Here is a 110,157-nt window from a genome sequence, read left to right on the forward strand (position 1 = left end):
GGCGGCGCGAGCGACAGCGTGGTGGTGCGGCTGGAGTGACTTGTTCTATCGCGCTGGTTGACTGACGGGATCAGTCGGTGGATTGAGAAAGCCTTTGATGCGGCTGCTGAAATTACTGAAATCGAAATTTACATTAAGACTTATAAGTACAATAACAACGATTGACGTCCATACAAAATTAGCGAGCAAATTCTGTCCCACACTCACCCCCCAGGATTCTTTGGTTCTTTCAGAGATATGAGACCTGATTTCCCCGTGCTTCGACGCCCTATCGCGATTTGTTGCCTCGATGAGGTCATGCAATGATTGGAACTGAGCCTTGTATATCTGATCATTTATTTCCTCTTTAGAGCCATCAAGGACGATTTTGGCAAAGCTTCCTATTTCCCCACGTGCTTGAGAAATAACGGAGTCGATTCTCAAATCTGTCCAGCCACTGACATAGCTGTCGATATCCTCCTGACGCGGACGTCTGCCAAGCTGCTGAGTTCTCTGGACGATCCAGTCGCGCTTCTCTTGCTTGTACAAACTGTAAGCGACGCAAGCGACAACGGGCGCAATCGGGTTTTCACCCGCCATGCGCCCCATGATACGCTCAAATACAGTATTGTATTCGTCAGAAATTATGCCTGGCAATGCCTCTTCAGCACCAGCAGAATTAGGGCTTTCCACCCGATTCTGATGGGATTTTCCGCTTTCCGGCATACTCATTTGCCTGGCTCTTCAATGCATCGTCAATATGCTTGTCTATATTGACCCGCACAATACCAATCCCAGGTAAACGCATTTCCTGAGCGTGAGAAGACGGCTTAGCAGGACGTGCAAACCATTTGACCGTCATACCGCTGTCTCCAACCCATGAGCTGTCATTGCCGAAAGACTGAGCCCCCAACGGAGCCATTCCGACGAGCGACCGCATCGTGTCCAAGGAGCGTCACCACCCTGTGAAAACCGAACCTCGAAGGCACCGCAATCGCATAAGCGGGCAAGTGTGGTTGACGATTGGTATATGTTCTGTGCCGGCTTCGGCAAGGGCGACAGAGCGCAGCCAAGCTCACTACGACAGGCTCTTGCCACCCATCGTAGCCACGACCGCTTCATGTCTGCCTTCCGCACTGGGAGGCGGATGATGCACAAGTGTCTCCGCGTGCGGCACCACACGTGACTCGCGTCCCCCACACGTTAGCTGAAGCCGGGCGAGGCCACGTCCTCCCCCGGTGTTGGTCTTCAACTCGGGTCCAAAACTCGGGTCGAAGTCCGGGACGGCCCGGCTCATGCGCCCCATGAGGTTGCCGTGGCCTGGATCGTTCTCGTCGTCGCCGGTTTGCTGGAGGTCGTCTGGGCCTTCGCGATGAAGCAGTCGGAGGGGTTTTCGCGCCTCTGGCCCAGCGTGGTCACCTTCGTCGCCATGGCGCTGAGCTTCGCCTGCCTCGCATGGTCGATGCGCAGCCTGCCGCTCGGCACCGCCTACACGATCTGGACCGGCATCGGCGCCGTCGGCGCCTTCGTCGTCGGCATCGCCTTTCTGGGCGAGGCGATGAACGCCACCCGCATCCTGGCGGCCGGGCTCATCGTCGGCGGCCTCGTGCTGATGAAGCTGTCGAGCCCGGCCTGACCGCCCTCACCCCTCCGCCCCGCCGCAGCCCGGAAACACCGCGAACACGTCCTCGCGCACCCGGTCGAGGATGCGGATCGAGCGCATGGGAAACCTTGCCGGATGGAGCCGGCCCGGCGGCCGGTGCAGTCCGAGACTCCTCCGGCGAGCTCCTTCCCGCCACGGGACGCTTCGCCCAGCTTCGGCCCGGCTCCGCACCGGGCGGAGCAAGCTTGTCCGGAAAGCGGCGCAGTCGGCGGCTCAGGGTGACGCTTCGTCCGGATCGGTGCGCGGGCGCGGCGCCGCGCCGGCTGTTCCCGGGCGCGCGAGCCGCCTACATCGGCCCCATGTCCCGCTCCCAAGCCTCCGCCACCCGCATCGTCTGCATCCGCCACGGCGAATCGACCTTCAACGCGCATCACGAGGCCACGGGGCGCGATCCCGGCCATATCGATGCCCGCCTGTCGGAGCGCGGCCACGCGCAGGTCGCCACGGCACGCAAGGCGTTGCGCGACATTCCCTTCGAACTCGTCGTCACCTCGCCGCTGACCCGGGCGCTCCAGACCACCGCCGGGATCTTTTCCGACCATCCGGCCCGGCCGGACGTGCTCGTCGAAGTGCTCCATCGCGAATGCCAGGAGAGCAGTTGCGACATCGGCCGCGCCGCCTCGGTGCTGGCGCGGGAATTTCCGGCCTTCCGCGTCGATCACCTGCCCGAGACGTGGTGGTACGCGGACGGCGAGGCCGGGCCGGAGGGCTGGCACGTCGAACCGCGGGACCTGTTCGACCGGCGCGTCGCGGGCTTCCGCGACTGGCTGCGGGCGCGGCCGGAGCGGACCATCGCGGTGGTCGGCCACTGCACCTTCTTCCATCACCTGACCGGGCGCTGGCTCGCCAACTGCGAGGCGCTCGACATCGACCTCGCCGACGTGCCGCGCCCGCACGCCTAGAGCATCGTCCCGAAAGGTGGCCGCCGGCTTGTCTGAGAGCCTGTTTGACCGGCCACCGTGTCTTCGTCAGGCAACGGCAAGGCGAGAGGAAGATCCTACTCCCATCCTGAACCCTCATCCTGAGGTGCCGGAGCGCAGCGGAGGCCTCGAAGGGTGTTCCAGGGATCGCAGCGGGATCTGGAGCACCCTTCGAGGCCGCTCATGCGGCACCTCAGGATGAGGGGCGAGATGGGATCACTGCAGTCAAACAGGCTCTGAAAAGACGATGCGAAATCAAAAACCTGGAGCATCGTTCCTGGATCCGATATCCAGGAACGATGCTCTAAGGCTGAGCCCGCGCCGCCTCCAGACGGTCGCGGGCGGAGACGAGATCGATCTCCGGCGCCTGCCGGCCGATGCGGAGCGCCCCGTCGAGGATACCGAGCGCGATCCCCCACGTCCCCTCCGCGAAGGGGGCGGCGCCCTCCGCCATCTCGGCGGCGCAGCGCGGATCGGCGAAGGCGCGGATCGCCGCCGTGGCGGTGCGGGCGATCGCCGAGGCGCGGGCGCCCGCGAGCCAGGCGCGGCGGCCGGCGGCGGCGTGGGAGCGCGCGCCGCCCTGCATCTCCGCGGCGCGCAGAGTCGCGAGGGCGCCGTGCGGATCGGGGGCCGTCTCGCAGCGGGCGGCGAGCGCGGGCAGGCCGGCGCCGTCGAGGAGCGGGGGCAGGATGCGGCGCACGCTCTCGAGCGCCAGGAAGCCGGTGCGGGCCGCCTCGACCGCGGGCGTGTCCGCCGAGCCGGAGAGCCGCAGCACGAAGGCCATCAGCCCCTGCCGCTCGGCCTCCGGCATGGCGTCGTTGAGGCCGAGCGCGTAGGCCGCGAGCGGGCGCGAGAAGCAGGGCGGGCAATCCTCGGTCGCGGTGATCGCCCGGTAGGGCAGCCCCGCCGCGACGATGGCCGCCTCGTTGATGCAGGTGCCGCCGTCCGGCCCCGGAAAGGCGTGCGAGCCCTTCAGGAGCCGCCAGTCGAGGATGGGCGCGAAGGCGTCGAGGGCGTGTTCGCTCAAGCAGGGCTTCTCCCGATCCGGGCGGGAAGCTTGCCACGGCTTCGCGGGGCTTGGCGAGGGGGCGTTTAGCCACCCGTGCCCATGGCCGAACCCGAGAGCATGGCGAGCCCCAGCACCAGCACGAAGGCCCCGGCCAGGAGTTCGAGGCCGCCGACCGCGAGGGTGCCGGCCTGCCCGCGTCCGCCTGCGAGGCGCAGGACCAGGGCCTTGGCGAAGACCGCGAGGCTCGCCAGCGCCCCCGTCGTCAGCGCGGTGCCCAGCGCCATGGCGAAGGTCGCGGCGATGCCGGCGGCGAGCATGCCTTGCGCGGCGCAGAACACGAGGATCAGCACCGCGCCGGCGCAGGGACGGGAGCCGGCGGCGAGCACCACGCCCGCCCGCTCGCGCCAGCCGCCGAGGCGGTCGATGGCCGTCGCGTCGGTGAGACCGGCGTGGCCGCAACCGGGGCCGCAGCCCTCGGCCGGGGCGTCGGTGACGAGACCCGCGAGCCGTCCGGCCTTGCGCCACGTCACGGCGCCGCCGAGCGCGGCGACGAGGGCGAAGCTGACGCTCTCGATCAGGGTGCCGGCCCGGGTCATGCCGCCGGCGGTGGCCCTGAGGACGAGGACGCCGACGAGGACGATGGCGATGGCCACGCAAGCCTGGAGCAGGGCCGCCGCGGCGCTCAAGGCGAAGCCGCGCCGGAGCGTGCGCTCGCCGGCGACGATGTAGCCGGCGATCACCGCCTTGCCGTGGCCGGGGCCGGCGGCATGGAACACGCCGTAGGCGAAGCCCATCACGACGAGCGGCATCCAGCCGCCGCCCGCCTTCAGCGCCGACACGGCGCTCCGGAGGTTGCTCGAAAAGCTGGACTGGACCGCGAGCAGCCAGCCGCCGAGCCCCGTCGCCGCGGGCGCGGCCTCGCGGAAGCCGATGCCGAAGGGCGAGCGCGGCGGCGGCGCCGCGAGGCCGGGGCCGAGCGCCCAGGCGATCCCGGAGAGGATTCCGGCCGCCGCCAGCACCGCGCCGGCGGCGAGCGCGAGCCGGAGCGGCAGCCGGCTTCCGGAAGAAGCCGCAAGGCGCGGCGCGGCGGTCAGGGACATGCGACGATCGCCCGGTTGGCGAACTGCTCGCCGTAATTCGAGGCGGCGGTGAGCGCCTCGAACATCGCCTCCGTCATCGATGGGCCGGCCTGGGCGACGGCGGGCTCGGTGTTCTTCGCCCGCGTCACCGTCATGGTGCAGCCGGGCACCGCTCCGGCCAGACGCACCGCGTCGGCTCCTTCGGCGAGGCTGAAGGCGATGAAGTAGGTCGGATCGTAGATCTCCAGCGCCGCGACGCCCTTGCCCTGCACGGCTGGCGTCTTCAGCGGCAGCAGGAAGCTCAAGGTCAGCCGGCCCCCGTCCAGGACCATGCGGGCATCGCGCGGCTCGGTGAAGGCCTGCTCGCGCCCCGCGACCTTCAGCTTCGTGAAATAGGCGAACTCGGCGAGGTTCCCGGCGTGCTCGCTCGCCGACCCCTGAAGCTCCTCCGGCGAGACCTTGCCGTCGCCGTTCGCGTCGAGCCCCTGCGTCAGGAAGGCCGAGTATTCGGGATCGAAGGTCCAGGCTTGGCGGATGCCGGCGACGCGGCCGGCCTCGTAGGCGAGTTCGGCCCTCGCCGTGATCCAGACGTGGGGGTGGGCCGCGGCGGGACCGACGAGGGCGAGCCCGAATCCGGCGGCAAGGGCGAGGCGTCCGAGAGAGGGGGCGATCGGCATGGCGCTGGGGTCGAGGCGTATCGGAGGAAACGGCGACGCGAGCGACCTTGCCCGGTCGATCGGGCGAAAGCAGGGCGCGAGTTCGGCCCGCGAGTCGGCCGATGAACCGGCCCATGAGGGAGGCCGAACTCGCGGAGCTCCTGCGCGACCGCCCACAACCCTGTTCCACATGGCGGAGGCCGGCGCTTGGCTGTGATGCAGCGTCAAATGATGCTGAACATCTAGGTGTCTCTCACAAAACTCCCGCTGCGCCGTCGCGCCCGGAGTGGGCGCGGACGGTGATCGGGAGTTTTGTGAGGCACTCTAAGTTGCTTTCGAATTTTCCGGCAAGCAATTCTGCTTATAAGAAACCGCGCTAGCCATGATTTGCTCAGACGGAAATGTCGGCAATATGCAGCTTCGATGAACCTCAGACATAATCTCGCTCAAACGCTTGCACAAGCAGGTGCAAATCAGCCGATGATGCAATTAATCTTCTGCGTGGTCTTTTTTAGATTTTTCGCCCTGTCCAGGCAAAACTTTTACCACCCAACTAATGTCAGTTACCCTCCCTGTTAGGGCAACAACTATAATAGCTGAGACCACAACCGAAGACATGAACAAGCCGATGCCGTGCCAAAAACCCGCATAGATCATTGTCACGGTCGAGCAGACAAGCACTGTACAAGCCACTATCCCAGCCACAATTGCGCCACCAAGAAATCTCTTCGTGTCGTGCTTGACGACGAAATTCGTGCTTTCTATCAATTTCTCGGCAATATGGGGGCTATGACTCGCCATGCGCTCTAAGGCGCCTAAGCTGGATTGGTTTATATTGACTTCTTCAGTTTCCAGATGAACAGTTTGAATAACTGTGCCACGTCCAGGCCCAGTTCGGCCAAACCGGGCTGACGGCTCAGCGGCCGGATGGTCCGGCAGCGCGATGCTCGGCGGTTCGCCTTCGTTGCCGTTCAACTTCTACCGCCTGCGCTATGGCACCATTCACATTGATAACCTTAGCAAGTGCTCGCTCGAAGTCATCCCCCTCTGGATGTTTGAGCGCAGCTCTCAGCGCGCGCACCAACCCTCGGAGCGTAAGCACGTCAATGACGCCTTCCCGCATGGGGTCAGGGCGTGAAATGTGAACAACGTACTCCTCTGAAGGCTCAGCATGCCTCTCCAGAGTCGGGTTCTCTGCCAGCACGGATCGTTCCCCACCAATCGACCACAGTGATCTGCGCATCCCGATGTGCGCTACCAGCATATTTGGCGCCGCATGCGGTTGACAAGACTCCCGCCTTGAGCGGCACCAAAAATCCCATTCAGGGACTGGATCAATTTATTCATTTTTGACAATAACTTAACATGTCAAGGCCTTCATTGCGGCGCACCGGCCAACTTATTACCCCATAGGTAGCTGTCCTCTACGGGCACGCGCAGCTCCGCAGCCCCCCATGGTGAGTCTCTCTACCTTGACGCTTTCAGCGAGGCCACCGCACAATACTGCAATCGCCGACGCCACAGGGCGCGGACACATTCCTGCCGGTCGCAGCCTCCCCCTACGCCGAATGGCGGAAGAAGCAGCCGCGCGGCGAGCGGGTGATGGAGCTGACGGTCCCCGACCTGGGCCGCTTCGTGCGGCGCGTCGTCGTGATGCGAGGAAGCGGCCGAGGTGGAGACGCTCTACGACCGTACCTACGGCCGCTTGAGCAGCGCCTCGACCTCCGCTTCCTCCGCTCGGGACAGCCCCTCCGCCTTCGGCGGCCGGCGCCGCGACAGGCGCCAGATGCCGAAGGCGCCGAAGCCCACCGCCAGCAGCGGGCTCAGCCAGAGCAGCAGCGTGTGCCAGCCGAAGACCGGGCGCAGCAGCACGAACTCGCCGTAGCGGGCGACCACGTAGTCGACGACCTGCCGGTCGCTGTCGCCCTCCTTCAGCCGCTCGCGCACCAGCACCCGGAGGTCCTTGGCCAGCGGCGCGTCGGAATCGTCGATCGACTGGTTCTGGCAGACGAGGCAGCGCAGCCCTTCCGAGATGTCCCGCGCCCGGGCTTCGAGGCCCGGATCCTGCAGCACCTCGTCCGGCTGCACGGCGAGCGCCGGAACCGCGGCGAGGCTCAGGGCGAGCGCCGCGAGCGCGAAGGGGAAGCGAGAGCGCCTCATTCCGCGGGCACCGCAGAGGGCGGCAGCTTGGCGCGCGCCTTGACGGGGGCGCCGACCCGCATGCGCCGGTCGGTCAGCGACAGGCCGCCGCCGGCCGCCATGACGAGCGCGCCGATCCAGATCAGCAGCACCAGCGGCTTGTGGTAGAGCCGCAGGCCGACCGAGCCGTCGGGCATCACCTCGCCGAGGCTGGCGTAGATCTGGCTCACGCCCACCGTCTTCAGGCCGGATTCCGTCACCGTCATGCGGCGGGAGGGATAGAAGCGCTTGCCGGTCTCGGCCGTCCCCACGGCGTCGCCCGCCCGCGTGCGAAGGGTGAGGAAGGCGGTGGTCTCCTCGTAGTTCTCGCCCTTGCGCGGGCCGACCCGGTCGAGGGTGGCGACGTAGGGGCCGGCGGCGACGCGGCCGCCGGGTTTGAGGGTCGCGAGCCCCTCGGTCGCCCAGCCCTGGCCGGCGATGCCGAGCACCACCACGCCGACGCCGGCATGGGCCAGGGCCGTGCCCCAGGCCGAGCGCGGCAGGCCGATCGCCCGGCGCCAGGTGGTGCCGAGGTCGCGGGTGCGATTCGGGCCGTAGCCGCGGGCGCGCGACCAGATCTCCAGCGCCGAGCCGACGATGAGGTAGGCGCCGAAGCCGAGGCCGACGGGGGCCATCACCGGTCCGCCCCAGAACAGGGCCGCCGCACCGAGCCCGACCACGAGCGCCACCGCGAAGGCCGCGAACAGACGCTGCGCGGCGGCCGCGGCGTCGCCCCGCTTCCAGGCCAGCGCCTGCCCGAACGGCACGATCACGAGGAGCGGGAGCGCCAGCGGCACGAAGGTCCAGTTGAAGAAGGGCGGTCCGACGGAGATCTTGTCGCCCGTCAGCATCTCGAGGAGCAGCGGATAGAGCGTGCCGACGAACACCGTGGCGCAGGCGGCCACGAGGAACAGGTTGTTCATCACCAGCGCGCCCTCGCGGGAGATCGGCGCGAACAGGCCGCCCTGGCGCAGGCTCGGTGCACGCCACGCGAACAGGGTCAGCGAACCGCCGATGAACAGGGCGAGAATGCCGAGGATGAAGACGCCGCGGCTCGGATCGGAGGCGAAGCTGTGCACCGAGGTCAGCAGCCCGGAGCGCACGATGAAGGTGCCGACGAGCGAGAGCGAGAAGGTGAGGATGGCGAGCAGCACCGTCCAGACCTTCAAGGCGTCGCGCTTCTCCATCACCACGGTGGAGTGCAGGAGCGCGGTGCCGGCGATCCACGGCATCAGCGAGGCGTTCTCGACCGGATCCCAGAACCACCAGCCGCCCCAGCCGAGTTCGTAATAGGCCCAGTACGAGCCCATGGCGATGCCGAGCGTCAGGAAGCTCCAGGCGATCAGCGTCCAGGGCCGCACCGCCCGCGCCCAGACGGCGTCGATGCGCCCCTCGATCAGCGCGGCGACGGCGAAGGCGAAGGTGATCGAGAAGCCGACATAGCCGAGATAGAGCAGCGGCGGATGGATCGCGAGGCCGGCATCCTGCAGCAGCGGGTTGAGGTCGTTGCCCTCCAGCGGCGCCGGCGCCACCCGGGCGAACGGGTTCGAGGTGGTGATGATGAACAGCACGAACACGAAGGTGACGCTCGCCTGCACCATCAGCGTGTTGGTGCGCAAGGTCGGCGGGATCGAGGTCGTGGCGGTGGCCACCCAGGCTCCGAACAGGGTGAGGATCAGGACCCACAGGAGCATCGAGCCCTCGTGGTTTCCCCAGACGCCCGAGATCTTGTAGATCAGGGGCTTGGCGGTATGCGAGTTCTCGACGACGTTCTGGACCGAGAAGTCCGAGGTCACGTGCGCGTAGGTCAGCGCGCAGAAGGCGAACAGGATGCAGGCGAAGGCGCCCAGCGCGGCGGGCGCCGCCACCTCGCGCAGGGCCGCGTCGCCGGAGCGCGCCGCCCAGGCGGGCATCACCGCCTGCACCAGGGACAGGGCCAGCGCCAGCGCCAGCGCGTAATGGCCGATCTCGACGATCACCGGCGGCTTCCTCGCGCGATCTCGATGCGGGTGGTGATGCGAACGGTCATGAAACGCCTCAACGCTCGCTGCGCCGGCCGAGGGTCGCGTCGGCCGCCTCCGGCTTCGGCGCGTCCTTCCTCGACGTGCCTTGCGCGCCGCCCTCCTGCCAGCGTCCCTGCGCCTTGAGGGCGTCGGCGACCTCGCGGGGCATGTAGTTCTCGTCGTGCTTGGCCAGCACCGTGTCGGCCCGGAACACGCCGCCGGCATCGAGGGTGCCCTCGGCGACGATGCCCTGGCCCTCGCGGAACAGGTCGGGCAGCAGGCCGCGATACCGCACGGGAACGGTGGCGTTGGTGTCGGTCACGGAGAACTCGACGTTCTGGTCGGGCCCGCGCTTGACCGAGCCGTCCTTGACGAGGCCGCCCAAGCGGAAGCGCGTGCCCGGCGCGACGACCTGCGCGGCCACCTCCGCGGGGGAGCGGAAGAACACGATCGAGCCGGTCATCGCCGACAGGATCAGCCCGAGCGCCAGCGCGAGCACGGCACCGCAGGCGGCGATGAGGATCAGGCGGCGGCTCTTGCGGGTCACGACGGTTCCGTCCCGGTTCGTCGGCTTCTTCTCGGCCCTCAGTCTGCGAGCGCTCCTGAAGGCGGCCTGACGTCTCGTCTCGTTCAGGCATCCGGTTTCGGCCCGCGCGCCCTCGGGGTCAAGGTTGCGCGGGCGGGACCGATTGTCAGGGGCCGTGGCCGCGTTACGGCTGGGGGGCCGGACCCAGGTCGAGTTCCCGCTCCAGACCGTCGAGGCGCTCCACCGCGGTCGGGTTGGCGGCGAGCGCCATCTTGGCCCGGTCGAGGGCCTGGGCCGCGGCGGCACGGTCGCCGAGCACGCCGTAGGAGCGCACGAGCCGCATCCACTCGTCGGCGCTGCCGCCCTTGGCCGCGAGCCGCCGGTCGAGACTCGCGACCATGCCGCGGATCGCCGCCTCGCGCTCGGCCGGCGGCATCGCCTCGATCGCAGTGGCCGCGGCGTCGGGCTCCGCCCGGCCCGGCCCGGCGCCCGGCTTGTCGCCCATCCCGGCCCGGGGGCGCGGTCCCGCGGCCTTCGCGAGGCCGAGTTCGTGGGCCTGCGCGTCGAGACGCGCCGTCGCCGGCCCATCCTCGGCCAGCGCCTTGCGCCCGCGTTCCAGGGCGTCGAGCGCCTTGTCGCGCTCGCCGAGCACGGCGTGGGAGCGCACGAGGCGCAGCCACTCGTCGGCGCTGCCGCCCTGCTTGGCCAGCCGCCGCTCCAGCCCCTCGACCATGCCGCGGATCGCGTCGATCCGCTCGGAGGGCGGCAGCGCCCGGATGCCGGCGCCCGGTCCGGCCACCGGGCCCTCCGGCTTGGGCGGTTCCTTCGCATCCCCCTCGACCGTCGGCGCGGCGATCGCCCCGCCCTTCAGCCGGGCGAGGTTCTCCCGCACCGTCGGCAGCCAGGGCGCATCCGCGGGGGCGGAGGCCGCCATCGCTTCGAGGCGCCGCACGGCGCCGGCCACGTCGCCGGACTGCTCGTCGCCGCGGGCGAGGTAGAACTGGGGCTTGGCCGCCTTCGGGTCGGCGGCAAGCGCCCGGTCCAGCACCTTGCGGGCCTCCGGCGAGACCGTGCCCTCGGCCGCCGCGACCAGGGCCTCGCCCCAATCGGACAGGGCCTGGGCGTCCTCGCCCTTGAGGCGCACGAGCGCCGCGTAGGCGCGGGCGGCATCGTCGAAGCGCCCGAGCCGCATGTAGACGGGCCCGAGCACGCTCCAGCCGCGGGCATCGTTCGGGTGGTTGGCGAGCCGCGCCTCGATCTGGCCGATGGCGGTCATCAGATCCTGCGCCCCCGCCCGCGTCGCCTTGCGGTCGGCCTCGGTCTGCGACGGGAGGTTCGGCGAACCGTAGAGGCCGTAGACCACGAGCGCCACGAGGGGGATCGTGGAGAGCGCGAAGGCGGAGGCCGCCCGGCGCTGACGCAGATGCGGCTCGGCGATCGGCGCGGCGCCCGGGGAGCCCGCCCGCTCCTCGCGGCTCGCCCGCAGCAGCCGGCGCGCCGCCTCGGTGCGCGCGGCCTCGGCCTCGGCCGGCGCGATCAGGCCGCGGGCGAGATCGCGCTCGATCTCGGCCAGTTGATCCTCGTAGAAGCCGGTCTCGGTGGCAAGGCCCGACGCCCCCCCCTCGACCTCCTGTCGGCGGCGGCGCGACATCGGCCAGAGCAGCGCGAACACGGCCGCGCCGGTCATGGCCGCCAGGATGAACCAGATCGCCGTCATCAGACCCAGAATTTCAAGCTCGGCCCCGTGTAGAGCCCGAGCGGGGCCCGCACGACATCAGCGCCGGGTGACACGTCGTCACGCGCGAAGCGAAGCACGGCCATAGCACAGGTGGACCGGCCCGTAACCGTCGCGGGGCCGCCGCCACTCAGCGTTGTCCGGCACCCGCGGGCGCATCGCCCGGCACCTCGATCACCGCGCGCAAGCCCCCCAGGGCCGCCGCCTCCAGGCGGAAGCGGCCGCGGTAGAGCGCGGCGAGATCGGCCACGATCGACAGGCCGAGGCCGGAGCCGGGCTTGGTCTCGTCGAGGCGACGGCCGCGCTTGAGCACCGCCGCACGATCCTCCTCCGGCAGGCCCGGCCCGTCATCCTCGACCGCCACGAGGAGGTGGGGATAATCGTGTTCGCCGGTCGGCGCGGCGGAGATCGCGACGCGGCCGGCGGCCCATTTCGAGGCGTTGTCGACGAGGTTGCCGATCATCTCCTCGAAATCCTGCTTCTCGCCGCGGAAGCGCAGGCCCGGCGGCACGTGGACCTCGTAGGCGATGTCCTTGTCGCGGTAGATCTTTCCGAACGTTCTCACGAGGCCGGCGAGCGCCGGCTCGACCTCCGTCGACGTGCCGAGGGTCCCTGCCAGCGCGGCGGCCCGGGCGCGATCGAGGTGATAGTTCACCTGATCGCGCATCACCGCCGCCTGTTCGCGGATCTTCTCCGACAGTTCCGGCGGGGCATCCCCGGCGCCGGCCTCGTTGACGATGATCGAGAGCGGGGTCTTCAGCGCGTGGGCGAGATTGCCGACCTGGGTCCGGGCGCGCTCCAGGATCTCGCGGTTGGTCTCGATCAGGAGGTTGATTTCGCCCGCCAGCGGGGCGATGTCGCGCGGATACTCGCCGTCGATCCGATCGGCCTCGCCGCGGCGGATCGTGCCGAGCGCCGTGCGCAGCTTGCGCAAGGGGGCGAGGCCGAAGCGGATCTGCAGGAGCGCGGTCGCCGCGAGCGAGAAGCCGAGCAGGCCGAAGGTCATGAACAGCGAGAAGCGGAAACGCTCGACGTCGTTGACGATCTCGTCGGCGGGTCCGGCCACCCGCACGGTGTAGCGCCCGTCGGCCCCGACATCGACGTCGCGCTCGACGATGCGCAGGGTCCGGTCGTCCTGGCCCTTGCCGTAGCCCTGGCGGATCTGGCCGATGGTCGCGGTGCCGGCCTGATCCGGGCCTTTCAGCGGCACGCCGACGAGCGAGCGCGAGGTGCGCAGATCCCGCGGCTTCGCGTCGGGCCGCCCGACCTGCCAGTACCAGCCCGAGAGCGGCAGGTCGAAACGGGGATCGCCGAGCGAGAAGGAGCGCGTCTCGGGATCGCTCGGGGAGACGAGATCGGTGGCGAGGTTGTTGGCGAAGACGAGCAGGCGGCTGTCGAAGGCGCGCTCGGTGTTCTCGCGGTAGAGCGTGGTGAGGATGAAGGCCGCGATGACGAGGATCGCGGTGCTCGACAGGAACGAGGAGACCGCGAGCCGCACCGCGATGGAGCGGCGGCGCAGGGGGAGCCAGGCGAGGCGGTCTGTCATGAATCCTGGCTCGAACGTCGATTCGAATCTCGTCTCGCACGCGGAGGCGCGGGCATGTACATCATGGCTGCCCGCTCTCTACCCGGTCACGGGTGAGACGCCCATCTGAGAGGCTCATGGCCCTGCACATTCGCGATGCTGAAACCGACCGCCTCGTCCGTCTCCTGGCCGAGCGGAAGGGCGTTCCGCTCACCGAAGCCATCAAGGTCGCCGGCCGCAACGAGTTGGAGCGGGAGGAACGCCGGCCCGGCTTGTGGGCGCGGCTGAAACCGCTGCACGAGCGCGTGGCCGCACGCCCCTCCACGGGCCTTGAGGCCGACAAGGCGTTCTTCGACGATTTATGTATACGCTAAGGTTTTCTTTCTGCTTCTGGTTTGTACGGGCAAAGGGAGGGAATACCTCTCAAAATTCCGGCGCAACCCGCAAGAATGAGAGGAAGGATCGTATCTTTTGCAAGCTGCTTGACAGTTGGACTAACGAGTCCAATTAATATCAAAAGACTTGAACAAAAAGTAGACGCTCCATAAAGGACATCCATTTTATCTTTCATATTCGCAATATGAAAGCTAGGAGTTTTGCTTGTCCTTATGTCCCAGAAAATGTTTATGAAAAAGAAGATGCTTATCCATATTAGATAATAAACGGTCATCTCGCCGACATCCGCCGGCAAAAATACAACCTTGAAGACAGCGTTCAAAACGCCAAAGGCAGTTTCCCACACCGTCCGGCTCGAATTTTAGCGATTAAGGAACCATGTTACGGATGCACCGACAAGGCCGCCACCAGCAGTAACATAATCGATGTACTGTGGCTTGAGTTGCCGCAACCATTCCTGCGCGGCCGCAGCGGCGGCAACATCATACAATCCAAGCAGAGCAATAGCCGCCCCAGCGCCGGCAAGTGCTCCCTTGCCGATCGTCACGATGGTCAAAAATGTCCGCCAAGTCGCGGGGACCTGCATGTTCGACTCTGTGCATTCACGAGGTGTGCGTGTCATGGACATGGACGCCTCCGGCTTCCATCTACCAAACCCGCGATCAACGAATGGTTGACGCAACAGACAACCAGTGGCGCATGTTCCCCGGTTCGTAGATCATGTCAATCGACATATAGGCAAACATCAGCGACCTTTTTAGGGCTTGTATGCGCGTCGTAGCGCTCATCAATCTTGCAACCTATGCGAGCAATTTCACCCCCGCCCGGGCGGCTGGTTCGGATCGATCAGGTAACCCAACCCCCGCACCGTCTGGATCAGGTCCACGGCGAGCTTCTTCCGCAGGCGCCCGACGAACACCTCGATGGTGTTGGAATCGCGGTCGAAATCCTGGTCGTAGAGATGCTCGGTCAGCTCGGCGCGGGAGACGACGCGGCCGGTGTGGTGCATCAGGTAGGAGAGCAGCCGGTATTCGTGGCTCGTCAGCTTGATCGGCGCGCCGTCGACGAAGACGCGGCCGGAGCGGGTGTCGAGGGTGACCGGGCCGCAGGCGATCTGGCTCGACGCATGGCCCGCGGCGCGTCGAAGGATCGCGCGGACGCGGGCCATCAACTCCTCCATGTGGAAGGGCTTGGTGACGTAGTCGTCGGCGCCCGCGTCGAAGCCGTCGACCTTGTCCGACCAGCGGTCGCGGGCGGTGAGGATGATGACGGGCGTCTTCACCCCGGCCCGGCGCCAGTTCTGGAGCACGGTGACGCCGTCGGCCTTCGGCAGGCCCATGTCGAGGATGATCGCGTCGTAGGGCTCGTTCTCGCCGAGATAGCCGCCCTCCTCCCCGTCGAAGGCCTTGTCGGCGACGTAGCCGGCCTCTTCCAGCGCGGCGACGACCTGCCGGTTGATGTCACGGTCGTCCTCGACCACGAGCAGACGCACGGTGGGTCACTCCTCATCCTCTGGGCGGCGCACCGCCCCGCTCACCACTGCCCGCTCACCTGTCCCGATTGGGCATCGACCATGACGTGCATGAATTGCCCGTCCCGGCGCAAGGCCGTCAGCAGGTAGACGAGCCCGGCCTCGTGCCGGCACAGGCTGGCGCGCTGGATCTCCGCGCGCGGGACGATCTGGCGCGCCGCGCGGATCGCGGCGATGGGCGGGACGACGCGCTTCTCGGCCACCGCCTCGCGCAGATCGGCGGGCGACAGGCAATCGTCGCCGCGGTTCATCGGCTCCCGCTGCGTCGGGGCGGGCGCCAGCGCGCCGGTCTCCTCGGCGAGGGGGCCGACCGCACCCGTCGCGAGAACCGCGGCGGTCGAGACGACGATCAGCAGGGCGAAAGCTTGGCGCATCGAGGGCGACTGTCGCGCCAAGGCACTGAATGCGCCCTGAATAGTCATGCGGGCGGTTCGGCGCGGGCCTGCGAAGGCTGTCTTGCGGTCGGGTGCCATGTCCGGGTCGAGACGGTTGCCGGTGACAAGGCGGAATCGCCGTCCCGGTTCCCTTGCCGATTCCCTTGCCGCAATGCGGACCGCCGTCCCTTCACGCCGCCGCCTCCGGCGGGAGCACGCATCGATCGAGGCAGCGACGCAGGGTCAGGCTCACCAGATCCTGACTGTCGATGTGGTCGAGGGCGGCCTTGCGCAGGGCGGCGAGCGACCGCTCGAAGCCGTATCGGGCCGTCTCCAGCCGACGCGCCGCGGCGTGGCTTCGTTGGCGCCCGCCGCGAACCGCGGTGATCAGACGTGTCAGCATGGTGAAACTCCCGGCGACGGCCCGTCACGGCCGGAGGCGATGCTGCAACGCGCCCAGGCGCCTCAGGATGTCCTCGAACCGCTCGCGCGTCCGCTCGTCGCTGCGCTCGACGGCGCGGGCGGTCTCGCCCGCGAGCCGGGCCAGATCCTCCAGCACCCGGGTGCGGCTCTCCAGGGCGGCGGCCACCGCCGCGTTGGTCTGCGAGGCGCGCTCCAGGGCGGCGGCGGTCGCGCCCGTCTCGGCGATCCGCGCCTCCAGCGTGCGCAGGCCGTCGCGGTAGAGGTGGAGGCAGGCGAGCCCCAGCAGCACCGCGACGACCCAGCCGGCGCCCCCGTCGGCGAAGAGGAGGCGCGCGGCTTCGGCTGCGATCTTGTCCACGGCACGCCTCCGGAAGCGGACGTCGCGGGCCCCGCGGCGCCCGAGGGTTCAGGCCCCGTCGCGGGACGCCTGCGCCGGGACAGGCCCCAGGGCGTGCGCCAGCGCGGGTTCGAGGGTGTTGCGGGCGGTCGCGGCCTCGTCCAGCGGCAGGGAGCGGAACACCTTCTCGGCCAGCCCCTCGCCGCCGCCCGCCGCCCGGATCAGCCAGGCCGGCGCCTGATCGAGGGCCCGCTGCACGGCGCGGGCGATCACCGCCGAGCCGACCGGAACCGAGAGCGTGCGCCCGCGGACGGCGCCCGCGACGGCGTTGAGGGCGTAGTCGGTGGCGTTGCGCACGAGGCGCTCGATCAGGGCATTCGTGACGAGGAGGCGCAAGGGACCGCCGACGCGGGCGAGCGCCGCCGCGAGCGCGGCGACGAGGATCGGCGTCAACAGCGCGGTGAGGCCCTGGGCGAGCGCCAGCACGGCATCGCCCCAGGGCAGGACGAGGGCGGTCGCCTCGGTGAGGGGAGGCGGGACGGCGTGGGCCGGCGTGCAGGCCGCCAGCGGAAGCGCGAGCATCAGCGGCGGCAGGAGGGTCTTGGCCAGGAGGGTCTTGGCCAGGAGGGTCTTGGCCAGGAGGGTCTTGGCAGAGAGCATGGACGGGCTTCCTTTCGCGGGCGGGAGAGAGGTTCAGCGCAGTCGATCGCGCAGGCGCGCCAGCCATCCGGCGGAAGCCGAAGGCAGCGCGGACGGCGGCGGCGCGGCGGGAAGCGGCACGGGCTGCGGATCGCCGCGCCGGGCCCGCGGCAGGGCGGTCTCGTAGGGGGTGCGGAACTGGTCGTACTCGCCCTGGCGGCGGGGGATGATCGCGGCGGGGCGATTCCACATCAGGATCGCCTCGGCCGCGCCGGCCCGGTCGCCCGCCCGCAGGCGCCGCAGCACGGTCGAGCGCAGGAAGGCCGCCGGACCGATGTTGAAGCAGAGCGAGACCAGCGCGTCGAAGGCGTGCTGCGGCAGCGGCCCGGGCAGCGCCCGCGCGACGGTGCCGACGAAGCGCGCCACGTCGCGGGCGAAGATCGCGTCGGCTTCCTCCGCATCGATGCGCAGGCCGGCCCGCGGCAGGGGCGGCCCGGCCGCGGCGGTGTGGCCGACGCCGATCGTCCAGACGCCGACGCTGTCGCGGTAGGCCTCGAGCCGCCGCCCCTCCCGGGCGATCAGCACGGCGCGGCCGACGGCACTGAGGTCCATCGCAAGTCTCCGATGTCGAGGGAGGGCGTCTTCGCCGCGGGCGCACCGTGGCTCCCGGCCTAATCCAGGCTCTCGAAGAGCAGCGAGAACAGGATGTTGGTGGTGGGCCGGGCCCCCGGGCTCGCCACGACCTTGAGGCACCAGCGCTCGGCCGCCTCGAAACCCACGCCGTTGACGAGATCGGTCGCTTGGTTGGAGCCGGCTCCCGAAATCGTGCAGCTCAGCGCCGTGTCGGCGAACAGGTTCTGGAGCGTGAAGGTCCAGCGCTCGCCGGCCCCCGGTGCGTCCTGCGTGACGACGCGCAGGTGCCGGAACCGCCCTTTTCGCCCCGCGGCGGCGTAGACCTCGCTCTGGTTGCCGCCGACGAGGGCGTTGGTGAAGTACCGCGTCGCCCCGGCCGGGACGGTCCCCGGCCCGCTGTTGCCCGCGACCACCTGCCCCGTCAGCACCGGCACGCCCGCGACGGCGACGCGGGCGGGGAAGGCGACGTTGCCGGTCGCCCGGTCGATGCGCAGGGCCTCGAACCACGTGCCCCCGTTGGGCGAGACCTTCACGTGGAGGTCGTCGTCGCCGGTCAGGCCGATCTCGGCGCGGGCGGAGAAGCCGGTCTGCATCAGGAGCGAGAGGACGTTGCCGGCCGCCTGCTTGTTGAGGGTGCAGCGCAGATCCCCGCTTCCCCCCTCCGCCGCGGTCAGCGCGGTCCAGAGCGCCTTGTTGAGCTTGGCCGCGAAAGGGTTGTCGGCGTCCGCGCCGGTGCCGATCCCGAGGCGGGAGAGGTTGTGCAGGGCGTTGACGGTCGCGCGGAACGGCAGCCAGGCCGCGCCGGTGAAGGTGTAGAGCTCGGCCTCGTCGGCGACCCAGGCGGACCAGCCGGCCCGCGGTGCGAGGGGGAGCCAGGCCCCGTCCTGGAACCGGGCGATGCGGCCGGACCAGCCGGACCAGGCGCCGGTCGGATTGCCCGCGGCGATCAGGTAGCGGTCGCCCTCGGCCGGCGATGAGGGCGGGGCGGCGCGGTCCTTGTCGAGGACGGCGAGTTGCACCAGCGCGTCGAGCAGCGCCAGCGCCTCGTTGTGGGTGACGTGCTTCTGCGCCTGTCCGCCCGCGATCAGCGGCAGGGCGAGGCTCGGGGTCGTGTCGGCCATCGGCCGCCTCCATGGCGTGGTGTCGCGCGTGATGGTGGATGTCAGGTGCGCACGCTCACCCGCGCGCGGCGGGCGGGTCCGGGGCCGGCAAGCGTGCCGACCTGCGCCACGGCGAAGGCGATCTCGGTGCGCGGCGCCCCGAAATCGGCGATCTCGTCCGCGCCCGCGTAGAGCGCGTCCGGGCTCGCGCTGGCGAGGCGGCGCAGGACGCGCCCGTCCTCGGCGAGGATGTCGAGGCGGTAGGCTTCCGCGCCCTCGCCGAGCGGCACGTCGGCCGGCTCCCAGGCATCGGCGTCGCGCCGCGCCCGGCGGGTCCAGCTCAGGCGGAGGCCGCCGGCCTCCCGCCGGGCGCGCAGGTGGACCGGGCTCAACGGCGCGAAGGCCGCCAGGCCCGCCGTCGCGGCGAAGCCGACGAAGGCCGGATCGGCCGGGTCGCGCTCGGCCGGGCCGACCCGGTAGAGGAAGCGGCGGCCCGCCTCGTCGAGACGCTCGACCAGCGGCGCGACGGCGCCGTCGTCGAGGCGCACGATCAGGCTCCCCGCCCCCGCCTGCCGGCCCGCGGCGGCCTCGCTGCCGGCGAGCCCCCGCAGCAGGCCGGAGAGCCGCCACGTCCCGCCCCCGATCAGCTCGGCCCGGGCGGCGGACAGGATCTCGACCGCCCCGTCGCCGCCGACGAGGGCGAACAGGTTGCCGCCGGCGAGCGCGGCGGCCTCGCCGATCGCACTCAGTCCCTCGGCGTGGCGCAGGGCGACGTCGAGCCGCGCATTGCGGTCGAAGCGCCAGAGCGGGCCGGGGGCGAGCGGGTTCAGCGTGCGGCCGAGGCAGGCGGGATGGTCGAGGGTGCGGTGGGGCAGGAACGGCGCTCCCTCCCCGGCCGCGCGCCAGACCGCGACCGCGCCGGGCCAGGGATCGGCGGCGACCGCGAGGTAGGAGAGCGGCACCGGGTTGCCGCGCTCGACCGGCAGGACGAGCGGCAGGGCGAAGACCGGTCCGGCCAGGGCCGGCGGCGTCCGGCCGGGCCGGGGGACGGGTGCGGCGGGGACGGGATCGCGCCTGAGGAGCGGCACCGCCCGCGTCTCGATCCGGCGCCCCGTCGGGGCGTCGTCGATCCGGGCGACGCGGTGGAGCGTGCCGCGCGTCTCGCCCGGCAGCCGCACGCGGTCGCCGGGCTCCAGATCGATCCGGCGCGGGCTCAGCCGGAAGCCCGCGCCGTCGCGGGCGGCGAGTGCCGCGTCGAGGACGCTCTCCGCGAGCCCCTGGGCCGCCTCCCGCCGCGTGACGATCGCCGCGTCGATGCGGGTCTCCCGCCGCCGCGCGCCGGCCGGGCGCGCGGCGGCGGCGGTGGCCCGGCGGTAATCCGGGCTCTCGCCGTCGCTGATGCCGATCTCGACGGAGCGGGGCAATTCGCTCTCCTGCGCCCGCACCCGACGCAAGGGCGCATCCTCGTCCTCCGCGAGGACGAGATCGCCGGCTTCGATCACGGTTGGGGCGTCGGCCCGCGTGCCGGCGATGCGCAGGCTCCCGGCGGAGTCCGCCACGTCGAGACCGAACAGCCGTGTGAGCGGCTCGAGCGCCTCGCGGGCCGAGAGCGGCCGGTCGAGGACGTAACCGTCGAGGAAGCCGGCGGCCTCGATGGCGGAGGGCGCCGCGATCCCGAGATCGGCCAGGATCGCGCCGATCAGCCGGTCGAGTTCCAGCCCCTCGATGCGGCCGGTGATCCAGTGGCCGAGCGCCCAGTTGGCGGCGTCCGACCAGACGCCCGTGAAGTCGGGAAAGGCGGGAAAGGGGCGCGCGTCCCAGGCCCAGACATAGATGTCCTCGGGCGCGATCATCCGCCCGCCATAGACCGGCGACACCGGATTATGAGCCGGCTCGAAATCAAGCCCCGCCGGATCGAACCGCGAAAGGATCGCGTCGAGGCCGCGGGCCTGGATCAGGTCGTCGCGGGTGCCGCGGGAGAAGGGCGGGCGGGCATCCTCCGAGGATTTCGGGTCGGGGAACACGTTGGGCCCGTTGGTGCCGCGATCGACCGCGGGAATGCCGATCTCGGTGAGCCAGATCGGCTTCGCCCTCGGCGCCCAGGCGGTCGGCCCGGTCTCGACCCCGCCCTCCCGCTCGACATGCGGGTTCGACCACCACGCGACCAGATCCTTGGCCCGGTAGATCCAGGGCTTGCCGTAGGCGCCGTCGGTGATCGGCGTGCGGATCTGCGCAACCCGGTCCTCGGGGCTGGCATAGTACCAGTCGAAGGCCTCGCCCGCGCCGAGGCGTCCCTTGAGATAGGCGCGGTCGTAGATCTCGGCGGCTTCGGCCGCGTCGCGGTGATCGGGACCGTCGCGCCAGTCCGAGAGCGGCGGGTAGTAGTCGATGCCGACCGCGTCGACGGCGGAATCGGCGAACAGCGGGTCGAGGGGGAAGCGCACGGAGGCGCCGCCCCCGCGGACATGGGCGCCGTACTCGGTCCAGTCGGCGGCGTAGACGAGGCTCACGCCGCTCCCGAGCCGGGTGCGGATCTCCGCGGCGAGCCGGCGAAGCCGGTCCACGGCCGGATAGGAGCCGCCCGGCCCGCGCACCCGCGTAAGGCCCACGAACTCGCTGCCGAGGACGAATCCGGCGAGCGTCGCACCCGCCGCCGCCCAGCCCGCGGCGAGATCGGCATAATGCCCGATCATCGCCCGGTAGCCCTGCGGCCCCTCGAAGAAGGCCGCGACCTGATCCGCCGCCGCCTGCGTACCATCCGGGCTGCCGGGTTGATCGGGGGCGGGATCGCAGGTGATGCGCCCGCGCCAGGGATAGGGGGGCTGCCGGCCCGCCGGATTGCGCGGGTCGGGCAGGGCGTTGCCCGCCGGCACGTCCATCATCACGAAGGGATAGAGCACGACCGCGAGGCCGCGGCGGGTCAATTCCGCCACCAGCCGGCCGAGACCGGCATCGGCGGGCGTGCCGCCATAGGCTGCGGTGTCGCCGGAGCGCGAGACGGATCGCGCCGTCGCGCGGGTCAACCCGGCGACCGCCCAGGGCTCCCCCGTCGTCGCCTTGGCCGCAGCCTCGACCCGCGGCGTCACCGTGCAATGGCCGGCGCGCAGGTCGTCGCCGAACCAGCTCACGACCACCGAGACCCGCTTCAGCCGCGGACAGAGCGCCTGGAGCGCGTCGAGGGAGGCGAGCACGTCGCTCGTCCCCTGCAACTGAAATAGATTAGCCGGCTTCGTTGAGCCGAATCCCGCATCCTCGCTGACGGAAAGCGGGTCGAGCCCGAACTCGGTCGAGCCGGGGATCAGGCAGACCGCGCGGATCCTGCTGCCGAGCCCCGCGATCGGGCGGATCACCTCGAAGGCGAACTGCGGAATGCGGTTGCCGAAGGCGGCGAGCGGCAGCCGCTCGAACACGACGTAGGCGAGCCCGCGATAGGCCGGTGCGTTCTCCGCGCCCTCCTTGGCGACGATGAGCGGGTCGGCCGCTTGCGCCGCGCTGCCGGGATGAATGCGGAGGTTGAGGGACGTCAGGTCGAGTTCGGTGCCGTCGGCCCAGATCCGCCGCACCAAGGCGATCTCGCCGGCGCAGAGGCCGACGGCGATGTTCGCGAAGTAGCTGTAGGCGGTGCGCACCGTCTTCTGGCCGCCGGCTCCGCCCTTCGAGCCGGAGGCGGCGCGCTCGACGGTGGTGTTGGCGACCTCCAGCGGCCGCGTCGCCCACAGCAGGGTGCCGCCGATGCGGGCGCGGCCGTAGACGCGGGGCACCGGCGCTCCCTCGGTGGAGGTGAGGCCGCCGAGTTCGGTCAGCCGCGGCCCCTCGACGAAGCGCGGGCTGGTGCCGGCGCCGAACAGGGCGCCGTCGAGGGCCGCTCCGCCGGCCGCGCCGACGACCCGGCCGATCATCCCGCCGATGGGGCCGCCGAGTGCGTTGCCGACCGCCTCGCCGGCCGTCTGAAGCACGAGCGTCGCCATGGCGGAGCCTCCGGGCCGGTTTGGATCAGGGCGGATCGGGAAAGCGGAAGGCGTGGGCGAGGTGGCGCCGCCACCATGGGGTCAGGGCGACCTCCGTCACCGCCGCGCCGTCATGGGCGTGGATCATCGCCGCCGGTCCCGTGGCGATGGCGCAGTGTTTTGCCGGCAAATGCGCACGGAAGGCGAAGAGCAGCACGTCGCCCGCACGCGGCCCGTAACCCGGCAGCGGCTCGGTGACCGGCACGAGATGGCGGCGCGCGGCGGCGAGCAGCGGGTCGCTGCCGACGGACGCGGATTCGGCCCAGGAGGCGGCATAGGGCGGCGCCTCCTCCGGCTCGGGTCCGAGCACCGCCCGCCAGACGCCGCGGAGCAGGCCGAGGCAGTCGCAGCCGACGCCCTTCAGCGAGGCCTGGTGCCGGTAGGGCGTGCCGGCCCATTCGCGGGCCTCCGCCACGATGCGCTCGGCGAGCGGTGCTGGCCCGTCCATGACCGCCTCACCGGAACAGGCTGGAGCCGTCGAGGCGGGTGGCCGCATCGGGGGTCGACCGGAGCACGAAGTCGTTGCCGGGCATGTGGGGAAATCCCTGGAAGTTCAAGGAGTTGGCGAACTTGTCCCGGCAGGTGGCGAGGCTCTTGTCGCAGCCGGCGGTGAGGGCGAAGCTGTCGCCGGGCACGGCCGGCCGCGGCGGCGTCTCCCACAGGTCGAGGGTGACGCGCGCGCCCTCGCGACGGTGCGTCCTCACGTCGGCGGCGAGGCCGGCATTGGCGCCCCGCTCCCAGACGAGGCGCCCGCCGGAGAACCAGGCGTCCGCAAGGTCCGTGGACAGCACGACGGTGAGGCGGCCGGGCTCCGGCACGACCTGCACCGTGCCGGTCGCGCGATAGCGCGGGCCGGCGAGGCCGACGCGGCAGCGGGCATCGCCGAGATCCGCATCGCAGGCGGCGCGGAAGGTGCGGCCGGTCTGCGCGTCGAGGCGGTGCATCAGGCCGCGCAACTCGGCGACGAAGGCGCCGCCCGCCCGGCGGATCTCGCCGATCGTCGCCACGTCGAGCAGCAGGCGCGCCTCGGGCTCGGCCCAATCGACCAGCCAGGTCTCGACCCCGGCCCCGTCGTAGAGGCCCGCCGCCACGTCGGCCTCGGTGATCCCGGCGGAGGTGAGCGCGCCCGCGACCTCGCCGCCGCCGACGGCGAAACCGAGTTCCGCGCTCGCCTCCGCCGCCTCCAGGCCGGCGCGGGCGGCGTAGGTCACCCCGGCGAGCGCGAGGTCGCGGTCGTGGTCGGTGAAGCCGAGGACGAGGCCGTCGCGGCGGTGCAGAGCCCAGCAGCGGCACAGCGTGGTCGCCCCGTGACCCAAGCGGGCGGCGAGGGCGGGCGGGATCGCGCGCATCGGCTTCCTCCTCAGGGCACGATTTCGATCAGCGGGATGCGTGGCACCTCGCCCGCGGTGAAGGCGGCGAGATCGACCGTGAGTTCGTCGGTGTCGAAGCGGACGGGCACGTCGAACGCGAAGCCGGCGGTGACGCTCGCGCCCAGGGCGGGCACCGCATCGGGAGCGAAGGTGACCTGACCCGTCGCCGGATCGCAGGCGAATTCGTTTGCCGGCACTTCGGCGCCGTTCACGGCGACGCGCACGCTGCCGGCCACCGGCTTGGCGACGACCCGGCGATAGGCTTCCGGGCCGCTTCCGTAGGTCTTGGCGAGGGTGAAGACGCGGGTGGTGCCGTCGCCGGTGCCGATCGGCTGGTCGGTCGGCGCGATCGCGCGCGAGGGCGGACCGGAGCGGTGATCGACCCGGTCGCGGTAGCGGAAGCCGTAGAGCCGGCCGCGCCGCTCCTCGAAGAAGCCCAGCACCGCGTGCAGGGCGTCGAGGGTGCGGATGCCGAGGCCGGCATCGTAGCGGCGGCGCGAATCGGCCCAGCGGCTGTTGCGGTGCTCTCTCCCCGAGGCCAGCGTGACGATCTCGGTCCGCCGCACCGGGCCACCGCTGCCGCGCAAGGCGACGTCGAGGGGAAAGCGCACCTCGTGGAAGTCGGACGGCATGCGGGAGCCTCTCACAAAGCGCGCTGGCCGCGCGCCACGGCGCGGGCGAGGCGGGCGGCGACCTGCGCCTCCGAGCGGCGGAAGCCCTCGATGTCGGGGGTGGCGATGTTGACGGTGACCGCGACCGGCCGCTCCGCCCCGCCCGCGGCGACGCCGAGGCGGCCGTCGCTGCCGCGCCGCAGCGGCAGGATCGCCTCAGGGCCCGCCTCGCCCATCAGGCCGGTGCCGCCGGAACCCGCGAGCGGGAAGTAGGTGGGCGCGGCCACGATCCCGCCGGCGGCGAAGGGGCGAACCCGTCCGGTGCCCAGGGCACCTGCAAGACCGCCGCCGAGGACGCCGCCGAGGCGGAACGGCACGATCCGCCCCCCCGCGACGATCCCGCCCTTCGCCAGCGCCGTCGCGCCGCCGGCCTCGCCCCCCGCGCTCAGCAGGCCGTCGACGAGGCTCCTCACCCCCGTCCTCACGGGCGCGAGCGCCGCCTTCACCGCGACGTTCGAGAGCTTGCTCGCCAGCGAGGCCAGCACGCCGTCGAGCTGGCGCCCGGCATTGAGGTTGCGGTCGAAGGCCGAGGACAGGCTCTGTCCGAAGCGCTGAGCCAGCCGGTCGAGGGTTTCGAGCTGCTTCGTCCGCTCGGCGGTGGTGCGGTCGGCGTCGGTCATCGCACGTCCTCCGGATCGGGGTGGGCCGCGAGCAGCCGATCGAAGTCGGACCGGCCCAGGGCCTCGGGCGCCGGCCGGGTCAGGCCGGCGGCGGCAGCGAGTTCGCGGGGCGTCGCGGCCCAGAGGTCGCGCGGGCGCCAGCGCAGGGTCGCGAGACCGAGCGCCAGCACCGCATCCCACGGGAAGGCGGAGACGGGCGTCTCCGGCGCGGGGCTCCCCGGGGCGCTCAAGGGTCCGCGGGCGGCGCCTCGCCGAAGGCGGCGACCAGCGCTTCGCCCAGCGCCTCGGTCACGCGCGCGAGGCCGCCCGCGAGCGGCAGGCGGGCCACGGCCTCGTCGTCGAGGGCGTGGCCGCCGCCGCGCAGGGCTGCGCCGAGGAGCGCGATCACGTCGCGGGCGGCGAGCCGCCCTCCGGCGAAGCGCTCGGCGAGCCCGGCGAGATCGCCCGCGCCGAGCGCGTTCTCCAGTTCGGCCAGCGCCCCGAGGGTGAGGCAGAGGGTGTAGCGCTCGGACCCGAGCGCGAGCGGCACCTCGCCGCGTCGGCGGTTGGCCATGGTCTTAAGCCCCCGCGAAGCTCAAGGGGCCGGCGGAATCCAGCGCCATGTCGAAGGTGACCTCGCCCGCATGCTCGCCGCGGTATTCGAGGCTGGTGATCTGGAACAGGCCCTCGATCGTGCCGAAGGCGGGCACCACGATCTGGAAGGCGTCGATGACGCCGTCGAAGAACATCTGGCGCAGGTGCGCGTCGGAGGCCTCGTCGCGAAACACGCCCGATCCGGCGACCGAGGCGCGGCGCACGCCCGCTCCAGCCAGCAACTCGCGCCAGCGCCCGGCCGAGTCGGCGTTGGTGACGTCCACGGTCTCGGCGTTGAAGGCGAGCTGCCGGGCGCGCAGGCCCGCCACCGCGACGAAGCCGCCGGCCCCGTTGCCGACCCGGATCAGCAGATCCCTGCCCTTCTGTGCACTCATGCTGCGGCTCCGGTCTTGTCGAGGGCTTGCGCCGCGACCTCGGTCACGGCCTCGAAGGCGAGGGTGGCGCGGGCCTCGCCGCTGCGCTCGTCGCGGGCGCTGGCGATGCGGGCGAGGCGCAGGAAGACGAGGGCGTGGCCGTTCAGGGCCAGGTCGGCCGCGTCGAGCAGTGCGGCGATGCGCTCGGCCGCGTCGAGGGCGGAGCGCGCCGAGCCCGGCTTGGCGAAGACGGTGAGGGCGAAGGCGTGGCGGTGGCGGCGGGCCCCGTCGACGGAATCGTCGCGCACCTCACCGTCGCCGAACAGGGCGTAGACCGGCGCGGCCCCACGCGGAGGCTCGTCGTAGAGCCGCAGGCTGCCGCCCATCAGCGCGGCGAGACCCGCATCCCCGGCGAGGCGCGCGAGGATGCCGGCGCGCAGGGCGAGAAGAGGGCCGGGAGCCGTCACGGCGCGGCCTCCTCGATCACTTCCTCGATCTCGCAGACGAGATCGCGGCGGCGCCCGTCGGGATCGTCCGCCGCGCGGATGACGAAGCGGCGCGTCCCGTCGGCCAGGCGCATGTCCGGGGTGACGCCGGGGCGGTAGCGCAGGGCCACCCGGTAGAGGCCCGGCCGATCCGTCCGCCCGCCGCGACCCGCGACGGTGCTGCCCAGCGCCTCGAGCGAGCCCCACAGCACGGGACCGGCGACGTAGCGGCGGAGGCGGCCGCCGAACCCGTCGGACACGTCCACCGGCAGTTCGAGCACGAGGCGCCGCCGCCGCGCGCCGAGCGGCACATGTGTCATCGTCGGGTCTCCATGCGCTTCGGGACGAGCTTCGGGTCAGAGCCGCATCCGGCGGCAGGCGGCGGCGAGCCCGGCGGCTTCCGGCGGCAGCGGCCGTGGCGCGCCTTCGCGGCCGGTGTCGCCGCGGTTCTCGAACCCGTCGGCGACCGTCAGGCGCAGGGCCTGGACCAGCGGCTCGGGGACGGGCGGCCCCTCGCCGCCGCAGCCGGCGCTCACCTCGATCAGCGCCGATCGCGTGCCGAGCGGCGGCACGTCCGGCCCGATCAGGAGGCACGGCGCCTCCCACGGGTCGGGACCGATGCGGACCGGCCCCGGCGCGATCTCGGTGAGCGTGCCGCGCGCATCGACCAGTCCGGCGCGAACCACGGCCACGAGCGGCGACAGCGGCAGCGGCAGCAGCCCGAGCCGGGGCCATTGCGTCAGCACCACACGGAAGCGGGCCGGGCGCAGAAGGCGGCGGGCGGCCGCCTCGACCGCCGCCCGCGCCGCCGGGATCAGGCGGGCGATCAGCGCGTCCTCGGCGGTCTCGTCGGAGGAGAGCCGCAGGAAGGCGCGCATCTCGCTCAAAGTCGTCGGCTCGACGCCGGTCTCATCGACGCGTATCGGGGTCATGCCGTCCTCTCCTCGAAGCCTCTTTCCGCATCGATGCGCATGCCGACCCCGTCCGCAGCCCGTGCGGCACGCCCCGCCCTCACCGCGGCCCTGGCGCTGCTGCTCGCCGCCCCGGCCCAGGCGATCGTCGGCGGCCAGGACGGCGCGGCGGCGGTGCCGGGCGCGGCCTCGGCGGTGATGGTGCTGACCGCCGGCGGCGGGGTCTGTTCGGGGGTCGTCGTCGCGCCCGACGCGGTGCTGACCGCCGGCCATTGCGTGGCGGGCGTGACGGAGAACCGCGTGCATTACCGCGATGCGGCGGGCCGCCCGGTGCTCGCGGAGGTCGCCGCCCACAGCCTGCACCCGGCCTATGACGGCGACGCCATCCGCGGGCGCACCCGCTCGATCGACCTCGCCCTGCTGCGCACCCGCGAACCGCTTCCCGCCCGCTTCGCGCCGGCGACACTCGGAGCCGCAATGCCGCGGGCGGGCCGGAGCCTCACGCTGGCGGGCTACGGCGCGACGCGGGGCGACGACCGGCGCTCGATCGGCCGCTACCGCGGCGTCCTGCTCGCGGTGGTGGAGCCCTACGGCCCGAGCCGCATCCTGGTCTGGCTCCGGGCGCCGAAGGCGGGCGGCTGCCAGGGCGATTCCGGCGGGCCGATCCTCGATGGCGCGACGGTGGTCGCGATCGCCGCCTGGGTGAAGGGGGCCTGCGGCGGTCTCACCCAGGGCATCCTGCTCGGGCCGCAACGGGACTGGATCGACCGCACGCTCTCGGGCTGGGCCGCTTCCGCGCAGTGGTGAGGCGGTTGACCGATCGTGACCGGCGCGTCGCCGCCGCCAAGGAACCGGACAAGGAACCGGAGCTTGGCCGCCGAATTGCCTTCGGATAGGCTTCAACCGGCCCGGGATTCGTCCGCGGAATCCCGCCGAGCGCGCCCGGGCCCTGGGAGAACACGAGAGATGGTTGCGAGCCCCCTTCGCGCGTGCCTGTTCGGTGCCCTGCTGGGGCTCGTCCCGCTCTCGGCCCAGGCGGTGGTCCAGGGACACACCTCCCGCGATCCCGGGGGGCTCCGCGCCTCCGTCGTGCGCATCGAGAGCACGCAGGGCGAGATCTGTTCCGGCACCCTGATCGCGCAGGACATCGTGCTGACCGCCGCCCATTGCGTGATGCGCAAGGCGGGCTTCGACGTGATCGTGGTCGATCCGAACTTCCGCCAGCGCCGCCTGCGGGCGGTCGCCGTCTCGATGCATCCCGAATTCGTCCCCGGCACGACGCCGGAGGAGCAGCCGGGCATCGACCTCGCCCTGCTCAAGCTGGAGCGGCCGGTCGGTCCCGGATTCCGCCCGCTCGATCCCCGCGGCGGTGCGATCACCACCGGCGACGCCGTGGACATCGCCGGCTTCGGCGTGCTTGCGGAAAACCGCCGCAACACCGCCCGGACGCTGCGCACGGCCCATCTCGTCTCGATCGGCTCGCTGCAGGTGGCCAACCGCGTCACCGTCGTCACCGATGCCCGGCGCCTGGCCGAGACCGCGGGCGCGGGCGCCTGCCTCGGCGATTCCGGCGGCCCGATCCTGCGCGGCGGCCAGATGGTCGGCGTGGTGAGCTGGTCGAGCGGCGCCATGCGCCAGGACCGCCGCGCCCGCACCGCCTGCGGCGGCTTCACCGCCGTGACGCCGACCGGCGAGCACGCGGGCTGGATCGCCTCGCGCGCCGCCGAGATGGAGGCCCTGCCGGCCGACGTCGCCGCGGCACAGGCCGGACGCACCGAGTGGATGGCCCGGCCCGCCCGGCGGCGGATGTACTGAGAGCGGCTCAGGCGAACCGGAGCAGCTTGATCGCGGCGAAGTCCTGCACCCCGCCGCCGACGCGCTTCGTGGTGTAGAACAGCACGTAGGGCTTGGCGGAATACGGGTCGCGCAGGGTCCGCAGGCCCGCGCGGTCCACCACGAGGTAGCCGCGCCTGAAGTCGCCGAAGGCGATGGAGGGGTTGCCCGCGGCGATGTCCGGCATCGCCTCGGCCTCGGCCACGGGGAAGCCCATCAGGGTGGCGTTCCGGTCGGCGGCCAGCGGCGGCTGCCAGAGATAGTTGCCGTCCGCATCCTTGAACTTGCGGATCGCGCTCTGCACCCGCCGGTTCATCACGAAGCTCGCCCCCTGCCGATAGCCGGCGCGAAGGGCGTAGATCAGGTCGAACAGGATGTCGGCCGGGTTGCTCGCCGGGAAGGCGCCCGCCGCGCCGGTGGCGACGAAGCCGAGCTTGCCCGGCACCCAGTTCGCGCTGGCGACCGTATCGTAGCTGAGAAACCCCTTCGGCCGCCCGACGCCGTTGCCGGTGACGAAGGCGACGCTCTCCTGCTCGGCGAACGCCGTCTCGACTTCTTCCGCGAGCCACGCGTCGATGTCGAGCACGGCGTCGTCGAGGAGCGTCTGGGTCGCCGCCGGCATGGCGTAGAGCTCCATCGCCGGAAAGCTCAGTTCGGACAGGCTCGGCGCGTCGGTCTGCGGTCGCGGCGCGGTCTCGGCGACCCAGCCGGCGGCGGGGCCGTTGACGGAGACCGCCCGCTTGTACTGCCCGCCGGAGACGACCCGCACCGTGGCCAGCGCGCGGATCGGCGAGATCTCGGCCAAGCGCCGCAGCACCTCGCGCTCGATCGTCGGCGGCACGAGGTAGCCGCCGTCCGGCCCGGAGCCGGCCGACAGCGCCTTCTCTTCCAGCCGCTTGAGGCCGGCGCTCTCGCCGGCCCGGACGTAGAGGTCGAAGGCCGCCTTGTGCTCGGTGGCGGAGGCGTCCCGCGCCGGCTCGGCGCCCCCCAGCGGAGGCCGGGCGCGGTCGAGGCTGATCCGGTCGAGGCGGGTCTTCGCCTGATCGAGGGCGGCGTCGATGCGGGCGAGCTTCTCCTCGGTCACCACGTCGGCGGTGAGTCGGCTCTCGATCTCGGCGAGACGGGTGTCGTTCGCCTCCTTGAACGCTTCGAAGGCGCGGGCGAACTCGTCGAGCACCGCGTCGGCGCCGAACATCGCGGCCTTGTTCTCGGGCAGGCCTGCCGGGGCCTTGGTCTCGAAACGCGTCTCGGTCATGGCATCCTCGTCGGTGAGGGAAGGGAAAGGGTCAGGCCCGCGCCGTCGGCGGCGGAGCGGGAAGGCGCGGGCGCGGCAGGGGTAGGAACGGGCGCGGCGCGGCCGCGCGGATCACCCGCGCATCGGGCTGGAGCGGGAAGGTCACCAGCGAGATCTCCCAGAGATCGACGGCGATGAGCCGGCGACCGCCGCGCTCGGGGGAAGCCCGCACCACGCGAAAGCCGATGGAGAGTCCGTCGAGGGCGCCCTCGCGCATCAGCGCGTCGATCTCGCGGGCGCGCTGGACCGCGAGGTTGAGCCGGCCGGCCACGCGCAGGCCGCGGGCGTCCTCCTTGAGGGAGAGCCACGCGCCGATCGGCTCGGCCGGATCGTGCTGCCACAGCATCCGCACCCCGCGCGGTCCGCGCCGGGCGAGGCTCGCGGCGAAGGCGCCCGGTGCGACGGTGTCGCGGCCGAGATCGGGCACGCCGAACAGGCTGGCGTAGCCGGTGAAATGGCCATCCATCGAAAGACCTCGGAAGGAGTGAAGAGCGGGCTCTGCCCGAATCCCGCCGGGGCCTCATACCAAGTTGCAGGGAATCCGACCGATGGTCGGATTCCCTGCGCCCGGCGGACGCCCGCCGCCGCGCCTTCGCGCGGGCAACCGGCGATGCGTCGGGATCATCGCCGGTTGGTATCAGGCCCCGGTCCCCGGGACTTCGGACGAATAACCGACAGCCTCGCGCTTCTCGGCCGCAGACAGGAAATCGGCGCCCTGGACGCGGCGCCAGAGTGATTCGCGCTCGGTCGCCAAGGCCTCGACCGCATCGAGATCCGGCTCCAGCCGGGCCGGGCCGAAGGCCGGTTCGAGCCAGCGGGCGAGCGAGTCGGCGGTGCGGCGCACCAGCGGGATCACCGTCTGCCGGTAGAAGGCGCGGTTGGCCTCGGCGTAGTTGGCGTGGGTGTTGTCGCCGGGAAGCCCGAGCAGCAGCGGCGGCACGCCGAAGGCCAGGGCGATCTCGCGGGCGGCGGCCGCCTTGGCCTCGACGAAATCCATCTCCTTCGGCGAGAGCGAGAGCGGGCGCCAGTCGAGTCCGCCGTCGAGGAGGAGCGGGCGCCCGGCATTGGCGCTGCCCTGATAGCTCGCCTCCAGTTCCGCCTTCAGACGGGTGAACTGCGTGTCGCTCAAGGCGGCGCCGGTCGAGGGCGCGAAGACCAGGGCGCCGGAAGGACGCGCGGCGTTGTCGAGCAGCGCCTTGTTCCAGGCGCCCGCCGCGTTGTGGATGTCGAGCGGCACCGCCGCCGCCTCCATCGGCGAGAGGCCGTAATGGTCGTCGAGCGGGTTGAACAACGTCAGATGGAGGATCGGCGGCACGGCGCCCGCCTGCTCGTAGCGGACCCGCCGCCCGCCGACGGCGTATTCGTAGGCGACCGGCCAGCCGTCGGCGCCGGCCACCACGCGCATCCGGTCCGGACGCAGGCCGAACAGTTCGCGCGGCGTGCCGTCGATCTCGACCGCCTCGATATAGGCGTTGCCCGAGACCAGCAGGTGCCCGTAGATGCCGTCGAGGAAGCGCATCCCGCCCTCGCGCGGGTTCGGCCGGGCGAGAAGTTCGAGCAGGGGATGCGCCTCGTCGGCGCCGGCCAACGTCAGCGGAAGCGAGGCGGCGGCCTCGGCCACCAGCCGCACGGCACGGTGGACGACGGCGTTGCGCTGGAAGCCCTCGCGGGCGAGCGCCGCGTAATCGCGCGCGGTCCAGACCGCTCGGCTCTCCCCGTACAGGGCGACGGCCGCGCTCGCCTTCGTGGCCGGAACGAAGCCCGCGGCCCTGGCGAGCCGGGTCATGAGTCCAGGCATGGCACGTCCCCCGCCCAAAAGTGTTTCACGTGAAATTAACCGCACCGCTCGTCACAGCCGGCGGATGCGCGGCTCCGCACTCGGCGTCAGCATCAGGTGCGTCAGCGCCCAGACCAGGGCATCCAGCCGATCCGGCGAGCCGCCGCCGGGCAGGCCGCCGGGGCCGAAGGCGCACATCTCGTCTTCCAACGCCGACAGCGGTCCGACATGGCGGACGCGGCCCTGGGCGTAGAGGAGCGAGACCGGCTCGGCCCGCAGCATCTTTCCCCGCGTCGCCCGCACCGTGACGACGGGCACGCTCGCATCGGCCTCGGCCAGGACCGAGACGACCATCTCGCCGCCCTGGTTGACCTCGGCCACCAGCACGTCCGCGCCGAGGCGATGGTAGAGCGTCAGAGCCGCCCGCGCCCAGGCGGCAGGGGCCGCCCGTTCCAGGGTCGCGTCGGCGAGCACGTAGGCGCTGCCGTCCGCCGCGAGCCCCGCCGCGACGATCCCGCAGGCATCCGCACCGGCTCGCGACGAGGCGGGCGGATCGACCGCGACGGCGATGCGCTGCAACGGCGGCGCCTCGGAGATGCGGGCGCTCTCGATGGTCTCGCGGGTCCAGAGCGCGTCCGGCCGGTCCTCGATCAGCTCGCCGTCGAGTTCCTGGCGCCCGAGCCGGGTGCCGGCGTAGCGACCGACCACCTCTTCGAGGAAACGCGGCGCGAGGTTCCGGGCGTTGTCGGCGGTGCGCGAGCGCGTCACCACGCTCCTCGGATCGGCGAGAAGCCGGCGGATCAGCGGCACCGGACGCGGCGTCGTGGTGACGAGACCGCGCGGATGCGTCCCGAGCCGCAGGCCGAACTGGATCATGTCGTAGGCGGCCTCCGCCCCGCGCCACTTCGCGACCTCGTCGGACCACGCCGCGCCGAACTGGGGCCCGCGCAGGGAATCCGGCTCCTCGGCCGAGAAGGCCAGCGCCACCGCGCCGTTGCCGAACACCACCCGCCGCCGCGACGGCTGCCAGGCCAGCGGCGCGCCGCCGAGGCGCGGCAGGGCGAGAAGCCCGGACGGCCCCTCGATCATCACGTCGCGCACGTCGGCGAAGGTCTCGCCGACCAGCGCGATGCGCCCGACGGGCTCCTCCGTGAAGACGGGATCGCCGAGGGCCAACCCGCGCACCCATTCCGCCCCGGTGCGGGTCTTGCCGGAGCCGCGCCCGCCGATCACCGCCCAGGTGGTCCAGCGGCCCGGGGGCGGGAGCTGATCGTGCCGCGCGAGATGGAGCCAGTCCGCCTCAAGCAGGCGCAGATGCTCCGGGGAGAGCCGGCTCAGGAACGCCGTCGTCCGGCTCCGCCGCCGCGAATGCAGCATAGCGGCGCGCGATATCCGTGCGCATCGCCACGAGATCGGCAACGGACAGGGAAGGCCAGCCGGCTGCGCCATCCGCCCCTCCCTCCCGCACGGCCCGGTCGGCCGCCTTCATGTCGTCGAGCAGGTTCTTGAGGCCGCCGAGATCGCGCAGCACTTTTGCCGAATCGAACCCGGCGGGCGGCGCCTCCGCGTCGAGGGCCGCATCGAACCGCTCGATCTGCCGTTCGATCTGCGCCAGCAAGCGCGCCCGCAACCGCCTGGCATCGGGCGCCCGCTTGCGGGATTTTCCGGGACTTGGCTTTAAAGGCGCACTCGGCGGGGGCTCGCTGCATGGCTCGGAGGGGTCCGGCATCGCCGCGTCTCCATCCACACTTCCTGAGCGTGCCCTCTACCTACACGAGGAGCGTCGCGCTGTCAATGATGAAATTCCTATTTCTCACCCACATCGGAATCATGTCCTGAACGCTGGCGCCTGCCGGGCGTAGAAGGACAACGGTGAGCGAAGAGCCGGCCGGCAGCGACCGCCGCGCGTTTCGCGCCTGCATCCGTCAACCGCGAGCGAACGCGAAGCGATCCAGCCGCGCGACCTCTCCGGAGAGGACGGCACCTTGGATGGCTTCGGCTTCGCCTCGCCATGACGTAAGGGAACCTCGGCCGGCAGCGCATCATCCGGCCGTCGTCATGGATCCATCGACCGGTTTTTCCGCCCCCCACACGGAACACCGGAGGAACCTTGTCGGTCATCAAACCGAGGGGCGGCGCCGTCCGCCCCACCGCGGAGGAGACGGGACGATGCTCAAAGGTGGCCTGCTCTGGCTGATCGGTATTCCCCTGCCGATCATCCTGCTGCTGTGGTTCTTCGGCGTCTTCTGAACGTCCCATCGGCCGTGATCGAACGCCGTAACCGAAGCGGGAACGGGCGCCGCGTCTCGGCCGGCGCCCGTTTTCATGGGGAAGCGCGGCGGGCCGCCCGGGCCGCACCGCAACGCCGGTGAACGGATTCGGCAGTCGGGGCGCTACGGGGCCACGCTGCGCGGCGTGTAGACGAAGGGCAGCCGTCCTTCCCGCTCGATCAGCCGCGTCGTCGGCGCACCGACGATGACCATGGTCGCCATGTCGGCCGGGGCGGTCCGGGCCTCGTCCAGGGTCAGCACCCGCAGCGATTCGTCCGGCCGCGTCACGGCGCGGGCGAAGATGACCGGCGTCGTGGCGGGAAGGATTTCGGCGGCGAGCGCCAGCGCCCGGCCGAGCTGCCAGGGGCGTGCGGACGAGATCGGGTTGTAGAGGGCGACGCTGAGCCCCGCCCGCAGCACGGCCTCCAGCCGGGCGGTCACGACCTCCCAGGGCTTGAGGTTGTCGGAGAGCGAGATCGCGCAGAAATCGCCCCCGAGCGGTGCGCCGAGGCGGGCGGCGGCGGCGAGCATCGCCGTGATGCCGGGCTCGACCTCGATGGTCAGGCGGCGCCAGTCCGCCGGGCCGTGCTCCACCGCCTCGAACACGGCCGCGGCCATGGCGAACACGCCGGGGTCGCCCCCCGACACCACCGCGACATGGCGGCCGCTGGCGGCGAGCTCCAGGGCGTGGCGGGCGCGGTCCACCTCGACGCGGTTGTCGCTGGCGTGGCGCGTCAGCCCCGCGCGCTCGGGCACGCGGGCGACGTAGGGGACGTACCCGATCAGGTCCTGCGCCCGGTCGAGGGCGGCGCGGGCCGATTCGGTGAGCAGGCGCGGGTCGCCCGGTCCCAGGCCGACGACCGTGACGCTTCCCCCCTTCACGGGCGGCGGCCCTCGCCGGGCACCAGCACCATGGAGAAGTAGGGCGCGGCGTCGTCCGCCTTCTCGGCCAGCGGCACCACCCGCTCGCCGGCCATGGTGCCCCGTTCCACGTAGACGGCGCGCGCCAAGAAGCCGGTCTCGGCCAGGACGCCGCGCACCTTCGGCAGGTGGCGGCCGAGCTTCATGACGACGGCCGCGTCCGTCCCCTTCAGCCGCTCCACCAGCGCCGCGCGCGGCAGGGTCGCGGGCAGGATGGTGAGCACGTCGTCGCCCCAGGTGATCGGCGTGCCGGCCCGGGTCCAGCAGCCCGACATGCCGGTGACGCCGGGGATCACCTCGACGGGGAAGCGGTCCTTCAGGCGCCGCCACAGATGCATGAACGAGCCGTAGAAGAAGGGATCGCCCTCCGACAGGATCGCCACGTCGCGCCCCGCGCCGAGATGGCCGGCCAATCGCCCGGCCGCCTCGTCGTAGAAACCGGCGAGCGCCGCGACGTAGTCCGGGTGATCGGGGGGAAGCTCGATGGTGTAGGGATAGGCCAGCGGAAACTCGCGGGTCGGATCGCACACCACCGCGTCGGCGATGGTGCGGGCGTTGCCGCGCTTGCCCCGCTTGCAGAAGTGGACGAGCACCGGGGCGTGTTCCAGCACCCGCATCGCCTTGACGGTGAGGAAGTCGGGATCGCCCGGCCCCATGCCGACGCCGAAGAGCGTGCCGGTCTTCGGCGAGACGGGGGTCTCGCCCGCGCCGTCCGTGGCCTCGGCCGGGGCGTCGATGCGCAGGCTCCCCTCCATCATTCGACCTCGCTCGCGAGCGCGTTGACGGCCGCCGCCGTCATGGCGCTGCCGCCGCGGCGACCGTGGACCACGACGAAGGGCACACGCCCGTCCCGCGCCAGAGCCTCCTTGGATTCCGCCGCGCCGACGAAGCCGACCGGGATGCCGATCACCGCCGCCGGGGGCGCGACGCCCTCGTCCAGCAGTTCGAGCAGGCGGAACAGGGCGGTCGGCGCGTTACCGACGGCGACGACGCTGCCGGGCAGGTGCTCGCGCCACAATTCCATCGCCGCGGCCGAGCGGGTGGTGCCCATCTCCGCCGCGAGACCGGGCACGCGCGGGTCGCCGAGCGTGCAGATCACGGCGTTTCCCGCCGGCAACCGCGCGCGGGTGACGCCGTCGGCGACCATGCGCACGTCGCACAGGATCGGCGCGCCGGCCTTCAGCGCCGCCTCGCCGGCGGCGGCGAAGGTGTCCGACATCTCCACGTCGCCGGGCAGGTCGGTCATGCCGCAGGCGTGGATCATCCGCACCACGACCCGCTCGGCCGCGCCGGACCAGCGGGCGAGATCGGATTCGGCGCGGATCATCGCGAAGGAGCGCGCGTAGATCGCGCCGCCGTCGCGGATGTAGTCGTGGCGCGCACTCATCTCACGTTGTCCCGAAACACCCGATCCAGCGCCGAAAGCCCGGCCGCCGCGGCCCTCCTTATCCGGTCCAGCGCCGCCTCGAAAGCGAGACGCGTCGCCGGCTCGGCAGAGGGGGGGCCAGCGAGCACCACGTCGTAGGCGCCCTCGCGGCCGACGAGGGTGAGGTCGGCGGGGCCGGGATGGGCGCAGCCCTTGGCGCAGCCCGAGACGTGCACGGTGATCGGAGCGGACAGGCCGAAGCCGGTGAGCGGCGCCAGCGCCCGCGCCAGCCGGGCGGCGTGGTCGGGCACCGGGGTCGTGCCGGAGCGGCAGGCCGGCGCCCCGGGGCAGGCGGCCACCGCGCGGCGGGGATCGTCGGGCGTCACGATGAAGCCGGCCTCCGCGAGGTCCGACCGGAGGGCGGCGGTGCGGCCGGACGAAGCGACGAGGGCGAAGCCGCGCTCGGCGCTCAACCGCGCCCCCGCCTCCCCGGCCAAAGCCGCGACGCGCTCCAGCCGGTCGGCGGTGCAGCGGCCGAACGGCGCCTGGACGAGGACCGCTGCGGCGTCCCCCGTCAGGGCGGCGAGCCCCGGCGCGGCGGGGATGGGGGCGGGGCTCAGCGGCGCCGGTTCGAACGGGAAGAAGCCGGCCACCGCCGCGACCACGGCCCGCCCGCGCGCGTCGAGATCGCGCATCCGGCGCCCGCCGGTCCCGGCGAAGGCGACGAGGGCAAGGCCGAGGGCGCCGGCGGCGCGGCGCTCCGGCAGCACGCCGCAGCGCAGGGGCCCGGCCTCGCCCGCGAGCCCGAAGGCGACCTGTCCGGAACCTTCGGCGAACAGGAAGAAATCCGCCTCGACCGCGCCGAGGCCGTGGGCACCACCGCCGTCGATCGCCACCAGCGTCTTGGGCGGCAGGCCCGGCACGGCGAGACCCGCCGCCTCCACGGCACGGGCCAGCGCCGGCACGTCGATCTTTTCCGTCGGGTCGAGGCCGGCGAGCGGCGCGGTGAGCGTCAGCCGCTGCGGGCCGCCATCGTCGCGGGTGTCGGCGAGGCCGGCCTCCGCCAGGGCGCAGGCGAGGCGCGGCGCGCTCGCCTCGCCGACGCCGCGGACCTGGAGATTGCCGCGGGCGGTCAGGTCGATATGGCCGTTGCCGTGGGCCCGGGCGCCCGCGGCCACCGCCCGCATCTGCGCGGCGGTGAGATGGCCCAGCGGCGGGTGGACGCGGGCGAGCAGCCCGTCGCCGGTCGGCATCGGCCGGGCGAGCGAGGGGCACCAGCCGCGGCGGGCGCCCTCCGGCGGGGTGCGGCGCGCGCTCATTCGGCGGCGATCGTCCTGCATCGGCTTCGCCCGAAAGCCGGCGGCCCCCTTTCGGGCCGATGCTCCATCATCGCGTCGGCCGGCGCCGCGTTGCGGCGGCTCTGCCAGAGGCCGCGGGCGCGCAGTTCCTCGAAGCGCTCCAGGATGGCGCGGGCCGCTTGCGGGTTGGCCGCCTTCAACGCCTCGAAGGTCTCCGGGTCGGCGATCCAGGCGCCGTAGAGCCGGTCGAGATCGCTGCCCGTCACCGCGTCGGTGGCGGCGGCGAGCACGAACACCGCGTCGATCCCCTGGGCGAATTCCTGCGCGCCGCGATAGCCGTGGCGGAGCTGGGCCGCGATCCAGCGCGGATGGCCGAGCCGGCCGCGGATCAGCCGGGCGACATCCTCGCGGGCGGTGCGGGTGCGCGGCGTCTCCGGGTTCGAGACGTCGAGGCTGTAGAGCGCGGGCGTCTTCCCCTCGGCGGCGGCGGCGGCAAAGAAACCGCCCACGGCGTCGGCCGCCGCGTCGCCGTCGAGCAGGTCGCGCTCGGCCACGTCGAAGGCGTGGACATAGGCGTCCGCCGCGGCGACGCGGGCGGCGAAGTCCGCATCCGCGCCTTCCGCGTCGCCGTAGGCGTGGGTGGTGGCGGCGAGATAGGCCCGTCCCAGATCGGCGCGCCCCTCCCAGGCGCCGTCGAGCGCCGTCTCGGCCGCGCCCGCGCCGTAGCGGCCCGGGGCCGCGCCGTAGATGCGGGCAGCGGACTCGCCCCGGCGGCGCGCCGCGGCGAGGGGATTGTCCTCGTCCTCCTCCTCGCGGGCGGCGACGGCACGGGCAGCGCGGTCGAGGAGCGCCAGCGTCTCCGGGAACGTATCGCGAAAAGCGCCGGAGACGCGGCAGGTCACGTCGATGCGCGGCCGGTCGAGGAGCGCCGGCGGCAGCACCTCGAAGCCGGTCACGCGGGTCGAGGCATGGTCCCAGACCGGGCGCACGCCCATCAGCGCGAGGGCATGCGCCACGTCCTCGCCGCCGGTGCGCAGGGTCGGCGAGGCCCAGAGGTCCATGACGATGCGCGCCGGGTACTCGCCCTCGTCCTGAAGGTAGCGCCGCACCACCGCCTCCGCCGCCTTGCTGCCGAGCAGGGTCGCGGCGCGGGTCGGCAGGGCGCGGGGGTCGAGGGTCGTCAGGTTGCGGCCGGTCGGCATCACGTCCCGGCGTCCGCGCGCGGGCGAGCCGGCGGGACCCGGCGCGACGAAGCGGCCGTCGAGGGCGGCGGCCAGCGCGGCATGCTCGGCCCGCGCCGAGTCCCGGACGGCCTCGGACGCCTCGGCCGGGGCGCGGCCGAACACGTGCAGGCCGTCGCGAAAAGGGGTCTCGCCGAGATCGCACAGATGCGCGTCGAGCGCGGTCAGCGCGTCGGCCATCGGCGTGTCGCCATCGATCCCTGCGCCTTCGAGCAGGCCGGCGGAGGCCGCCTCGTCGAGGATCGCCTCGGCGATCAGCCCGGCCCGGCGCGGATCGAGCACGCTCGCGGCGGAGTACTCTTCCACGAGTTCGCGCAAAGCCGCGGCCTCGGGGGTGAGCCCGGCGGCGTCGACGGTGGGGGTGAGGTGACCCAGCGCGATCCCGCCGAGCCGTCGCTTCAGCGGCGCGGCCTCGCCGGGATCGTCGACGATGAAGGGATAGACCACCGGCAGCGCCCCGACCGCCAGCGCCGGCCAGCATGCGGGTGACAGCGCCACCGCCTTGCCGGGCAGCCACTCGGTGGTGCCGTGGGTGCCGAGATGGATCAGCGCGTCGAAGCGTTCGCGCAGGCCCAGGTAGAAGGCGAGGTAGGCGTGGGTCGGCGGCTCGTCGGGAGCGTGGTAACCGGCCTTGCGGTCGGCGCTCCGGCCCCGGTCGGGCTGGAGGAAGAGGGTGAGGCCACCTTCACGCGCCGCACCGCGCGCATCCCCTCTTCCCGCATGCGGGGAGAGGGGGGTTCGCGCGGCACCCGCTTGCACCATCCGGAACCGGAACGCGCCGTCCCGGCAGAGCGGATCATCCTCCGGCGCGCCCCAGCGCTCCGTGAGTTCCGCCCGGAGCTCGTCCGGCAGCCTCTCGAACCACGCCGCGTAATCGGCCAGCGCTACGAAAAAGCCCGGCTCGCCCGCGGTGAGGGCCTCCATCAGCGCGCCCGCCTCCGGCAGGTCGCCCGCTGCAAAACCTTCTGCGGCCAGGTCGGCGGCGATGGCGCGGGCGCTCTCCGGCGTGTCGAGGCCCACCGCGTAGCCGGCCCGTCCTCCGCGGGCGGGATAATCGGACAGCACCAGCGCGAGCCGACGTTTTCCGCGGGGCGTTCGCCGCAGACGGATCCAGGCGGCGGCGCGCTCGGCCAGAGCGGCGATGCCGGCGGGGTCGGGCACGGCGCGGCGCCCGGCAAAGCCCTCGACCGCTTCGGCCTCCTCCTTGAAGGAGATCGGAAAGCCCGAGAGCCGCCCGTCGAATTCGGGCAGGGCCACCTGCATGGCGAGGTCGGCCGCGTTCATGCCGCGGCCGGAGGCGCTCCAGGCGGCGCGTGGGGCGCCGACCGTGCAGGCCTGGAGCACCGGGCAGTCGGCGGCGTCGAGCACGAAGCCGGCATCGTCGCGGGCCGAGAAGGCGGTGGCAGCCAGCACGATGTCGGGCCGGCGCAGGCCAAGCATCGCACGCAGGACGGCCACGGCCTCCGGGTCCTTCAGGCTCGACACGGCGAGCGTCACGCATCCGATGCCGCGCTCGGCCAGGGCGGCCGACAGCCGGGCGGCCGGGGCCGTCTCGCCGGAGAGCACCGCCGAGCGGTAGACCAGCAGCAGCGCCAACGGCCCCGGCCCGGCGGCCTGCATCGCGGCCTCGACGGACAGCGGCCCGCAGCCGGGGCACCACGCGAAGCCCCGCGGCAGCGCCCGCGGCGGCGCCGGCTCGAAGGCGGCGCCGGCCTCCGCCGCGAGGCAGCGCAGCAGGTTCTTCAGGTTCTCCGGCCCGCCCGCGCGAAAATAGGCGTCGAGGCGGGCGCAGGTCTCCGGCGGCAGGGTCGAGAAGGCGTCGAGGCGCGGGTCCGGCCGGTCGTCGCCGGGCAGCACCGCGAGCCGCACGCCCCGCGCCCGCGCGGCCGCCGCGGCGCGCTCGATGCCGTAGCGCCAGTAGTCGAGCCCGCCGAGGCAGCGGATGACGCAGACCCTCGCGCGGGCGATCACCGCATCGACGTAGAGATCGACCGACATCGGGTGGCGCAGTTGCGCCAGCTTGGCGAGCCGCAGCGACGGCAGGCCGGGCTCGTCCGCATGCGCGCGGGCGACGGCCGCGAGGTCCGTATCGGTGAACGACAAAAACACGATCTCGCCCGGGCTCTGGCCGAGATCGACCGCCGCCTCGCCCTCGTCGAGGGAGACCGTATCGAGGCGGATCAGGTGCATGGACGCTCGCTCACCGCTCCGGCTCGCCGGGCGTCTCGTCCTGAACGAGCCGGGGACGGACGGGAAAGACGATGCCGTCATAGAGATCGGCGAGTGCCAGCGCGATGCGCAGGCCCGACAAGACGAGCACGCCGTCACGGCCGGCGACGCGCTGCTTGCGCCAAGCGCGATCCGGTTCGCGGGACCACAGCATGACCTCGGGCGCGTTCGGCTCGATCAGCAGGATGTGGTCGAGCCCCTCCAGCGCCTTGTACTCGGCCAGCTTCTCGAACGCGTCGAAATCGCGGGTGCTGGGCGAGAGCACTTCCGCGACGAGGCGCGGGTCGGCGGCCTTCATCGCGCTCGGGTCGCGCGCGCCGCAATCGACGCCGGCATCGGGCCGGCGGATCCGGCCCGGGCCGGTCTCCACGCTGCCGTCACCGGTGAAAGGCCGGCAACCGCTGCCGCGCAGGGCCGTGTGCAGGGCAGCGAGGAGGTTGACCACGATGTCGTCGTGGACGTTGCGGGCCCCCGCCATCATCCGCACGGGCACGCCGCCGACGAGTTCGTACCGCTCCGCCTGGCGCTCCTGCCAAGCGAAGAAGGCTTCGACGGTCATCGGCTGCGGGTGGCGCTCCGGCATGGGCGGGGTTCTCTTGCGGGCCTTCCCTTATAGGACATCGGCGACGGCACCATAACGCGGCCCGTCATCGTCATCCGCGCAAAGCGGCGGCCACCGCCTCTCGGTCGAAGCCCTTCAGGCCGATGACGACGAGGCGCCCGTCGCGGGGCTCCGAGCCCTTCCAGGGACGGTCGTAATGGGCGGCGACGCGCCGGCCGACGCCCTGCACCACGAGACGCATCGGCTTGGCCCTGACCTCGGCGAAGCCCTTGATGCGCAGAACGCCCTCGGTCTCGGCGGCCTTCTCCACGCGCGCCGCGAGATCCTCCGGGCTGCCGGCGGCGCCGACGGGGATCGCGACCGATTCGAAATCGTCGTGGTCGTGATCCTCGCCCGCGCCGTGATGCGAGGGGCGGGCGTCGAGATCGTCTTCCGCCGCCGCGGCGATCCCGAGCAGCACGCGCGGATCGAGTCGGCCGTGCTCGGTCGCGACGATCTCCACGGCGCGCGGCAGGTGTGCCTCGATCTCGGCGCGGACCTTGTCGCGGCCCGCCCCGTCCAGCAAATCGGCCTTGTTGAGCACCACGAGGTCGGCGCAGAGGATCTGGTCCTCGAACACCTCCTCCAGCGGGTTGTCGTGATCGACCGCTTGGTCCGCCGCGCGCTGGTTGGCCAGCGCGTCCGGATCCTCGGCGAACATCCCGGCGGCCACCGCCGGGCCGTCCACCACCGCGACCACGCCGTCCACGGTGACCCGCGAGCGGATCGCCGGCCACTGGAAGGCCTGGACCAGGGGTTTGGGCAGTGCGAGGCCGGAAGTCTCGATCAGGATGTGCTCCGGCGGCTCGGGACGGTCGAGGAGTTTCGTGAGTGCCGGCACGAAGTCGTCGGCGACCGTGCAGCAGATGCAGCCGTTGGGCAATTCCACCACCGAATCCTCGGTGCAGCCCTCGACGCCGCAGGCGGCGAGGAACGAGCCGTCGAAGCCGAGATCGCCGAACTCGTTGACGATGATCGCGAGGCGGCGCCCGCGGGCGTTCTCGACGGTGTGGCGCACAAGCGTCGTCTTGCCGGCCCCGAGGAAGCCGGTGACGATGGTGCAGGGAATCTTTTCGACGAGGCTCATGATCTCAAGGCGTCCGGTTCGGCGGGATGCGGGCGACGACGCCCTTGCGAAACGCTTCCGGCCGCTCGCGCCAGGGCACGACGCCGTCGGAGGTCTCGAGGTAGCGGCGCAGGCCCGCCAGGAGGGTGCGGGCCGAGGTCTCGGCGTCTTCGAGCGCGTCGAAATCGCCGTAGACGTAGGTCCAGCGGTTGGCCGAGACGACCGCGACGGTGCAGGGCCGCTTGCAGACCGAGAGGCACTCGGTGCCCTCGATCGTCAGGCCCGGCACCGGCGCGCGCCCGGCTTCCGCGAGCAGCGCGGCCAGGAGCTTGGCCCCGGCACGCGGCTCGGACGCATCCCCCGCCGCGCGGCAGGTGGTGCAGACCGACAGGACGGCGGTACCCGTCTCAGGCATTCGCACGAGCGCCCACCTCGCGGCCGAACAGGCCCCAGGCCCAGCCATAGGCCAACCCGATCACCGCCCAGAACACGAAGCCGATGGCGAGGGAGCGCGCGGCGAACTGGGCCGCGGTCGCCGGCGGCACCTGCGACGAGACCGTATCGACCGATTGCGGCGCCCCGGCGAGATGCGGCGCGACGATCAGGACGAAGCCGCCCAGAACCGTCAGCGGCACCCGCCGCACGGCGATCAGGTAGAGGCCGAGCCCGGTGGCGAGCACCGTCATCAGCCACCACGACTGGCGCAGCAGCAGCGGCGCCGCGCCCATGCCGGGCAATTCCGGCGGCAGGCCGATGGCGGGGGCGAGGGCCACCGCGAGGAAGCCGGCGATGCCCACGGCCAGACCGCTGCGCGGATTCGGCTCGCGGCGCAGGGCCAGCATCACCGCGCCGAGCAACAGGGCGTAGCCGACGCCGCCGACCAGCGTGGCGAGACCGGTGAAGGCCATGCGCTGCAGGCCCGGCGCGGGCTGCCACGCGTCGGCCGAGCCGTGGTCATGCCCGCCCTCGCCGTGCGAATGGGCGTGGGCCGGGACGATCAGGGCGGCGAAGGAGACGGCAGGGGACGGCGCGAGGGCGGCATGGGCGCCCTCACCCTCGTAGGTTTCCGCCTGGAGGATCAGCGGGGAGGTCAGCGCGAGCTGAAGGCCCGTCGCGACGACGGACGCGAGGAAGCCGGCGACGAGCGCCGCCGACAGCAACCGGGTGATCATAGAGCTTGAGGCCGCTGGAACGCGCGGATCAGTGGCAGGGGAAGTTCTGCGCGTGGCGGAAATCGTGCGCCGCATTGTGCAGCATGGTGGCCGGGGCAAAGCCGGCCACGAAGACGAGGCCGAGGCCGAGGAAGGCGGCGGCGAGCAGGGCGCGTGCGCCCTCGGCCGAACGGGGGGTGGCCTGGGTCTGAAGGGTCGCGGTCGTCATCGGGTCACGGGCTCCGGCCGCCCCACCGGCGGCGTTCGAGGACACAAAACTCGGCCGGACGGCAGGTCTCCTGGCTCGCGGCTGGTGTCGCGCCTGCCGCCTTCCCGGATCACCCGGTGGCTCGTGGCAGAAGCTCGCCGCTCACAGTTGCGGGGGCAGCCGCGGAATCGAGGCTTTTCGAAAACCTCTCACCGCATTCCCTTTTCACCCCGTCGCCGGGGCACCGTCACCCGCCGCTTGTAACGCGGAGTCGGCGCCCATGCAAAGCGCCATTGCGTGATGGGCCAAGCCCGGTGCAAACGGGCGGGCATGACGGAGGCTGCACCCGACCGGATGACGCTGGTGCTCGGCGGCGCGCGCTCGGGCAAGAGCGCCTATGCCGAGCGGCTGATCGAAGCCTGTCCCGCCCCCTGGCTCTACATCGCCACGGCGCAGGCCTGGGACGAGGAGATGCGGCTCCGCATCGGCGAGCACCGGGCGCGGCGCTCGGAGGGGTGGCGTACCCTCGACGTGCCGACGGCTCTGCCCGAGGCGGTGGCCGCCGCGACCGGGCCGGTCCTGGTCGATTGCCTCACGCTCTGGCTCACCAACCTGCTGCTGGCCGAGGCCGACCTCGACGCGGCCACCGAGGCGCTGGCGCGGGCCTGCGCCGCGGCGCCGGGTCCGCTGGTGCTGGTCGCCAGCGAGGTCGGCCTCGGCATCGTGCCGGACAACGCGCTGGCCCGCCGTTTTCGCGATGCGGCCGGGCGGCTGCACCAGCGGCTCGCGCGCCAAGCCGACCGGGTCGTGCTCACCGTCGCCGGGCTGCCGCTGACGGTCAAACCCTCACCGGAGCATCCTTCATGACCGAAGACGATCCGCGTCATCGCGAAAAAATGGCCAGGCGCAAGGCGGTGCAGGACGCCGAGGTCGCCTCGAAAAGCATCGAGAAGGGCCTGCTCATCGTCCATACCGGCCCCGGCAAGGGCAAGACGACGGCGGCGCTCGGCCTCGTGCTGCGGATGCTCGGGCGCGGGCACCGGGTCGGCGTGGTGCAGTTCATCAAGGGCGCCTGGGACACCGGCGAGGCCCGCGCGCTGAAAAGCTTCGGCGACGGAATCGCGTGGCACGCGCTCGGCGAGGGCTTCACCTGGGAGACGCAGGACAAGGGCCGCGACATCGCCGCCTGCCGCAACGCCTGGGAGACCGCCCGCGCATTGATGGCGGACGCGCGCATCCGCCTGCTCGTCCTCGACGAGCTGAACATCGCCCTGCGCTACGACTATCTCGACCTCGACACGGTGCTCGCCGACCTCGCCGCGCGGCGCCCCGACCTCCACGTCGTGGTGACCGGCCGCAACGCCAAGCCGGCCCTGATCGAGGCCGCCGACCTCGTCACCGAGATGGGCAGCGTGAAGCACCATTTTTCGGCGGGGGTGAAGGCGCAGGAGGGGATCGAGTTCTGAGTTTGAAATCCGAGGAGCCTGCCATGGATATCCGCACGGACGCCGACCTGACCGAGGCACTGCGGGAAATCGACCGGCTCTGGGGCTCTCCCGTGGGAACGCCGGAGGGCGACAAGCTCGACGTGCTGGCCACGCTCGCGGAAGCCTACGAGCGGGCGCAGCATCCGGTGCCGGAGAGCGATCCCGTCGAGATCCTCCACTTCGCCATCGGCGAGATGGGACGCTCGCAAGCCGAGTTGGCCGAGCTTCTCGGCTCACGCTCGCATGCCTCCGAGATCCTCAATCGCAAGCGCCCGCTCAGCCTGGAGCAGATCCGGCGGATCGCCGAGGCGTGGAGGCTGCCGATCGCCGCCCTGGCGAAACCCTATCGGCTCGAACGGGACGCGGCCTGAGCCGCACCCCGTCGCGTGCGGAAAAAATCAATACGCGATGATGTCTTCGAGCGCGTAGTGCTTGACCGTCTTGCGGTTGGCGATCAGCTCGTCGATCGTCGGCTCGCCCTTCATGGCGCGGGCGATGGCGAGCTTCGTCGCCTCGTAGTTGGTGCGGTAGAGATCCTTGCGGTCGAGATTCTCGTCCTTGGCGCAGCGCTCGTCGAGCCAGATCGTGACGATCATGCACAGCTCTTCGAGCCCGTCCTTGGGCAGGATGCCCTCGATCACGCAATCGACGATGGCATCGCCCGTGGCCGCCTGGACCACGCCGCCCAGGAGTTCGGCGTACTCGGCGGTGTGGATCGTGACCTTGGTGGTCATGATCGTGGACGGGCGCACGAGCTGGTTGAGGTCGCGCACCACGAACATGCGGGTATGGCCCTGGACCTGCCCCAGCATGCCGGCGAAGGCGTGGCCCACGGGGCCGCGGGTGGAGCCGATCAGCACCTCCGGCATCGCGTCGGTGAACTGCCCCTCGGCGGCGAGCACCGTCGCCTCGCCGGTGCGGAACCAGATCTCGGACATGTCGTTCGTCCCCGTTCGTCTTTGGAAAGCGGCGGCCCTGCGGGCGTCCGGCGTGCAGACACCATCCCCCGCCCCGCGCGTCAATCGCTTGCGAGGACACCGACGCGGAAGGACCCGGCCCAAGCCACGCCCCTGGCCGGCGGCCGGAAAAGCCTCCATGTCTGGGATGCGCGACGCGGAAGGATCGATTCGATGAGCGAGCCCGGCCAGGGCGTGAACTGGAGCCTGTCCGCCACGGCGGAGGGCGACGGCGTGCGCCTGGAACTGGCCCTGCCCGATCTCGGCGGCCGCCCCGTCACCGCGATCCTCAGCCTCGACCGGGTCGAGGCGCGCGCCTTCGCCCGGGCGCTGCTGGCGGCTGCGGGCGACGCGACCGAGCGGACCTTCGTCGGCCCTGCGGACCCTTGAGCACGCGCCCGCTCAGCGCTGCGTGCTGCGCCGTCCGGGCAGGCGCGGCACCACCGTGCCGCGCGGCTCGACCGGCGCGTCGCAGGCATAGGCGAACTCGGTCTGCAGGTCGCTGAACACGGTCTCGCCGGCGATCCGGCAATCCTCGCGCACGGTCTCGTCGAGATAGGTGCGCGCCGCCGTGCGGAAGCGCGCGGCCCGGGTCTCGGCGGGGGGACGGCTCTCGCCGGTCCTGCCGAGTTCGCAGCCCGCCACCTCGCGCAGGGCGTTCGAGACCACCAGAACCCGGCGCCGCTGGCGGTTGTCGTAGATCTCGTAGGGCTCGTTGCAGCCGATCGTCACGACCTGCGGCACCTGGGTGACGTAGGTCTGCGAGATGTAGCCGAAGCCGGTGCAGCCCGAGACGGCGAGGCTGCCGCCCAACACGAGCGGGCGCGCGAGCCGCCGAACCGTCGTCGCCATCTGCCGCCTCATGCCGCGTGCCATCTCTCGCCCGCGAAGGGCGGGAACCATTGAAACAGTCCAGCTTGCCCGGTCAAGCCGGCCCGACCTAGGATCGCATCCGGGCGTATCCGGCGTGGCGCCGCCGCACGGGCCTGTGACGGCCCGCCCCGGAACGGACGGGCGGGTCGGACGCGTTGCCGGCCGGAAGGCTTCGCGGGCGACTTCGGGGACGGGGAGGGCATGATGGAGATCCGGCATGAGACGGTGACGGCGAACGGCGTGCGGCTGCACATCGCCCGGGCCGGCACCGGCCGGCCGCTGGTGCTGCTGCACGGCTGGCCGGAATTCTGGCTCACCTGGGAGCCGGTGATGGATCGCCTCGCCGACCGCTTCAGCCTGATCGCACCGGACCTGCGCGGCTTCGGCGCCAGCGAGAAGCCCGATCCCGGCCCCTCGAACCGAGCCGGGCCGGAGGTGCACGCCGCCGACGTCATCGGCCTCCTCGACGTGCTCGGGATCGGGCGCGCGGGCCTCATCGGGCACGATGTCGGCGCCTCTGTCGGGCAGGCCCTCGGCCGCGCCCATCCGGACCGCCTCACCGGCCTGTTCTTCTTCGACTGCCCCTATCCCGGCATCGGCCCCCGGCTGGCCCGGCCGGAGATGCTGGCCGAGATCTGGTACCAGTCCTTCCACCTCAAGCCGTTCGCGGCGGCGGTGGTCGGCGCCAGCCGCGAGATCTGCCGCGCCTATATCGGCCACTTCCTGCGCCACTGGGCCGGCGGCAACCCGGCCGCCTTCGACGCCGTGCTCGACGCCTTCACCGACAACTTCCTGGCGCCCGGCAACCTGCAGGGCGGCTTCAACTGGTATCTCAGCCAGCAAGCGGGCCGGCTCGCCATGCTGCGGGGCGAGGCTCCCGTCCTGCCGCCGATCACGGTTCCTACCTGCATCCGCTGGGGCACGCAGGACCCGCTCTTCCCCTACGCATGGACCGACCGGCTCGGCGAAACGTTTTCGGATCTCGACCTCACCCCGTTCGAGGGCGCCGGACATTTCCCGCATCGGGAGCGGCCGGAGGAAGCGGCGGAGGCGATCGCCGGGTTTTTCGAACGGGTGGGGGATTGAAGGGGGAACTCGCTGCGGCGAGCGGGCGGTGATGCGCAAACCCGCTACCCCCGCGCGATCATCTCCCGGATGCGCAGGCCCAGCGTCTCGACCACGAACGGCTTGGTCAGCACCGCCATGCCGGGCTCCAGGTGGCCGTTGCCGACCGCGGCGTTCTCGGCGTAGCCGGTGATGAACAGGATCTTGAGGCCGGGGCGCGAGACGCGGGCGGCGTCGGCCATCTGGCGGCCGTTCATGCCGCCGGGCAGGCCGACATCGCTGATGAGCAGGTCGATGCGCACGTCCGATTGCAGGACCTTGAGGCCGGAGGCGCTGTCGGCGGCCTCGATCGCGGTGTAGCCGAGATCCTCCAGAACCTCGGTCACCAGCATCCGCACCGTCGGCTCGTCGTCGACCACGAGCACCGTCTCGCCCTGCTCGGCCCGGGGGGCGTCGACCAGGGGGCCGAGCGGGTCCGGCTCCTCCGCCTCGCCGTGGAAGCGGGGCAGGTAGACGCAGACCGTCGTGCCCTGGCCGACCTCCGAATAGATTCGCACCTGCCCGCCCGACTGCTTGGCGAAGCCGTAGATCATCGACAGCCCGAGCCCGGTGCCCTGGCCGGTGGGCTTGGTGGTGAAGAACGGGTCGAACGCCTTGGCCCGCACGTCCGGGCTCATGCCGGTGCCGGTATCGGTCACGCACAGCGACAGGTACTGGCCCGGCGGCATGTCGTGCTGGCGCGCGGCCGCCGTGTCGAGCCACCGGTTGGCGGTCTCGATGGTGATGCGCCCCCCGTCCGGCATGGCGTCGCGGGCGTTGATGCAGAGATTGAGCAGGGCGTTCTCGAGCTGCGGCGGATCGACGAGCGAGGGCCAGAGCCCGGCCGCGCCCACCACCTCGATGACGATGGTGGGGCCGACGGTGCGGCGGATCAGCTCCTCCATGCCGGCCACCAGCCGGTTCACGTCGGTGGGCTTCGGGTCCAGCGTCTGGCGGCGGGAGAAGGCGAGCAGGCGGTGGGTGAGCGCGGCGGCGCGCTTGGCCGCCCCCTGCGCCGCGCTCATGTAACGGTCGACGTCCTTCAGGCGCCCCTGGCTGATGCGGGCCTGCATCAGCTCCAGGCTGCCCGAGATGCCGGCGAGCAGGTTGTTGAAGTCGTGGGCGAGCCCGCCGGTGAGCTGGCCCACCGCCTCCATCTTCTGCGACTGGCGCAGGGCCTCCTCGACATCGGCGAGCGCCTGCGCCTGCTCCCTGATCGCGGTGACGTCGCGCACCGAGGCGAAGATGAGGCCCTCCCGCGGCACGGCGTTCCACGAGAACCAGCGATAGCGGCCGTCCCGGGCGCGGTAGCGGTTCTCGAAGCCGAGCTGCATCTCGCCGCAGGCGAGGCCGGCGGCGGCGGCCAGCGTCCGCTCCCGGTCCTCCGGGTGGACGAAGTCGAGGAAGGGCCCGGCCGTCAACTCGGCCTCGCTCCAGCCGAGCGTCGCGCTCCAGGCCGGATTCAGGCTGACGAAGCGGCCCTCGAAATTGGCGACGGCCAGCAGGTCGCTGGAGGCCTGCCAGATCCGGTCGCGCTCGGCGGTGCGCGCGGCGACCTGCTCCTCCAGGGTCTCGTTGAGCCGGCGCAGGAGCACGATCGCCCGGTCGCGCTCCGCCTCGACGGCGCGGCGCTCCTCGACGTCGATGAGCACGCCGGGAAAGCTGAGCGGCGTGCCGTCGGGGGCGTGATCGACCCGGCCGTTGGCCTCGATCCAGTAATAGCGCCCGTCCGCCCGCCGCACCCGGTACTGGTAGGCGTAGGCGCCGCCGCGGGCGATGGCCCCGTCGATCGCGTCGGCCAGCCCGGCCTTGTCGTCGGGATGGACGGTCTCCACCACCTGGGCGAGGCTCAAGCCCTCGCGGCCCAGCGCCGGATCGAGACCGAAGGTGCGGGCGAAGGCCTCGTCCACGGTGAAGCGGTCGGTCGGCAGGTCCCAGAACCACGTGCCGATGATCGCGCCCGCCGAGAGCGCGAGCCGGACGCGCTCGGCATTCACCCGGGCGAGCGCCTCGCTCACCCGCAGGCGCCGCTCGACCTCGATCCGCTCGGTCACGTCGAGTTCGGCCACCACGCCGCCGATGATGGCGCCCGCGCGATCGCGGATCGGCGCGGCGTTGTTGAGGAACAGCCGCCGCCCGCCTCCGTCGAAGCGCTCGATCTCGACGAGTTCGCCGCGCACGGTCTCGCCGTGCAGGAGGGCGCGGGCCATGCCCCACTCCTCGGCGCGCAGGCGTTCGCCCGTCTCCGGCCAGTAGCCGACCCAGCCGCCGTAGCCCTCCCAGTTCGTCGTTTCCGGCAGCACGCCCCAGATCTCGCGGTTGGCGGCGTTGTCGCGCACGATCCGCCCGTCCGCATCGGCGATGATCACCCCGACCGGCAGGCCCTCCAGGGTCGCGGACAGGAACGCCTCGCTGCGGCGCGAGGCGGCTTCCGTCTCGCGCTGGAGGGCTTCCGTGCGGACGCGCTGCGTCGTCTCGTTGGTGAAGATGAACAGGCCGGCGATGCGGCCCTCGCCGTCGAGCACCCGCGAGTAGGAGAAGCTCCACCACGTCTGCGCCTCGCCCCGGTCGGTGGCGAGCGTCCAGGGCAGGTCCTCGAAGCGGCGGCTCCTTCCGGCGAAGGCGTCGTCGATGATCGGCTTGGCCTGTTCCCAGCCATCGGCCCAGACCCGGTCGAAGCGCTCGCCCATCGCCCAGGACAGGCGGGGGCCGAGCAGGGGGAAGTAAGTGTCGTTGAAGAAGAAGTGCAGGTCCGGCCCCCAGGCCAGGATCATGCTCTCGGGCGAATTCAGGATCAGGCTGAGCGCCGTGCGCAGCGAGTCCGGCCAGCTCTGCGGCGGCCCGAGGGGGTGATCCGCCCAGTCGCGCTCGGCGATCATGCGGGCGGCCTCGCCGCCGCCGGCCAGGAACGGGAGGGATTCGGTCATGCCCGACCGGCTTTACACAGGTGACGCTCGCTCGGACAGAGCCATGTCAGGTCACGCCGCGCGCCCGCGCCGCCCCTCCACCAGCCACATCGCCAGCACCGCCGCGGCGAGCGCCGCCAGCGCCCACAGGCCGATGCCGAGGGGATAGACCTCGACACCGCGCACGGTGGCGCCGTCGCTCGGGCGGAAACCGATCCAGTCGGCGCCGCCGAGGCGCCCGCCGCGGGTGATCTGGAGGCGCGGCACCTCGATGCCGCCGCCGGAGGCCGCCACCCGGCGCACCGTGCCGCCGGAGCCCTCGGCCACGGCCTTCAGCCGCTCGGTGTCGCTGAACACGTCGGCGAGTTCGCGCGGGTTGGCCGGGCCGACGCTGACGAAGGCGACGAGGCTGCCCGAGCGGACGGTGTGCAGCCCGAGTCCCTCCGCCTCGAAGGTCGCGGTGAACAGGCCGGCTTCCGCCTTCGACAGATCGAGGCTGCGCTCCTTGCCGGTCGGGCCGGTGATCGTGACCGGTCCGGCCTCCTCGGCCATGGCCTGGCGTTCCACCCGCACCTCGCGGCCGCGGCCGGTGACCTGCGCCCGCAGCGCCTCCTCTTCGAGGGCCGGCTCCTTCATCAGCCAGTGGGCGAGGCGCCGCAGCAGGTCGAGATAGGGGCCGCCCCGCTGGTAGCCGCGGGCCCAGAGCCAGGCCTGATCGGACAGCATCAGCGCGACGCGGCCCTTGTCCTCGCGCGAGAGCGCCAGCAGCGGCAGGCCGTTGGCGCCGGACAGGATCGGCTGGATGCCGGTCCGGGTCCGGGCCGAGACGATGCGCAGCCAGTCGCCCCAGGCCGGCGGATTCGATTCCGAGCCGGGCAGCGCCCGGGTGACGGGATGGCGGTGCCCGGTCTCGGTGAGCGCGGCCTTGAACGGCTGCTCGAGCACCTTCATCGAGGGATCGCCCGGCAGGATCGAGGCGAGCCGGGTGCGGGCGAGGCTGGCGGGGCCGGCGAATTCCGGCCCGGCGGCGATGAGCAGCGCCCCGCCCTCGCGCACGTAGCGGACGATGTTGTCGAAATAGGCCGACGGCAGCACGCTCTGGTTGGCGTAGCGGTCGAAGATGATGAGGTCGAAGTCCTTGATCTTCTGGACGAACAGCTCGCGGGTCGGGAAGGCGATCAGCGAGAGTTCGGAGATCGGCGTGCCGTCCTGCTTCTCCGGCGGCCGGAGAATCGTGAAGTGGACGAGATCGACGGATGCATCCGACTTCAGGAGGTTGCGCCACGTCCGCTCGCCCTGGTGCGGCTCGCCGGAGACCAGCAGCACCCTGAGTTTTTCGCGGATTCCCTCGATGGGGAGCACGGCGCGGTTGTTCACCGTGGTGAGCTCGCCGGGAAGCGGCTCGACCTCGATCTCGACCACGTTCGGGCCGCCGTGCTCGATATGCGTGGTCAGCGAGAACGGCACGCCGGTACGGATGCTCTGCCGGTCGATCTCCTCCCCGTCGCGGCGCACGGTGACGGTCGCCGTGCCGGTGCCGCCGCGCTCCATCACCTCGGCGCGCACCGTGACGTCCTTGCCGACGATGCCGAAGCGGGGCGCTTCCAGCATCCTGATCTGGCGATCGCGCTCGTCCGGGCGGCCGGTGACGAGGACGTGCAGCGGCGCCTTCAGCCCGAGGGCGTCGAGGGAGGCGGGGATGTCGTGCACCACGCCGTCGGTGAGCATCACCACGCCGGCGATCCGCTCCGGCGGCACGTCGGCCAGCGCCTGGGTCAGGGCCGTGAACAGCTTGGTGCCGTCGTCGCTCTCGGCCCCTTGCGCGTCGCCGACCTCGATGAAGCGGGGCTCGATGTTGGCGAGCCCGCCGAAGCGGCGCTCCAGCTCGGCCTTGACCGCGTCGGTCATGGCCGGGCGGTCGCCGAGGCTCTGCGAGCCGGAGCGGTCGACGACGATGGCCGCCACATCCTTCACCGGGTCGCGGTCCTCGCGCACGAGCGAGGGGTTGGCGAGCGCGAGGACGACGAGGCCCAGCGCCAGCGCCCGCAGCAGGGCCGTGCGCCCGCGGGCGAGCACCGCCCCCACGGCGAGGATCGCGGCGAGCACGCCGAAGGCGGCCAGGATCGGCCAGGGGACGAGGGGGGTGAAGCTGAGGCTCAGCATGGGGCGGGGCCTTCAGGAGAATCCACGAAAACCCCTCCCCCCTCTGGTGGGGAGGGTGCCTGCGGCATGCCTGTCTTCAAGACAATCACTGTCCCAACCGCTCCAGCAGGGCCGGCACGTGGACCTGATCGGCCTTGTAGTTTCCGGTCAGCGTGTAGATCACGATGTTGATGCCGCCGCGGAACGCCATCTCGCGCTGCCGCTGGTCACCGCTCACGGGATAGAGCGGCTCGCCGTTGCGGCCCACCGCCCAGGCGGCGGCGAGATCGTTGCCGGTGATGATGATCGGCGTGACGCCGTCGCCCGCGCGCGCCGGGCGGCGCTCGCCGCCCTCGCCGGCCGGGGGAAGCGTCTCGACCCAGGTCTGGCCGGTGGCGGTGCGACCGGGGAAGGAATCGACGAGGTAGAAGGCCTTGGTCAGCACGTGGTCCGGCGGCACCGGCTCCAGTTCCGGCACTTCGAGGGTGCCGAGCATCTTGCGCAGGTAGGCCGTCTCCGGGGTCGGCGGCCCGCCGGCGCGGGCGGTCTGGGCGTCGCGGGTGTCGAAGATCACGGTGCCGCCGTTCCTCATGAAGGCGTCGATCCTGCGGATCGCGGCCTCGCTCGGCTGCGGGCGCCCGGCCACGATCGGCCAGTAGATCAGCGGGTAGAAGGCGAGTTCGTCCTTCTCCGGGTTCAGGCCCGCCGGCTCGCCGGGTTCCAGGGCGGTGCGGGCGGCGAGCATCTGGCTCAGGCCCGACAGGCCGGCCCGGCTCGCCGCGTCGGTCGCGGCGTCGCCCGTGACGACGAAGGCCAGCCGCGTGGCCAGCGCCGATTCGATGCCGTTCGGCCGGTTGGCGGGCGGTTCCTGCGCCCGCGCCGGGGGCGAGGCGAACGCGAGGCCGAGCAGCGCCGGCAGGAGAAGGGCGGCGGGCGCCGCTCGCCCGCGCGAGACGCGGCCGGCATTGCGAAAGAAGCCGCCGAGCCAGAGGCCGGCCAGGGTGTCGAGGGCGAGCAGCGCGAGGGCGAGGCTGAACAGGAGCGCGCGCAGGTCCCATGTCTGGGCACCGGCGAGCGCGCCCATCCGGGCGCCGGCGAGACCGGTGAGGTCGAGGGGTTCGAGCCGGTCGCCGGGCGCCAGGGCGTTGACGGCGATGCCGCCCTCCGCCGTGCCGTAGAAGCCCGGCGGGTGCTCGGGCCCGGCGCGGTCGGCGAAGTCGGCCGGGACGGCGGTGGCGCCGGCCGGCGGCGAGCCGAGCGCGCCGAAGCCGTCGAGGGTCAGGCGCGGCGCCAGCAGGGCCGCCTTGGCTTGCCGCCCCTCGCCCTGGGGCAGCTTGGCGGAGGGGCCGGCCAGCCCGACCACCCGGCGCAGCATGTCCACGAACAGGCCCGACAGCGGCAGGTTCGACCACGTGGTGTCGGCGGTGACGTGGAACAGCACCACGAGCCCCTGCCCCCGCTTCCCGGCGGTGACGATCGGCGTGCCGTCCTGAAGCGCCGCCCAGGTCTTGCCCGGCAGGTCGCCGTCGGGCTCGGCCAGGATCTGGCGGCGCACGCCGATATCGGCGGGCGGGTTCAGGCCGGCGAAGGGGCTCTCGGGGGCGAAGGCGGCCAGCGTCTTCGGCCGGTCCCAGGACAGGGTGCCGCCCAGCGAGCGCCCGCCCCGGCGCAGGCGCACGGGCACGAGCGGGTCGTTGCCGGCGGCGAGCCGCGGCCCGGCGAAGCGCAGCAGCAGCCCGCCCTCGTCCACGAACGTCTCCACCCGCGCCAGGGTGCGGTCGTCGAGCGCGCCGACATCGGCGAGCGCCAGCACCGAGACCTGGTTGTCGAGCATCTGGCCGATCGATTCCGCCGTGCCCTGGCCGCCGCGGGGCTGCTGCACGTCGGCGAAGGGGGTCAGCGCCTTGGCGAGGTAGTAGGTCGGCGCGAGCAGGGGCTGGGCCTGATCGAGCGTGCCGCCGAAGACGAGGCCGACCCGGCGGCGCTTGCCGCGCTCGTCCATCAGCACCACGGCGCCGGCCGCGTGCTCGCCCTCGATCTCGAGCCGGGCGATGGCGTTGCGCAGTTCCACCGGCAGGTCGAAGGTCACGGCCGTCTCCAGCGCCTCCGGCTGGAACGTGAAGCGGCTCTCGGCGAGCGGCAGGCCCTTCTGGTCGAGGGCCCGCACCAGCCCGGCATCGCGGCCGTTCGCCTGCGCCCGCAGAACCTGCGCCGACAGCTTTTCGCCCGGCTGCACCGGTGAGCCTTCGAGCGCGAGCGCGGGAGAGCGCTCCGCCTTCAGCACGGTCACGGCGCTGCCGTGGCGGATCGCCAGTTCGCCGAGCGTCTTAGCGAAATCCGCCTCGCCGACGCCGCGCACGCCGTCGCTGATCCAGACGAGGGAGGCGCCCGGCATCCGCTCGAGGAAGGTGCCGATCGCGGCCAGATGCGCGCCCCGGTCGGCCAGATGCGGGCGCGGCTGGATCGCCCGCAGGCGTTCAAGCGCAGCGGCCGGGGGCCGTGCCTCGAACGGGGCCGGCGCCTCGGCGCTGGCGACCAGGGCCACCGGGCGCCCGTCGCGGGCGGCGGCCTCGATCTCGCCGGTGGCCGCACGCAGGCGGTCGCGCCAGTCGTGGGCGGCGACGAAGCCGTTGTCGAGGACGAGGAGCAGCGGAGTGCGCCCCGCTGCGGCGCCGATGCCGCCGGGATTCCACACCGGCCCCGCCACCGCGAGGATCAGGCAGGCGGCGGTGAGGATGCGCAGGATCAGGAGCCAGGGCGGGGTGCGGGCCGGGGTCTCGCGCTTCGGCAGCAGGTCGGCGACCAGCGCCAGCGGCGGAAAGGCGATGCGGCGCGGGCGCGGCGGCGTGACCCGCAGCAGCACCCACAGGGCCGGCAGCGCGGCGAGCGCGGCGAGCGCGAGGGGAGCGGCGAAGGTGAGCGGGACTCCGAACAATGCGGTTCGCCTTTCAGCCGAGCCCGCGCGCGGCGGCGACGAGGGTGAGCACGCGCAGGGCCGCCTCGCTCGCCGGCCGGTCGGTGCGGTGGATCGTCAGCGTCCAGCCCCGCTGCCGGGCGATCGCCGCGAGGCCGTCGCGGTGGGCGGCGATGCGCCGGCGATAGGCCTCGCCCCAGGCGCTCGCCTCGCCGATATCGAGACTCGGGCCGCCTTCCGGATCGTGCAGCACGGCCTGTCCCGTGAAGGGGAAGGTCTCCTCGACCGGATCGGCCACCAGCACGAGATGGCCGCGGTTGCCTTGGACGGACGCGCCCTGCACCGTCTCCCGCACCCGGTCCAGCGGCGTGAGGAAATCGCTGATCAGCACCACCTCGTCGAAGCGGCCGGGCCGTGCGGCCGGCGGCAGATCCCGGGTCAGCCCGGCCCGGTCGTCGACGAGCGCCTGGGCCAGCGTCTCGACGATGCCGCGCGAGGCGCTGGCGCGGGTGAGGCCGAGCAGGCCGACGCGCTCGCCGCCCTCCACGAAGGTGTCGGCGAGCGCGAGCCCGAGCACCAGCGCCCGCTCGACCTTGGAGGTCTGGGCCAGCTCCGAGGCGAAGCCCATGGAGGCGGAACGGTCGATCCAGATCCAGATGTTGTGGGCGGCCTCCCACTCGCGCTCGCGCACGTAGAGCCGGTCGTCGCGGGCCGAGCGGCGCCAGTCGATGCGCGCGGCCGCCTCGCCGGTGACGAAGGGGCGGAACTGCCAGAAGCTCTCGCCCGGCCCCGCCCGGCGGCGACCGTGCAGGCCGTGCGCCAGGGTGCCGGAGACGCGCCGCGATTCGAGCACGAGGCGCGGCATCACCTCGGCGAGCGCCAGCGCGCCGCCGGTCTCCGCGCCGCCGGGGCGGCGGCTCTCGGCCTCGACGAGCCGGGTGGAGGCCATGCGCGCCGAACTCAGAGCTTGGCGGCGAGCTGGCCGATCAGGCCGGTCACCGTCTCGCCGTCGGCCCGCGCGGCGAAGGTCACCGCCATGCGGTGCTTGAGCACCGACTCGGCCAGCGCCTTCACGTCGGCGACGGAAGGAGCGACGCGGCCCTCGATCAGCGCGCGGGCGCGCACGGCGAGCGTCAGCGCCTGGCTGGCGCGGGGGCCCGGCCCCCACAGCAGTCTTTTCGCGACACTCGGATCGCCGCCTTCAGGCCGGGCGGAGCGCACGAGGTCGAGGATGGCGTCGACCACGGCATCGCCCACCGGCAGGCGCCGCACGAGGCGCTGGGCGGTCAGCAACTGCCCGGTGGTCATCACCGCCTTCGCGTATGTGTCCTCGACGCCGGTGGTCTCGATCAGGATGCGGCGCTCGGCGGCACGGTCGGGATAGCCGACGTCGATCTCCAGGAGGAAGCGGTCGAGCTGCGCCTCGGGCAGCGGGTAGGTGCCCTCCTGCTCGATCGGGTTCTGCGTCGCCAGAACGTGGAAGGGGCGCGGCAGGTCGTGGCGCTCGCCCGCCACCGAGACGAAGTGCTCCTGCATCGCCTGGAGCAGGGCCGATTGGGTGCGCGGGCTGGCGCGGTTGATCTCGTCGGCCATCAGGAGCTGGGTGAAGACCGGCCCCTTGACGAAGCGGAAGGAGCGGCGGCGCTCGGCATCCTCGTCCAGGATCTCGGTGCCGAGGATGTCGGACGGCATCAGGTCCGGCGTGAACTGCACGCGGCGGGCATCGAGGCCGAGCACGGTGCCCAGCGTCTCGACCAGCTTGGTCTTGGCCAGGCCCGGCAGGCCGACGAGCAGGCCGTGGCCGCCGGCCAGGATCGTGACGAGGGCGAGATCGACGATTCTTTCCTGCCCGAAGATCACCCCGTGGATCGCCTCCCGCGCCTCACGAATCGCGGCGAGGCAGGTCTCGGCGGTGGCGACGATCCCGTCGTCGAGGCTCGTCGTACTGGCCGGTCCGGCGCCCTGTGCCATGAAGTGGAACCCTGCGATGACCGGGCTCGGCGGCCCGGGAAAGTGCTTGAGTCTGGCGCCGAACGCGGGCCGAACGCAAGCGCGGCGCGACCGCGCGGCCGATCGGCACCGGTTCGGCATCACCTTGCCGGAGCGATGCCCTATATGGCGGGCTGGCGGCACAGGGCAGGATGGCCGCGACATCGTGCATCGCGGGGCGGCCCCTCCGCCCTGCGGCTCGGGAGGCGAGACCGGATGACGGACGAGGAGAGTGCGGCGTTCCCCGACGGCTGGGAAGCCTTCACCGATCCGGGCTTCATCGCCCATGTCGGGCCGGTCTATCACCGCACGGTCGACGGCCGGAAGGCGTTCGCCTTCTGCACGGAGGAGAAACACGGCAACCTCGTCGGCATCGTCCACGGCGGCATGCTGCTGACCTTCGCCGACCGGGCGCTCGGCATCACCGTGCGCGACGCCTGCGACGAGGCCGACGCCGTGACCGTCGAGATGTCGAGCCAGTTCGTCGGCGCGGCCCGGATCGGCGACCTGGTCGAGACCGTGCCGGAGATCGTGCGCAAGACCTCGTCCCTGGTCTTCGTGCGCGGCACCCTCATCAGCGGCGGACGCCCGCTCGCGGCGGTGACGGGGATCTGGAAGGTTCTGCGGGACAAGCCGGGCGACAAACCATGACCTCCGACGATCCCGCCCTCGCCCGCCTCGGCGCCGCCCTCGGCGCGATCGGCAAACGCGGCCTGCCGCCGGTGGAGAACTGGAACCCGCAGCATTGCGGCGACATCGACATCCGCATCGCCGCCGACGGCACGTGGTTCCACAACGGCTCGCCGATCCGGCGGCCGAAGCTCGTCGCGCTCTTCGCCTCGATCCTGCGCAAGGAGCCCGACGGCTCGACCGTGCTCGTCACCCCCGCCGAGAAGGTGCGCATCACCGTCGACGACGCGCCCTTCGCCGCCGTCGAGATGGCGGTGGAGGGCGAGGGCGAGGCGCGCCGCATCGCCTTCCGCACCACCGTGGACGACCTCGTGCCGGCCGATGCCGGGCATCCCTTGCGCTTCGAGGACGGGGCGGAGGGCCTCAAGCCCTATCTCCACGTGCGCCGCGACCTCTGGGCCCTGGTGAGCCGCCCGCTCACCTACGACCTCGTCGGGATGGGCGAGGAGCGGGAGATCGACGGGCAAAGGTGGTTCGGGCTCTGGGCCGGCGGCCGGTTCCACCGCATCGCCCCGGCGGAGGCCGCGTGAGGCTGCCCGAGGCGGGCGTCGCCGCCGGAGCCTTCGACCTCGACGCCTTCCTCGCCCGGGCGGAAAGCCGCCTGGGCCACGTGCCGCCGGGGCCCGGCGTGCCGCTCGCCAATCCGCGCGGCGACCACGACCTCGACCCGGAGGGCTTCGCCGTCGCCCCGGCCACGCCGCACCGCCACGCCGCGGTGCTGGTGCCGGCGATCGGGCGGCGGGAGGGCGTCACGCTCCTGTTCACGCGGCGGGCGGCGCACCTGCGCGACCATTCGGGACAGGTGGCCTTTCCCGGCGGCAAGGTCGATCCCGAGGACACATCGCCGATCGACACGGCCCTGCGCGAGGCGCGGGAGGAGATCGGGCTGGAGAGCGGCACGGTGCGCCCGCTCGGCTATCTCGACCCCTATCTCTCGGCCACCGGCTTCCTCGTGGTGCCGGTGCTCGGCCTCGTGGCGCGCGAGGCCGCGGTGACACCGAACCCGGCGGAGGTGGCCGCCTGCTTCGAGGTGCCGCTGGCCTTCCTGATGGACCCGGCGCGGCATCGCGTCCGCTCGGGAGAATGGCGGGGCCGGACGCGCCATTACTATGCCATCCCCTTCGCGGAACACCTGATCTGGGGCGTCACGGCGGGGATCGTGCACAACCTCTACCAACGCCTCTACGTCTGACGGGCGACCCGCGGCCCCGCGCGAGACATGTGCCACCGATGCTCCGCCTCGTCCTGCAGGAAATCCTCCTGTTCTCCCTGCCCTTCCTGGCCTTCGCGGGCTGGCTGCTGTTCGCCCGCCGCTCGCCCCTCGACCATGCGCACTGGAAGCCGCAATGGACGCGGCTGGTGCTGGCCGGGCTGTTCATCGTCGTCGCCTCCCTGGTCTTGACCGGCCTGACGGCGCAGCGCACCCGGGACGGCTACGTGCCGCCGCGCTACGAGAACGGGCGGCTGGTGCCGGGCCATTTCGAATGATCCACTTCGAATGATCCACGACGCGCTTCCCGCTCCCCTCGACGCGGACGGCCCGGCCCGGCTGCTGGCGCGCGACGGCGTACGGGCCTGCCTCGCGGCGCTCGACGCGCCGGGAGAGGAAACGCGCCTCGTCGGCGGCTGCGTGCGCGACGCGCTGCTCGGAACGATCGTCAGCGACATCGACCTCGCCACGACGCTGCCGCCCGAAGCGGTGATGGACCGTGCCCGCGCCGCCGGGATCAAGGCGGAGCCGACGGGGATCGAGCACGGCACGGTCACCCTCGTCGTGGCGGGCGAGCCGCACGAGGTGACGACCCTGCGCGAGGATGTCGAGACCGACGGGCGCCACGCGGTGGTGCGCTTCGGCCGCGACTTTTCTCGCGATGCCGAGCGGCGCGACTTCACCGTCAACGCGCTCTCCCTCGATGGAAGCGGGGGCCTGCACGACACGACCGGAGGCGTGGCCGACCTCGCCGCCGGCCGGGTGCGCTTCATCGGCGACGCCGCCACCCGCCTGCGCGAGGACGCCCTGCGGCTGCTGCGCTTCTTCCGCTTCCACGCCCGCTACGGACGCGGCGCACCGGACCCGGACGGTCTCGCGGCCTCGATCGCGGCCCGCGACAGCCTCGACCGGCTCTCGCGGGAACGGGTGCGCGCGGAGTTCCTGAAGCTGCTGCTCGCCCCCCGCGCGGTCGATGCGGTGGCCGCCTTGAGCGAGACCGGCCTGCTCCTGCGCATCCTCGGCGGCGTCGGCGAACTCGGCCGGTTCGCCCGCTGCGCCGCCGCGGAGCCGCCTCTCGACGCCACCGACCGGTTCGCGGCGCTGGCCGTGCGGACGGGCGAGGATGCCGACCGGTTTCAGGCGAGCCTGCGCCTGTCGCGGGCCGAGCATGCGCGCCTCACGGGCTACGCCGCGGCCCTCGCCCCCCTGCACGACCAGCCCATGATCGACGCGGAGGCCGTGCCGGCCCTCGTCGCGACCCACGGCGCCGAGCCGCTGCACGCGGTGCTGACCGTCCTCGACGGCGAGCCGCGCCCTTGGGTGACGCCGGACGCCCGTGCCGTTCTCGACCGGATGGCCGCCGCCGGCGCGCGGCCCATCCTGCCCATCACGGGCGCCGACCTCGTCGCGCGGGGCGTGCCGCCGGGCCGCGCGGTCGGAGCGGGGTTGAGGGCGGCCCGGGAACTCTGGCTCACCAGCGGTTGCCCCGACGACGCGGCGGCCCGGGAACGGCTGATCGCGCGGGCGCTGGAGGTGGCGGCAGGGCAAAGCGGCACTTCCGGGTAGCGCCATGCCCCTGGATGGCTTCGGCTCCGCCTCGCAAGGACGGCAAGGGGCGGAAAAGGGGCCCCGCCCCGTCATTGCGAGCCGTCAGGCGAAGCAATCCAGGAGCGCGACGGCGCCGGACGAGTCGCGACGCTGGATCGCTTCGCCGACGCTCGCGATGGCGGGGGAAGCCGAAGCGGGCATCCGGTATCAGGGTGGCCTCTCGTCTACCGCGCCTTGTCGTAGCGGAAGGCGTGCGGCACCCGCGGCATGCCGATCGCCTCGTAATAGCCCTCGACGCCGGGCGCGGCGGTGAGCAGCAGGCTGGTCTCGGGGCCGGCCGCGGCCCGCGTCTCGGCGATGAGCCGCCGGCCGATGCCGAGACCCTGGCAGTCGCGGGCCACCGCGAGGTCGGAGAGATAGGCGCAGAAGGCGAAGTCGGTCAGCGTGCGCGCCACGCCGACGAGGCGCCCTTCGAGCCGGGCCGTGACGATCAGGTCGGAGGCCGCCAGCATCCGGCCGAGCCGTTCGAGGCGTTCCGCCGGTCGCCGCAGCGCGAGGCCGGACGCGACGAGGACATCGCGAAAGGATTCCGCGTCGAGATCCGGCTCCAAGGCGTAGACGATCGTGCCGCTCATGGCCGTCTCACGCTTCGGCGGCGAAGCGGCCGTGGCAATGCTTGTACTTCTTGCCCGAGCCGCAGGGGCAGGGCTCGTTGCGGCCGACCTTGCCCCAGGTGGCGGCGTCGTCGGGCTTGCGCTCCAGCACCGCCGTGTCCGCCGAGAGATCGCGCGCGGCGAAGCCGTAGGCCGGGCCGGCCCCGCCGTCGCTGCCCGTGCCGGGATAGGCGAACGCGTTCTCGCCGGTGGCCGGGTCGCGGTGCTCGGGGAACATCGGCGGCAATTGCGGTTCGGCGAAGCCCGCCCCCTCGAAGCCGCCCTCGGGAAAATCCTCGGGCCCCTGATGCATGATCTCGACATGGGCGAGCTGGGCGGTGACCTGCTCGCGCAAGCTGGCCACGAGGCCGTTGAACAGCTCGAAGGCCTCCGACTTGTACTCGTTGAGCGGATCGCGCTGGGCGAAGCCGCGCCAGCCGATCACCTGCCGCAGGTGGTCGAGGGTGACGAGGTGGTCGCGCCAGAGGTGGTCGAGCACCTGCAGCACCACCTGCTTCTCGACATAGGCCGTCACCTCCGCGCCGTTGCGCTCGACCCGGGCGGCGTAGGCCTCGTCCGAGGCCTTGCGCAGGCGCTCGCGGATCTCCTCGTCGGCGATGCCCTCTTCCTTGACCCACGCCTCCACCGGCAGGTCGAGGTCGAGCAGGTCGCGGGCGCGGGCCTTCAGGCCTTCCGCATCCCACTGCTCGGCATAGGCGTTCTCGGGAATGTGGACGGCCACGAGGTCGTCGATCACGCCGTGGCGCATCTCGTCGACGGTCTCGCGCACGCTCTCCTGGCCCATCAGGTCGCGGCGCTGCTCGAACACGACCTTGCGCTGGTCGTTCATCACGTTGTCGTACTTGAGCACGTTCTTGCGCATGTCGAAGTTGCGCGCCTCGACCTTCTGCTGCGCCTTCTCGATCGCCTTGTTGATCCAGGGGTGGATGATCGCCTCGCCCTGCTCCAGGCCGAGCCGCTGCAGCATCCCGTCCATGCGGTCGGACCCGAAGATGCGCATCAGGTCGTCCTTGAGGGACAGGTAGAACTTCGAGCGGCCGGGATCGCCCTGGCGGCCGGAGCGGCCGCGCAACTGGTTGTCGATGCGGCGCGACTCGTGGCGCTCGGTGCCGATGATGTAGAGCCCGCCCGGCAGGTCCTTCTTGCGGCCCGCCTCCGGGTCGGCCTTCTCGCCCGAGGCCAGCACCTTGGCGCGGTTCTCGGCGATCTCGGCTTTGAGCGCCTCGATCGCCGCCGCGCGCTCCGGCCCCTCGGCCAGGCCGCCGAGTTCCTTCTCGATGCGCATTTCGAGGTTGCCGCCGAGCTTGATGTCGGTGCCGCGGCCGGCCATGTTGGTGGCGATGGTGATCGCGCCCGGCACGCCGGCTTCCGCCACGATGTAGGCCTCCTGCTCGTGGAAGCGGGCGTTGAGCACGGCGAAGCGCTTCGTCACCCGGTTCTCGCGGGCGGCCTTGTAGACGTCGGTCAGCGCGTTCGGGTCGGAATAGTCGAGCGGCGTGTAGCCGGCCCGTCTCAGGAGCTCGCCGATCAGCTCCGACTTCTCGATCGAGCCCGTGCCGACCAGCACCGGCTGGTGCCGGGCATGGGCCTTGTCGATCTCCTTGATGATCGCCTCGTACTTCTCCTCGACGGTGCGGTAGACCTCGTCGTCCTCGTCGACGCGCTCGATCTCCTTGTTGGTCGGGATGTCGACCACGTCGAGCTTGTAGATCTCGGCGAACTCGTCGGCCTCGGTCGAGGCGGTGCCGGTCATGCCGGCCAACTTCCTGTAAAGTCTGAAATAATTCTGGAAGGTGATCGAGGCGAGCGTCTGGTTCTCGGGCTGGATCGTCACCCGCTCCTTGGCCTCCAGCGCCTGGTGCAGCCCTTCCGAGTAGCGCCGGCCCTGCATCATGCGGCCGGTGAACTCGTCGATGATGACGACCTCGTCGTTCTTGACGATGTAGTCCTTGTCGAGCGTGAACAGGGTGTGGGCGCGCAAAGCCTGGTTCACGTGGTGCACGAGCGTGACGTTGTGGGCGTCGTAGAGGTCGCCCTCCTTGAGGATGCCCGCGTCGCGCAAGGCTTCCTCGATGAACTCGTTGCCGGCTTCCGTCAGCGAGACCTGGCGCTGCTTCTCGTCGAGGTCGTAGTGCTCGGGCACCAGAAGCGGCATGATCCCGTCGACCGCGACGTAGAGCTCCGAGCGGTCGTCCACGGGACCGGAGATGATCAGCGGCGTGCGCGCCTCGTCGATGAGGATCGAGTCCACCTCGTCGACGATGGCGAAGTGATGCCCCCGCTGCGACATCTGCGAGAGCTCGTACTTCATGTTGTCGCGCAGATAGTCGAAGCCGAACTCGTTGTTGGTGCCGTAGGTGATGTCGCAGGCATAGGCTTCCTTGCGCTGCCCGTCGTCGAGCCCGTGCACGATGGTGCCGACGGTGAGCCCCAGGAAGCGGTAGACCCGGCCCATCCACTCGGCGTCGCGGGAGGCGAGGTAGTCGTTGACCGTGACGACGTGGACGCCCTTGCCCTCCAGCGCGTTGAGGTAGACCGGCAGGGTCGCCACCAGGGTCTTGCCCTCGCCGGTCTTCATCTCCGAGATGCCGGATTCGTGCAGCACCATGCCGCCGATCATCTGCACGTCGAAATGGCGCTGGCCGAGCACGCGCTTGGCCGCCTCGCGCACGGTGGCGAAGGCGGGAACCAGCAGGTCGTCGAGGCGGGTGCCGGCGGCGAGCTGATCGCGGAAGCCCTGCGTGCGGGCGCGCAACTGCTCGTCGGACAGCGCGCCGACTTCGGGCTCCAGCGCATTGATGGCCGCGACGCGCGGGCGAAAACCCTTGACGCGGCGGTCGTTGGACGAGCCGAAAATCTTCTTGGCGAGGGCACCGAGCATCGTGAACCTGCGGTCGTGAGGTCGTCGCGGGCGGCATTTTCGGGGCGCCGCCGGCCTGCATGGGGCGGGCTTATAGAGGTAAATGTCCGCAGGCGCATCCGGTAGTGCCGGGGCGGACGCATACCGGGGCGCACGGGAAGGCGCACGGGAATCCGTCGCAATCCGTCGCGCGGGCACGTGGGATGCGGGATCGCCGCCGACGGGGAGCGCGCCGCGCCGACGACCTGTTGATGCCGGTCACGCTTGCCTTTGCCGGAGCGGCGGGCCACCTGTGACGCGCTTTCGTCGCGGCACCCGCCGCATCCGACGAGCCCCGCGCGGGACACGACCCGGACGTCAGAAGACCGGCCGGCGGGGACGACGCCCAAGGAAACGACGCTTCCGATGCCGATTCCGTTCTCCCTCCGGCGCGCGAGCGCCCTCGCGCTGATCCTCGCCGCGCCGAGCCTCGCCCTGGCCCAGGCGCCCGCCGGCCAGAAGGCACCGAGCGCCCCCGCCCCCGTCTCGGCGGCGGTTCCGCCGGAGGCGGTGGTGGCCCGGGTCAACGGCCAGCCGATCACCGCCGCCGACCTCGCGCTGGCCGGCGAAGACCCGGCCCTGTCGCTGCCCGGCGTCGACGAGGGGGCCAAGCAGAACCTGCTCGTCGATTACATGGTCGACCTCAAGGTCGGCGCGCAGGCGGCCGAAGCGGCCAAGGTCGGCGACGGCCCCGACTTCAAGCGCAAGCTCGCCTATTTCCGCGACAAGCTCCTGCTCGACGACTACCTGGAGCGCGAGGCCAGGAAGGCGGTGACGCCCGAGGCCGCCAAGGCGCTCTACGACCAGACCGTCAAGTCGATGAAGCCCGAGGAGGAGGTGCATGCCCGCCACATCCTCGTCGAGAGCGAGGACGAGGCGAAGAAGATCGCAGCCCGCATCAAGGGCGGCGAGGATTTCGCCAAGATCGCGGCCGAGCTCTCGAAGGACCCGGGCTCGAAGACGGAAGGGGGCGATCTCGGCTGGTTCACCCAGGAACGGATGGTGAAGCCCTTCGCCGACGCCGCCTTCAAGCTCGCCCCCGGTCAGGTCTCCGATCCGGTCAAGACCCAGTTCGGCTGGCACGTCCTGCGCGTCGAGGAGAAGCGGACCAAGCCCGTGCCGACCTTCGACGAGATGAAGGAGCAGATCGACCAGTACCTCACCCGCAAGGCGCAGCAGGACACCATCGTCAAGCTGCGCGAGGCGGCGAAGGTCGAGCGCGCCGGCAGCAGCACCACGCCCGCGGCGGGCGGGTCCAAGGACGAGACCAGGAAGCCGTAGGCGCGGCTCCGGCGGGAGGCCGGTGCCGCCATGCGCCGGGCGAATATCCGAGCTTCGGTATCTGGCATGCCATATTTCTGGGTGCAATGCGATATACGCTTTATCGCAACGCACCAACGGACCCGACCCCGATGATCGCCCTCGCCGTTCTCGCCGCCGCCGTCGCCAACGTCACCTTGGTCGTTCTGCTGGCCGACCGCTTCGGCAACGAGGGCGGCGTGCATGCCTCCGCCGGCGAACTGACCAGCCTCGCCGCCACCGGTCGGCCGGCCGCGCCGAAAGCCGGCTTCACCCTGGCCAACGAGAACGCCCTCGCCGCCGCCAAGGCCGCCGCTTGACAGCACGGCCGATGGGTTCGACCCGTCGGCTGCGGTCAACCGATCCGAGCCTCGACCGCAACCCGGTCGGGGGCGGCTTCTTTTGGAATCCGGGTCTCTGTTTTCGCCTCGTCTTTTTCCGAAAGCGGCAACCCCCTCTCGGGCCGGTGCTCCGGCAGCCCAGGTGCACCGTCATGGCGCGGCGAAGCCGAAGCCATCCGGGGCGCTGCTCTTATCCGAAAAGGTCGCGCGGCTGGATCGCTTCGCCTCCGCTCGCGATGACGGGGATCGATGCGATCGGCCGCCCACCTATCGCAGCCGCCAAGCGATCGGCGCGCGGCCGTGGGCTTCGAGCCATTCGTTCGCCCGCGCGAACGGCCGCGAGCCCGGAAAGTCCCGGGCCCGGTTGAGCGGCGAGGGGTGGCCGGAGGCGACGATGCCGTGGCGCGACCCGTCGATCAGCGCCTCGCGGGCGCGGGCCTGGGCGCCCCAGAGCAGGAACACCGCCGGTGCGTCCCGGGCCGACACGGCGGCCACCGCCTCGTCGGTGAGCCGCGCCCAGCCGAGCCGCAGATGCGCCCCGGCCTTGCCCGCCTCCACCGTGAGCGCCGTGTTGAGCAGCAGCACCCCGCGCTCGGCCCAAGGGGACAGATCGCCGGACAGGTCGCCGGTGGAGCGATCGGGCTTGCCCTCCTGAGGGATCAGTTCGGCCAGGATCACCTTGAGCGAGGCCGGCAGGCGGCGCCCGCCGACATAGGAGAAGGCCAGCCCGTTGGCGTCGCCCGGCGTCGGGTAGGGATCCTGGCCGAGGATCACCGCCTTCACCGTCGGCAGCGGGGTCAGCGTCAGGGCCCGGAAGATCGCGGAGGGCTCCGGCAGCACCCGCGCCCCGGCCGCGACGCGCTCATCGACCCGCTTCGCGACCCGATCCGCCGCGCCCTCCGCGAAGAAGGGCAGGGCGAGCCAGGGGGAGCCGCTGGCGCGGAACGCTTCGAGCGCGGCTTCGACGGGTCCGGTCATGCGAGCACCGATCATGCTGTTTGCGGTGAATGGGTTCGGATGCGGGGAGACCCCGCTTTCCGTCATGGCGAGCCGTCAGGCGATCCTGCCGGCGAATGGGTTTCGGAATGACGCAACGTGCCTCGTCCGGCCTGCGTCGCGCCCTGGATTGCTCGGCTTCGCCTCGCAATGACGGAGAACTGTCCCGAAAGGGCGACCGGGCACCGGGGCAGAGCATCCCGGATGCGGGCCTCCGTCTCGGCCGGCAGCGGCGAACGGGTGCGGAGACAGGCCATCACCTCGTTGGCGAGGAGCTTGCCATCGTTGCCGCCGATCAGGACTCGGCCTCTTGCGAATATCCCGTAATTTGCGCGTATCCCGTAATCGTTGCCGCCGCGCAGCATGAAATCGTTGGCCGCCACGCGATAGGTGCGGGCATCCTCCAGCGGGGCACCGCCGACGGTCGCCGACACGACGCGCCGGCCCGGCGGTGCGTTCGGGTCCAGGGTCACCGTCATTCCGGAGACTTGCAGGAACCGGCCGGACGGGCGGCCGAGATCCCGAAAACCGTTCTCCAGGGCCGCGCGCAGAGTCGCCCCGTCGATCGCCACGAGCACGGTGGTGTTGCCGACGATCGCTCCAATCCCCGGCATCCTCGTGGCCCGGCGCCCGCGGGCTTGCGCCGAACGTCGAGCCCGGGTCTTCGCGCGGTGTGACGATGCGCCGCCGCCTGTCGGCGGCTCAGGTTTCACGCGCCGAGGAGCGCGAGCGGGCGTCGCCCCGCCATCGTCCTCATCACGGGCGCCGGACGCCCCCCTCCCGGATACCGTGATCCTGTGATACAGGCTTCAAGTAATTATTGGATACTTTGAAGTATAGATACCTGTGGTCCCGATTTATGATTTCTTGTCGAGCAATTTCCATCCGTTAACTGAGTTTTTGATAATTGCCCCAATTCTCGAATCCGAAATTGGCGCGAATGTCACGACGTCGGAGAGGGCCATGCAAGCGCAGCATATGATCCCGGCGCCTCCGGCCGCGCGGTGCCGGCACAGCGCGTCGGCGATCCGCCGCCCCGTCCCCCTCGTCACCCTGCGGCAGGTGCGCGCATGAGCAGCCTCGATCCCGTCGACATCTTCCGCACGGAGGCTGCCGAGCTCCTCGAATGCCTGGAGACGACCCTGCTCGACCTCGGCGCGAGGTCGCAGGACCGGGTGCTGGTCGACACGGCCTTCCGCGCGCTGCACACCCTCAAGGGGTCCGGCGCGATGTTCGGCTTCGACCGCGTGGCGGCCTTCACCCACGACTTCGAGACCGCCTTCGACCTCGTCCGGCAGGGGCGGGTGCCGGCGAGCCTCGACCTCGTGAACGTGGCGCTGTCGGCGAAGGACTACATCCGGGCACTGATCGAGACCCCGGACGACGCCGAGCCGATCATCGGCCAGTCGATCCTGGCCGATCTCCAGGTGCTGGTGGAGCGGACTGGCCGCGATGCCTCCGAGAGCGGCCCGCAGGCCGATCCCCCGTCCGTGGACAAGCCGGCGGCTGCGCCCTCGGACATCCGCCGCGGCTGGCAGGTCGGCATCGCCTTCGCCCCCGACATCCTGCGCAACGGCAGCAACCCGCTCGCCCTGCTCGACGACCTGCAGGCGCTCGGCGACTGCACCGTGGTGCCCCGCCTCGACGGCGTTCCCGAGCTCGAGGCCCTCGATCCCGAGGCGCTCGCGATCGGCTGGGACGTCACGCTGCGCGGCGACGTGCCCCGCGAGGCGATCGAGGACGTGTTCCTGTTCGTCATGGAGGAGATGACCCTCACGCTCACGGCGCTCGAGGAGGGGCCCGCCGTGCCGGCCGAACCGCCGCCGGCCGATCCCGGCGTGCCGCCCGCCGCCGCGCCCGCGCCCGCGCGAACCCCGACGGAGGAGCGCGCCGAACCCCGCAAGGCCGAGGACAGGAGTCCGGACAAGGTCTCCTCGACGATCCGCATCCAGGCCGAGCGCCTGGACGAGCTGATGGACCGGGTCGGCGAGCTGGTGATCGCCCAGGCACGGCTCAGCCAGCTCGCGGGCCTCAGGACCGATGCCGCGATCAACGCGATCGCGGAGGAGATCGAGCGCCTCGCCTCGGGCCTGCGCGACACCACGATGGGCATCCGCATGGTGCCGATCGGCTCGCTGTTCGGCCGCTTCCGGCGCTTGGTCCACGATCTCTCGCGCGACCTCGGCAAGCCCGTCGCGTTCGTCACCGTCGGCGAGGACACCGAGCTCGACAAGACCATGATCGAGCGCCTCGCCGACCCCCTCGTGCACCTCATCCGCAACGCGATCGACCACGGCATCGAGTCCCCCGCACGGCGGACCGAGCGCGGCAAGGACGCCACCGGCCGCATCGAGCTGAGGGCCGAGCACGTCGGTGCGCAGGTCCTGGTCACGGTGCGCGACGACGGCGACGGCCTCGACGCCGCCCGCATCCGGGCCAAGGCCGAGGAGAACGGGCTCCTGGCACCGGGCGCCGTCCTCACGGACCAGGAGATCTACCAGTTCCTGTTCGCGCCGGGCTTCTCGACCGCGAAGGAGGTCTCGGCGCTCTCCGGGCGCGGCGTCGGCATGGACGTGGTCAAGCGGACCATCGAGGCGATGCGCGGCTCGATCGACCTCGCGACGGAGCCCGGCGCCGGCTCGACGGTGACGCTGCGGCTGCCGCTGACGCTGGCGATCATCGAGGGACTGCTGATCCGGGTCGGCGAGGGACGCTACGTCATCCCCCTCTCGGCGGTGGAGGAATGCGTCGAGCTGCCCCCCGCCGACCGGGCGGCGGGAGGGGCGAGCTTCCTCAACGTCCGGGGCGACCTCGTCCCTTACCTGCGGCTGCGGAGCCTGTTCGGCGACGCGGACAGTGCCGAGCCTTACCAGAAGGTCATCATCACCTCGGTCAACGGCGACCGGGTCGGCTTCGTCGCCGACCAGATCATCGGCAGCCACCAGACGGTGATCAAGTCGCTCTCGAAGCTGCACGCGGACGTCGCGATGTTTTCCGGGGCGACCATCCTGGGCGACGGCAGCGCCGCCCTGATCCTCGACATTCCGCAGCTCGTGGCGGCCGGCCAGGCCGCCGGCCGCGACCGGCAGGAGGCCGCCTGATGGACGCGCAGAACGGGACCGTCCAGGTCCTCATGGTCGGCATCGCCGACGAGATCTTCGCCATCGACGCCGGGATGGTGCGCGAGATCATCGATCCCATCCCCCCGACGCGGGTCGCGGGCGCACGGCCGCACCTCGCCGCGCTGGTGAACGTGCGCGGCAACATCGTTCCGCTGGCGGACCTGCGGGTGCGGTTCGGGATGCCCGCGCGGGGGGCGACCTCCGACACCCGCATCGTCGTGATCGAGCTGCCGATCGACGGCGATCCGGTCTTCGTCGGCCTCACCGCCGACAAGGTGCACGAGGTCACGGAGATCTCGGGTGCCGCGGCGCAGCAGATTCCCCGGGTGGGGATGGCGATCCCTCCGGAATTCATCCGGGCGATCGTGAAGTGGAACGACGCGTTCGTCATCGCTCCGGATCTGGAGCGGATCCTCAATTGACGGTTGTTCGAAGGAGCGGAGCCATGAGAGTCACGGTCAAGTCGAAACTCGCCGGCGCCTTCGGCGTCGTGCTGCTGCTCTCCGCGGCAGCGGGGGGACTCAGCTACGTCAAGCTGTCCGAGCTGGCCGCGAGCCAGGGCGTCCTCACCGGGAAGGCCGAGCGGGTCGCCCGGATCTCGGACCTGCAGAACCTCCTCAACACGACCGCCCGGACGGAGAAAAACATCATCCTCGAGACCGAGCCGACGCGGCTCGACGCCTTCAGCGCCGATCTCGCCGCGGCGCGCAAGGATCTCGCCAGGGTCAAGGATGAGCTCGAGCGGACGGCCAGCGCCGAAGACAAGCGCGCGCTCGACACCGTGTCGGAGAAGATCGGCAGCCTGTTCAAGGTGCAGGACGAGACCGTCCGCAACGGACGGCTGAACTCGAACGCCCGAGCCTTCCAGCTCTGGCAGAGCGAGACGATGGTGGCGATCAAGAGCATGAACGAGGCGGTCGACGGCCTCGTGGCCGGCCTGATCAAGCCCGGCGCGGGCGAGGAACATCTGCGGGTCGCGCTGGCGTTCGGCCAGGCCCGCGAGACCTGGCTGCGCTACACGCGCCTGGTCATGATGATGCTCAGCGCGGCCTCGCTTCCCGAGCTGCAGGAGGCCCTCAGAACGGCGCAGCAGGGCGCCGCCGCCTTTTCGGCCGAGCTTGCCAAGGCCGTCGCGGCGGCGAACGCCAGCGGCGTGTCCGCGACCGCGGCCGCGGCCAGCTACGAGCGGGCCCTCGCCTCGGCGGCGCGGGTCGTCTCGATCGCCGCGGAAGGCGGCAATCTGAAGGCCCAGGACCTCACGATGGGCGAGGGCCGCATCAGCCTCGTCGCCGCGATCGGCGCCCTCGACGAGTACGCCGGCGCCGTCAGGCACCAGATGGACGTCGTGGCCAAGGCCAGCGCGGCCGAGGCGGAGAGCGCGAAGCTGCTCCTGACCACCATGCTCCTCGCGTCCCTGCTGATCGCGGTCGCGGCGGCGACCTGGATCGCGCTTTCGATCAGCCGCGGCCTCGGCCGGGCGGTGGGTCTCGCCAACGCGGTCGCCCTCGGCGACCTCAGCCAGACGCTGCCCGTGACCTCGAAGGACGAGATCGGCGACCTCGTCACCGCGCTCAACGCGATGACCCAGAACCTCAACGCGACGGCCGCGGTGGCAGACGAGATCGCGTCCGGCAACCTGACGGTCGAGGCCCGGCCGATGTCGGGCAAGGACACCCTCGGCATCGCGCTCGAGAAGATGCTCGTCAAGCTACGCGAGGTCGTGTCGGAGGCGGTGGCGGCGGCGGAGAACGTCTCGTCGGGCTCCCAGGAGCTGTCGGCCTCCGCCGAGCAGCTGTCGCAGGGCTCGACCGAGCAGGCGTCATCGACGGAAGAGGCTTCGGCCTCGATGGAAGAGATGGCCGCCAACGTGAAGCAGAACGCCGAGAATGCCAGCCGGACCGAGACCATCGCGCATCAGTCGGCCAAGGACGCAGAGGCGAGCGGGGCGGCCGTCGGCCGGGCAGTCGAGGCGATGCAGACGATCGCACAGAAGATCACCATCGTGCAGGAGATCGCCCGCCAGACCGACCTCCTGGCGCTCAACGCCGCCGTCGAGGCGGCCCGGGCCGGCGAGCACGGCCGCGGCTTCGCGGTGGTGGCCTCGGAGGTGCGCAAGCTCGCCGAGCGAAGCCAGGCGGCGGCCGCCGAGATCGGCACCCTGTCGACCGACACGGTGAAGGCGGCACGGGAGGCCGGCGACATGCTGGGCAAGCTCGTCCCCGACATCAAGAGGACGGCCGAGCTCGTGGAGGAGATCACCGCCGCCTGCCGCGAGCAGGACGTGGGCTCCAATCAGATCAACCAGGCGATCCAGCAGCTCGACAAGGTGACGCAGCAGAACGCCAGCGCCTCCGAGCAGGTGTCGGCGACCTCCGAGGAGCTGGCCACGCAGGCCGAGAACCTCCAGGCGACGATCGCCTACTTCCGGATCGACGAGGGGGGCAAGGCCACCGACAAGGCCACCGACGCGGCCGTGGCGCAGTTGCGCCGGACGGCGGCGCGGATGGCGCCGCCTCCGATCACCGCCAAGGCCTCGGTGAAGTCGCCGGTGGCCAAGCGCGGCCGGCGGCCCGCCGAGGCGATCGGCGGCGGCTTCGCCCTCGACATGGGGCCCGGCGGGGACGAGCAGGACGCCGACTTCCGCCGCGCCTCCTGACGCCCCGTGCGGGGCGCCGGCCGCGCGGATAACCTCCGCGGCCGGCGCCCATAGACGACTCCATCAAGCTTTGGACCCCAGACTGGGCGCGCCGCGTCCGGAGGAGCCGATGTCGAACCCATCCCAGTACCTCACCCTCGGGTTCGATCGCGAGACCTTCGGGATCGGCGTCGAGCACGTCCACGAGATCCTCGACATGCGGCCGATCTCGGCCCTGCCGCAGGCGCCGGAGTTCCTCGTCGGCATGATCGACGTGCGCGGGCAGAGCTATCCCGTGGTCGATCTGCGCGCCAAGCTCGGTCTGCCGCCCGCGGCGGCGACCGCGGCGACGCGGATCATCCTGCTCAACGTGCCGCTGAAGGGGCGCGCGGTCCCGGTGGGCTTCATCGCCGACCGGGTGTTCGAGGTCACGGGCCTCGACGGCGACACCCTGGAGGCGGCCCCCGAGGTCGGCGGGCGCTGGCGCGCCAGCTACATCGCGGGCATCGGCCGCAAGGGCAGCGCCTTCGTCGTGGTCTTCGACCTCGCGTCCCTGATGGCGGGGGACGAGGCCGCCGCCCTCGTCCCCCCGCTCACCGCCTGAGGAGCCGGGGACCGCGATGCAGCCCGCCCGCGAGCACCTGAGCGAGCGCCACTACCGGTCGATCGTCGAGCTGATCGAGGGGCGGGTCGGCATCCAGCTCCCGGCGGCCAAGCGCACCATGGTCGAGGGGCGGCTGCGGCGGCGATTGCGCGCCCTCTCCCTCGACGGGCTCGGCGCCTATGGTCGCTACGTCTTCGACGAGGGGAACCTGGAGGCGGAGTTCGTCCACCTCGTCGACTGCGTGACGACGAACAAGACCGACTTCTTCCGCGAGCCGGCGCACTTCGAGTTCCTGCGCGACCAGATCCGCGCCTGGGCCGCCGGACGAGATCGCGGACGCCCCGTCGGGCTCAAGCTGTGGAGTGCGGCCGCCTCCACCGGAGCCGAGGCCTATACCGTCGCGATGGTGATCGACGACCTGGTCCGGCAGGGCGTGCCGCTCACCTACGCGATCCTCGCGACGGACATCTCGACGGAGGTCCTGGCCACGGCGAGGGCAGGCATCTATCCCGTTGAGATGCTGGACCAGATCCCGCCCTCCTTCCGGCGGCGCTACGTCATGGAGGCGCGCAACCCCGCCCGGCCGGTGGGACGCATCGCACCGGAACTGCGCCGCCGCGTGAACGTCCTGCGGCTGAACCTCATGGACGAGTCCTATCCCGTGGACCGGGACGTCGACGTCGTCTTCTGCCGCAACGTCCTGATCTACTTCGACAAGCCGACGCAGCGGCAGGTGATCGGGCGGCTCGCCGACCATCTGCGGCCCGGCGGCATCCTGATCGTCGGCCACTCCGAATCGATGGCGGGCGCGGGCGTCGGCGGTCTGCGCCAGCTCTCGCCGACCGTCTTCGGCAAATGAAGGAACCGCCGCCGATGCGCCAAACCCGCCCGATCCGCGTCCTGATCGTCGACGATTCCGCCTCCGTCCGGCAGGCGCTCGTCGATATCCTGCGGCAGGCGCCCGACATCGAGGTCCTGGGCACCGCGGCCGACCCCTTCGCGGCGGCACGGCGCATCCAGGCCGAGATCCCCGACGTCATCATCCTCGACCTCGAGATGCCGCGGATGGACGGCCTGACCTTCCTGCGCAAGATCATGGCGCAGCGGCCGATCCCGGTGATCGTCTGCTCGACCCTGACCGAGGCGGGCTCGCAGATGCTCTTCGCGGTGCTGGAGGCGGGCGCGGTCGACGTGCTGTCCAAGCCGCGGGTCGACACGCGCCAGTTCCTGATCGAGTCCTCCATCCGCGTCTGCGACGCGGTGCGGGCCGCGGCGCAGGCCCGGCTCGGTGCGAGGCCGCGCGCGCCTTCCCGGCTCGTCGAGGCGAAACTCTCGGCCGACGTCATGATGCCGCCGCCTGTCGCCGGCCGGGCCGTGATGCCGACCGATCGCATCGTCTGCATCGGCGTCTCGACGGGGGGGACGGAGTCCCTGCGCGACGTGCTCGAGCCCCTTCCCCGCGACTGTCCGGGCCTCGTCATCGTCCAGCACATGCCCGAGCATTTCACGGCCGCCTTCGCGAAGCGGCTCGACGGCATCTGCGGCATCACGGTCCGCGAGGCCGAGGACGGCGACGCCGTCGAGCCGGGGCGGGCGCTGATCGCGCCGGGCAGCCGTCACCTGCTCGTGCAGCGCACGGGGCGCAGCTACCGCGTCGCGGTCAAGGACGGGCCCCTCGTCTCGCGGCACCGGCCCTCGGTCGACGTGCTGTTCCGCTCCGCGGCGCAGAGTGCGGGCGGCAACGCGCTCGGCATCATCATGACCGGTATGGGGGACGACGGCGCGACCGGGCTCCTGGAGATGCGCAAGGCGGGGGCGACGACGATCGCGCAGGACGCGGAAAGCTGCGTCGTGTTCGGCATGCCGAAAGAGGCGATCGAGCGCGGGGCGGCGACAAAGGTGCTGCCGCTCGACAGCCTCGCCAACGCGATCATTCGGTTCGGTGTCAAAGCAGCCGGGTAAGCAAAGCTCGACCGGCAGCCCGATCTGCTGCTCCTTCAGGATGCCGATGATCTGTTCCTCACCGAACCGGCTCTTCTTCATCGTCCGCCGCTCCTCTCGACGGACCCTGGCTTCAGAACGAGGGCATGCCAGGGGGCAAGGTCACGGGCGATCTCGATGCGGCTGAAGATTCCTGGTTTCGCGATCGAAGTCGCCTGTTGATCAGTCATCGCAAAATCTGCCTGTCCGGCACGATTTCGCTCATCCGGCTTAACAAGCGTCATTCAAACCCGGAAAATGCTGATAATACAGCAATTTTCTGCAATCACATTCGGTGTTCTCAGTTAAGCAGATGCTCAGTCCATCAGCGCACCCAAAGTCTCAAAAAACTCTAGCATAAGCGCGGAAGGAGGACGTGATTCCAGCGTTATGGCGACGACATCGAAAGCCAATGTCGGCCTCAGAGGACGAAAGGACAGAGTATCGCCTTGCTCACTGAGACCGGTGAAACTGTCGACCACCGCCATGCCGACACCCGCTCGTGCGAAGCGGGCTGCGACGAAGAACGTTCGGGCCGAAGCGACCTCGTTGAACTCAAGTCCGCGCCTGCGCCGCCTCCTGCTCGAACAGCGCTCCCAGGGGGCCGCTATGGACAGGGCTGATGATTTCGCGCTCCCGCACGCTTGCCAGGTCGATGCGCGGCGGCGCGTCGGGCATGTCGCCTTCCCGATACAAGAGCCCCAACTCGCCTTCGCCAAGCCAGCGGTGCGCAAGCGGGAGGCCGGCAGGAACCTCGTAGGCGATGACTGCATCGGCTTCGCGTTCATAAAGCCGTCGGGCCAATTCATCGTGATGAACCGTCTGGAGGTCGAAAAACGTGCCCGGGCGGCGAGCGAGGAAGCGGGTCGCCGCTTGGGGCAAAAGATCGAGAGCCAGCGACGGAAGCGCTGAGATTCGGAGCGCGCGCCCCACCCCGCGGCGCAGATTCCGGCTGGTCTGACGGATCGAGGCAACCTTCGCCTGTACCTCGGCGACCTCTTCAAACAGTGTATGTGCATCCTCGGTTGGAACGAGTCGATTCTTCGTGCGCAGGAACAAAGGAAATCCGAGCCGCTGCTCCGCATGACGCAGAGTTGTTGTGACCGCCGGTTGCGAAATATTGAGGACTCTGGCTGCCGCGCTCACGGTTCCACTTACATAGACCGCGTGGAAGATTTCCATATGTCGCAGGTTCATCGAGATTCAGCCGGGATCGGGTCTGGAAACCATCGAGCAAACCATAACGTAAATTTATGAGCACGGAAAGGATTGCGATGGAGAACGCAACATCTTCCGCGCTATGCCTTGTTGATGGAGCCGAAGTCCGAGCAGCACATGGACTATCCCGGGTCGCTCACGAGGTTGGCGAAAGCACATAGCGGTGCCGGGATGGATGGCCGCTGTAGAAAGGCGGAAATCACGGCCAATCCCGCAAGGGGTTCCATGGTTGCAACGGTTCTTTTTCTGGCGTGGATTGTCGCCTACATGGACCGCGTGGTCATGGGGACGGCGATCATCCCGATGGCGAGCGAGTTCGGGCTCGACAGGGATCATCAAGGTCTCGTGCTGGGGGCCTTCTATGTCAGCTACGCTCTCATGCAGCTTGGAGGGGGATGGTTGACCGATCGGTTTGGCGCACGCCTCACCTTGATCGGCTGCCTTGCCTTCTGGTCGGCCTTCACGGGCATGACCGGGCTCGCCTGGTCCCTGGAGACCCTGCTTGTCGCGCGTCTCCTGTTCGGTCTGGGCGAAGGCGGCTTTGCCCCTGCGAGCGCAAGCGCGATCGCGACGATGTTTCCCGACAGATTCCGGGGGCGGCTACAGGCCCTGATGGGCAGCACAGTCTTCCTTGGCGGCGCGATGGGGGGCGCCACCATGGCATGGACGATCGCGCGATTCGGTTGGCGCGCCACCTTCATCGGGCTGGCCGTCGTGGGCTTTGCCGTCATGATCGGCTTTATCGCAACGTTGCCTAGCCGCCCCGCAACCTGCCGCGAGCTCTCGTCCCATCCCCCGATCCGCTGGCGCGACGTCGCCGTCGCGCGTGGATTATGGCCGACCGCACTGCTCTGGTTTTGCATCAGTTTCACCTCTCTCGGGCTCCAATCGTGGATGCCATCCTATCTCGTCGCCACACAGAACATCGATATCGTTCATGTGGGCATCTACTCGATCATTCCGGGGACATTGGGATTTCTGGCTACCAATCTGGCCGGACGACTTCTCGATGTCATGGGGATGGAAGCGTCCAAATATCTCATCATAGGCGGCGCCGGCGCAATCCTGTTCAGTGTCGTCCTGCTTCTGCTCTCGCCCTCTCTTTCCCTGCTGCTGATCGCCTGGTCTTTCTACATGCTGGCCTTCGGCTGCCTTTACGCAAGCGTGCTGAGCGTGCCGGTCAAATCCCTGCCGCCTGCTATCGCAGGGCGCGCGATGGGCATCATCAATTTTTGCGGTCAGATCGCGGGCGCCATTGCTGCCGTCACGGTCGGAAAACTGATGACGGTGGCTCAAGGAGATTTCAGGATGGCTTTCTCTGTCTTTGTTGCCGCAAGTTTGATCGGATTAATCCTCTCCTTGCCGATGGCAAGATTGTATAAAACTTCCATCAAATGATCATATCGTATTAATAATAGAATGAATTTCGTGGAAATTTCGCGATTGGCAGGAAGTATAATGAAGATATATTGTGCTGGCCTCCTCACAGAGACCAATTGCTTCGTCAATCTGCCCACCAGCCTCGACACTTTTCTCAAGGGGAGAATCTTGCCTGGCGCCTGCCCGGTCGATGCCCCCGCGGTCGGGGCCGAACTCATGTTCGCGGCCAAGCGCAGGGCTGCGGCCGGCGAGTTCGAACTCGTGGAGGGGAGCTGCTTTCGCGCCTCGCCCGCCGGCCCGACAAGCACGCAGGCCTACGAAATGATGCGCGGGACACTGTGCGAGGAACTGCGCGCGGCGCTGCCTGTCGATGCGGTGCTTCTCGGCTTGCACGGCGGAATGTTCGCCTACCGCTATCCCGATACCGAGGGCGACCTGATCGCTCATATCAGGGGTGTCGTGGGGCCGGATGTCGTGATCGGCGTGGAGTTCGATCCCCATTGCATCGTGAACGCGCAGCGCCTCGACAACGCGGACATCGTTGTCCTGTACAAGGAATACCCCCATACCGACATCGTCGAGCAGGCCGATCGGCTGATCGATCTGGTAACGCGTGCCGTCGCCGGGCAATTCCGTCCGGCCGTTTCGCTGTTCGACTGCCGTCAGGTGGACAGCTACCCAACGACCGGCCCCGCCATGCGAAGGTTCGTCGACAAGCTGAAAGACATCGAGAACGCGGATGGAAAGGTGGAGAGTATCTCGCTCGTTCACGGATTCGTTTACGGGGACTCTCCGGACCTCAGCACTCGGCTGCTGGTCATCACCAACGATGCCAAGGATCATGGGGATGCGCTCGCGACCCGGCTGGGCGAAGAGTTGATCGCCTTGCGGGGGCAAACCGCCTCTCCGCTGTTGGACATCGATGCCGCCATCGACCAAGCGATGGGGGCATCCTCCGCTCCCGTCGTGATAGCCGATCCCACCGACAATGCGGGGGGCGGAGCTCCCTCGGACAACACCGATGTCTTGGCTCGCCTGATCGAACGGAAGAGTTCCAACGTCGCGGTCGGCCCCATCTGGGATCCGGGCGCCGTCCGGCTATGCGTGGATTCCGGCGTAGGAGCATCGATTCCGCTGAGGCTGGGCGGCAAGGTCGCCTCGACTTCGGGAGTGCCGCTGGATTGCCAAGTCACGGTGACGGGCGCGCAACTGCAGTCCTGGCAGGTGTTCGGCAGCAGCCGCGTCCCGGCCGGGGAAAGCGTTGCGATCCGGATCGGTGAAATCGACGTGGTCCTGACCAGTGAACGAACCCAGGCCTTCAGTATCGATCTCTTTTCCCACGTGGGCATCGACGTACAGCGGAAGCAGGCCGTGTTCCTCAAATCCGTCAATCACTTCATGGCATCCTTCGGTCCGATTGCCAGTCAAGTCCTCTATGTGAACGGAGGCGGACCGTTGCAGCGCGATTATGCGAAGTTGCCCTACCGTCACGTTCGCCGGCCGCTCTGGCCGATCGACGAGCGCGCGAAGGGAAGTCTGATTTACTGACCGCGCAGGCTCACGCCGTCACGATCTGCCGATTTCCGGAACACGCAGAGTTCTCAAGACCGCTTCGTCTGTTCTCTTGGAGGAGTGAATACCCATGACACCCGACTTTTCGGCCTCGAGCCGGAGCGCGAGGCACTGCGGTGCGCTGGCGGTGCTGCTCGCCGCGCTCGCCGGCTCGCCGACCGCTTCGTCGGCGCAGACCGCCGTCACCACGACGACGGCGACCGGCGTCGGCGACGGACGGGTCTCCGCCTTCTACACTTGGACGGAGCAACTGCCCGACCGGCCGGGAAAGCTTCTGCGGAGCGAAGCGCTTGCCCCCGACCAAGGCTTGGCCGACGCAGGCGAGCAGCGCCGCATCCTCTACACCGCAACCGACGGTGTTGCCGGGCAGGGCATCGTCGCGGTCTCCGGCGCCCTGTTCCTGCCGAAGGGGGAGGCGCCGAAGGGCGGCTGGCCGCTCGTCGCCTGGGCGCACGGCACGGTCGGCATCGCCGACATCTGCGCACCGTCCTGGGCCGGCCGCAGCTATCGCGACACCGCCTATCTCAACGCGTGGCTGCGCAAGGGCTACGCGATCGTAGCGACCGATTATCAAGGGTTGGGTACGCCGGGAACGCATCCTTACAATCAGATGCGGCCGCAAGCCTACAGCGTCCTCGACGGCATCCGCGGCTCCAAGGCGGCCGAGCCGCGACTCGGAGAGAAATCGGTCGTGGTCGGCCAGTCGCAGGGAGGCGGCGCGGCCTTCGCGACTGCGGCCTATCACGCGGCCTATGCCCCGGACGTGGCGCTCGTCGGCGCGGTGGCGACCGGCACCCCCTATATCACCCCGACCTTCCTGTCGGCCATGGGGAAGGGCCTGTCCGACAAGGTCGACCCGACGCTCGCCTATCACTTCTATCTGGCGCTGACGGCGGGGGGACCGGGCGCGGTCGAGCGTATCTTCACCGAGCGCGCGCAGCCGGTCGTCGCATCGGCCGGTCTGAGTTGCATCTTTGCCGCGCGAGCAGATGTGATCTTCGCGCAATTGACCCCGGCCAACACGCTCAACCCGGCCGCGCTCGGGGCATTGTTGCCGCGCATCTTGGCAGTGACGCGTTATCCGACGCTGCGCCCGGATGTGCCTGTCTTTCTCGGCACCGGCAGTCTGGATGCGGACGTGTCGCCGGTCGCGCAAACGCAGCTTGCTCGGGATAGCTGTGCGTCTGGCGCAGACGTCACCTTCCGATTGTATCGGGATGGGGATCATTCGGGCGCCTTCGTCGCCTCGCTGCCGGATGCGTTCGCTTTCGTCGAGCAGGTGATCACTGGACGGTCACCGGTCTCCAACTGTGCCGATCTCCCGAACTGACGCTGGGTCTGCCCACCGCAGGCGACGCAGCCTTCCACTGCATCATCCGCGCCTTGAGACGTAGACACCTAGCGTTAGAGCCGTGCCCGACCTCGTTGGGTCGGGCACGGCTTCGAGCTTTTGCTGTGATGCACGTCCTTGCGCCGAAGACTCAGGCCGCCAGCATGGCAACAATGTCAGTAAAAGGTGTGTGTCCACATAGATAAATTGCAATACATGAGGCGAGCTGTGATGCAAATATCGCGATAGGTGTTGGGCATTGTAATTCTTTGCGCCTTGCCGGAAAGAACATTCGGGCAATCTGTCCCGAGGGTCAATCCGGCTCCAGAGCAAGCCGCCGTTTTTCCCGGGCGCCCATCCCCAGGCGTCGCGCCCCCTCCGGCGTTCGGCATCGACGGATTCACCATTTCCTCGACCCTGTCGGTCGGAACGATGTTCCGCACGTCTCCCTTCGATCGAAGCTTCGTGGCCGTATCGAACGGAGGCACCTCTCTCAGCGCCAACAACGACGACGGCACTCGGAATTTCGATCCTGGACTTGCGCTTGTCGGCATTCGGGGCCGAAGCATTCTGACATGGTCTCACGACCAGTGGGATGCCAAATTGGATGGCGTGTATTTCACCAACTACATCAATTCGAACGGAACCGTCAGGCTTTCCCCCGAAGCCCATCACGAGTTGGGGCTCGGCGGATATCTGAACGATGCCTGGATCGGCGTGAGGCTCGGCACCGACGGTCAGCCCATACAGCTTCGCCTCGGAAATCAGATCCTACGCTGGAACGTGACCTCGTTCGCCCTCGGAGCACAGATCATCAATCCGCAGATCGCAAGCCGGATCTTCCTCCCGGGAGCCGGATTGCTGGACTCGCTCAAAGCAATTCCGATGGCGACCATTTCGACGAAACAGGCCGGCGGTTGGGGACTGGAGGCCTTCTACAAATTCGATTTCGCGCCGACCGAGCTATCGCCGTGCGGATTCTTCACCGCCGTGAACGACTATCAGTGCTCGGGTGGGCGCGTTCTGACTCTGTCAGGACTCGTTCCGGATACCGGCCAATCGTTTGTCACTCCTCAGACCCCGTTCGGTTCAGCCGTCCCGCGCGGTCCCGATCGGGTCGAAGGTGGGCTGCGGAATTTCGGCATCAACGTGCAGACGCCGGAATTTGGCGGGCCGGCAAAAGCTTCATTCAACTTGATTGCCGCCAACTATACGGATCCCATCGGTATTGTCGGAGTAAAAACAGGAACTCTTAGTGATCTCAGAGGCATAACTGCATCTAATTACGTAGGAGGTTCAAGATTTTACAGAGATTTCACCGGAGACATCGCCTTGATTGGATTTTCTTTCCGATCAAACCTATCTGAGACAACAAAATTACGAATGGAATACAATGCACACTTGGGTCAGCCGCTTCAATATGACGATCAACTGATCATCACTGGATCGCAACTGCCAGCCGCGGTTGCTTCCGCATGCGGTGTCAACACCAACTCGGCCGCATGCCGAACTGCGGTCACGCGAGCCAACGCCAATCCCATCATCAGGAGCATGGGGGGTATAACGACCACGAACTTTGCCCAATTCTTTGGCCGAGACTTCGAGGTCTCCAAACCGTACGATCTATCTCACTTCGCTGTTGGAGCGGATCAGGCGCTGCCTCCTATCTTAGGATCGTCCGCTTGGTTTGCTGGCGCAGAATTCGGTGGGTTGTACGTCCATGGTTATGATCCGACGACATCGATACCACTCGATCCTGCGAACACCTCGCCACGAAGGGGAACTCCCAATGGGATCGCAACGCCTTTTTCATATGGTTACAGGCTGCTCACCCGCTTCGTATACAAGGATGTTCTTGGCCTCTTGAGCATAGCGCCATCCTTTGCCCTCCAGCACGATGTCAAAGGATTTGCACCGTATCCATACGGAATATTTGCTCAAGGACTGGTTAGATTTCGCACGAGCATAGATATTGCAATCACTGAAGATATTACGGCAAATATTACTGGCGTATTTAGTCTCACAAGTGGATACAGGGCAGACGTGATTTCGGATAAAGATCATGTCTTGGCGTCTTTGTCGTACAAGTTTTGATGATGCAGGCTGAGATAGCTCCCGAGATGGCTGGACAAGGTCCCGTAATTATAGAAGTGTGAGAGCCTATTTGACTACGCTGCGCAGTCTTTTGTGCGGTGATCGGCGTGCAGGAGGCGGTGGCAGTTGGCGAGGCTGATGGCATCCTCGGCGGCCGCCCGGCGGAGGCTGACCGAGAAGGCGGTGGCGGCCGGCGACAAGCGGGCCGTGTTCGTCGGGATCGAGGCCTACGAGGAGGCTGGCGGCGCCGTACTGCGCGACCTGTTCCAGGAAGACCGGGGCGGCTGGCTCCAGGACGTCGCCCTCCTCGATCGCGAGCGCCCGCACGAGGCGCCGGCAGCTTTCGGCGTTGGGGCAGATGCGCACGACGCAGGTGCGCCTGCGGATCTCCTCGTTGAGCCGTTCGAGCATGTTGGTGCTCTTGAGATGCTTGTGGTGCCGGCCCGGCAGGGTGAAGAAGGTCAGGGTCTGCTCGATGGCCTCCTCGATCCATCCGGTCAGGCGCGGATAGCGGCCTGACCACTTGGCCCGCCACGCCGCCACGTCTGCCTTCGCCTCGGCGAGATCGCGGCGATCGCAGATCCAGCGCAGTTCCTGCACATCGACCTTGCCCTGGTGAAGCTCGTGCAGTCCCGCCGGCTGGCTCGTGCGGGTGGCGATCTGCGGTTGGATCCGGCGGAACTGCACAAGCCTTTCCCGCAGGCCGGTCATGTCGATGCGGCCATGGACGCCGATGTGCAACAGGCTCGTGGTGCCCCTCAGGCTTCAGTCCGGCGGTCGCCCCGGCGATGCTGCCGAACGCATCGCGTATCGGCGTTTAGTAAGCTTCTCCGGCGGGGGTCAGGATCACCCGCCGTCAATCGCTCGAACAGTTGCACGCCTACGCCGCGCGTACGGTGGCGAGGAAGCGCCCGACCTCACCCGCCAGATGCTCGGACTGGCGCGAGAGTTCAGAGGCCGAGGCGAGGACCTGGCCGGCCGCCGCGCCGGTCTCCTCCGCCGCCCCCACCACGCCGGCGATGTTGCTCGTCACCTCGCCGGTGCCCACCGCGGCCTGCCCGACGTTGCGCACGATCTCCTGCGTCGCCACGCCCTGCTGCTCCACCGCCGCCGCGATCGACGCCGCCACCGTGCTGATCTCACGGATGCGCCCCGCGATGCCGCCGATGGCCGAGACCGCCTGAGGGTGCCAGACAGATCATCGAGCGCTGCGAGAGCGCGGTCAGCCGTGAATCGTCCAACGCTCGGCCAGTGCGGGCTCGCGCGCCTCGACCTCTTTCGTAAACGCATCGTCTAGCTGCGGCCGCAGGCCGACCAGGGCCCGATGCTCACGCTGCGCCGCCGAAACCAGCGTCGCGATGGGCGCATCGTCCAATGCGCTTGCACGCTGCGCGACCTCCGCCAGATTCTTGTCGACCTCCGCGCGCGTGGCGACGAGCTTCTGCACCGTCTCCCTCGCTTGCGAGCTGCCTGCCACCAGGCTGCTGAAGCTGTTCGATCGTTCGAACCGGATGGCCTGCAAGGAACTGAGTACGGCCTCGTCGACGAGAGCCTCGTATCTGGACGCCCGTGCGCTGGCGGCGACGGTCCGAGCGTCCAGGAATCTGCCGGCGGCGCCCGCGACCAATGCCAAGCCGAGGATGCCGACCACGGCGAAGAGGCACATCCTCAAGGAGACTGAAGGTATACGCATCAGCAAAGCCTGGTTGGCGTTCGCTTGCTATGGGCACGCTCCTCTTGAATTTTTCATTAACTGCGGCCCAAGCCTCACGATTGCGTTCCGGGGTCCAGACGCGTCCGGCGGCCGTTTCGAGGAAGTGGTCGGGGTCGATGATCGCGCGGGCGCAGGCGCACCTGATCGCGGCACGGCCTACGCGGACTCATCGAGGTCGCGGGCATGCAAAGGCGAGGGAAGGTCCTACTCCCCTCCCCACCCTCATCCTGAGGCGCCGGAGCGCAGCGGAGGCCTCGAAGGGGGCTCCAGGAATCACACGCGGGATCTGGAGCCCCCTTCGAGGCCGCTCACGCGGCACCTCAGGATGAGGGGCGAGATGGGATCACTGCAGTCAAACAGGCTCTCAGACTCCGACTCCGAGGACCGAATCATCACGCCGCCGCCGCTACCCCCGTGAGTCGCGCTCAACGAGAGTTGGTATAAGCCCTGGCACGGAAACGAAGTTTCCACGATTTTCGACTAAGAGCGAGCCATGGTCTGGCTCGTTTCGCTCATGGTCGTGTCGGGGATGGTGTTTCTCGTCTTGTCCCTGCCATCGATCGCGTCGATCCTGCGCACGCTTGGTAATGGTCGGCTGCGGACACGCTGGATGTGGCTTCGCGGTCTCATCGTCGCGTTCCTGCTGGGATATGCGGTGTTCGGGTTTCTCCATGTCGGCGCGCCGATCTCGACGGCGGACTTGGTCGTCTCGGCAATCCTCGCAGCCGGCGGCGCCTTCGTCTTGATCGTGGCGCAGCTTTCCGATCTCACCACCAGTGATATCGCACGCATCGCTGCACTCGAGCGGGACGCGATCCGCGACCCGCTCACCGGGCTCTTCAATCGCCGCTATCTTGAGGCTAAACTTGACGAAGAGATCAATCGTTCGCGCCGGTCCGGGGCGCCCTTTTCCGTGCTCATCATCGACCTCGATCATTTCAAGCATATCAACGACACTTACGGGCACTTGGCCGGAGATTTTGTGATTCGACACGTCTCCAATCTGCTTATTGAGCAGGTTCGGGCGGGCGACACGGTTGTCCGCTACGGTGGTGAGGAGTTTGTGGTCCTGGCGCCTGACAGTGATCTTGACGAGGTGATGGTGTTCGGTGAGCGAATTCGCGAAGGGATTGCTGCCGACGTTGTGCCCTTGCCGGATGGCCGCGAACTGATTGTCACCGCGAGTCTTGGCGCCGCCATGTTCGTGGCGGATGAAACCCCGGCTCAATTCCTGCGCAGGGCCGACGAGGCACTTTATGACGCCAAACGCAGCGGTCGAAATCGGCTTTGCCAGGCTGCTGGCGGCTGCGAACGAGCTGTGGCCTGAATTTACCACCAATTTACCACCCTGGAAGACTTGAGATAGTGCCGAGACGGCCCCGTTTTTGATGCCCCGTCGGCGAACCCTACGCGCATGTCGGCTGAGCCACGAGTCGGGCGAAGGCGGAGCGTCGGGTTCGGGCGACGAGCCGGTCGAGGTTGATCGCTGCGGCCATCGGCAGATGCTGGCGGCATGTCTCGGCCAGGCCGAGAATTTAGCGGCTGCGAACGCCGGCTGGCGCGCCCGTGCCGCGACGAGCGGTGCAGCGGCAATTTTTCATGCGCGCCTCGCGGGAAAAAGCTCCCCACTCCATTTCCTCACGCCGCACGCACTGTCGCGAGGAAGCGCGTGACCTCGGCAGAGAGGTGCTCGGATTGACGCGACAGTTCGGACGCCGCCCCGAGCACCTGGCTCGCCGCCGTCCCTGTCTCCTCCGCCGCACTCGCCACGCCCGTGATGTTCGTCGTCACCTCGCCCGTGCCTGCCGCCGCATGAGCCACATTCCTGACGATCTCTTGCGTCGCCGCTCCCTGCTCCTCCACGGCCGCCGCGATCGAGGTCGCGACCCCGCTGATCTCGCGGATGCGCGCCGCGATGCCGCCGATGGCCTCCACCGCTTGGCCCGTCGAGCCCTGGATGCCCTGGATGTGCCCCGTGATCTCCTCGGTGGCCTTCGCCGTCTGCGCGGCGAGTTCCTTGACCTCGGCGGCCACGACGGCGAAGCCGCGGCCCGCCTCGCCCGCGCGCGCCGCCTCGATCGTGGCGTTGAGCGCGAGCAGGTTCGTCTGGCCGGCGATGGTCGAGATCATGCCCACCACGTCCCCGATGCGGGCCACCGCTGCCGACAGCGCCTGAACCAGTTCGCCGGTCCGATCGGCCTCGGCCACCGCCAGCCGGGCCAGCTCGGCCGAGCCGTCCACCTGCCGCCCGATCTCCTGCACGGAGGCGCCGAGTTCCTCCGCCGCCGCCGCGACCGTCCCCACGTTCGAGGCCGCCTCCTCGGCTGCCGCCGCCACGGTGGTGGATTGCGAGGCGGTCTGCGTCGCCGTCGCCGTCATGGTCTGCGCCGTGGCCTGCAACTCGGTCGCCGAGGACGACACCATCCCGACGATACCGCCCACCGCGCCTTCGAAGGCATCGGCCATCTGCCGCATGCCCGCCTTGCGCTGTTCCTCCGCCGCCAGCCGTGCCGCGGCCGTTTCCTCTTCCAGCCGGCGCGTGCGCACGAGGTTGTCCCGCGAGGCCTCGACCGCCTGTGCGATCGCACCGATCTCGTTGCCGCGCCCGAGGTAGGGCACGGCCGCCTCCAGGTCCCCCGTGGCGAGGGCCCGCATCCGCACGATCAGCCGATCGATCGGGCGCGTGACGCCGCCGAGCACGAAGACGATCCCGGTGAGGCCGCAAGCGAGCGCGAGGCCGCAGAGCAGGCCGGTCAGCCAGATCGCGCGATCGTAGGTTCCCACAGCCTCGCTCTGGGCGCGGTCCCCTCCTTGGACGTTCAGGGCGGTGTCGCGATCGAGCGCTTCGAGCGCCGCCTCGAAAGGTTTGCGCGAGGCGGAGAAGAGCTCGTTCGTGCGTTTCTGATCGCCGGCCTGGGCGGCGAGCGCCTTGCGCTGCGCGAGGTAGTCGGACCAGTGCCGGCCGAACGCTGCCCACAGGGCACGCTCCTCGGGGCTCGCGATCAGGGGCTCGTAGCGCTGCGACACCGCCTCGATTGCCTTGAGACGGTCGGCCGACAACTTGTCGAGCTCGGCGACGGCCTCGAGGGCCGTGACGTAGCGCGCATCCATGAGGCGCAGTCGTGTGATCCTATACTTCAACTCGCCGATCTCGCGCACGCTCGGCATCCAGTTGGTGACGATGTCGACGGCATTCGCGTTGACCGTGCGCAATTGCATGATCGCCAGACTACCTTGGCCTGCGATGGCAATCGCGAGGAGAACGATCACACCGATGAGGATATGCTTGACCTTGATGCGCATAACGGTCGTCTCCAGAAGACGGAGCAATCATGATGGTTTTTCGTTAACCAAAAATGAGTCCTCCGACCCGGATCGGAGTGGTGGATCACGTCGCGCGGCTTGCGTTGGGTGACGGCCATCTCCAGGGCGTCCAACACCAATTCCGAGCGCAGGTGGTTGGTCGTCGCCCATCCGACGATCTGGTAGCTGAAGGCGTCGAGCACCCCGCGAGGTAGAGGAAGCCGGCAGCGATGGGCACGTCGGTGAGATACTGTCGGCGAAGTCATGCAGCCTGGGCCAGGGCAGCGAACCGGGTCACGCGCGTCTTGGCCCGCGGCACCCCTGCCAGCCGGTGGACGGCCCGCGCGGCGTTCATCGCGGCCGCCACGCAGACTGTTGCAGTCCAGTCTTGGCTTGGCCGATGTAGCGGCTTCTGCGCAGGCCGAAGGCCCGCACGCCTTGCGAGAGCGTGCCCTCGATCCCGGCACGGATGCATCTGAACGACGGTGGATGCGAGAGGGTCTATGTCCGGAGCATGCCGTCCCTCGGTGAACTCACAGTTACACTCATGGCTCTCGGCAACTTGCAGCCCGTCTGGATCCGCTGCCTGTCTCTTGGTGTGGATGTCGTGCTGGACTGCAGCTTCTGGCGACGGGCCGAGCGCGACCACGTGCGCGACCTCGTGGAGGCCTGCGGCGGCCAGGCCTTCCCCTACAACGTCGTGTGCCCAGACGCGGAGGCGCGTGGCCCTACGCAATGGGGAGGCTGGACAGCCTTTACATTGCCCCGCAGACCTTCGACATGCTGCGGGTACGCTTCGAATCCTTGCCGACGAGCGCTACCGTGACGCACGATCCACGCATCCCCGCGAGGGGTGAGCGCGCTTCAACACGACGCGGCATCGAGGGCCATGAGAATGCTATCGCGGTAGATCCCCTCATGCTTCCAGTCGCGTACACGCCGTCCCTCCACTACGAAGCCGAGGCGTTTGTAGAGAGCGCACGCCACCGTGTTGTCATGCAGCACCGATAACTCGACGCGCTCAAGCCCTCGATCGCGTGCCCGCGCGAGCGCTTGTGTTAGGAGGCGTCGGCCCGAGCCCCTGACCATGATGGCTGGCCAGCAGGCCCATGCCGAGGCTGCCGACGTGGGCTCGCATGGGCGATGCGTCCGGGGTGATGTCGCACCAGCCGAAACATGGAAACCATCGTGAACGATCTGGCTATCTATTCCCGATACGCAACCGCTCGCGATGCTTTTCTGAACCTGGTTGCTCGTCAGCCCGAAGTGCGGATCAGTCGCTACGAACACCCCGAGCCTGGACCGGACGGGAAGCCGCTGTTCGTGGACACGGCTTGGCTTGGACGCAAATCCGCGAAATCCGTTCTCGTGCTGATCTCGGGGACGCACGGTGTGGAGGGCATCGCCGGTTCGATGATCCAACAGGAATGGCTGGCTCGGGGTGAGCCGTCACACCTCCCTGACGATGTCGCCGTGCTCCTCATCCACGCTCTAAACCCTTGGGGGTTTGCGTGGTTGCGGCGCCCGACCCATGAGAACGTCGACCTGAACCGCAACTGGCTGGACTTCTCCGCGCTCCTTCCCGGCAATGCGGCCTATGGCGAGATTGCCAAAATCGTTGAGCCGATACGACGCGAGGATGCGCGAATGCGCCGTCTGGCGCCGCGCCTCGTCAGCTATGCTCTGCGACACGGTCGCTACGGGCTCGCGCTGGGGCAAGGGTTGCGTCGTATCCGCGCGGCGGTCAGCGGCGGGCAATACGAGCATCCGAATGGACTGTTCTTCGGCGGTACCACGCCGGCCTGGTCGCGCGGAGTGCTGACTCGCATTCTGGTCGACCAGCTCGCCGACGCAAGGCAGGTCGCCATCATCGACTTCCACACCGGGCTCGGACGCAACGGTGCCACGGAAAAGATGATCTCCGCACCTCAGGGCAGCGAGCGAACCATCCGGGCGGATCAGTGGTTCGGCGGAGGAATCACCCCGGTCGGGGGCGCGTCTTCCTCTTCGGCCAGTATCGAGGGAGACCTGATGAGATCAGTGCCGGAACTCATACCTCACGCCGAAGTCAGCGCGGTCGCGCTAGAGTTTGGGACGAAGCCTTCGCTTCAGGTTCTCCAGGCCTTGGTCGCCGACAATTGGCTGCACGCACATGGCGATCCCCTCGGACCGGAAGCACCGGCGATCAAGCGGCGGATCGTCGAAGCGTTCTTCGACGACAGCGACCGTTGGAGAGAGGCTGTTGTCGCGAGCACTTTCGACACCTGCCGGTCTGTACTGAAAACCCTTTCCGTGCTTGTGGATTAGATCCGCGGAACGCAGCATCCGAGGCGACCAAGGCTGGAAGGACGGTTCGATGAAGGCGCTCGTGCTCATGCGCTACGGCGACCAAAGGTCATCGGTCAGGTTGCCAACGCCGTGGGCTTCAAACCCCTACCGCTGCGCTGGCGCATCGAGGCGACGTTCGGCACGCAGACCAATCGCTACCGCGCCTCACGCGAAACCTGGAACACAGCCCAGCGGCGGCAGAAGATGCCATCGACATCGCAAACTGCCACCGCCTCATGAGAGACTATCAGCGCATCGCGTAGTCAAACAGGCCCTGAGAACTCGACGACAAGCTATATGGTCCCTGTACAAAGCAGAGGCAAGCTAGAAAAGCTCGATGCCGGCCTCTTCGGACGATGGGCCTGATTTGCCCAAAATGTCTTCTCCAATGATCCGGCCCGTGAGCCGAGCCCGGATCTCATGCAAGGTACAGCCGGCGATCATCTGTTCAACCCATGTTGTGTCCAAAGAGGTTTCGTCCGGCTCCCGGTCGGCCGTCCGCTCCTCCAGATCACCGAGCGCGGTCGCGAGTGCCCCAAGGGCGCGCCCGACGTTCTCCAGGCGCTGCTTGGCGAGATCCTGGAACTGCATGCCGACCACCGCAGCGGACACTTCCATCGCAATGGACTGGGTGGTGTGAGCCGTCTGCCGGAGCACGTCAGCGAAGCGCGCGTTCTGCTCGACCAGCGTTTGCATCACCACTCGAACGCGGGCGTCCGTCTCGCGGCTCTCGTCCGACATATCGACGGCCGCGACCTCGCGCAGCACCGTGTGGCTGCTGCGCAGGCCGCCGGCGATGGACGCGATCTGCTCCTTGATCGTGGTCGAGAGGGCGTTGACGGACTTGGCGAGCTCGCGCACTTCGTCGGCGACCACCGCGAAGGCACGCCCCGCTTCGCCCGCCCGCGCGGCCTCGATCTTGGCGTTGAGCGCGAGCAGGTTCGTCTGCCGGTTGATCCGGTCGATCTGGATCACGCTCGCCTCGACGCCGGCGACGTCGGCCAGGACCGCGTCGAGGGATCCGAGCAGCATGCCTCCGCGCGCGGACAGCGCGGTGACCTTGCCGATGAGCTTGGCGAGGAGGTCGCCGAGACCCGCGGCGACGTCGGAGAGGCGCAGCTCCTCGCCATCGATCCGGACGGATTGAATGGCGCAGACGAGATCCTGGACGGTCTCACCCTGCGCGCGCGTCGTCGTCGCGATGGTCTGAAACCGCGTGGACAGGTCCTGGACGTTCGTCTCGGCGTCCCGCGAAGCGATCCCGATCTCGCCGATCAGAGCCTCCAGGGCACGCCTTTGCAGCGTCGACAGGCCGAGCCAGGCCTGCAGCGCCTCGATCGGCGCCGCCACGTGCGGTGCCGGCCCCTCGGCCTCCTCGCGGACCGCCGCATGCATGCCCTTCATCGTGCCGTCCTCGTGACTGGTTCGGGCGCGGACGTCTCTCGGCCGCGACGGTCACGGCCTTGCCGGGCGACGCGTGCCGCGCGATCGATGGCCTCTGCTAACGCCTGCGCCTTAAAGCCGAGTTTAACCCTTCATCGTGTCTACTCCTTCCCGTCGCGTGGTCGGCTACCGATCGCGCCGGAGCCGCGAGCATGCCCGATCCACACGTCTTCCGTCCGCCGGCCGATTGCAGTCTCCGGGAGATCCGGCGCCTCAAGGACGAGATCGAGGCGGCATTGAAGGCAGCCGAAGCGTTGACCATCGATTGCGGCACCGTCGAGCGAGCCGATCTCTCCTTCGTGCAACTGCTCCACGCGGCGCACCGCACCGCGCGGCGCGATGCCAAGGTCCTGCACGTGGCGAATCTCTCTCTCGCCGCTCGGTCGGCCTTCGCGCGGGCCGGCTTGCCGGACGCCGATCGCCTCTCCGCCACCGCCTGACCCCGGAGCCGATCATGGCCCTCGTCCTCACCGTCGACGATTCCCCCAGCATCCGGCAGATGATCAAGGTCACGCTCGCGCCGGCCGGCCACACCGTCGTCGAGGCGGCGGACGGTGCCGAGGGGCTCGCCCAGGCTGGCCGCCACAGGATCGATCTCGTCATCACGGACCTCAACATGCCGGTGATGAACGGGCTCGAGATGATCGGGAGGCTGCGGGGAATGCCATCCCTGACAGGCGTGCCGATCATCTTCCTGAGCACGGAATCGGATGACGGCGTGAAGCAGAAGGCCAAGGCGGCCGGGGCGACCGGCTGGATCACCAAGCCCTTCAAACCGGAGCAGCTCCTGGCGGTCGTGACCAAGCTGGCGCGGACCTGAGGGAGCGCTCCACGGCCGCCTTCGCACGACATGCAGGCTTCCGATGAAGGCCCTCCTCGTCGACGACAGCCCGTCGAGCCTGCGCGACCTGCAACGGCTCGTCGCGTCCAGTGCGCTGGCATGTGCCTCCTACGGGGATCCCCGGGCCGCCCTCGAGGCCGCATGCCGGGACCGCTTCGACATCGTGCTCGTCGATTGCCTGATGCCGGGCCTCGACAGCATCGCCCTGACGCGTGGGCTGCGGGCGCTTCCCGGCTACGGCCAGACGCCGATCGTGATGATCACGTCGAGTACCGGGACAACGACACCGGCGGCCACACGATCAGGGGGGCCTCGCGCCGACGCTCGGCGAAGACGGCCGGGCCGAAATCGAACTCGTGATTGCCCGGCCCGAACACGTCGGGGGGCGCCAGGTTCAGGAGTTCGACGATGTGCGCGCCTTTTCGAAGCCCGACATCAGCGAGGGCGAGAAGCAGTCGCCGGCATGGGCGTAGAGCAGCGGCACGCCGCGGGCGCGCTCGGCCTTCACCACCGCGTTGAGCCGGGGAAAGCCCCCGCGCCCCTCCGCCTCGTCCATCGCGTCGATGTCGTTGACGAGCAGCAGGGTGAAGCTCGGCGCGCCGGCCAGAGCCGCGCCGCTGCCGAAAAGGCCCGCGCCGAATCCTGCGACGGTTCGGGCACATCCGCGGCTCAGCGCTTGGCGAGCCCGTCCCGCACCGCCTTGGCGTTGCGCCGCAGGGCCGGCCAGATCCAGGCGCCCGAGGCGAGATAGAGCCCCGCCGGCATCGGCTTCAGATCGACCGCGAGCCGGTCGGCGAGTCCGGGATTCGCGAGCGGCACCGCCGGGGCGTCGGTCTTGCGGTAGACCACCGTGGTGTCCTCGCGCCAGTACTCGGTATGCGGCACGAGCCCGGCGCGGCGGGCGAGCAGATCGAAGGTCTCGCGCACGTAGCCGTGGACATGGGCGAAGTGGAAGCGCTCGTGCGGCGGCTTGGCCGTCGCGGCCATGTTCGGCACCGCGGCGTAGAGGATGCCGTCGGGCTCGAGCCAGCCGGCCAGCCGCTCCATCGTCTCGGCCGGGTTGCGCAGGTGCTCCAGCACGTGGTGCGTCGAGATCACGTCGAAATGCCCGGCGGGGAAGCGGTTCGGGTCCTCGGCCTCGTCGAGCACCTCGACGCCGTGACGGGTGCGGGCGTAGGCCGCGTAGTCCCGGCCCGGCTCGACGCCAATCACCGCGCAGCCGCGCCTTTCGGCTTCGGCCAGGAACTCGCCCGAGCCGGAGCCGAAATCGAGCAGCCGCGCGCCCGCCTTCAGCTTCGGCGCCAGCAGGTCGGCGCGGAACGTCGCCTCGCGGGCCGAGCGGTTGCGATGGTGGCGCGGCGGGCCGCCGGCGAAGGCGAGCTGGTAGTCGGCCCGGTAGGCGGTCGAGTAGTATTCGGCCAGCTCGTCCGGCGTCGGCATCGGATCGGTGCGGATCAGGCCGCACTGCGTGCAGGCGATCGAACGCAGGACCTTCAGCCGACGGTCGGTCTCGGCCACGGTGACGGCGTCGCGGCAGCCGCACAGGTTGCACGCGGCCGGCGCCCCCTCGTACGGGTAGCCGGTGAACGGCACGAAGTGCTTCAGGAAGTAGCGGGGGGACGGCATGTCGCGCTGGCCTCCGGAGCGATTTCAGGCGATGGGTTCGGCGACCTCGGGCGGCTCTTCGGCAAGAGCCTTGGCCTTAGCCTTGGCCAGAGCCTTGGCCTTGGAAAGCCGCCTGCTCTAGATCGAACGGCCGGCCCGCACAACCGGATCGCTTGCCGCCTTGAGGCCGCGTTGAGGAAGGCGGGACGCCCGTGACCGGAAACCCGATGAACGAACGCGTCGAACCCGAGACACTTTTGCCCGAGACCTTTTTGCGCGAGCCGGTGCGCGTGGCCCCGACCCTGCCGCCCGACCATCCGGCCGTGAGGACGGGCCGCGTCGGCGTGCTCCTGATGAATCTCGGTACGCCCGAGGGCACCGGCTACTGGCCGATGCGCCGCTACCTCAAGGAGTTCCTCTCCGACCGCCGGGTGATCGAGGTGCCGCGCCTGATCTGGTGGCCGCTCCTGAACCTGATCATCCTGACCAAGCGGCCGGGCCCGAAGGGCCGCGACTACGCCGGCATCTGGAACAACGAGCGGGATGAAGGCCCGCTCAAGACCATCACCCGCGGCCAGTGCGAGAAGCTGCAGGCGGCGATGGGCGATTCCGTCGCGGTCGACTGGGCGATGCGCTACGGCAAGCCGGAAGTGTCCTTGCGCATCCAGGCCCTGCTCGATCAGGGCTGCGACCGCATCCTGCTGGTGCCGCTCTATCCGCAATACGCGGCGGCGACCTCGGCCACCGCCTGCGACCAGGCCTTCAAGGCGCTGATGCAGATGCGCTGGCAGCCGACCGTGCGGGTCTCCCCGCCCTATCACGACGATCCGGTCTATATCGAGGCCATGGCGGATTCGATCCGCGAGGGGCTGGCCAGGCTGGACTTCGAGCCGGAGGTGATCCTGACCTCCTTCCACGGCGTGCCCAAGAGCTACCTGCTCAAGGGCGATCCCTACCACTGCCAATGCCTCAAGACCGGCCGGCTGATCCGCGAGGCGATGGGCTATTCGCCCGAGCGGATGCGGGTGACCTTCCAGTCGCGCTTCGGCACCGAGGAATGGCTCAAGCCCTACACCGACGAGACCGTGCAGGCGCTGGCCAAGTCCGGCGTCAGGCGCATGGCGATCGTGGCGCCGGGCTTCACCGCCGACTGCCTGGAGACGCTGGAGGAACTCGACGGCGAGAACCGCCACTATTTCGAGGAGAACGGCGGCGAGCACTACGCCTTCATCCCCTGCCTCAACGATTCCGACCTCGGGATGCGGGTGATCGAGAACGTGGTGCGGCGGGAGTTGCAGGGCTGGATCTGAGAGGGCCACTTCAACGCGCGCAGAGCATGAGATTTGAGGTGAGAACGGCCTCCTCACGCGCCCACGCTCAGGCGGGGGCAAAGTAGCATCGGCTGTACGGCATGCCACGCAGGCGGTGTGAAGAGATCCGGAGTTGGGCAACCCGGCAATGTTTCATGATCTGCACGATTTCGCAGAGGCTCCGGGAAACCGGGGCCTTTGTCGTTTTCAGCGCTTCGAGATCGCGACGCGCAGGAAGCCGCGTTCCCGCCGCGGCTGAATCTTCTTCTCGCTGATCGGATAGAAGCTGCACACGTTGTAGCGGCCCGCGGGGTCCCGCTCCATCGTGACGGCAACGAGCAGGAACGAGCCAAGCGCCGGGACACGGCCGATCATCTCGATCTTCCCGCCGTTCCTGAAATCGTCGCCCGGATAGAGTGGGGTCGCGATGACGGCCGCGACATGAGGCAGGCAGAGCGGATATTCGGTCGGATGATACCGTTTCCGATTGATCACTTCGGGTTTGGCCATCCTCCGTCATCGCGAGCGGCAGCGAAGCGATCCAGGGCGCGACATCTCCGGAAAGGTTGCGCCCTGGATTGCCACGGCTTCGCCTCGCAATGACGCAGAACAGGCCGAAGTCATCAACCGGATGTCGGATGAGACGAGAGGGCGTGCTTCTGTGCGCTTCGGCTCAGGATCACCGGTCCCGGATCAAGTTCGAGACCGAGCGTTAAGGTTGATCACCTCGACCGGGATCGGGCCGAGCGAAAGATCGACGAGGCGGGTCCCGCGGCGTTTGCTCATTCGGGCGCGAATCGTCTCCAGCCAGCCCAGCCAGCCCAGCCAGCCCAGCCAGCCCAGCCAGCCCAGCCAGCCCAGCCAGCCCAGCCAGCCCAGCCAGCGAAGTATCGCTGCACCCGACGACGTCGAAGATCAACTCTTGCGGGAAGGTGAGGGGTGCACACGCGTCGATGCGGTCTTTCCATGCGGTCCGCGCCCCGCCCTCGGAGCGCCCAACCATCGCCCTAACGTTGCCTTGCGCCCCCTCGGAACGCATGCTAGGCGACAGCCGCGCCGCGGGGAGACCGTTCAAGGCCTTCCGTGCCCGGCGCAATTCCAATCCCCACGGACTTCGAGTCGCCGCCGTCACGAGGCGGGCGCGAAGGCCCGGCGGGCAAGGATCAAGAGAGAGCGACGGGTGGCGCAGAACGGTTCCGAGGGTCCTCTGTTGGCCGGTGTGGCGGGCCGCTACGCGTCGGCCCTGTACGAGCTGGCCCGCGACGAGCGCCAGGTCGACGACGTCGCGAAGAACCTCGATACGTTCGACGCGCTCTGCCGCGAGAGCGCCGACCTGCGCCGGCTCGTGAAGAGCCCGGCCTTCTCGGCCGGGGAGCAGACGGCCGCCGTGGGCGCCCTGCTCGACCGCGCCGGAATCTCGGGGCTCGCCGCCAACTTCATCAAGCTCTCGGCCGCCAACCGCCGCCTGTTCGCCCTGCCGGACATGATCCGTGCCTATCGCGAGAAGGTGCGCGAGGCCAAGGGCATCGTCCGCGCCGAGGTCCGCGTCGCGGAAAAGCCCTCCGACGCGGTGATCGAGGACATCAAGGCCTCGCTGCGCGAGGTCGCCAGGAGCGAGGTCGACATCGACCTCCACGTCGATCCGGGCCTGATCGGCGGCATCGTCGTCAAGATGGGCTCGCGCATGGTCGACGCCTCGCTCCGGACCAAGCTCAACAGCATCCGCCTGGCCATGCGGGAAGCGCGCTGAGCGGTCTCGTAAAGACCCTCGCGAACCGCCCGACAGCCGAACAGACACGCACCCGACCCTTTGAAGAGGCCCGACGATGGACATCCGCGCCGCCGAGATCTCCGCGATCCTGAAAGAGCAGATCAAGAACTTCGGCCAGGAAGCCGAGGTCACGGAAGTCGGGCAGGTGCTCGCGGTCGGCGACGGCATCGCCCGCGTCTACGGCCTCGACAACGTCCAGGCCGGTGAGATGGTCGAGTTCGAGTCGGGCGTGCGCGGCATGGCCCTCAACCTCGAACAGGACAATGTCGGCGTCGTGATCTTCGGCTCCGACCGCGAGATCAAGGAAGGCCAGACCGTCAAGCGCACCGGCGCCATCGTGGACGTGCCGGTCGGCAAGGGCCTGCTCGGCCGCGTGGTCGACGGCCTCGGCAACCCGATCGACGGCAAGGGCCCGATCCCGTCGACCGAGCGCCGCCGCGTCGACGTGAAGGCCCCGGGCATCATCCCGCGCAAGTCCGTGCACGAGCCGATGGCCACCGGCCTCAAGGCGATCGACGCCCTGATCCCCGTCGGCCGCGGCCAGCGCGAGCTGATCATCGGCGACCGCCAGACCGGCAAGACCGCGATCGCCCTCGACACGATCCTCAACCAGAAGCCGGCCCATTCGGGTTCGGACGAGAACGCCAAGCTCTACTGCGTCTACGTCGCCATCGGCCAGAAGCGCTCCACCGTCGCCCAGTTCGTGAAGGTGCTGGAGGACCAGGGCGCGCTCGAATACTCGATCGTCATCGCCGCCACGGCCAGCGACGCCGCGCCGATGCAGTTCATCGCGCCGTTCGCCGGCTGCGCCATGGGCGAGTACTTCCGCGACAACGGCATGCACGCCGTGATCGTGTACGACGACCTCTCCAAGCAGGCGGTCGCCTACCGCCAGATGTCGCTGCTGCTGCGCCGCCCGCCGGGCCGCGAGGCGTATCCGGGCGACGTGTTCTACCTGCACTCGCGCCTGCTCGAGCGCGCCGCCAAGATGGGCGACGCCGCCGGCAAGGGCTCGCTCACCGCGCTGCCGGTCATCGAGACCCAGGCCAACGACGTGTCGGCCTACATCCCGACCAACGTGATCTCGATCACCGACGGCCAGATCTTCCTCGAGACCGACCTGTTCTACCAGGGCGTCCGCCCGGCGGTGAACGTGGGCCTCTCGGTGTCGCGGGTGGGCTCCTCGGCCCAGACCAAGGCGATGAAGAAGGTCGCCGGCAAGATCAAGGGCGAGCTGGCGCAGTACCGCGAGATGGCGGCCTTCGCCCAGTTCGGCTCCGACCTCGACGCCTCGACCCAGCGCCTGCTCAACCGCGGCGCGCGCCTGACCGAGCTCCTGAAGCAGCCCCAGTTCTCGCCGCTGAAGATGGAGGAGCAGGTCGCGGTGATCTACGCCGGCGTCAACGGCTACCTCGACAAGCTCCCGGTCGCGAAGGTCCGCGAATTCGAGGACCAGTTGCTCGGCACCCTGCGCTCGAAGCACCAGGACTGGCTCGACGCGGTGCGCGACTCCAAGGATCTCTCGGACGCCAACGCCAACACGCTCAAGGGCGTGATCGAGGGCATCGCCAAGTCCTTCGCCTGACGACGGTTCCCCCTCCCCCCTCGATCTCGGGCTTGCCCGAGATCGGATCAGGACTTGCCCAGATCAGGCAGGCCTGATCTGGGTGGGGAGGGATTAGGGGTGGGGGTCTGGCAGAAGGCACCGCAGCGCCCCATCCTGCACCATCCCCACCTCCGGCTCCTCCCCGCAAGGGGAAGGAGAGGCTTCTCGGAACGGACCCGGACGCACCTCGATGCCCAGCTTGAAGGATCTGCGCAACCGCATCACCTCGGTGAAGGCGACGCAGAAGATCACCAAGGCGATGCAGATGGTCGCCGCCGCCAAGCTGCGGCGCGCCCAGAACGCCGCCGAGAACGGGCGTCCCTACGCCGAGAAGATGGCGAGCGTGCTCGGCAACCTCGCCGGCAACCTGATCGGCGGCGTCGGCGCCCCGCGCCTGCTCTCCGGCACCGGCCAGGACCGGGTGCACCTGCTCGTGGTCTGCACCGGCGACCGTGGTCTCGCCGGCGCCTTCAACGCCTCGATCGCGCGTCTGGCCCGCGACCACGCCAACCGGCTGATGGCCGAAGGCAAGACCGTCAAGATCATGACGGTCGGCAAGAAGGGTCTCGACATCCTGCGCCGCCAGTTCCGCGACCGGATCGTCGCCTCGCGCGACATCCGCGGCAACAAGCCGGTCGACTACCCCTTCGCCGCCGAGATCGCCGACGACATCCTCGCCCGCTTCGAGGCCGGCGAGTTCGACGTCGCGACCCTGTTCTACGCCGAGTTCCGTTCGGTGATCTCGCAGATCCCGACGGCGCAGAAGATCATCCCGGCCGAGCTGCCGCAGACGGACGGCGCCGCCACGGCCGGTTCCGACGCGGCGATGGAGTTCGAGCCGAACGAGGAGACGATCCTCGAAACGCTGCTGCCGAAGAACCTGACCGTTCAGGTCTTCCGGGCGCTCCTGGAAAACGCCGCTTCCGAGCAGGGCGCGCGCATGAGCGCCATGGATTCCGCGACCCGCAACGCGGGCGAGATGATCAAGAAGCAGACGCTGGTCTACAACCGCACGCGTCAGGCCATGATCACCAAGGAACTCATCGAGATCATTTCGGGCGCGGAAGCGCTCTGACCGCCGCTTGGAGCCGCTCCCGATCGCAAAGCGATCGGGAGCGGCTCCAAGTCCCTGTTTCGCGCTCTCTTACGCCGAACCGGCGTCCACTTCGGCGGAGAGCGCTCCAAGAGGACTCATCGCAATGGCGAACACCGCTTCCCCGGCCACCAACGCCAATCCCACCAACGCCAAGGGCCGGATCACCCAGGTCATCGGCCCCGTGGTCGACGTGCGGTTCGACGGCTACCTGCCGGAGATCCTGAACGCCCTGGAGACCAGGAACCAGGGCAACCGCCTCGTCCTCGAGGTGGCGCAGCAGCTCGGCGAGAACACGGTGCGCTGCATCGCCATGGACACCTCGGAGGGCCTCGTGCGCGGCCAGGAGGTCTCCGACACCGGCGCGCCGATCAAGGTGCCGGTCGGCCACAACACGCTGGGCCGCATCATGAACGTCATCGGCGAGCCGATCGACGAGGCCGGCCCGATCGAGGCCGACACCTTCCGCGCCATCCACCAGCCGGCCCCCTCCTACGACGAGCAATCGACCGAGGCGCAGATCCTCGTCACCGGCATCAAGGTGGTGGACCTGCTCGCCCCCTACGCCAAGGGCGGCAAGATCGGCCTGTTCGGCGGCGCGGGCGTCGGCAAGACCGTGCTGATCATGGAGCTGATCAACAACATCGCCAAGGCCCACTCGGGCTACTCGGTGTTCGCCGGCGTCGGCGAGCGCACGCGCGAGGGCAACGATCTCTACCACGAGATGATCGAGTCCAACGTCAACAAGAACCCCAAGGAGAACGACGGCTCGGCCGAGGGCTCCAAGTGCGCGCTGGTCTACGGCCAGATGAACGAGTCGCCCGGCGCCCGCTCCCGCGTGGCGCTGACCGGCCTGACCATCGCCGAGCAGTTCCGCGACGAGGGCCAGGACGTGCTGTTCTTCGTCGACAACATCTTCCGCTTCACGCAGGCCGGTTCCGAGGTGTCGGCGCTTCTCGGCCGCATTCCGTCGGCCGTGGGCTACCAGCCGACGCTCGCCACCGACATGGGCGCGTTGCAGGAGCGCATCACCACCACGACCAAGGGGTCGATCACCTCGGTGCAGGCGATCTACGTGCCGGCGGACGACCTGACCGACCCGGCCCCGGCCACCTCCTTCGCCCACCTCGACGCCACGACCGTGCTGTCGCGCTCCATCGCCGAGAAGGGCATCTACCCGGCCGTCGACCCGCTCGACTCCACCTCGCGCATGCTCTCGCCGGCGATCCTCGGCGAGGAGCACTACGACGTCGCCCGCCGCGTCCAGCAGACCCTGCAGCGCTACAAGTCGCTGCAGGACATCATCGCGATCCTCGGCATGGACGAGCTCTCGGAAGAGGACAAGCTGACGGTGGCGCGCGCCCGCAAGATCGAGCGCTTCCTCAGCCAACCGTTCCACGTCGCCGAGGTGTTCACCGGCTCGCCGGGCAAGCTCGTGGCGCTCGAAGACACGATCAAGGGCTTCAAGGGCCTGGTCGAGGGCCAGTACGACGACCTGCCGGAGGCCGCCTTCTACATGGTCGGCTCGATCGAGGAGGCCCAGGAGAAGGCCAAGAAGCTCGCCGCGTAAGGGACGGGCATGAACGCCAAGATCGCTCTCCTTCTCGTCGGCCTCGTGGTCGGGGGCCTCGTCGGCTACCTGACCCGGCCGCAGGCCGCGGAGATCAGGCTCGGTCCGCTCAGCGTCGAGGTCCAGGACAAGGACGCGACGGCGGGCGCGCGGGGCGGCGAGCTGACCACCGGCCAGCTCCGGCATGTCGGGCTGTTCGCCCTGATCGGCGCCGTCGTCGGCTTCGGCGCGGGTTTCGTCGCCGACCGCGGCCGGCGCTGACATCAAACTTCGGGACCTGATTGACGATGGCCACCTTCCACTTCGATTTCGTCGGCCCCGAGCGGACGCTGTATTCCGGCGAGGTCGAGGCCGTGCAGTTGCCCAGCAGCGAGGGCGAGATGACCGTGCTGCCGGGCCATGCCCCGGTGCTGACCACCCTGAAGGTCGGCGTCATCACCGTCACGGAGACCGCCGGCAACGGCAAGCGCATCTACGTCCAGGGCGGCTTCGCCGATATCGGCCCGAAGACGGTGACCGTGCTCGCCGAGCGCGCGGCGCCGATCGAGGAGATCACCCCCGCCATGATCGACAAGGAGATCGAGGCGGCGGAGATGGCCCGCGACGCGACCCAGGATCTCGCCCGCCGCGAGCAGTTGAACGCGCAGATCGTGCAGATGCAGGAAGCCAAGCACACGCTGAGCCTCTGATTCTTTGGGGGCTCGGGTTTTGGAAGGCGTCGGAAAACCGGCGCCTTTTATTGTTTCCAGCTCGATCCGGCTCTCGTCGCGCCCTGGATTGCTTCGGCTTCGCCTCGCAATGACGAGGAGAAGCACACCCACCCCGTCATTGCGAGCCGTCAGGCGAAGTAATCCAGGGTGCGACGCAGGTCGGATGAGTCACTTGCGTCATCCGAAAAACCCAAGCGAAGCGGGCGGGTGGTCATGACGGGTGAGGAAAGCGCCGAAAGCGCGGCGGGGCCGGGTACCGCGGCCCCGCTGGTGCGCAGCCTGCGCATCGGACTCGTTTCCCGCCGGACGGGGCCGATGCAGGCCGCCCTCGCGCTGGCGAGCGCGCCGCTCGGCTGGCTCGATGCCCGTCGCCGAAACTTCCTCCACGCCGACGAGGAGGGGCTTCTCACCGACCGGCTGCACGCCCGCCGCCGCCACGGCCTGCTGGTCGGGCGCTACGCGGCGAAATGCGCGCTGGCCGCGCTTCGGCCCGGTCTCGACCCGCGGGCGCTGGCGATCCGGCCCGGCGTGCTGGAGCAGCCGGTGCTGTCCGGCGCCGGCGGGGACGATCTCGGCATCAGCCTGTCCCATGCTGGACCGGTCGCCGCCGCGGTCGCCTTCCCCGCGGCCTGCCCGATGGGGATCGACCTCGAACGCATCCGGCCGGACAACGGGCCGCTGCTGACGAGTCAGACCACCGCCGCCGAGCGTCGGCTGATCGCCGTCTGTCTCGACGCGGGGGAGGCCGAGCGGCTGACGCGGCTGTGGTGCCTGAAGGAGGCGCTCGCGAAAACCCTGCGCTGCGGCCTGACGGTGCCGCTCGATCTGCTGGCCGTCGGCCGCGTCGAGCGGGCGCCGCCGGGGCTCTCCGTCACCTTCGCGAACTTCGCGCAGTACCGGGGCCTGAGCTTCGCGGCGGGCGATCTCGCCGCCGCCCTGGTGCTGCCGCGCCCGCCGGCGGTGGAGCTTGCGGTCGAGGCGGCGGATTGGGAGAGATGGCGCGCGGCCCTGGCCGATGCCGCGGCGGCGGGGCTGGACGCGTAGCGGAGCTGCGGCGGCGTGACGATCACCGGCCCCTGGACGGTGTTCGAGAACATCTATCGGCACGAGATCCTGTTCGCCGCCGACATCCGCCTCCACGACGCGGCCCTCTACGACCGCGACGTGATCCGCTTCGGCGAGGACGACGGCGCGGCCTGCACCGCCCGCTGGATCGGGCCGGGCGACCTCCCGCCGGGGATCGCTCTCTACCCCGACGGTCTGGCGACCGCCCTGCCCGGTCGGTCCCGATGATCCCTCACCCTGTCCGGCCGGGCAGGCTGTGGCCGAGGAAGAAGTCGAGCATCGCCCGCGAGGCGTCCGGCCCGTTCGGATCGGTGTAGCTGCCCTCCGGGCTGCCGCCGGACCATGCGTGGCCCGCGCCCTGCACCGACCACGCCTCGACCTGCACGCGGCCGGTCTCGTCGGCGTAGCGGGTGCGGGTGTAGCTGTGGCCGCCACCGTTCCCGGTCTCCTGCCGCGGCGTCAACGACTCGACACCGGCCTGGGCGAGGACGGCCTCGGCATTGCGGGGATGCACGGTGCCGTCGCCCTCGCCGTGGACGACGATGGTCGGCACGCGCAGACTCTGGGTCACCGAACCGGCGCCGAACCCCGCGGCACCGCCGGGCGCCGACGCGCCGGGGGCGCCGACGCGCATCGCCGAGAGCGCCGAGGGCAGGTCGCGGGCGCAGCCGGCGGCCAGACCCGAATGCACGCCGACCGCGGCGAACAGATCGGGATAGGCCCGGGCGATGTTGGCCGCCGCCGCCCCGCCCGCCGAGAGGCCGGCGATGTAGATCCGGGACCGGTCGATCGGGTGCTCGGCGCAGACCGCGCGGACGATGCCGGCGACGATGCCCGCCTCGCCCATCTCCCGGCCCTGGTCGCCCGGCTCGAACCAGTTCCAGCACTTCTGCGCGTTGGCCCGGCGCGACTGGCGCGGATAGACGACGTAGATCCCCTCCTCCTCGGCCAGGGCGTTCATGCGCGTGCCGGCCGCGAAGTCGTCCGGCGACTGGGTGCAGCCGTGCAGCATCACCAGGAGCGGGCGGCTTCCGGCCCGCGGGCTCGGGACGAACAGCTTGTAGTCCCGCGCGCCGGCGGCGTTGGAGAAGCTGCGCGCGACGAACTGGCCGTCTTCCGGCTCCACGCCATCGGGGCTCGGCGCGTGCAGGCCGCCGCCGACCAAGCCCTTGAGCGAAGGGGCCAGCGTGCGCAGGCCGCGCATCATCTGGTCGATGTTCTCGCGCAGCCGCTGTGGGATCAGGGCCTCGTGCGCGGCTTCGGCCCCTGCTTCGATCCTGGCTTCGAGCCGGGGAGCCGCGCGATCCGCGGCCGACGCCTCCGGGCCCATGCCCGGTGCGCCGAGGCTGCGCTGGATCAGGGCGGTCGCCTCGGTCAGCCGTCCGGCCCGCGTCAGGCGCGTCGCTTCGGCCATGTCCGAGAGGAAGGTGCTGGAACGATCGGTCATGCGGGTCTCGCTTTCCGGGTCGGCGACGGGCGCGCGCGAGCGCAGCGGGTCACGAGGGTTGGCGTGTCGTTCGGGATCAGAGCAGGCGATCGGCCAGCGCCCGCTTCACGGCGGGGCTCGCCTGGAGGGTGCCGAGCACCTCGATCGAGGCGATCGACGCGCTGGCGAGGTCGGGCGGCACGTCCTCGGCGATCACCGCGAGGCCGAGCACCCGGATCGCGAGCCGCTCGCCCGCGCGCAGGGCCGTCTCGAGTTCCGCCCGCCCGTAGCGGCGCAGGCCCAGTTCGATCGGCTTGCGGGCGACCGACTGGCGGGTGATGTCGGCGTGCCGCTCGATCTGGTTGCGGATGGCCGTGCGGATGAAGTCGCTGCGGTTGGCGTAGACGCCCTCCGAGACGAGCAGGTCGACATGGCCGAGATCGACGAAGCCGAGATTGACCGTGATCTTCTCGTGGTCGCCGGGTTTCGTCCCGAGCCGCACCGCGGCCGGAACGTCCAGCCGGCCCTCCTGCATCACATCCATCATCGCGCCCATCCCCGCGCCATCCGTCCGGATGGTATGGGAACGCTCATGCTGCGCCGCAAGATGAAAGTTTTTGCATTGCAGCAAGGGGCGCGATGGCCGCAAGCGGTCGCCCGAAGCGTCCCGGCCCGCGACCTTCGAATCGTCCCGGAGCCGAAGATCGCGTCCGGCCAAGGACTTGCCGGCGTGGTCCGAAGCCGCTGCCATCTCACGGCTCCGGATATTCGCGCCAGACGGCGTTCGTTCCGAGGCTTTCGACAAAGCTGGCATGCCGTGCGCGCTCGGCATCGGTGAGCCGGCTGCGCATCGGGCGCGGGCCGACCGGACCCGAATCGGCCACCGCCGCCACGCGCACGCTCTCCACCGGTTCGGCGATGCTGAGGCCGAGGCTGGCCTGCTTGCCGCCCAGGAGCTCGACATAGACCTCGGCCAGGATCTGCGCGTCGAGGAGCGCGCCGTGCTTGACCCGACGGGTGGTGTCGACGCCGTAGCGGTTGCACAGGGCGTCGAGGTTGTTGGCCGCGCCCGGATGCTTGCGGCGGGCGAGCAGCAGGGTGTCGACCACCGCCTCCAGCACGATCGGCTTCGGGGCGGAGGGCCCGAGCTTGGCAAACTCCATGTTGAGGAAGCCGACGTCGAAGGGCGCGTTGTGGATCACGAGGCGCGCATCGCCGCAGAAGGCGACGAAGGCATCGACCACGTCGGCGAAGACCGGCTTGTCGGCGAGCATCGCGTCCGAGATGCCGTGCACCGCGAACGCCCCTTCCGACACCGCCCGCTGCGGGTTGATGAGCTGGTGATAGACTTTGCCGGTCTGGACGTGGTTGATCAGCTCGACGCAGCCGATCTCGATCAGCCGGTCGCCGTTTCGGGCATCCGTGCCGGTGGTCTCGGTATCGAGGACGATCTCGCGCAGCATTTTTTTGGGATTCCATGCCCGGCGGGAGGAGGGTGATCGAGTTGTCGCTGGAAAGCGTTACCCATCCGGGTAGGATGGTGCGAATCTCCGCGGCAGCCCATCAAATCGCAACAGCGGCAACACGACCATGACGGCAACGCCTGTTACACATCATGCATGATTGGAGCCGGTTCGACGCCATGTCCGAAGCGGAGCGCCATGCAGCGGCCTTGTCCGATCCCGATGCCCAGCCTTTGACGCCGGAAGACATGCAGAGGATGCCGCGCACGCCGCGCGAGCATATCATTCGCCGCGTCGGTGCCCTCACTCGTGGGGTTCACCTGAAATCCGGCAGCGATCAGCGAGATTCCCACTCAAGTCGGACTGCCGGATCAACCGACCGCGCGTAGAGGCGTATGGGTCGGCTGGGGAATGGTATGGCCGAGTTCGTGCGCCGTCTCGATCCAGGCATCGATCGCTTCGCGGACGTTCCGAAGTGCTTCCTCGGGAGTCTCCCCATCGGACATGCATCCGGGCAGATCGGGAACGGTCGCGGCAAACCCGCCGCCATCATCGACGGTCAGCGGCGTGATCACGACCGGATAGGTGAGTTCGTCCATGGAGTGTCTCTGACTCTGTCGATGAACCGAACAAGGTCGCGGATGTAGATCGGCTTGATGGGTCTCTTCGCCGGAATGGTCAACTTCCCGGGCTGAGACGGGTGACCGACCCCGTAATGTGAGCCACCGCCACGAGCCGGGCGACAATCAATGCCGAACTCCCGGCAGAGCGCGCTGACATCCGTGATGGTCCAACCGGCCTTCGGATTGGAGCGCATTGCCTCGAGGCGCTTCGACATGCCGAATCATCTCCCCAAAAATTGGAGACGATTTTTGCAAAACAGCGCCAACAAAATCTTTAAGACGCAATTTGCAACAAACTGGTTAAGGATCGGTAAGTTGCAGCCACGTCCAGCTCTTTCTCCTTCGGTCCATCACGCAGCAGGAAACGCTTGTTTTGTCAATCGCTTAACGATCCGCGCCACCTCCGCTTCCGCGTGTGCGAACCCGCGGCTGGTATCGATCAGAAAATCCGCCCGCGCCCGCTTCTCGGCATCCGGCATCTGCTTGGCGCGGATCGCCTCGAACGCCGCCTCGGTCATGCCGGGGCGGGCGAGCACCCGGGCGCGCTGCACCTCGGGCGGGGCGGTGATGACGAGGACGGCATCGCATCGGGCGTCGGCCCCGGTCTCGAACAGGAGCGGGATGTCGAGGACGACGAGGGCCGCGTCGGCGTTGCGGGCGAGAAAGGCGCGGCTCTCGGCCTGGACCAGCGGGTGCACGATCGCCTCCAGCCGGGCGAGTTTGTCCGCCTCGCCGAGCACCGCCGCGCGCAGGGCCGGGCGATCGACGCCGCCCTCCGGCGTCAGGCTGCCCGGAAACGCCGCGCCGATGGCCTGCGCCGCCGCGCCGCCCGGCCCGTAGAGGGCGTGGACCGCCGCGTCCGAATCGTGGACCGGGACGCCGAGGGCGGCAAACATCGCCGCGGTGGCCGACTTGCCCATGCCGATCGAGCCGGTGAGGCCCAGCACCGTCGGGCGGCGCGGGTTTTCGGCGGCGGTCATTTCGCGGCGAGATCCGCGACGATCTTCCGGCGCAGGCCGGGCGTTACCGCGGGGCGGAGGCCGAACCACGCCTCGAAGCCCGGCACCGCCTGGTGCAGCAGCATGCCGAGCCCGTCGACCGCGGCGAGTCCCCGCGCCCGCGCCGCGGCGAGCAGCGGCGTCTCCAGCGGCACGTAGACGATGTCGGCCACCGCCGCGCGCTCCGGAAGGGCTGCGAGGTCGAGATCGAGCGGCGGCTGCCCGGCCATGCCGAGCGAGGTGGTGTTGACGAGAAGCCCGGTCCCGGAGAGCGCCCCGGGCACCGCCTCCCAGGCGAGCGCCTCGACGGTCTCAGGGTCGCGTTCGGCGAGCGCCCGCGCCCGCCCGGGGCT

General features: G+C 70.2%; 110 protein-coding genes, 5 pseudogenes and 1 riboswitch (2 of these 116 running past the window's edge). Of the genes and pseudogenes, 43 read left to right on the forward strand and 72 right to left on the reverse strand.

Features of this window, described 5'->3' with window-relative positions; translation table 11 throughout:
- Positions 1-39: the final stretch of a penicillin-binding protein 1C gene (gene pbpC / locus PGN25_11935; protein MEH3118265.1), read on the forward strand. Its footprint begins 2,241 nt before the window's first position; only the last 39 of its 2,280 coding nucleotides appear in the window; the start codon falls outside the window, past its left edge; it ends in the stop codon at positions 37-39.
- A 6-nt stretch (positions 40-45) separates the two neighbouring features.
- Here the strand turns inward: pbpC and PGN25_11940 are convergent, their stop codons facing one another.
- Entirely contained in the window at positions 46-711 is a 666-nt protein-coding gene (locus PGN25_11940; GenBank protein MEH3118266.1) for a hypothetical protein, read from the reverse strand.
- Between the two features lie 583 nt (positions 712-1,294).
- On the opposite strand from PGN25_11940, the gene sugE reads away from it, so the two are divergent.
- Together sugE and PGN25_11950 are read left to right on the forward strand one after the other, a co-directional pair.
- Positions 1,295-1,615 (forward strand): quaternary ammonium compound efflux SMR transporter SugE, encoded by a 321-nt coding sequence (sugE, locus tag PGN25_11945; protein ID MEH3118267.1) that lies wholly within the window; start codon positions 1,295-1,297, stop codon positions 1,613-1,615.
- A 326-nt stretch (positions 1,616-1,941) separates the two neighbouring features.
- The gene (locus tag PGN25_11950) at positions 1,942-2,544 is read left to right on the forward strand and encodes a histidine phosphatase family protein (GenBank protein MEH3118268.1); all 603 of its coding nucleotides are present in this window, start codon (positions 1,942-1,944) and stop codon (positions 2,542-2,544) included.
- 322 nt (positions 2,545-2,866) lie between these two features.
- Here PGN25_11950 and PGN25_11955 read toward each other — a convergent pair whose 3' ends face one another.
- The 9 genes from PGN25_11955 to PGN25_11995 form a co-directional block, all read right to left on the reverse strand.
- Entirely contained in the window at positions 2,867-3,589 is a 723-nt protein-coding gene (locus tag PGN25_11955; protein MEH3118269.1) for a hypothetical protein, read from the reverse strand.
- Between the two features lie 65 nt (positions 3,590-3,654).
- On the reverse strand, positions 3,655-4,671 hold the full coding sequence (locus tag PGN25_11960; protein MEH3118270.1) for a nickel transporter: 1,017 nt from the start codon (positions 4,669-4,671) through the stop codon (positions 3,655-3,657).
- On the reverse strand, positions 4,662-5,327 hold the full coding sequence (locus PGN25_11965) for a DUF1007 family protein (protein ID MEH3118271.1): 666 nt from the start codon (positions 5,325-5,327) through the stop codon (positions 4,662-4,664). The genes PGN25_11960 and PGN25_11965 overlap by 10 nt, the downstream gene beginning before the upstream one ends.
- A gap of 468 nt (positions 5,328-5,795) precedes the next feature.
- Entirely contained in the window at positions 5,796-6,281 is a 486-nt protein-coding gene (locus PGN25_11970; protein ID MEH3118272.1) for a hypothetical protein, read from the reverse strand.
- Positions 6,282-7,001: 720 nt separating this feature from the next.
- Positions 7,002-7,466 carry a cytochrome c-type biogenesis protein CcmH gene (locus PGN25_11975; protein MEH3118273.1) on the reverse strand — a complete coding sequence of 155 codons (465 nt, stop codon included), beginning with the start codon at positions 7,464-7,466 and terminating at the stop codon, positions 7,002-7,004.
- Positions 7,463-9,463, reverse strand: a complete 2,001-nt coding sequence (locus tag PGN25_11980) for a heme lyase CcmF/NrfE family subunit (GenBank protein MEH3118274.1) — start codon at positions 9,461-9,463, stop codon at positions 7,463-7,465. Before PGN25_11980 ends, PGN25_11975 begins: the two co-directional genes overlap by 4 nt.
- 58 nt (positions 9,464-9,521) lie before the next feature.
- Entirely contained in the window at positions 9,522-10,034 is a 513-nt protein-coding gene (gene ccmE / locus PGN25_11985; protein ID MEH3118275.1) for a cytochrome c maturation protein CcmE, read from the reverse strand.
- A gap of 163 nt (positions 10,035-10,197) precedes the next feature.
- Positions 10,198-11,730: a c-type cytochrome biogenesis protein CcmI gene (ccmI, locus tag PGN25_11990; GenBank protein ID MEH3118276.1), complete on the reverse strand. Its 1,533-nt coding sequence runs from the start codon at positions 11,728-11,730 to the stop codon at positions 10,198-10,200.
- Positions 11,731-11,878: 148 nt separating this feature from the next.
- The gene (locus tag PGN25_11995) at positions 11,879-13,294 is read right to left on the reverse strand and encodes an ATP-binding protein (protein ID MEH3118277.1); all 1,416 of its coding nucleotides are present in this window, start codon (positions 13,292-13,294) and stop codon (positions 11,879-11,881) included.
- Between the two features lie 116 nt (positions 13,295-13,410).
- Between PGN25_11995 and PGN25_12000 the strand changes: the two genes are divergently transcribed.
- The gene (locus tag PGN25_12000) at positions 13,411-13,647 is read left to right on the forward strand and encodes a type II toxin-antitoxin system VapB family antitoxin (GenBank protein ID MEH3118278.1); all 237 of its coding nucleotides are present in this window, start codon (positions 13,411-13,413) and stop codon (positions 13,645-13,647) included.
- Here the strand turns inward: PGN25_12000 and PGN25_12005 are convergent.
- The 20 genes from PGN25_12005 to PGN25_12100 all read right to left on the reverse strand — a co-directional run bounded on the left by PGN25_12005 (position 13,644) and on the right by PGN25_12100 (position 27,738).
- Complete coding sequence (locus PGN25_12005) at positions 13,644-14,015, reverse strand: hypothetical protein (GenBank protein MEH3118279.1); 372 nt, start codon at positions 14,013-14,015, stop codon at positions 13,644-13,646. The two genes, PGN25_12000 and PGN25_12005, sit on opposite strands and share 4 nt — an antisense overlap.
- A 15-nt stretch (positions 14,016-14,030) precedes the next feature.
- Positions 14,031-14,297 carry a hypothetical protein gene (locus PGN25_12010; GenBank protein MEH3118280.1) on the reverse strand — a complete coding sequence of 89 codons (267 nt, stop codon included), beginning with the start codon at positions 14,295-14,297 and terminating at the stop codon, positions 14,031-14,033.
- Between the two features lie 186 nt (positions 14,298-14,483).
- Positions 14,484-15,161: a response regulator transcription factor gene (locus PGN25_12015; protein ID MEH3118281.1), complete on the reverse strand. Its 678-nt coding sequence runs from the start codon at positions 15,159-15,161 to the stop codon at positions 14,484-14,486.
- Positions 15,162-15,202: 41 nt separating this feature from the next.
- Complete coding sequence (locus PGN25_12020) at positions 15,203-15,574, reverse strand: hypothetical protein (GenBank protein ID MEH3118282.1); 372 nt, start codon at positions 15,572-15,574, stop codon at positions 15,203-15,205.
- A 190-nt stretch (positions 15,575-15,764) separates the two neighbouring features.
- Positions 15,765-15,977, reverse strand: coding sequence for a hypothetical protein (locus tag PGN25_12025; protein ID MEH3118283.1), 213 nt, complete (start codon positions 15,975-15,977; stop codon positions 15,765-15,767).
- Between the two features lie 24 nt (positions 15,978-16,001).
- Complete coding sequence (locus tag PGN25_12030; GenBank protein ID MEH3118284.1) at positions 16,002-16,355, reverse strand: hypothetical protein; 354 nt, start codon at positions 16,353-16,355, stop codon at positions 16,002-16,004.
- Between the two features lie 48 nt (positions 16,356-16,403).
- Positions 16,404-16,994: a hypothetical protein gene (locus PGN25_12035; protein ID MEH3118285.1), complete on the reverse strand. Its 591-nt coding sequence runs from the start codon at positions 16,992-16,994 to the stop codon at positions 16,404-16,406.
- Positions 16,995-17,027: 33 nt separating this feature from the next.
- On the reverse strand, positions 17,028-17,585 hold the full coding sequence (locus tag PGN25_12040; GenBank protein MEH3118286.1) for a lysozyme: 558 nt from the start codon (positions 17,583-17,585) through the stop codon (positions 17,028-17,030).
- Positions 17,586-17,644: 59 nt separating this feature from the next.
- Positions 17,645-18,727, reverse strand: a complete 1,083-nt coding sequence (locus tag PGN25_12045; protein MEH3118287.1) for a DUF2793 domain-containing protein — start codon at positions 18,725-18,727, stop codon at positions 17,645-17,647.
- A 41-nt stretch (positions 18,728-18,768) separates the two neighbouring features.
- Positions 18,769-22,674, reverse strand: coding sequence for a glycoside hydrolase/phage tail family protein (locus tag PGN25_12050; protein ID MEH3118288.1), 3,906 nt, complete (start codon positions 22,672-22,674; stop codon positions 18,769-18,771).
- 25 nt (positions 22,675-22,699) lie between these two features.
- Complete coding sequence (locus PGN25_12055; protein ID MEH3118289.1) at positions 22,700-23,161, reverse strand: NlpC/P60 family protein; 462 nt, start codon at positions 23,159-23,161, stop codon at positions 22,700-22,702.
- Between the two features lie 7 nt (positions 23,162-23,168).
- Positions 23,169-24,062 carry a DUF2163 domain-containing protein gene (locus tag PGN25_12060; GenBank protein ID MEH3118290.1) on the reverse strand — a complete coding sequence of 298 codons (894 nt, stop codon included), beginning with the start codon at positions 24,060-24,062 and terminating at the stop codon, positions 23,169-23,171.
- 11 nt (positions 24,063-24,073) lie between these two features.
- On the reverse strand, positions 24,074-24,715 hold the full coding sequence (locus tag PGN25_12065; protein MEH3118291.1) for a DUF2460 domain-containing protein: 642 nt from the start codon (positions 24,713-24,715) through the stop codon (positions 24,074-24,076).
- Between the two features lie 11 nt (positions 24,716-24,726).
- Positions 24,727-25,374, reverse strand: coding sequence for a phage tail tape measure protein (locus PGN25_12070; protein ID MEH3118292.1), 648 nt, complete (start codon positions 25,372-25,374; stop codon positions 24,727-24,729).
- Positions 25,371-25,604: a phage tail assembly chaperone gene (locus tag PGN25_12075; protein ID MEH3118293.1), complete on the reverse strand. Its 234-nt coding sequence runs from the start codon at positions 25,602-25,604 to the stop codon at positions 25,371-25,373. The genes PGN25_12070 and PGN25_12075 overlap by 4 nt, the downstream gene beginning before the upstream one ends.
- Positions 25,601-25,927 carry a gene transfer agent family protein gene (locus PGN25_12080; GenBank protein MEH3118294.1) on the reverse strand — a complete coding sequence of 109 codons (327 nt, stop codon included), beginning with the start codon at positions 25,925-25,927 and terminating at the stop codon, positions 25,601-25,603. Before PGN25_12080 ends, PGN25_12075 begins: the two co-directional genes overlap by 4 nt.
- Before the next feature lie 4 nt (positions 25,928-25,931).
- On the reverse strand, positions 25,932-26,342 hold the full coding sequence (locus tag PGN25_12085) for a phage major tail protein, TP901-1 family (protein MEH3118295.1): 411 nt from the start codon (positions 26,340-26,342) through the stop codon (positions 25,932-25,934).
- Positions 26,339-26,788: a DUF3168 domain-containing protein gene (locus PGN25_12090; GenBank protein MEH3118296.1), complete on the reverse strand. Its 450-nt coding sequence runs from the start codon at positions 26,786-26,788 to the stop codon at positions 26,339-26,341. Before PGN25_12090 ends, PGN25_12085 begins: the two co-directional genes overlap by 4 nt.
- Positions 26,785-27,126, reverse strand: coding sequence for a head-tail adaptor protein (locus tag PGN25_12095; protein MEH3118297.1), 342 nt, complete (start codon positions 27,124-27,126; stop codon positions 26,785-26,787). The genes PGN25_12090 and PGN25_12095 overlap by 4 nt, the downstream gene beginning before the upstream one ends.
- Before the next feature lie 36 nt (positions 27,127-27,162).
- Positions 27,163-27,738: a hypothetical protein gene (locus PGN25_12100; protein MEH3118298.1), complete on the reverse strand. Its 576-nt coding sequence runs from the start codon at positions 27,736-27,738 to the stop codon at positions 27,163-27,165.
- A 33-nt stretch (positions 27,739-27,771) separates the two neighbouring features.
- On the opposite strand from PGN25_12100, the gene PGN25_12105 reads away from it, so the two are divergent.
- Together PGN25_12105 and PGN25_12110 are read left to right on the forward strand one after the other, a co-directional pair.
- Positions 27,772-28,524 carry a trypsin-like serine protease gene (locus tag PGN25_12105; GenBank protein MEH3118299.1) on the forward strand — a complete coding sequence of 251 codons (753 nt, stop codon included), beginning with the start codon at positions 27,772-27,774 and terminating at the stop codon, positions 28,522-28,524.
- Positions 28,525-28,683: 159 nt separating this feature from the next.
- Positions 28,684-29,532, forward strand: coding sequence for a trypsin-like serine protease (locus tag PGN25_12110; protein ID MEH3118300.1), 849 nt, complete (start codon positions 28,684-28,686; stop codon positions 29,530-29,532).
- Positions 29,533-29,539: 7 nt separating this feature from the next.
- On the opposite strand, the gene PGN25_12115 is transcribed toward PGN25_12110, so the two are convergent.
- The 5 genes from PGN25_12115 to PGN25_12135 form a co-directional block, all read right to left on the reverse strand.
- Complete coding sequence (locus tag PGN25_12115; GenBank protein MEH3118301.1) at positions 29,540-30,805, reverse strand: phage major capsid protein; 1,266 nt, start codon at positions 30,803-30,805, stop codon at positions 29,540-29,542.
- A 31-nt stretch (positions 30,806-30,836) separates the two neighbouring features.
- Positions 30,837-31,310: an HK97 family phage prohead protease gene (locus tag PGN25_12120; GenBank protein ID MEH3118302.1), complete on the reverse strand. Its 474-nt coding sequence runs from the start codon at positions 31,308-31,310 to the stop codon at positions 30,837-30,839.
- Positions 31,311-31,481: 171 nt separating this feature from the next.
- Positions 31,482-32,642 carry a phage portal protein gene (locus PGN25_12125; protein ID MEH3118303.1) on the reverse strand — a complete coding sequence of 387 codons (1,161 nt, stop codon included), beginning with the start codon at positions 32,640-32,642 and terminating at the stop codon, positions 31,482-31,484.
- A 51-nt stretch (positions 32,643-32,693) separates the two neighbouring features.
- On the reverse strand, positions 32,694-33,959 hold the full coding sequence (locus PGN25_12130; protein ID MEH3118304.1) for a terminase family protein: 1,266 nt from the start codon (positions 33,957-33,959) through the stop codon (positions 32,694-32,696).
- Positions 33,922-34,239, reverse strand: coding sequence for a hypothetical protein (locus tag PGN25_12135; GenBank protein ID MEH3118305.1), 318 nt, complete (start codon positions 34,237-34,239; stop codon positions 33,922-33,924). Before PGN25_12135 ends, PGN25_12130 begins: the two co-directional genes overlap by 38 nt.
- Before the next feature lie 440 nt (positions 34,240-34,679).
- Between PGN25_12135 and PGN25_12140 the strand changes: the two genes are divergently transcribed.
- Entirely contained in the window at positions 34,680-34,871 is a 192-nt protein-coding gene (locus PGN25_12140; GenBank protein MEH3118306.1) for a hypothetical protein, read from the forward strand.
- Positions 34,872-35,014: 143 nt separating this feature from the next.
- Here PGN25_12140 and cobJ read toward each other — a convergent pair whose 3' ends face one another.
- From cobJ to PGN25_12190, 10 genes are all read right to left on the reverse strand, one after another.
- Positions 35,015-35,773: a precorrin-3B C(17)-methyltransferase gene (gene cobJ, locus PGN25_12145; protein ID MEH3118307.1), complete on the reverse strand. Its 759-nt coding sequence runs from the start codon at positions 35,771-35,773 to the stop codon at positions 35,015-35,017.
- Positions 35,770-36,567, reverse strand: a complete 798-nt coding sequence (locus tag PGN25_12150; GenBank protein MEH3118308.1) for a precorrin-2 C(20)-methyltransferase — start codon at positions 36,565-36,567, stop codon at positions 35,770-35,772. The genes cobJ and PGN25_12150 overlap by 4 nt, the downstream gene beginning before the upstream one ends.
- Positions 36,567-37,199 (reverse strand): precorrin-8X methylmutase, encoded by a 633-nt coding sequence (locus tag PGN25_12155; protein MEH3118309.1) that lies wholly within the window; start codon positions 37,197-37,199, stop codon positions 36,567-36,569. Before PGN25_12155 ends, PGN25_12150 begins: the two co-directional genes overlap by 1 nt.
- Positions 37,196-38,497: a precorrin-3B synthase gene (cobG, locus tag PGN25_12160; protein ID MEH3118310.1), complete on the reverse strand. Its 1,302-nt coding sequence runs from the start codon at positions 38,495-38,497 to the stop codon at positions 37,196-37,198. Before cobG ends, PGN25_12155 begins: the two co-directional genes overlap by 4 nt.
- On the reverse strand, positions 38,494-41,907 hold the full coding sequence (cobN, locus tag PGN25_12165) for a cobaltochelatase subunit CobN (GenBank protein ID MEH3118311.1): 3,414 nt from the start codon (positions 41,905-41,907) through the stop codon (positions 38,494-38,496). The genes cobG and cobN overlap by 4 nt, the downstream gene beginning before the upstream one ends.
- 10 nt (positions 41,908-41,917) lie before the next feature.
- Positions 41,918-42,529, reverse strand: coding sequence for a Uma2 family endonuclease (locus tag PGN25_12170; GenBank protein ID MEH3118312.1), 612 nt, complete (start codon positions 42,527-42,529; stop codon positions 41,918-41,920).
- Between the two features lie 70 nt (positions 42,530-42,599).
- A complete protein-coding gene (cobW, locus tag PGN25_12175) occupies positions 42,600-43,634 on the reverse strand; it encodes a cobalamin biosynthesis protein CobW (GenBank protein MEH3118313.1) in 1,035 nt (344 codons plus the stop codon).
- 4 nt (positions 43,635-43,638) lie between these two features.
- Positions 43,639-44,028 carry a DUF1636 domain-containing protein gene (locus tag PGN25_12180; GenBank protein ID MEH3118314.1) on the reverse strand — a complete coding sequence of 130 codons (390 nt, stop codon included), beginning with the start codon at positions 44,026-44,028 and terminating at the stop codon, positions 43,639-43,641.
- Positions 44,021-44,785: a CbtA family protein gene (locus PGN25_12185; GenBank protein MEH3118315.1), complete on the reverse strand. Its 765-nt coding sequence runs from the start codon at positions 44,783-44,785 to the stop codon at positions 44,021-44,023. Before PGN25_12185 ends, PGN25_12180 begins: the two co-directional genes overlap by 8 nt.
- Before the next feature lie 28 nt (positions 44,786-44,813).
- Positions 44,814-44,993: a CbtB-domain containing protein gene (locus PGN25_12190; GenBank protein MEH3118316.1), complete on the reverse strand. Its 180-nt coding sequence runs from the start codon at positions 44,991-44,993 to the stop codon at positions 44,814-44,816.
- A 42-nt stretch (positions 44,994-45,035) separates the two neighbouring features.
- A riboswitch (cobalamin riboswitch) is annotated at positions 45,036-45,236 on the reverse strand.
- 66 nt (positions 45,237-45,302) lie between these two features.
- Here PGN25_12190 and cobU point away from each other — a divergent pair.
- Genes cobU through PGN25_12205 form a run of 3 tightly spaced genes read left to right on the forward strand, consistent with a single transcriptional unit; the run spans position 45,303 to position 46,830 of the window.
- Positions 45,303-45,839, forward strand: a complete 537-nt coding sequence (gene cobU, locus PGN25_12195) for a bifunctional adenosylcobinamide kinase/adenosylcobinamide-phosphate guanylyltransferase (GenBank protein ID MEH3118317.1) — start codon at positions 45,303-45,305, stop codon at positions 45,837-45,839.
- Positions 45,836-46,438 carry a cob(I)yrinic acid a,c-diamide adenosyltransferase gene (gene cobO / locus PGN25_12200; protein MEH3118318.1) on the forward strand — a complete coding sequence of 201 codons (603 nt, stop codon included), beginning with the start codon at positions 45,836-45,838 and terminating at the stop codon, positions 46,436-46,438. The genes cobU and cobO overlap by 4 nt, the downstream gene beginning before the upstream one ends.
- A 23-nt stretch (positions 46,439-46,461) precedes the next feature.
- Positions 46,462-46,830, forward strand: coding sequence for a helix-turn-helix domain-containing protein (locus PGN25_12205; GenBank protein MEH3118319.1), 369 nt, complete (start codon positions 46,462-46,464; stop codon positions 46,828-46,830).
- Positions 46,831-46,857: 27 nt separating this feature from the next.
- On the opposite strand, the gene fae is transcribed toward PGN25_12205, so the two are convergent.
- Positions 46,858-47,397 (reverse strand): formaldehyde-activating enzyme, encoded by a 540-nt coding sequence (gene fae / locus PGN25_12210; protein MEH3118320.1) that lies wholly within the window; start codon positions 47,395-47,397, stop codon positions 46,858-46,860.
- A gap of 192 nt (positions 47,398-47,589) precedes the next feature.
- On the opposite strand from fae, the gene PGN25_12215 reads away from it, so the two are divergent.
- Positions 47,590-47,805, forward strand: a complete 216-nt coding sequence (locus PGN25_12215; protein ID MEH3118321.1) for a hypothetical protein — start codon at positions 47,590-47,592, stop codon at positions 47,803-47,805.
- A gap of 12 nt (positions 47,806-47,817) precedes the next feature.
- Here PGN25_12215 and PGN25_12220 read toward each other — a convergent pair whose 3' ends face one another.
- Complete coding sequence (locus PGN25_12220) at positions 47,818-48,267, reverse strand: hypothetical protein (protein ID MEH3118322.1); 450 nt, start codon at positions 48,265-48,267, stop codon at positions 47,818-47,820.
- 222 nt (positions 48,268-48,489) lie between these two features.
- On the opposite strand from PGN25_12220, the gene PGN25_12225 reads away from it, so the two are divergent.
- Positions 48,490-49,374: an alpha/beta hydrolase gene (locus tag PGN25_12225; protein ID MEH3118323.1), complete on the forward strand. Its 885-nt coding sequence runs from the start codon at positions 48,490-48,492 to the stop codon at positions 49,372-49,374.
- 44 nt (positions 49,375-49,418) lie between these two features.
- Here the strand turns inward: PGN25_12225 and PGN25_12230 are convergent, their stop codons facing one another.
- The 5 genes from PGN25_12230 to PGN25_12250 form a co-directional block, all read right to left on the reverse strand.
- Positions 49,419-52,319 carry a PAS domain S-box protein gene (locus PGN25_12230; protein MEH3118324.1) on the reverse strand — a complete coding sequence of 967 codons (2,901 nt, stop codon included), beginning with the start codon at positions 52,317-52,319 and terminating at the stop codon, positions 49,419-49,421.
- A gap of 51 nt (positions 52,320-52,370) precedes the next feature.
- Complete coding sequence (locus tag PGN25_12235; protein MEH3118325.1) at positions 52,371-54,461, reverse strand: hypothetical protein; 2,091 nt, start codon at positions 54,459-54,461, stop codon at positions 52,371-52,373.
- 85 nt (positions 54,462-54,546) lie between these two features.
- On the reverse strand, positions 54,547-57,375 hold the full coding sequence (locus PGN25_12240; GenBank protein ID MEH3118326.1) for a DUF4159 domain-containing protein: 2,829 nt from the start codon (positions 57,373-57,375) through the stop codon (positions 54,547-54,549).
- 13 nt (positions 57,376-57,388) lie between these two features.
- Positions 57,389-58,303, reverse strand: a complete 915-nt coding sequence (locus PGN25_12245; GenBank protein MEH3118327.1) for a DUF58 domain-containing protein — start codon at positions 58,301-58,303, stop codon at positions 57,389-57,391.
- A gap of 11 nt (positions 58,304-58,314) precedes the next feature.
- Positions 58,315-59,325, reverse strand: coding sequence for a MoxR family ATPase (locus PGN25_12250; protein MEH3118328.1), 1,011 nt, complete (start codon positions 59,323-59,325; stop codon positions 58,315-58,317).
- Positions 59,326-59,559: 234 nt separating this feature from the next.
- Between PGN25_12250 and PGN25_12255 the strand changes: the two genes are divergently transcribed.
- The 5 genes from PGN25_12255 to PGN25_12275 are packed head-to-tail and all read left to right on the forward strand — an operon-like array spanning position 59,560 to position 62,809.
- Positions 59,560-59,994 carry a PaaI family thioesterase gene (locus PGN25_12255; protein MEH3118329.1) on the forward strand — a complete coding sequence of 145 codons (435 nt, stop codon included), beginning with the start codon at positions 59,560-59,562 and terminating at the stop codon, positions 59,992-59,994.
- A complete protein-coding gene (locus PGN25_12260) occupies positions 59,991-60,563 on the forward strand; it encodes a DUF1285 domain-containing protein (GenBank protein MEH3118330.1) in 573 nt (190 codons plus the stop codon). The genes PGN25_12255 and PGN25_12260 overlap by 4 nt, the downstream gene beginning before the upstream one ends.
- Positions 60,560-61,225: a CoA pyrophosphatase gene (locus PGN25_12265; GenBank protein MEH3118331.1), complete on the forward strand. Its 666-nt coding sequence runs from the start codon at positions 60,560-60,562 to the stop codon at positions 61,223-61,225. Before PGN25_12260 ends, PGN25_12265 begins: the two co-directional genes overlap by 4 nt.
- A 38-nt stretch (positions 61,226-61,263) precedes the next feature.
- The gene (locus tag PGN25_12270; GenBank protein ID MEH3118332.1) at positions 61,264-61,521 is read left to right on the forward strand and encodes a DUF6111 family protein; all 258 of its coding nucleotides are present in this window, start codon (positions 61,264-61,266) and stop codon (positions 61,519-61,521) included.
- Between the two features lie 10 nt (positions 61,522-61,531).
- Complete coding sequence (locus PGN25_12275; protein ID MEH3118333.1) at positions 61,532-62,809, forward strand: CCA tRNA nucleotidyltransferase; 1,278 nt, start codon at positions 61,532-61,534, stop codon at positions 62,807-62,809.
- Between the two features lie 206 nt (positions 62,810-63,015).
- Here the strand turns inward: PGN25_12275 and PGN25_12280 are convergent, their stop codons facing one another.
- Positions 63,016-63,426, reverse strand: coding sequence for a GNAT family N-acetyltransferase (locus PGN25_12280; GenBank protein ID MEH3118334.1), 411 nt, complete (start codon positions 63,424-63,426; stop codon positions 63,016-63,018).
- 7 nt (positions 63,427-63,433) lie between these two features.
- Positions 63,434-66,346 (reverse strand): preprotein translocase subunit SecA, encoded by a 2,913-nt coding sequence (secA, locus tag PGN25_12285; protein ID MEH3118335.1) that lies wholly within the window; start codon positions 66,344-66,346, stop codon positions 63,434-63,436.
- Between the two features lie 384 nt (positions 66,347-66,730).
- Between secA and PGN25_12290 the strand changes: the two genes are divergently transcribed.
- Positions 66,731-67,645 carry a peptidylprolyl isomerase gene (locus PGN25_12290; GenBank protein MEH3118336.1) on the forward strand — a complete coding sequence of 305 codons (915 nt, stop codon included), beginning with the start codon at positions 66,731-66,733 and terminating at the stop codon, positions 67,643-67,645.
- 131 nt (positions 67,646-67,776) lie between these two features.
- Positions 67,777-67,983: a hypothetical protein gene (locus PGN25_12295; GenBank protein ID MEH3118337.1), complete on the forward strand. Its 207-nt coding sequence runs from the start codon at positions 67,777-67,779 to the stop codon at positions 67,981-67,983.
- Between the two features lie 288 nt (positions 67,984-68,271).
- Here the strand turns inward: PGN25_12295 and PGN25_12300 are convergent, their stop codons facing one another.
- Both PGN25_12300 and PGN25_12305 read right to left on the reverse strand, forming a co-directional pair.
- Complete coding sequence (locus PGN25_12300; GenBank protein MEH3118338.1) at positions 68,272-68,982, reverse strand: uracil-DNA glycosylase; 711 nt, start codon at positions 68,980-68,982, stop codon at positions 68,272-68,274.
- A gap of 62 nt (positions 68,983-69,044) precedes the next feature.
- Positions 69,045-69,614, reverse strand: a complete 570-nt coding sequence (locus PGN25_12305) for a 5'-nucleotidase (protein ID MEH3118339.1) — start codon at positions 69,612-69,614, stop codon at positions 69,045-69,047.
- A gap of 456 nt (positions 69,615-70,070) precedes the next feature.
- Here PGN25_12305 and PGN25_12310 point away from each other — a divergent pair, with 456 nt between their 5' ends.
- The 6 genes from PGN25_12310 (at position 70,071) to PGN25_12335 (ending at position 77,323) form a co-directional block, all read left to right on the forward strand.
- Positions 70,071-72,101 carry a chemotaxis protein CheA gene (locus PGN25_12310; protein MEH3118340.1) on the forward strand — a complete coding sequence of 677 codons (2,031 nt, stop codon included), beginning with the start codon at positions 70,071-70,073 and terminating at the stop codon, positions 72,099-72,101.
- Entirely contained in the window at positions 72,101-72,544 is a 444-nt protein-coding gene (locus tag PGN25_12315) for a chemotaxis protein CheW (GenBank protein ID MEH3118341.1), read from the forward strand. Before PGN25_12310 ends, PGN25_12315 begins: the two co-directional genes overlap by 1 nt.
- Positions 72,545-72,567: 23 nt before the next feature.
- Positions 72,568-74,778: a methyl-accepting chemotaxis protein gene (locus tag PGN25_12320; GenBank protein ID MEH3118342.1), complete on the forward strand. Its 2,211-nt coding sequence runs from the start codon at positions 72,568-72,570 to the stop codon at positions 74,776-74,778.
- A gap of 109 nt (positions 74,779-74,887) precedes the next feature.
- Complete coding sequence (locus PGN25_12325; protein MEH3118343.1) at positions 74,888-75,361, forward strand: chemotaxis protein CheW; 474 nt, start codon at positions 74,888-74,890, stop codon at positions 75,359-75,361.
- A gap of 16 nt (positions 75,362-75,377) precedes the next feature.
- Positions 75,378-76,220: a chemotaxis protein CheR gene (locus tag PGN25_12330; GenBank protein ID MEH3118344.1), complete on the forward strand. Its 843-nt coding sequence runs from the start codon at positions 75,378-75,380 to the stop codon at positions 76,218-76,220.
- A gap of 14 nt (positions 76,221-76,234) precedes the next feature.
- Entirely contained in the window at positions 76,235-77,323 is a 1,089-nt protein-coding gene (locus PGN25_12335; protein ID MEH3118345.1) for a chemotaxis response regulator protein-glutamate methylesterase, read from the forward strand.
- A gap of 573 nt (positions 77,324-77,896) precedes the next feature.
- On the opposite strand, the gene PGN25_12340 is transcribed toward PGN25_12335, so the two are convergent.
- Complete coding sequence (locus tag PGN25_12340; GenBank protein ID MEH3118346.1) at positions 77,897-78,538, reverse strand: LysR family transcriptional regulator; 642 nt, start codon at positions 78,536-78,538, stop codon at positions 77,897-77,899.
- 138 nt (positions 78,539-78,676) lie between these two features.
- Here PGN25_12340 and PGN25_12345 point away from each other — a divergent pair, with 138 nt between their 5' ends.
- From PGN25_12345 to PGN25_12360, 4 genes are all read left to right on the forward strand, one after another.
- Positions 78,677-79,957 carry an MFS transporter gene (locus tag PGN25_12345; protein ID MEH3118347.1) on the forward strand — a complete coding sequence of 427 codons (1,281 nt, stop codon included), beginning with the start codon at positions 78,677-78,679 and terminating at the stop codon, positions 79,955-79,957.
- 21 nt (positions 79,958-79,978) lie between these two features.
- A complete protein-coding gene (locus PGN25_12350; GenBank protein ID MEH3118348.1) occupies positions 79,979-81,487 on the forward strand; it encodes a M81 family metallopeptidase in 1,509 nt (502 codons plus the stop codon).
- A gap of 94 nt (positions 81,488-81,581) precedes the next feature.
- The gene (locus PGN25_12355) at positions 81,582-82,841 is read left to right on the forward strand and encodes a hypothetical protein (GenBank protein ID MEH3118349.1); all 1,260 of its coding nucleotides are present in this window, start codon (positions 81,582-81,584) and stop codon (positions 82,839-82,841) included.
- Positions 82,842-83,093: 252 nt separating this feature from the next.
- Complete coding sequence (locus PGN25_12360) at positions 83,094-84,935, forward strand: DUF1302 family protein (GenBank protein ID MEH3118350.1); 1,842 nt, start codon at positions 83,094-83,096, stop codon at positions 84,933-84,935.
- A 306-nt stretch (positions 84,936-85,241) separates the two neighbouring features.
- Here the strand turns inward: PGN25_12360 and PGN25_12365 are convergent.
- The 3 genes and pseudogenes from PGN25_12365 to PGN25_12375 form a co-directional block, all read right to left on the reverse strand.
- Positions 85,242-85,535: pseudogene (locus PGN25_12365) on the reverse strand (transposase).
- A 280-nt stretch (positions 85,536-85,815) separates the two neighbouring features.
- Positions 85,816-86,118: pseudogene (locus PGN25_12370) on the reverse strand (methyl-accepting chemotaxis protein).
- Between the two features lie 39 nt (positions 86,119-86,157).
- A complete protein-coding gene (locus tag PGN25_12375) occupies positions 86,158-86,586 on the reverse strand; it encodes a hypothetical protein (GenBank protein ID MEH3118351.1) in 429 nt (142 codons plus the stop codon).
- A gap of 556 nt (positions 86,587-87,142) precedes the next feature.
- Here PGN25_12375 and PGN25_12380 point away from each other — a divergent pair.
- Positions 87,143-87,976: a GGDEF domain-containing protein gene (locus tag PGN25_12380; protein ID MEH3118352.1), complete on the forward strand. Its 834-nt coding sequence runs from the start codon at positions 87,143-87,145 to the stop codon at positions 87,974-87,976.
- A gap of 311 nt (positions 87,977-88,287) precedes the next feature.
- Here the strand turns inward: PGN25_12380 and PGN25_12385 are convergent, their stop codons facing one another.
- Positions 88,288-89,952 carry a methyl-accepting chemotaxis protein gene (locus PGN25_12385; protein MEH3118353.1) on the reverse strand — a complete coding sequence of 555 codons (1,665 nt, stop codon included), beginning with the start codon at positions 89,950-89,952 and terminating at the stop codon, positions 88,288-88,290.
- A gap of 262 nt (positions 89,953-90,214) precedes the next feature.
- A pseudogene (locus tag PGN25_12390) lies at positions 90,215-90,423 on the reverse strand (transposase).
- A 705-nt stretch (positions 90,424-91,128) separates the two neighbouring features.
- Here PGN25_12390 and PGN25_12395 point away from each other — a divergent pair.
- Positions 91,129-92,259, forward strand: coding sequence for a M14 family metallopeptidase (locus PGN25_12395; GenBank protein MEH3118354.1), 1,131 nt, complete (start codon positions 91,129-91,131; stop codon positions 92,257-92,259).
- Positions 92,260-92,373: 114 nt separating this feature from the next.
- Positions 92,374-92,543, forward strand: a pseudogene (locus PGN25_12400) (IS5 family transposase).
- 61 nt (positions 92,544-92,604) lie between these two features.
- Here PGN25_12400 and PGN25_12405 read toward each other — a convergent pair.
- Entirely contained in the window at positions 92,605-93,684 is a 1,080-nt protein-coding gene (locus PGN25_12405; GenBank protein MEH3118355.1) for a methyl-accepting chemotaxis protein, read from the reverse strand.
- A 191-nt stretch (positions 93,685-93,875) separates the two neighbouring features.
- Here PGN25_12405 and PGN25_12410 point away from each other — a divergent pair, with 191 nt between their 5' ends.
- The gene (locus PGN25_12410) at positions 93,876-94,163 is read left to right on the forward strand and encodes an STAS domain-containing protein (protein MEH3118356.1); all 288 of its coding nucleotides are present in this window, start codon (positions 93,876-93,878) and stop codon (positions 94,161-94,163) included.
- A 14-nt stretch (positions 94,164-94,177) separates the two neighbouring features.
- Positions 94,178-94,543 carry a response regulator gene (locus PGN25_12415; GenBank protein MEH3118357.1) on the forward strand — a complete coding sequence of 122 codons (366 nt, stop codon included), beginning with the start codon at positions 94,178-94,180 and terminating at the stop codon, positions 94,541-94,543.
- A 329-nt stretch (positions 94,544-94,872) separates the two neighbouring features.
- Here the strand turns inward: PGN25_12415 and PGN25_12420 are convergent.
- Both PGN25_12420 and PGN25_12425 read right to left on the reverse strand, forming a co-directional pair.
- A pseudogene (locus tag PGN25_12420) lies at positions 94,873-95,120 on the reverse strand (bifunctional metallophosphatase/5'-nucleotidase).
- Between the two features lie 113 nt (positions 95,121-95,233).
- A complete protein-coding gene (locus tag PGN25_12425) occupies positions 95,234-96,190 on the reverse strand; it encodes a class I SAM-dependent methyltransferase (GenBank protein MEH3118358.1) in 957 nt (318 codons plus the stop codon).
- 206 nt (positions 96,191-96,396) lie between these two features.
- On the opposite strand from PGN25_12425, the gene hemH reads away from it, so the two are divergent.
- Entirely contained in the window at positions 96,397-97,479 is a 1,083-nt protein-coding gene (gene hemH, locus PGN25_12430) for a ferrochelatase (GenBank protein MEH3118359.1), read from the forward strand.
- Positions 97,480-97,686: 207 nt separating this feature from the next.
- Here the strand turns inward: hemH and PGN25_12435 are convergent, their stop codons facing one another.
- Entirely contained in the window at positions 97,687-97,989 is a 303-nt protein-coding gene (locus tag PGN25_12435; protein MEH3118360.1) for a hypothetical protein, read from the reverse strand.
- Between the two features lie 670 nt (positions 97,990-98,659).
- Here PGN25_12435 and PGN25_12440 point away from each other — a divergent pair.
- From PGN25_12440 to PGN25_12475, 8 genes are all read left to right on the forward strand, one after another.
- Positions 98,660-99,229, forward strand: a complete 570-nt coding sequence (locus PGN25_12440) for a F0F1 ATP synthase subunit delta (GenBank protein MEH3118361.1) — start codon at positions 98,660-98,662, stop codon at positions 99,227-99,229.
- Between the two features lie 76 nt (positions 99,230-99,305).
- Positions 99,306-100,835: a F0F1 ATP synthase subunit alpha gene (gene atpA, locus PGN25_12445; protein ID MEH3118362.1), complete on the forward strand. Its 1,530-nt coding sequence runs from the start codon at positions 99,306-99,308 to the stop codon at positions 100,833-100,835.
- A 211-nt stretch (positions 100,836-101,046) separates the two neighbouring features.
- Positions 101,047-101,931, forward strand: coding sequence for a F0F1 ATP synthase subunit gamma (locus PGN25_12450; GenBank protein MEH3118363.1), 885 nt, complete (start codon positions 101,047-101,049; stop codon positions 101,929-101,931).
- A gap of 124 nt (positions 101,932-102,055) precedes the next feature.
- A complete protein-coding gene (gene atpD, locus PGN25_12455) occupies positions 102,056-103,519 on the forward strand; it encodes a F0F1 ATP synthase subunit beta (GenBank protein MEH3118364.1) in 1,464 nt (487 codons plus the stop codon).
- 9 nt (positions 103,520-103,528) lie between these two features.
- Complete coding sequence (locus PGN25_12460; GenBank protein ID MEH3118365.1) at positions 103,529-103,780, forward strand: hypothetical protein; 252 nt, start codon at positions 103,529-103,531, stop codon at positions 103,778-103,780.
- A 26-nt stretch (positions 103,781-103,806) separates the two neighbouring features.
- On the forward strand, positions 103,807-104,208 hold the full coding sequence (locus tag PGN25_12465) for a F0F1 ATP synthase subunit epsilon (GenBank protein ID MEH3118366.1): 402 nt from the start codon (positions 103,807-103,809) through the stop codon (positions 104,206-104,208).
- A gap of 234 nt (positions 104,209-104,442) precedes the next feature.
- Positions 104,443-105,273, forward strand: a complete 831-nt coding sequence (locus PGN25_12470; GenBank protein MEH3118367.1) for a 4'-phosphopantetheinyl transferase superfamily protein — start codon at positions 104,443-104,445, stop codon at positions 105,271-105,273.
- A gap of 15 nt (positions 105,274-105,288) precedes the next feature.
- Positions 105,289-105,522 carry a hypothetical protein gene (locus PGN25_12475; GenBank protein MEH3118368.1) on the forward strand — a complete coding sequence of 78 codons (234 nt, stop codon included), beginning with the start codon at positions 105,289-105,291 and terminating at the stop codon, positions 105,520-105,522.
- A gap of 4 nt (positions 105,523-105,526) precedes the next feature.
- Here PGN25_12475 and PGN25_12480 read toward each other — a convergent pair whose 3' ends face one another.
- The 6 genes from PGN25_12480 to PGN25_12505 all read right to left on the reverse strand — a co-directional run.
- The gene (locus PGN25_12480; GenBank protein ID MEH3118369.1) at positions 105,527-106,741 is read right to left on the reverse strand and encodes a PHB depolymerase family esterase; all 1,215 of its coding nucleotides are present in this window, start codon (positions 106,739-106,741) and stop codon (positions 105,527-105,529) included.
- Positions 106,742-106,817: 76 nt separating this feature from the next.
- Positions 106,818-107,267, reverse strand: a complete 450-nt coding sequence (locus tag PGN25_12485; GenBank protein MEH3118370.1) for a CopG family transcriptional regulator — start codon at positions 107,265-107,267, stop codon at positions 106,818-106,820.
- Positions 107,268-107,472: 205 nt separating this feature from the next.
- Positions 107,473-108,183: a DNA polymerase III subunit epsilon gene (dnaQ, locus tag PGN25_12490; GenBank protein MEH3118371.1), complete on the reverse strand. Its 711-nt coding sequence runs from the start codon at positions 108,181-108,183 to the stop codon at positions 107,473-107,475.
- 371 nt (positions 108,184-108,554) lie between these two features.
- The gene (locus PGN25_12495) at positions 108,555-108,782 is read right to left on the reverse strand and encodes a type II toxin-antitoxin system HicB family antitoxin (GenBank protein MEH3118372.1); all 228 of its coding nucleotides are present in this window, start codon (positions 108,780-108,782) and stop codon (positions 108,555-108,557) included.
- A 374-nt stretch (positions 108,783-109,156) separates the two neighbouring features.
- A complete protein-coding gene (coaE, locus tag PGN25_12500; GenBank protein ID MEH3118373.1) occupies positions 109,157-109,786 on the reverse strand; it encodes a dephospho-CoA kinase in 630 nt (209 codons plus the stop codon).
- On the reverse strand, positions 109,783-110,157 hold the final stretch of the coding sequence (locus PGN25_12505) for a shikimate dehydrogenase (GenBank protein ID MEH3118374.1). 462 nt of this gene lie beyond the right edge of the window; the window shows 375 of its 837 coding nt (coding positions 463-837); its start codon lies off the right edge, out of view — the gene reads right to left on this strand; it ends in the stop codon at positions 109,783-109,785. The genes coaE and PGN25_12505 overlap by 4 nt, the downstream gene beginning before the upstream one ends.

Source organism: Methylorubrum populi (assembly GCA_036946625.1).
GTDB lineage: Bacteria > Pseudomonadota > Alphaproteobacteria > Rhizobiales > Beijerinckiaceae > Methylobacterium > Methylobacterium populi_C.

What these genes read in the sequence shown, in the direction of transcription:
- PGN25_11940 (MEH3118266.1), bottom strand. Translation starts at nt 711, where the DNA reads ATGAGTATGCCGGAAAGCGGAAAATCCCATCAGAATCGGGTGGAAAGC.
- PGN25_11950 (MEH3118268.1), top strand. Translation starts at nt 1,942, where the DNA reads ATGTCCCGCTCCCAAGCCTCCGCCACCCGCATCGTCTGCATCCGCCAC.
- PGN25_11960 (MEH3118270.1), bottom strand. Translation starts at nt 4,671, where the DNA reads ATGTCCCTGACCGCCGCGCCGCGCCTTGCGGCTTCTTCCGGAAGCCGG.
- PGN25_11965 (MEH3118271.1), bottom strand. Translation starts at nt 5,327, where the DNA reads ATGCCGATCGCCCCCTCTCTCGGACGCCTCGCCCTTGCCGCCGGATTC.
- PGN25_11975 (MEH3118273.1), bottom strand. Translation starts at nt 7,466, where the DNA reads ATGAGGCGCTCTCGCTTCCCCTTCGCGCTCGCGGCGCTCGCCCTGAGC.
- ccmI (MEH3118276.1), bottom strand. Translation starts at nt 11,730, where the DNA reads ATGACGGCGATCTGGTTCATCCTGGCGGCCATGACCGGCGCGGCCGTG.
- PGN25_11995 (MEH3118277.1), bottom strand. Translation starts at nt 13,294, where the DNA reads ATGACAGACCGCCTCGCCTGGCTCCCCCTGCGCCGCCGCTCCATCGCG.
- PGN25_12000 (MEH3118278.1), top strand. Translation starts at nt 13,411, where the DNA reads ATGGCCCTGCACATTCGCGATGCTGAAACCGACCGCCTCGTCCGTCTC.
- PGN25_12010 (MEH3118280.1), bottom strand. Translation starts at nt 14,297, where the DNA reads ATGTCCATGACACGCACACCTCGTGAATGCACAGAGTCGAACATGCAG.
- PGN25_12020 (MEH3118282.1), bottom strand. Translation starts at nt 15,574, where the DNA reads ATGCGCCAAGCTTTCGCCCTGCTGATCGTCGTCTCGACCGCCGCGGTT.
- PGN25_12025 (MEH3118283.1), bottom strand. Translation starts at nt 15,977, where the DNA reads ATGCTGACACGTCTGATCACCGCGGTTCGCGGCGGGCGCCAACGAAGC.
- PGN25_12035 (MEH3118285.1), bottom strand. Translation starts at nt 16,994, where the DNA reads ATGCTCTCTGCCAAGACCCTCCTGGCCAAGACCCTCCTGGCCAAGACC.
- PGN25_12040 (MEH3118286.1), bottom strand. Translation starts at nt 17,585, where the DNA reads ATGGACCTCAGTGCCGTCGGCCGCGCCGTGCTGATCGCCCGGGAGGGG.
- PGN25_12045 (MEH3118287.1), bottom strand. Translation starts at nt 18,727, where the DNA reads ATGGCCGACACGACCCCGAGCCTCGCCCTGCCGCTGATCGCGGGCGGA.
- PGN25_12050 (MEH3118288.1), bottom strand. Translation starts at nt 22,674, where the DNA reads ATGGCGACGCTCGTGCTTCAGACGGCCGGCGAGGCGGTCGGCAACGCA.
- PGN25_12055 (MEH3118289.1), bottom strand. Translation starts at nt 23,161, where the DNA reads ATGGACGGGCCAGCACCGCTCGCCGAGCGCATCGTGGCGGAGGCCCGC.
- PGN25_12060 (MEH3118290.1), bottom strand. Translation starts at nt 24,062, where the DNA reads ATGCGCGCGATCCCGCCCGCCCTCGCCGCCCGCTTGGGTCACGGGGCG.
- PGN25_12065 (MEH3118291.1), bottom strand. Translation starts at nt 24,715, where the DNA reads ATGCCGTCCGACTTCCACGAGGTGCGCTTTCCCCTCGACGTCGCCTTG.
- PGN25_12070 (MEH3118292.1), bottom strand. Translation starts at nt 25,374, where the DNA reads ATGACCGACGCCGACCGCACCACCGCCGAGCGGACGAAGCAGCTCGAA.
- PGN25_12080 (MEH3118294.1), bottom strand. Translation starts at nt 25,927, where the DNA reads ATGGCCAACCGCCGACGCGGCGAGGTGCCGCTCGCGCTCGGGTCCGAG.
- PGN25_12085 (MEH3118295.1), bottom strand. Translation starts at nt 26,342, where the DNA reads ATGAGTGCACAGAAGGGCAGGGATCTGCTGATCCGGGTCGGCAACGGG.
- PGN25_12095 (MEH3118297.1), bottom strand. Translation starts at nt 27,126, where the DNA reads ATGACACATGTGCCGCTCGGCGCGCGGCGGCGGCGCCTCGTGCTCGAA.
- PGN25_12100 (MEH3118298.1), bottom strand. Translation starts at nt 27,738, where the DNA reads ATGACCCCGATACGCGTCGATGAGACCGGCGTCGAGCCGACGACTTTG.
- PGN25_12105 (MEH3118299.1), top strand. Translation starts at nt 27,772, where the DNA reads ATGCGCATGCCGACCCCGTCCGCAGCCCGTGCGGCACGCCCCGCCCTC.
- PGN25_12110 (MEH3118300.1), top strand. Translation starts at nt 28,684, where the DNA reads ATGGTTGCGAGCCCCCTTCGCGCGTGCCTGTTCGGTGCCCTGCTGGGG.
- PGN25_12115 (MEH3118301.1), bottom strand. Translation starts at nt 30,805, where the DNA reads ATGACCGAGACGCGTTTCGAGACCAAGGCCCCGGCAGGCCTGCCCGAG.
- PGN25_12120 (MEH3118302.1), bottom strand. Translation starts at nt 31,310, where the DNA reads ATGGATGGCCATTTCACCGGCTACGCCAGCCTGTTCGGCGTGCCCGAT.
- PGN25_12125 (MEH3118303.1), bottom strand. Translation starts at nt 32,642, where the DNA reads ATGCCTGGACTCATGACCCGGCTCGCCAGGGCCGCGGGCTTCGTTCCG.
- PGN25_12140 (MEH3118306.1), top strand. Translation starts at nt 34,680, where the DNA reads ATGGATCCATCGACCGGTTTTTCCGCCCCCCACACGGAACACCGGAGG.
- PGN25_12150 (MEH3118308.1), bottom strand. Translation starts at nt 36,567, where the DNA reads ATGGAGGGGAGCCTGCGCATCGACGCCCCGGCCGAGGCCACGGACGGC.
- PGN25_12155 (MEH3118309.1), bottom strand. Translation starts at nt 37,199, where the DNA reads ATGAGTGCGCGCCACGACTACATCCGCGACGGCGGCGCGATCTACGCG.
- cobG (MEH3118310.1), bottom strand. Translation starts at nt 38,497, where the DNA reads ATGAGCGCGCGCCGCACCCCGCCGGAGGGCGCCCGCCGCGGCTGGTGC.
- cobN (MEH3118311.1), bottom strand. Translation starts at nt 41,907, where the DNA reads ATGCACCTGATCCGCCTCGATACGGTCTCCCTCGACGAGGGCGAGGCG.
- PGN25_12170 (MEH3118312.1), bottom strand. Translation starts at nt 42,529, where the DNA reads ATGCCGGAGCGCCACCCGCAGCCGATGACCGTCGAAGCCTTCTTCGCT.
- cobW (MEH3118313.1), bottom strand. Translation starts at nt 43,634, where the DNA reads ATGAGCCTCGTCGAAAAGATTCCCTGCACCATCGTCACCGGCTTCCTC.
- PGN25_12180 (MEH3118314.1), bottom strand. Translation starts at nt 44,028, where the DNA reads ATGCCTGAGACGGGTACCGCCGTCCTGTCGGTCTGCACCACCTGCCGC.
- PGN25_12185 (MEH3118315.1), bottom strand. Translation starts at nt 44,785, where the DNA reads ATGATCACCCGGTTGCTGTCGGCGGCGCTCGTCGCCGGCTTCCTCGCG.
- PGN25_12190 (MEH3118316.1), bottom strand. Translation starts at nt 44,993, where the DNA reads ATGACGACCGCGACCCTTCAGACCCAGGCCACCCCCCGTTCGGCCGAG.
- cobU (MEH3118317.1), top strand. Translation starts at nt 45,303, where the DNA reads ATGACGGAGGCTGCACCCGACCGGATGACGCTGGTGCTCGGCGGCGCG.
- cobO (MEH3118318.1), top strand. Translation starts at nt 45,836, where the DNA reads ATGACCGAAGACGATCCGCGTCATCGCGAAAAAATGGCCAGGCGCAAG.
- PGN25_12205 (MEH3118319.1), top strand. Translation starts at nt 46,462, where the DNA reads ATGGATATCCGCACGGACGCCGACCTGACCGAGGCACTGCGGGAAATC.
- fae (MEH3118320.1), bottom strand. Translation starts at nt 47,397, where the DNA reads ATGTCCGAGATCTGGTTCCGCACCGGCGAGGCGACGGTGCTCGCCGCC.
- PGN25_12215 (MEH3118321.1), top strand. Translation starts at nt 47,590, where the DNA reads ATGAGCGAGCCCGGCCAGGGCGTGAACTGGAGCCTGTCCGCCACGGCG.
- PGN25_12220 (MEH3118322.1), bottom strand. Translation starts at nt 48,267, where the DNA reads ATGGCGACGACGGTTCGGCGGCTCGCGCGCCCGCTCGTGTTGGGCGGC.
- PGN25_12225 (MEH3118323.1), top strand. Translation starts at nt 48,490, where the DNA reads ATGATGGAGATCCGGCATGAGACGGTGACGGCGAACGGCGTGCGGCTG.
- PGN25_12230 (MEH3118324.1), bottom strand. Translation starts at nt 52,319, where the DNA reads ATGACCGAATCCCTCCCGTTCCTGGCCGGCGGCGGCGAGGCCGCCCGC.
- PGN25_12235 (MEH3118325.1), bottom strand. Translation starts at nt 54,461, where the DNA reads ATGCTGAGCCTCAGCTTCACCCCCCTCGTCCCCTGGCCGATCCTGGCC.
- PGN25_12245 (MEH3118327.1), bottom strand. Translation starts at nt 58,303, where the DNA reads ATGGCCTCCACCCGGCTCGTCGAGGCCGAGAGCCGCCGCCCCGGCGGC.
- PGN25_12250 (MEH3118328.1), bottom strand. Translation starts at nt 59,325, where the DNA reads ATGGCACAGGGCGCCGGACCGGCCAGTACGACGAGCCTCGACGACGGG.
- PGN25_12255 (MEH3118329.1), top strand. Translation starts at nt 59,560, where the DNA reads ATGACGGACGAGGAGAGTGCGGCGTTCCCCGACGGCTGGGAAGCCTTC.
- PGN25_12260 (MEH3118330.1), top strand. Translation starts at nt 59,991, where the DNA reads ATGACCTCCGACGATCCCGCCCTCGCCCGCCTCGGCGCCGCCCTCGGC.
- PGN25_12270 (MEH3118332.1), top strand. Translation starts at nt 61,264, where the DNA reads ATGCTCCGCCTCGTCCTGCAGGAAATCCTCCTGTTCTCCCTGCCCTTC.
- PGN25_12275 (MEH3118333.1), top strand. Translation starts at nt 61,532, where the DNA reads ATGATCCACGACGCGCTTCCCGCTCCCCTCGACGCGGACGGCCCGGCC.
- PGN25_12280 (MEH3118334.1), bottom strand. Translation starts at nt 63,426, where the DNA reads ATGAGCGGCACGATCGTCTACGCCTTGGAGCCGGATCTCGACGCGGAA.
- secA (MEH3118335.1), bottom strand. Translation starts at nt 66,346, where the DNA reads ATGCTCGGTGCCCTCGCCAAGAAGATTTTCGGCTCGTCCAACGACCGC.
- PGN25_12290 (MEH3118336.1), top strand. Translation starts at nt 66,731, where the DNA reads ATGCCGATTCCGTTCTCCCTCCGGCGCGCGAGCGCCCTCGCGCTGATC.
- PGN25_12295 (MEH3118337.1), top strand. Translation starts at nt 67,777, where the DNA reads ATGATCGCCCTCGCCGTTCTCGCCGCCGCCGTCGCCAACGTCACCTTG.
- PGN25_12300 (MEH3118338.1), bottom strand. Translation starts at nt 68,982, where the DNA reads ATGACCGGACCCGTCGAAGCCGCGCTCGAAGCGTTCCGCGCCAGCGGC.
- PGN25_12305 (MEH3118339.1), bottom strand. Translation starts at nt 69,614, where the DNA reads ATGCCGGGGATTGGAGCGATCGTCGGCAACACCACCGTGCTCGTGGCG.
- PGN25_12310 (MEH3118340.1), top strand. Translation starts at nt 70,071, where the DNA reads ATGAGCAGCCTCGATCCCGTCGACATCTTCCGCACGGAGGCTGCCGAG.
- PGN25_12315 (MEH3118341.1), top strand. Translation starts at nt 72,101, where the DNA reads ATGGACGCGCAGAACGGGACCGTCCAGGTCCTCATGGTCGGCATCGCC.
- PGN25_12320 (MEH3118342.1), top strand. Translation starts at nt 72,568, where the DNA reads ATGAGAGTCACGGTCAAGTCGAAACTCGCCGGCGCCTTCGGCGTCGTG.
- PGN25_12325 (MEH3118343.1), top strand. Translation starts at nt 74,888, where the DNA reads ATGTCGAACCCATCCCAGTACCTCACCCTCGGGTTCGATCGCGAGACC.
- PGN25_12330 (MEH3118344.1), top strand. Translation starts at nt 75,378, where the DNA reads ATGCAGCCCGCCCGCGAGCACCTGAGCGAGCGCCACTACCGGTCGATC.
- PGN25_12335 (MEH3118345.1), top strand. Translation starts at nt 76,235, where the DNA reads ATGCGCCAAACCCGCCCGATCCGCGTCCTGATCGTCGACGATTCCGCC.
- PGN25_12340 (MEH3118346.1), bottom strand. Translation starts at nt 78,538, where the DNA reads ATGAACCTGCGACATATGGAAATCTTCCACGCGGTCTATGTAAGTGGA.
- PGN25_12345 (MEH3118347.1), top strand. Translation starts at nt 78,677, where the DNA reads ATGGACTATCCCGGGTCGCTCACGAGGTTGGCGAAAGCACATAGCGGT.
- PGN25_12350 (MEH3118348.1), top strand. Translation starts at nt 79,979, where the DNA reads ATGAATTTCGTGGAAATTTCGCGATTGGCAGGAAGTATAATGAAGATA.
- PGN25_12355 (MEH3118349.1), top strand. Translation starts at nt 81,582, where the DNA reads ATGACACCCGACTTTTCGGCCTCGAGCCGGAGCGCGAGGCACTGCGGT.
- PGN25_12380 (MEH3118352.1), top strand. Translation starts at nt 87,143, where the DNA reads ATGGTCTGGCTCGTTTCGCTCATGGTCGTGTCGGGGATGGTGTTTCTC.
- PGN25_12385 (MEH3118353.1), bottom strand. Translation starts at nt 89,952, where the DNA reads ATGCGCATCAAGGTCAAGCATATCCTCATCGGTGTGATCGTTCTCCTC.
- PGN25_12395 (MEH3118354.1), top strand. Translation starts at nt 91,129, where the DNA reads ATGGAAACCATCGTGAACGATCTGGCTATCTATTCCCGATACGCAACC.
- PGN25_12405 (MEH3118355.1), bottom strand. Translation starts at nt 93,684, where the DNA reads ATGAAGGGCATGCATGCGGCGGTCCGCGAGGAGGCCGAGGGGCCGGCA.
- PGN25_12410 (MEH3118356.1), top strand. Translation starts at nt 93,876, where the DNA reads ATGCCCGATCCACACGTCTTCCGTCCGCCGGCCGATTGCAGTCTCCGG.
- PGN25_12415 (MEH3118357.1), top strand. Translation starts at nt 94,178, where the DNA reads ATGGCCCTCGTCCTCACCGTCGACGATTCCCCCAGCATCCGGCAGATG.
- PGN25_12425 (MEH3118358.1), bottom strand. Translation starts at nt 96,190, where the DNA reads ATGCCGTCCCCCCGCTACTTCCTGAAGCACTTCGTGCCGTTCACCGGC.
- hemH (MEH3118359.1), top strand. Translation starts at nt 96,397, where the DNA reads ATGAACGAACGCGTCGAACCCGAGACACTTTTGCCCGAGACCTTTTTG.
- PGN25_12435 (MEH3118360.1), bottom strand. Translation starts at nt 97,989, where the DNA reads ATGGCCAAACCCGAAGTGATCAATCGGAAACGGTATCATCCGACCGAA.
- atpA (MEH3118362.1), top strand. Translation starts at nt 99,306, where the DNA reads ATGGACATCCGCGCCGCCGAGATCTCCGCGATCCTGAAAGAGCAGATC.
- PGN25_12450 (MEH3118363.1), top strand. Translation starts at nt 101,047, where the DNA reads ATGCCCAGCTTGAAGGATCTGCGCAACCGCATCACCTCGGTGAAGGCG.
- atpD (MEH3118364.1), top strand. Translation starts at nt 102,056, where the DNA reads ATGGCGAACACCGCTTCCCCGGCCACCAACGCCAATCCCACCAACGCC.
- PGN25_12460 (MEH3118365.1), top strand. Translation starts at nt 103,529, where the DNA reads ATGAACGCCAAGATCGCTCTCCTTCTCGTCGGCCTCGTGGTCGGGGGC.
- PGN25_12465 (MEH3118366.1), top strand. Translation starts at nt 103,807, where the DNA reads ATGGCCACCTTCCACTTCGATTTCGTCGGCCCCGAGCGGACGCTGTAT.
- PGN25_12470 (MEH3118367.1), top strand. Translation starts at nt 104,443, where the DNA reads ATGACGGGTGAGGAAAGCGCCGAAAGCGCGGCGGGGCCGGGTACCGCG.
- PGN25_12480 (MEH3118369.1), bottom strand. Translation starts at nt 106,741, where the DNA reads ATGACCGATCGTTCCAGCACCTTCCTCTCGGACATGGCCGAAGCGACG.
- PGN25_12485 (MEH3118370.1), bottom strand. Translation starts at nt 107,267, where the DNA reads ATGATGGATGTGATGCAGGAGGGCCGGCTGGACGTTCCGGCCGCGGTG.
- dnaQ (MEH3118371.1), bottom strand. Translation starts at nt 108,183, where the DNA reads ATGCTGCGCGAGATCGTCCTCGATACCGAGACCACCGGCACGGATGCC.
- PGN25_12495 (MEH3118372.1), bottom strand. Translation starts at nt 108,782, where the DNA reads ATGGACGAACTCACCTATCCGGTCGTGATCACGCCGCTGACCGTCGAT.
- coaE (MEH3118373.1), bottom strand. Translation starts at nt 109,786, where the DNA reads ATGACCGCCGCCGAAAACCCGCGCCGCCCGACGGTGCTGGGCCTCACC.